General features: G+C 68.1%; 89 protein-coding genes, 1 tRNA gene and 3 pseudogenes (2 of these 93 cut by a window edge). 54 read left to right on the plus strand and 39 right to left on the minus strand.

The annotated features are described in order from the left end of the window. Positions 1 to 182, minus strand: the 5' portion of a protein-coding gene (locus ACYR7D_RS17760) for a hypothetical protein (protein ID WP_459545694.1). It extends 142 nt beyond the left edge of the window; the window shows 182 of its 324 coding nt (coding positions 1–182); it begins with the start codon at positions 180 to 182; its stop codon lies off the left edge, out of view. Positions 183 to 686: 504 nt separating this feature from the next. On the opposite strand from ACYR7D_RS17760, the gene ACYR7D_RS17765 reads away from it, so the two are divergent. Then, a complete protein-coding gene (locus ACYR7D_RS17765) occupies positions 687 to 887 on the plus strand; it encodes a hypothetical protein (RefSeq protein WP_459545695.1) in 201 nt (66 codons plus the stop codon). A 121-nt stretch (positions 888 to 1,008) separates the two neighbouring features. Continuing rightward, positions 1,009 to 1,476 (plus strand): PPOX class F420-dependent oxidoreductase, encoded by a 468-nt coding sequence (locus ACYR7D_RS17770; protein WP_459545696.1) that lies wholly within the window; start codon positions 1,009 to 1,011, stop codon positions 1,474 to 1,476. A gap of 12 nt (positions 1,477 to 1,488) precedes the next feature. On the opposite strand, the gene ACYR7D_RS17775 is transcribed toward ACYR7D_RS17770, so the two are convergent. The 3 genes from ACYR7D_RS17775 to ACYR7D_RS17785 form a co-directional block, all read right to left on the minus strand. Next, on the minus strand, positions 1,489 to 2,454 hold the full coding sequence (locus tag ACYR7D_RS17775) for a glycerate kinase (protein WP_459545697.1): 966 nt from the start codon (positions 2,452 to 2,454) through the stop codon (positions 1,489 to 1,491). 223 nt (positions 2,455 to 2,677) lie between these two features. Then, positions 2,678 to 3,739, minus strand: coding sequence for a tartrate dehydrogenase (locus tag ACYR7D_RS17780; protein ID WP_459545698.1), 1,062 nt, complete (start codon positions 3,737 to 3,739; stop codon positions 2,678 to 2,680). Then, positions 3,736 to 5,208, minus strand: coding sequence for an NAD-dependent succinate-semialdehyde dehydrogenase (locus ACYR7D_RS17785; RefSeq protein ID WP_459545699.1), 1,473 nt, complete (start codon positions 5,206 to 5,208; stop codon positions 3,736 to 3,738). Before ACYR7D_RS17785 ends, ACYR7D_RS17780 begins: the two co-directional genes overlap by 4 nt. A 263-nt stretch (positions 5,209 to 5,471) precedes the next feature. Here ACYR7D_RS17785 and trpB point away from each other — a divergent pair, with 263 nt between their 5' ends. Beyond that, positions 5,472 to 6,713: a tryptophan synthase subunit beta gene (gene trpB, locus ACYR7D_RS17790; RefSeq protein ID WP_459545700.1), complete on the plus strand. Its 1,242-nt coding sequence runs from the start codon at positions 5,472 to 5,474 to the stop codon at positions 6,711 to 6,713. Positions 6,714 to 6,942: 229 nt separating this feature from the next. Next, positions 6,943 to 8,406 carry an MDR family MFS transporter gene (locus tag ACYR7D_RS17795; RefSeq protein ID WP_459545701.1) on the plus strand — a complete coding sequence of 488 codons (1,464 nt, stop codon included), beginning with the start codon at positions 6,943 to 6,945 and terminating at the stop codon, positions 8,404 to 8,406. 92 nt (positions 8,407 to 8,498) lie between these two features. Here the strand turns inward: ACYR7D_RS17795 and ACYR7D_RS17800 are convergent, their stop codons facing one another. Further along, complete coding sequence (locus ACYR7D_RS17800) at positions 8,499 to 9,512, minus strand: 2-hydroxyacid dehydrogenase (RefSeq protein WP_459545702.1); 1,014 nt, start codon at positions 9,510 to 9,512, stop codon at positions 8,499 to 8,501. Further along, a complete protein-coding gene (locus ACYR7D_RS17805) occupies positions 9,509 to 10,447 on the minus strand; it encodes a hydroxymethylglutaryl-CoA lyase (protein ID WP_459545703.1) in 939 nt (312 codons plus the stop codon). The genes ACYR7D_RS17800 and ACYR7D_RS17805 overlap by 4 nt, the downstream gene beginning before the upstream one ends. 479 nt (positions 10,448 to 10,926) lie before the next feature. On the opposite strand from ACYR7D_RS17805, the gene ACYR7D_RS17810 reads away from it, so the two are divergent. Further along, positions 10,927 to 11,724, plus strand: a complete 798-nt coding sequence (locus tag ACYR7D_RS17810; RefSeq protein WP_459545704.1) for a VOC family protein — start codon at positions 10,927 to 10,929, stop codon at positions 11,722 to 11,724. A gap of 124 nt (positions 11,725 to 11,848) precedes the next feature. On the opposite strand, the gene ACYR7D_RS17815 is transcribed toward ACYR7D_RS17810, so the two are convergent. The 5 genes from ACYR7D_RS17815 to ACYR7D_RS17835 all read right to left on the minus strand — a co-directional run bounded on the left by ACYR7D_RS17815 (position 11,849) and on the right by ACYR7D_RS17835 (position 16,097). After that, positions 11,849 to 12,034: a hypothetical protein gene (locus ACYR7D_RS17815; RefSeq protein WP_459545705.1), complete on the minus strand. Its 186-nt coding sequence runs from the start codon at positions 12,032 to 12,034 to the stop codon at positions 11,849 to 11,851. A gap of 287 nt (positions 12,035 to 12,321) precedes the next feature. After that, complete coding sequence (locus tag ACYR7D_RS17820; RefSeq protein ID WP_459545706.1) at positions 12,322 to 13,296, minus strand: TIGR03557 family F420-dependent LLM class oxidoreductase; 975 nt, start codon at positions 13,294 to 13,296, stop codon at positions 12,322 to 12,324. Between the two features lie 132 nt (positions 13,297 to 13,428). Beyond that, positions 13,429 to 14,214: a DUF72 domain-containing protein gene (locus ACYR7D_RS17825; protein WP_459545707.1), complete on the minus strand. Its 786-nt coding sequence runs from the start codon at positions 14,212 to 14,214 to the stop codon at positions 13,429 to 13,431. Between the two features lie 189 nt (positions 14,215 to 14,403). Continuing rightward, the gene (locus tag ACYR7D_RS17830; protein WP_459545708.1) at positions 14,404 to 15,621 is read right to left on the minus strand and encodes a flavin-dependent oxidoreductase; all 1,218 of its coding nucleotides are present in this window, start codon (positions 15,619 to 15,621) and stop codon (positions 14,404 to 14,406) included. After that, positions 15,618 to 16,097, minus strand: coding sequence for a hypothetical protein (locus ACYR7D_RS17835; protein WP_459545709.1), 480 nt, complete (start codon positions 16,095 to 16,097; stop codon positions 15,618 to 15,620). The genes ACYR7D_RS17830 and ACYR7D_RS17835 overlap by 4 nt, the downstream gene beginning before the upstream one ends. A 184-nt stretch (positions 16,098 to 16,281) precedes the next feature. On the opposite strand from ACYR7D_RS17835, the gene ACYR7D_RS17840 reads away from it, so the two are divergent. The 6 genes from ACYR7D_RS17840 (at position 16,282) to ACYR7D_RS17865 (ending at position 21,060) form a co-directional block, all read left to right on the plus strand. Beyond that, on the plus strand, positions 16,282 to 17,367 hold the full coding sequence (locus ACYR7D_RS17840; RefSeq protein ID WP_459545710.1) for an NAD(P)H-dependent amine dehydrogenase family protein: 1,086 nt from the start codon (positions 16,282 to 16,284) through the stop codon (positions 17,365 to 17,367). Beyond that, entirely contained in the window at positions 17,357 to 17,872 is a 516-nt protein-coding gene (locus ACYR7D_RS17845) for a carboxymuconolactone decarboxylase family protein (protein ID WP_459545711.1), read from the plus strand. Before ACYR7D_RS17840 ends, ACYR7D_RS17845 begins: the two co-directional genes overlap by 11 nt. 166 nt (positions 17,873 to 18,038) lie before the next feature. After that, a complete protein-coding gene (locus tag ACYR7D_RS17850) occupies positions 18,039 to 19,100 on the plus strand; it encodes an NAD-dependent epimerase/dehydratase family protein (RefSeq protein WP_459545712.1) in 1,062 nt (353 codons plus the stop codon). A 52-nt stretch (positions 19,101 to 19,152) separates the two neighbouring features. After that, positions 19,153 to 19,992, plus strand: a complete 840-nt coding sequence (locus ACYR7D_RS17855) for an SDR family oxidoreductase (protein ID WP_459545713.1) — start codon at positions 19,153 to 19,155, stop codon at positions 19,990 to 19,992. A gap of 2 nt (positions 19,993 to 19,994) precedes the next feature. Further along, positions 19,995 to 20,702: a phosphodiesterase gene (locus ACYR7D_RS17860; RefSeq protein ID WP_459545714.1), complete on the plus strand. Its 708-nt coding sequence runs from the start codon at positions 19,995 to 19,997 to the stop codon at positions 20,700 to 20,702. 61 nt (positions 20,703 to 20,763) lie between these two features. Beyond that, positions 20,764 to 21,060: a hypothetical protein gene (locus ACYR7D_RS17865; protein WP_459545715.1), complete on the plus strand. Its 297-nt coding sequence runs from the start codon at positions 20,764 to 20,766 to the stop codon at positions 21,058 to 21,060. A 43-nt stretch (positions 21,061 to 21,103) separates the two neighbouring features. On the opposite strand, the gene ACYR7D_RS17870 is transcribed toward ACYR7D_RS17865, so the two are convergent. The 3 genes from ACYR7D_RS17870 to ACYR7D_RS17880 form a co-directional block, all read right to left on the minus strand. Beyond that, positions 21,104 to 21,769, minus strand: a complete 666-nt coding sequence (locus tag ACYR7D_RS17870; protein ID WP_459545716.1) for an NUDIX hydrolase — start codon at positions 21,767 to 21,769, stop codon at positions 21,104 to 21,106. Between the two features lie 74 nt (positions 21,770 to 21,843). Continuing rightward, positions 21,844 to 22,488, minus strand: coding sequence for a transcriptional repressor LexA (gene lexA / locus ACYR7D_RS17875; protein ID WP_459545717.1), 645 nt, complete (start codon positions 22,486 to 22,488; stop codon positions 21,844 to 21,846). Positions 22,489 to 22,555: 67 nt separating this feature from the next. Beyond that, positions 22,556 to 23,143, minus strand: coding sequence for an NADPH-dependent FMN reductase (locus tag ACYR7D_RS17880; protein ID WP_459545718.1), 588 nt, complete (start codon positions 23,141 to 23,143; stop codon positions 22,556 to 22,558). A 263-nt stretch (positions 23,144 to 23,406) separates the two neighbouring features. Here ACYR7D_RS17880 and ACYR7D_RS17885 point away from each other — a divergent pair, with 263 nt between their 5' ends. Together ACYR7D_RS17885 and ACYR7D_RS17890 are read left to right on the plus strand one after the other, a co-directional pair. Further along, positions 23,407 to 23,868, plus strand: coding sequence for an N-acetyltransferase family protein (locus ACYR7D_RS17885; RefSeq protein WP_459545719.1), 462 nt, complete (start codon positions 23,407 to 23,409; stop codon positions 23,866 to 23,868). A gap of 15 nt (positions 23,869 to 23,883) precedes the next feature. Next, a complete protein-coding gene (locus tag ACYR7D_RS17890) occupies positions 23,884 to 24,708 on the plus strand; it encodes a hypothetical protein (protein WP_459545720.1) in 825 nt (274 codons plus the stop codon). A 7-nt stretch (positions 24,709 to 24,715) separates the two neighbouring features. Here ACYR7D_RS17890 and ACYR7D_RS17895 read toward each other — a convergent pair whose 3' ends face one another. From ACYR7D_RS17895 to ACYR7D_RS17925, 7 genes are all read right to left on the minus strand, one after another. Beyond that, positions 24,716 to 25,687, minus strand: coding sequence for an SCO2521 family protein (locus tag ACYR7D_RS17895; protein WP_459545721.1), 972 nt, complete (start codon positions 25,685 to 25,687; stop codon positions 24,716 to 24,718). A gap of 1 nt (position 25,688) precedes the next feature. Further along, the gene (locus tag ACYR7D_RS17900) at positions 25,689 to 26,696 is read right to left on the minus strand and encodes an SCO2522 family protein (protein WP_459545722.1); all 1,008 of its coding nucleotides are present in this window, start codon (positions 26,694 to 26,696) and stop codon (positions 25,689 to 25,691) included. After that, a complete protein-coding gene (locus ACYR7D_RS17905; protein ID WP_459545723.1) occupies positions 26,696 to 27,610 on the minus strand; it encodes an SCO2523 family variant P-loop protein in 915 nt (304 codons plus the stop codon). The genes ACYR7D_RS17900 and ACYR7D_RS17905 overlap by 1 nt, the downstream gene beginning before the upstream one ends. A 10-nt stretch (positions 27,611 to 27,620) precedes the next feature. After that, entirely contained in the window at positions 27,621 to 29,471 is a 1,851-nt protein-coding gene (locus ACYR7D_RS17910; RefSeq protein ID WP_459545724.1) for an SCO2524 family protein, read from the minus strand. Positions 29,472 to 29,841: 370 nt separating this feature from the next. Then, positions 29,842 to 30,507, minus strand: a complete 666-nt coding sequence (locus tag ACYR7D_RS17915) for a UdgX family uracil-DNA binding protein (RefSeq protein ID WP_459545725.1) — start codon at positions 30,505 to 30,507, stop codon at positions 29,842 to 29,844. Positions 30,508 to 30,515: 8 nt separating this feature from the next. Further along, the gene (locus ACYR7D_RS17920; RefSeq protein WP_459545726.1) at positions 30,516 to 30,845 is read right to left on the minus strand and encodes a plasmid stabilization protein; all 330 of its coding nucleotides are present in this window, start codon (positions 30,843 to 30,845) and stop codon (positions 30,516 to 30,518) included. Between the two features lie 132 nt (positions 30,846 to 30,977). Next, positions 30,978 to 31,490: a MarR family winged helix-turn-helix transcriptional regulator gene (locus ACYR7D_RS17925; protein WP_459545727.1), complete on the minus strand. Its 513-nt coding sequence runs from the start codon at positions 31,488 to 31,490 to the stop codon at positions 30,978 to 30,980. Between the two features lie 176 nt (positions 31,491 to 31,666). Between ACYR7D_RS17925 and ACYR7D_RS17930 the strand changes: the two genes are divergently transcribed. The 10 genes from ACYR7D_RS17930 to ACYR7D_RS17975 all read left to right on the plus strand — a co-directional run bounded on the left by ACYR7D_RS17930 (position 31,667) and on the right by ACYR7D_RS17975 (position 40,223). Beyond that, positions 31,667 to 33,658, plus strand: a complete 1,992-nt coding sequence (locus ACYR7D_RS17930; RefSeq protein WP_459550205.1) for an MMPL family transporter — start codon at positions 31,667 to 31,669, stop codon at positions 33,656 to 33,658. A gap of 314 nt (positions 33,659 to 33,972) precedes the next feature. Continuing rightward, positions 33,973 to 35,046: an ABC transporter substrate-binding protein gene (locus ACYR7D_RS17935; RefSeq protein ID WP_459545728.1), complete on the plus strand. Its 1,074-nt coding sequence runs from the start codon at positions 33,973 to 33,975 to the stop codon at positions 35,044 to 35,046. Positions 35,047 to 35,095: 49 nt separating this feature from the next. Further along, entirely contained in the window at positions 35,096 to 36,109 is a 1,014-nt protein-coding gene (locus ACYR7D_RS17940; protein ID WP_459545729.1) for a FecCD family ABC transporter permease, read from the plus strand. Then, complete coding sequence (locus tag ACYR7D_RS17945) at positions 36,096 to 36,431, plus strand: ATP-binding cassette domain-containing protein (RefSeq protein ID WP_459545730.1); 336 nt, start codon at positions 36,096 to 36,098, stop codon at positions 36,429 to 36,431. Before ACYR7D_RS17940 ends, ACYR7D_RS17945 begins: the two co-directional genes overlap by 14 nt. Then, positions 36,314 to 36,649, plus strand: coding sequence for a hypothetical protein (locus tag ACYR7D_RS17950; protein ID WP_459550329.1), 336 nt, complete (start codon positions 36,314 to 36,316; stop codon positions 36,647 to 36,649). The genes ACYR7D_RS17945 and ACYR7D_RS17950 overlap by 118 nt, the downstream gene beginning before the upstream one ends. Further along, complete coding sequence (locus ACYR7D_RS17955) at positions 36,646 to 37,263, plus strand: hypothetical protein (protein ID WP_459545731.1); 618 nt, start codon at positions 36,646 to 36,648, stop codon at positions 37,261 to 37,263. Before ACYR7D_RS17950 ends, ACYR7D_RS17955 begins: the two co-directional genes overlap by 4 nt. After that, positions 37,260 to 37,910, plus strand: coding sequence for a hypothetical protein (locus ACYR7D_RS17960; RefSeq protein WP_459545732.1), 651 nt, complete (start codon positions 37,260 to 37,262; stop codon positions 37,908 to 37,910). The genes ACYR7D_RS17955 and ACYR7D_RS17960 overlap by 4 nt, the downstream gene beginning before the upstream one ends. After that, entirely contained in the window at positions 37,904 to 38,410 is a 507-nt protein-coding gene (locus tag ACYR7D_RS17965) for a hypothetical protein (protein ID WP_459545733.1), read from the plus strand. The genes ACYR7D_RS17960 and ACYR7D_RS17965 overlap by 7 nt, the downstream gene beginning before the upstream one ends. A 128-nt stretch (positions 38,411 to 38,538) precedes the next feature. After that, the gene (locus tag ACYR7D_RS17970) at positions 38,539 to 38,910 is read left to right on the plus strand and encodes a VOC family protein (protein WP_459545734.1); all 372 of its coding nucleotides are present in this window, start codon (positions 38,539 to 38,541) and stop codon (positions 38,908 to 38,910) included. Further along, entirely contained in the window at positions 38,907 to 40,223 is a 1,317-nt protein-coding gene (locus tag ACYR7D_RS17975) for a cryptochrome/photolyase family protein (protein WP_459545735.1), read from the plus strand. The genes ACYR7D_RS17970 and ACYR7D_RS17975 overlap by 4 nt, the downstream gene beginning before the upstream one ends. Before the next feature lie 30 nt (positions 40,224 to 40,253). Here the strand turns inward: ACYR7D_RS17975 and ACYR7D_RS17980 are convergent, their stop codons facing one another. Further along, positions 40,254 to 41,456 carry a DoxX family protein gene (locus ACYR7D_RS17980; protein ID WP_459545736.1) on the minus strand — a complete coding sequence of 401 codons (1,203 nt, stop codon included), beginning with the start codon at positions 41,454 to 41,456 and terminating at the stop codon, positions 40,254 to 40,256. A 330-nt stretch (positions 41,457 to 41,786) separates the two neighbouring features. On the opposite strand from ACYR7D_RS17980, the gene ACYR7D_RS17985 reads away from it, so the two are divergent. Next, positions 41,787 to 42,629 (plus strand): Acg family FMN-binding oxidoreductase, encoded by an 843-nt coding sequence (locus tag ACYR7D_RS17985; RefSeq protein WP_459545737.1) that lies wholly within the window; start codon positions 41,787 to 41,789, stop codon positions 42,627 to 42,629. 60 nt (positions 42,630 to 42,689) lie between these two features. Here the strand turns inward: ACYR7D_RS17985 and ACYR7D_RS17990 are convergent, their stop codons facing one another. Both ACYR7D_RS17990 and ACYR7D_RS17995 read right to left on the minus strand, forming a co-directional pair. Continuing rightward, complete coding sequence (locus tag ACYR7D_RS17990; protein ID WP_459545738.1) at positions 42,690 to 43,616, minus strand: D-isomer specific 2-hydroxyacid dehydrogenase family protein; 927 nt, start codon at positions 43,614 to 43,616, stop codon at positions 42,690 to 42,692. A 140-nt stretch (positions 43,617 to 43,756) separates the two neighbouring features. After that, on the minus strand, positions 43,757 to 44,572 hold the full coding sequence (locus tag ACYR7D_RS17995; protein WP_459545739.1) for an SDR family oxidoreductase: 816 nt from the start codon (positions 44,570 to 44,572) through the stop codon (positions 43,757 to 43,759). A gap of 165 nt (positions 44,573 to 44,737) precedes the next feature. Here ACYR7D_RS17995 and ACYR7D_RS18000 point away from each other — a divergent pair. Next, positions 44,738 to 44,822, plus strand: a tRNA-Leu gene (locus tag ACYR7D_RS18000). Between the two features lie 502 nt (positions 44,823 to 45,324). Here ACYR7D_RS18000 and ACYR7D_RS18005 read toward each other — a convergent pair. Next, complete coding sequence (locus ACYR7D_RS18005; protein ID WP_459545740.1) at positions 45,325 to 45,876, minus strand: AAA family ATPase; 552 nt, start codon at positions 45,874 to 45,876, stop codon at positions 45,325 to 45,327. 1,176 nt (positions 45,877 to 47,052) lie between these two features. Between ACYR7D_RS18005 and ACYR7D_RS18010 the strand changes: the two genes are divergently transcribed. Beyond that, complete coding sequence (locus ACYR7D_RS18010; RefSeq protein ID WP_357418850.1) at positions 47,053 to 47,349, plus strand: hypothetical protein; 297 nt, start codon at positions 47,053 to 47,055, stop codon at positions 47,347 to 47,349. Further along, the gene (locus tag ACYR7D_RS18015; RefSeq protein ID WP_459545741.1) at positions 47,346 to 48,203 is read left to right on the plus strand and encodes a helix-turn-helix domain-containing protein; all 858 of its coding nucleotides are present in this window, start codon (positions 47,346 to 47,348) and stop codon (positions 48,201 to 48,203) included. Before ACYR7D_RS18010 ends, ACYR7D_RS18015 begins: the two co-directional genes overlap by 4 nt. A gap of 27 nt (positions 48,204 to 48,230) precedes the next feature. Here the strand turns inward: ACYR7D_RS18015 and ACYR7D_RS18020 are convergent. The 3 genes from ACYR7D_RS18020 to ACYR7D_RS18030 form a co-directional block, all read right to left on the minus strand. Next, a protein-coding gene (locus ACYR7D_RS18020) for an IS3 family transposase (protein WP_459545742.1) occupies positions 48,231 to 49,375 on the minus strand; the annotation gives its coding sequence in 2 pieces (ribosomal slippage) (positions 48,231 to 49,096 and positions 49,096 to 49,375; 1,146 coding nt in all). Positions 49,376 to 50,413: 1,038 nt separating this feature from the next. Continuing rightward, complete coding sequence (locus ACYR7D_RS18025; protein ID WP_459545743.1) at positions 50,414 to 51,340, minus strand: effector-associated constant component EACC1; 927 nt, start codon at positions 51,338 to 51,340, stop codon at positions 50,414 to 50,416. A 379-nt stretch (positions 51,341 to 51,719) separates the two neighbouring features. Further along, the gene (locus ACYR7D_RS18030) at positions 51,720 to 52,052 is read right to left on the minus strand and encodes a hypothetical protein (RefSeq protein WP_357418848.1); all 333 of its coding nucleotides are present in this window, start codon (positions 52,050 to 52,052) and stop codon (positions 51,720 to 51,722) included. Positions 52,053 to 52,238: 186 nt separating this feature from the next. On the opposite strand from ACYR7D_RS18030, the pseudogene ACYR7D_RS18035 reads away from it, so the two are divergent. Then, positions 52,239 to 53,623: pseudogene (locus ACYR7D_RS18035) on the plus strand (IS1380 family transposase). A gap of 165 nt (positions 53,624 to 53,788) precedes the next feature. Next, positions 53,789 to 54,408: pseudogene (locus ACYR7D_RS18040) on the plus strand (IS3 family transposase); the annotation flags it as partial. A 135-nt stretch (positions 54,409 to 54,543) separates the two neighbouring features. On the opposite strand, the gene ACYR7D_RS18045 reads toward ACYR7D_RS18040, so the two are convergent. The 3 genes from ACYR7D_RS18045 to ACYR7D_RS18055 all read right to left on the minus strand — a co-directional run bounded on the left by ACYR7D_RS18045 (position 54,544) and on the right by ACYR7D_RS18055 (position 55,998). Next, positions 54,544 to 55,176 carry a nucleotidyl transferase AbiEii/AbiGii toxin family protein gene (locus tag ACYR7D_RS18045; RefSeq protein WP_459545744.1) on the minus strand — a complete coding sequence of 211 codons (633 nt, stop codon included), beginning with the start codon at positions 55,174 to 55,176 and terminating at the stop codon, positions 54,544 to 54,546. Further along, complete coding sequence (locus ACYR7D_RS18050) at positions 55,176 to 55,505, minus strand: hypothetical protein (protein ID WP_459545745.1); 330 nt, start codon at positions 55,503 to 55,505, stop codon at positions 55,176 to 55,178. Before ACYR7D_RS18050 ends, ACYR7D_RS18045 begins: the two co-directional genes overlap by 1 nt. A 157-nt stretch (positions 55,506 to 55,662) precedes the next feature. Next, positions 55,663 to 55,998 carry a DEAD/DEAH box helicase gene (locus ACYR7D_RS18055; protein ID WP_459550330.1) on the minus strand — a complete coding sequence of 112 codons (336 nt, stop codon included), beginning with the start codon at positions 55,996 to 55,998 and terminating at the stop codon, positions 55,663 to 55,665. A 104-nt stretch (positions 55,999 to 56,102) separates the two neighbouring features. Between ACYR7D_RS18055 and ACYR7D_RS18060 the strand changes: the two are divergent. Continuing rightward, positions 56,103 to 56,634, plus strand: a pseudogene (locus tag ACYR7D_RS18060) (IS5 family transposase); the annotation flags it as partial. Positions 56,635 to 56,643: 9 nt separating this feature from the next. Here ACYR7D_RS18060 and ACYR7D_RS18065 read toward each other — a convergent pair. The 4 genes from ACYR7D_RS18065 to ACYR7D_RS18080 are packed head-to-tail and all read right to left on the minus strand — an operon-like array spanning position 56,644 to position 60,568. Continuing rightward, positions 56,644 to 57,948, minus strand: coding sequence for an FAD-dependent monooxygenase (locus tag ACYR7D_RS18065; protein WP_459545746.1), 1,305 nt, complete (start codon positions 57,946 to 57,948; stop codon positions 56,644 to 56,646). 12 nt (positions 57,949 to 57,960) lie between these two features. Continuing rightward, on the minus strand, positions 57,961 to 58,590 hold the full coding sequence (locus ACYR7D_RS18070) for a maleylpyruvate isomerase N-terminal domain-containing protein (RefSeq protein ID WP_459550206.1): 630 nt from the start codon (positions 58,588 to 58,590) through the stop codon (positions 57,961 to 57,963). Then, complete coding sequence (locus ACYR7D_RS18075; RefSeq protein ID WP_459545747.1) at positions 58,590 to 59,414, minus strand: fumarylacetoacetate hydrolase family protein; 825 nt, start codon at positions 59,412 to 59,414, stop codon at positions 58,590 to 58,592. Before ACYR7D_RS18075 ends, ACYR7D_RS18070 begins: the two co-directional genes overlap by 1 nt. Continuing rightward, a complete protein-coding gene (locus ACYR7D_RS18080) occupies positions 59,411 to 60,568 on the minus strand; it encodes a cupin domain-containing protein (protein ID WP_459545748.1) in 1,158 nt (385 codons plus the stop codon). Before ACYR7D_RS18080 ends, ACYR7D_RS18075 begins: the two co-directional genes overlap by 4 nt. 70 nt (positions 60,569 to 60,638) lie before the next feature. Between ACYR7D_RS18080 and ACYR7D_RS18085 the strand changes: the two genes are divergently transcribed. The 5 genes from ACYR7D_RS18085 to ACYR7D_RS18105 all read left to right on the plus strand — a co-directional run bounded on the left by ACYR7D_RS18085 (position 60,639) and on the right by ACYR7D_RS18105 (position 65,333). Then, complete coding sequence (locus tag ACYR7D_RS18085) at positions 60,639 to 61,403, plus strand: IclR family transcriptional regulator (protein ID WP_459545749.1); 765 nt, start codon at positions 60,639 to 60,641, stop codon at positions 61,401 to 61,403. Positions 61,404 to 61,877: 474 nt separating this feature from the next. Then, on the plus strand, positions 61,878 to 63,059 hold the full coding sequence (locus ACYR7D_RS18090) for a cytochrome P450 (RefSeq protein WP_459550207.1): 1,182 nt from the start codon (positions 61,878 to 61,880) through the stop codon (positions 63,057 to 63,059). Continuing rightward, complete coding sequence (locus ACYR7D_RS18095; protein WP_459545750.1) at positions 63,056 to 63,244, plus strand: ferredoxin; 189 nt, start codon at positions 63,056 to 63,058, stop codon at positions 63,242 to 63,244. The genes ACYR7D_RS18090 and ACYR7D_RS18095 overlap by 4 nt, the downstream gene beginning before the upstream one ends. Next, positions 63,241 to 64,395, plus strand: coding sequence for an NAD(P)/FAD-dependent oxidoreductase (locus ACYR7D_RS18100; RefSeq protein ID WP_459545751.1), 1,155 nt, complete (start codon positions 63,241 to 63,243; stop codon positions 64,393 to 64,395). The genes ACYR7D_RS18095 and ACYR7D_RS18100 overlap by 4 nt, the downstream gene beginning before the upstream one ends. A gap of 11 nt (positions 64,396 to 64,406) precedes the next feature. Continuing rightward, entirely contained in the window at positions 64,407 to 65,333 is a 927-nt protein-coding gene (locus tag ACYR7D_RS18105; RefSeq protein ID WP_459545752.1) for a LysR family transcriptional regulator, read from the plus strand. A gap of 9 nt (positions 65,334 to 65,342) precedes the next feature. Here the strand turns inward: ACYR7D_RS18105 and ACYR7D_RS18110 are convergent, their stop codons facing one another. Next, positions 65,343 to 65,957, minus strand: a complete 615-nt coding sequence (locus ACYR7D_RS18110; RefSeq protein ID WP_459545753.1) for a TetR/AcrR family transcriptional regulator — start codon at positions 65,955 to 65,957, stop codon at positions 65,343 to 65,345. A 322-nt stretch (positions 65,958 to 66,279) separates the two neighbouring features. Between ACYR7D_RS18110 and ACYR7D_RS18115 the strand changes: the two genes are divergently transcribed. The 9 genes from ACYR7D_RS18115 (at position 66,280) to ACYR7D_RS18155 (ending at position 75,709) form a co-directional block, all read left to right on the plus strand. After that, a complete protein-coding gene (locus ACYR7D_RS18115) occupies positions 66,280 to 67,272 on the plus strand; it encodes a phosphotriesterase family protein (RefSeq protein ID WP_459545754.1) in 993 nt (330 codons plus the stop codon). Positions 67,273 to 67,351: 79 nt separating this feature from the next. Then, positions 67,352 to 68,305, plus strand: a complete 954-nt coding sequence (locus tag ACYR7D_RS18120) for a phosphotriesterase family protein (RefSeq protein WP_459545755.1) — start codon at positions 67,352 to 67,354, stop codon at positions 68,303 to 68,305. Positions 68,306 to 68,389: 84 nt separating this feature from the next. Continuing rightward, entirely contained in the window at positions 68,390 to 69,508 is a 1,119-nt protein-coding gene (locus tag ACYR7D_RS18125; protein ID WP_459545756.1) for an FAD-dependent oxidoreductase, read from the plus strand. Between the two features lie 16 nt (positions 69,509 to 69,524). Then, a complete protein-coding gene (locus tag ACYR7D_RS18130) occupies positions 69,525 to 70,451 on the plus strand; it encodes an alpha/beta hydrolase (RefSeq protein ID WP_459545757.1) in 927 nt (308 codons plus the stop codon). A 5-nt stretch (positions 70,452 to 70,456) separates the two neighbouring features. Next, positions 70,457 to 71,398: an MBL fold metallo-hydrolase gene (locus ACYR7D_RS18135; RefSeq protein WP_459545758.1), complete on the plus strand. Its 942-nt coding sequence runs from the start codon at positions 70,457 to 70,459 to the stop codon at positions 71,396 to 71,398. A gap of 48 nt (positions 71,399 to 71,446) precedes the next feature. Beyond that, positions 71,447 to 73,183, plus strand: a complete 1,737-nt coding sequence (locus tag ACYR7D_RS18140; RefSeq protein WP_459545759.1) for a CocE/NonD family hydrolase — start codon at positions 71,447 to 71,449, stop codon at positions 73,181 to 73,183. After that, positions 73,183 to 74,367, plus strand: coding sequence for a thiolase family protein (locus ACYR7D_RS18145; RefSeq protein WP_459545760.1), 1,185 nt, complete (start codon positions 73,183 to 73,185; stop codon positions 74,365 to 74,367). The genes ACYR7D_RS18140 and ACYR7D_RS18145 overlap by 1 nt, the downstream gene beginning before the upstream one ends. Beyond that, positions 74,364 to 75,059: a 3-oxoacid CoA-transferase subunit A gene (locus tag ACYR7D_RS18150; protein ID WP_459545761.1), complete on the plus strand. Its 696-nt coding sequence runs from the start codon at positions 74,364 to 74,366 to the stop codon at positions 75,057 to 75,059. The genes ACYR7D_RS18145 and ACYR7D_RS18150 overlap by 4 nt, the downstream gene beginning before the upstream one ends. Next, a complete protein-coding gene (locus tag ACYR7D_RS18155; RefSeq protein ID WP_459545762.1) occupies positions 75,059 to 75,709 on the plus strand; it encodes a 3-oxoacid CoA-transferase subunit B in 651 nt (216 codons plus the stop codon). Before ACYR7D_RS18150 ends, ACYR7D_RS18155 begins: the two co-directional genes overlap by 1 nt. Here ACYR7D_RS18155 and ACYR7D_RS18160 read toward each other — a convergent pair. After that, a complete protein-coding gene (locus tag ACYR7D_RS18160) occupies positions 75,653 to 76,081 on the minus strand; it encodes a Ca2+-dependent phosphoinositide-specific phospholipase C (protein WP_459545763.1) in 429 nt (142 codons plus the stop codon). The two genes, ACYR7D_RS18155 and ACYR7D_RS18160, sit on opposite strands and share 57 nt — an antisense overlap. Before the next feature lie 160 nt (positions 76,082 to 76,241). Beyond that, positions 76,242 to 77,085, minus strand: a protein-coding gene (locus ACYR7D_RS18165; RefSeq protein WP_459545764.1) for an IS5 family transposase whose coding sequence is annotated in 2 segments (ribosomal slippage) — positions 76,242 to 76,743 and positions 76,742 to 77,085 — 846 coding nt in all. Because the reading frame shifts where the segments join, the coding sequence is not laid out codon by codon here. Between the two features lie 193 nt (positions 77,086 to 77,278). On the opposite strand from ACYR7D_RS18165, the gene ACYR7D_RS18170 reads away from it, so the two are divergent. The 4 genes from ACYR7D_RS18170 (at position 77,279) to ACYR7D_RS18185 (ending at position 100,136) form a co-directional block, all read left to right on the plus strand. Beyond that, positions 77,279 to 77,800 carry a cytochrome P450 gene (locus ACYR7D_RS18170; protein ID WP_459550208.1) on the plus strand — a complete coding sequence of 174 codons (522 nt, stop codon included), beginning with the start codon at positions 77,279 to 77,281 and terminating at the stop codon, positions 77,798 to 77,800. A 400-nt stretch (positions 77,801 to 78,200) separates the two neighbouring features. Beyond that, the gene (locus ACYR7D_RS18175) at positions 78,201 to 79,679 is read left to right on the plus strand and encodes an antitoxin YezG family protein (protein WP_459545765.1); all 1,479 of its coding nucleotides are present in this window, start codon (positions 78,201 to 78,203) and stop codon (positions 79,677 to 79,679) included. Positions 79,680 to 79,700: 21 nt separating this feature from the next. Beyond that, positions 79,701 to 80,177, plus strand: coding sequence for a YbaB/EbfC family nucleoid-associated protein (locus ACYR7D_RS18180; RefSeq protein ID WP_459545766.1), 477 nt, complete (start codon positions 79,701 to 79,703; stop codon positions 80,175 to 80,177). A gap of 15 nt (positions 80,178 to 80,192) precedes the next feature. Then, positions 80,193 to 100,136, plus strand: a complete 19,944-nt coding sequence (locus ACYR7D_RS18185; RefSeq protein WP_459545767.1) for a WXG100-like domain-containing protein — start codon at positions 80,193 to 80,195, stop codon at positions 100,134 to 100,136. 333 nt (positions 100,137 to 100,469) lie between these two features. On the opposite strand, the gene ACYR7D_RS18190 is transcribed toward ACYR7D_RS18185, so the two are convergent. Next, the gene (locus tag ACYR7D_RS18190) at positions 100,470 to 101,561 is read right to left on the minus strand and encodes an aldo/keto reductase (RefSeq protein ID WP_459545768.1); all 1,092 of its coding nucleotides are present in this window, start codon (positions 101,559 to 101,561) and stop codon (positions 100,470 to 100,472) included. 46 nt (positions 101,562 to 101,607) lie between these two features. Here ACYR7D_RS18190 and ACYR7D_RS18195 point away from each other — a divergent pair, with 46 nt between their 5' ends. The 6 genes from ACYR7D_RS18195 to ACYR7D_RS18220 all read left to right on the plus strand — a co-directional run. Further along, positions 101,608 to 105,534 carry an amino acid adenylation domain-containing protein gene (locus ACYR7D_RS18195; RefSeq protein WP_459545769.1) on the plus strand — a complete coding sequence of 1,309 codons (3,927 nt, stop codon included), beginning with the start codon at positions 101,608 to 101,610 and terminating at the stop codon, positions 105,532 to 105,534. Further along, positions 105,521 to 106,015 (plus strand): OsmC family protein, encoded by a 495-nt coding sequence (locus ACYR7D_RS18200; RefSeq protein WP_459545770.1) that lies wholly within the window; start codon positions 105,521 to 105,523, stop codon positions 106,013 to 106,015. Before ACYR7D_RS18195 ends, ACYR7D_RS18200 begins: the two co-directional genes overlap by 14 nt. Next, positions 106,012 to 113,262, plus strand: coding sequence for a condensation domain-containing protein (locus ACYR7D_RS18205; RefSeq protein WP_459545771.1), 7,251 nt, complete (start codon positions 106,012 to 106,014; stop codon positions 113,260 to 113,262). The genes ACYR7D_RS18200 and ACYR7D_RS18205 overlap by 4 nt, the downstream gene beginning before the upstream one ends. Continuing rightward, a complete protein-coding gene (locus ACYR7D_RS18210) occupies positions 113,259 to 113,981 on the plus strand; it encodes a class I SAM-dependent methyltransferase (protein ID WP_459545772.1) in 723 nt (240 codons plus the stop codon). Before ACYR7D_RS18205 ends, ACYR7D_RS18210 begins: the two co-directional genes overlap by 4 nt. A 77-nt stretch (positions 113,982 to 114,058) precedes the next feature. Continuing rightward, a complete protein-coding gene (hsaA, locus tag ACYR7D_RS18215; protein ID WP_459545773.1) occupies positions 114,059 to 115,264 on the plus strand; it encodes a 3-hydroxy-9,10-secoandrosta-1,3,5(10)-triene-9,17-dione monooxygenase oxygenase subunit in 1,206 nt (401 codons plus the stop codon). Further along, positions 115,261 to 115,343: the beginning of a class I SAM-dependent methyltransferase gene (locus ACYR7D_RS18220; protein ID WP_459545774.1), read on the plus strand. The gene runs 1,264 nt beyond the window's last position; the window shows 83 of its 1,347 coding nt (coding positions 1–83); it begins with the start codon at positions 115,261 to 115,263; its stop codon lies off the right edge, out of view. Before hsaA ends, ACYR7D_RS18220 begins: the two co-directional genes overlap by 4 nt.

Here is a 115,343-nt window from a genome sequence, read left to right on the forward strand (position 1 = left end):
CCCGCCGCGGTCAGCGTGAGCCCCACCAGGACGATGCCGAGAGCGGCCAGCAGGATGCCCGGCCAATTGCGAGTGTCCTCGATGGACTCACCGGCATGCGACCGGGTCGTCCGTGAATCGTCGGGGAAGCTGTGGTCACTCGTGGTGCCACTGTGGTTCGGATCGTTATGTCCGGCGACCATGGTCCTGTCCTTCCTGTCGAACTTGCGACCAGGGATTTCGGCCCGATTACCCGCTCGGCGGCGGTTGAATCACCCCGGGCGCCTCCGGCGGCTCCGCCCGGCCCGGGCCGGGCGAGGGCGGAACGGGTCGTCCCGGATCGGGGATCGGGGGTGGCCGGTCCGGATCGGGAATCGGGGGTGGATGGCCCGGGTCCGGGCGGTCCGGGGCGGGGCCCGGGAACGGGGGTGGTGGTGGCTCGGGCTCGGGGAAGGGTGGTACCGGCTCCGTTTCGTATGCGGTTTCGCGCTCCTCCATAGAGATTCCTTTCGGCGGCTCCACTGGCGCGCATGCGCGACACGGCGCTTCCGGCCTGCGGTTACCCGGAGAAAACGGGGCGAATCATGACAACGATCACCGTGCCCGGCAGCCGAAAACCATGTTTATGCCGTGGATCTCGGGTAGCCGACGATCGAGGCCGCAACGGTCTCGTCCCGAAAGAGCACGACGTGGAAAGGATGACGAGAATGCCGAACAGCGAAAATCCCGGACAGTTCGGAAATCGCCAGGACACGACGGAGCAGGCGCGCCGAGGTGGGCAGGCGAGCCCGGGAAGCTTCGGTAGCGCGAATTCCGCCGACCCGCGCGAGGCAGGTCGTCAGGGCGCCGAGGCCCAGCCCCGCGAGGCCAAGGCCCGGGGTGGGGAACACAGCGGCGCCGATCGCTGACTTCTACGGAACGGGCGGCCCCGGCGGGGCCGCCCGTTCCGCTGTGTGGGGCTCGGTACCGTAGACCGTCCTCGCCCCGTCCGGTCGTGCCGCGGGCGTCCACACCCTCCGGGAGGTCTTCATGCCACGAATCGCCAGTGCCACCACCGTCGACCGTGCCGCCCTGCTGGAATTCCTGGAGTCACGCCACCGGGCCGTGCTCGTCACCACCCGGACCGACGGGAGTCCGCAGATGTCGCCGGTGACCTGTGGGCTGGATCCGCAGGGGCGGATCGTCGTCTCCACTTACCCCGGTCGCGCCAAAACGCGCAATGCCCGTCGCGACCCGCGGGTCTCGATCTGTGTGCTGTCCCCGGATTTCGACGACGCCTATGTACAGGTCGACGGTCGTGCCGAGGTACTCGACATGCCCGAGGCGATGGAGGCGCTCGTCGACTACTACCGCGGTATCGCCGGGGAACATCCCGACTGGGACGAATACCGCACCGCGATGGCGCGGCAGAACAAATCACTGATCCGCATCACGATCGAGCGGTGGGGTCCGGTCGCGACGGGTGGGTTCCCGCCCGGCCACGAGCCGGCGAACTGAGGGTTGCGCCGCTCAGGACAGCGCGGCGCCGATCCGCCGGCCCGCGGCACGCAGGGCGGCGGTATCGGAGGCGATGATCACCTCGGCGAACCGGTTCCGATAGTCCCCGAGATCCGGACCCACCGACCCCACCACGGCGTAGACCGGGGTATCGCCCGCACGGGCGAGAATCGCCGAGATGATCTTGCCGGCCCGGGTCTGTCCGTCCAGGCGGCCTTCTCCCACGACGATCGCGGCCGATTCCCCGGCGAGAGCGTCGAATCCGGTGGCGTCGAGCACATAGTCGGCCCCCGGTCGCAACTCGGCGCCGTACTGTGCCCACATACCGCCCGAGAATCCACCCGCCGCTCCGGTCGCGTCCACCTCCGCGGGGTTCCGCGGCAGCCGCCGCGCGGTTTCGGCGAGCCGCCGGGTGAGCAGTTCGACGGTGGCCGGATCCGCGCCCTTCTGCGGTCCGAAGACGCGGGCGGCATCGATATAGCGGGTGGTGACATCGGTGAGTACGGTGATCGACGCCTCGCCGATACCGCCGCCGTCCGCGATGGCGGCGATCGCTCCCGTACCGCCGTCGGTGGTGGCCGAACCGCCTGCCGCCACCACGATCCGCCGGGCGCCGCGCCGCGCCGCCGCGGCGATGAGCATGCCGGTGCCGTAGGTGTCGGCGGTGACGGGGTCACGCGGACCGTCGTGCGCGGTGGTGATACCGCTGGCGGCCGCGAGTTCGATCACGGCGGTACCGTCCTCGGCGAGCCCGAAGGTGGCCCGGCACGGTAGCCCCCACGGGTTGCGGGCCGCGACGGTCACCGGGCGCAACCGCAGCGGCCGGGTGAGTACGGCGAGCGTGCCCTCCCCACCGTCGGCCACCGGCAGCCGGACGGCGCGCGCCCCGGCTTCTTCCGCACCTCCACCCACGGCGTCGGCGACCTCGGCGGCCGAGTAGGTGCCTTTGAAACTGTCGGGGGCGACGAGCACGGTCACGGGCGCCTCCCGGCCGGCGCGGCGGTACGGGTCGCGGACACCCGGCGCGGGGAGCCGGGGCCTGTTCCCGGAGCGGCCGTGACGATTCCCCGCCCCGGTAGTCGTGCGTGACTCCCGATATGGGCTCCCGGTGCCTGCGAGATGCTCATGCTCGCCGACTCTAGCGGGGCGGTGACCGGCCGCTCGTCCTGCGGCGGGCAGGTGTTGCGCGGGCACCGGTCCGTCAGGTGGGCAGGAGGGCCGACGCGCGGTCGGCGACGGCGGTGCCCACTTCGGTGGTGGTGGCGGTCCCGCCGAGATCGGGCGTGCGCGGACCACCGGAGCCGAGCACCTCGGTGACAGCACGGTCGACGGCGGCGGCCGCGTCGTGCTCCCCGAGATGCTCGAGCAGCATGGCCCCGGCGAGTATCTGGGCCACCGGGTTCGCGATCCCTCGGCCGGCGATATCGGGCGCACTGCCGTGTACCGCCTCGAACATGGAGGGGGCGACTCGTTCGGGGTCGATATTGCCGGAGGGCGCCAGACCCAGACCTCCGGTCACCGCGGCCGCGAGATCGGAGAGGATATCGCCGAACAGATTCGATCCGACGATCACGTCGAGGCGATCGGGATGGAGCACGATCTCGGCCGCCAGCGCGTCGACGTGCATCTGCCGGGTCTCGACCGCCGGGTATTCGGTGGCGACGGCCGCGAAGATCTCGTCCCAATACGGCATGGAATGGATGAGGCCGTTCGATTTCGTCGCCGAGCAGAGGCGGCCGCTGCGTTGGGCCGCCCGTTCGAAGGCGTAGCGGATGATCCGTTCACAACCGACACGAGTGAACACCGATTCCTGGACGACGAACTCGTCGGGCCGGCCGGGATTGTGCCTGCCACCGATCTCGGAGTACTCGCCTTCGGAGTTCTCCCGCACGATGAGCAGATCCAGATCCGCGGCCGAGCGGTCGCGCAGCGCGGAGGTGGTGCCGGGGAGCAGGCGCACCGGGCGCAGATTGACGTATTGGCCGAAGGCGCGCCGGAGCGGGATCAGCAGTCCCCACAGCGAGATGTGGTCGGGTACGCCCGGGAAACCCACGGCACCCAGCAGGATCGCGTCGAAGCCGGAGAGTAGTTCCGGGCCGTCGGCCGGCATCATGGCACCGGTACGGAGATAGTTTTCGCAGGACCAGTCGAATTCGGTCCATTCGATACCGGGCAGGACCCGGTCGAGTACTTTCACCGCCTCGGCTGTCACGTCGACGCCGATTCCGTCGCCGGGGATGGTCGCGATCCGATATGAGCTCACAGTGGCACTCCGATGTACTTGATCTCGAGGAATTCGTCGATACCGGTGGGGCCGCCCTCGCGTCCGAGTCCCGATTCTTTCACCCCGCCGAACGGTGCGGCCGGATTGGAGACCACCCCCTGGTTCAACCCGACCATGCCCGTCTCCAGTGCCTCGCAGACGCGCAGTCCGCGCCGCAGGCTCTCGGTGTAGACATAACCCACCAGACCGTAGAGGGTGTCGTTCGCCCGGGCGAGGGCCTCGGCTTCGGTATCGAAGGCGGTGATGCTCGCGACGGGACCGAAAACCTCCGTATGGCAGATCCGGGCCTCGTCGGGGACATCGATCAGGACCGTGGCCGGGTAGAAGTTCCCGGGTCCCACCACCGGCTCGCCGCCGGTGAGGATCCGGGCGCCGCGAGCCCGGGCGTCGGCGACCAGATCGGTCACTTTCGCCACGGCGGCGTCGTCGATCAGCGGGCCCACGACCACCCCGGGTTCTGTTCCGCGCCCCATCGGCAGGGCCGCCATCCGCTCGGCGAGCCGCTCGGCGAATTCGGCGAGCACGCCCCGCTGGACGAAGAACCTGTTCGCCGCCGTGCACGCCTGACCGATATTGCGCATCTTCGCGGCCAGCGCCCCTTCGACCGCCTCGTCCAGGTCGGCGTCTTCGAATACCAGAAAGGGCGCGTTACCACCCAGTTCCATGGAGGTCCGCATCACGGTGCGGGCGCACTGCTCGAGCAGATGCTTGCCCACGGCGGTGGATCCGGTGAAGGAGAGTTTGCGGGATCGTGGATCGTGGATCAGCGGTGTCGTCAACCGCCCCGGATCCGCGGTCGTGACCACGTTCACCACCCCCTCCGGGACCCCGGCGGTGCGCAGGATCTCGGCCAGCGCCAGGGTGCACAGGGGCGTCTGCTCGGCGGGTTTGACCACGCTGGTGCAACCGGCGGCCAGTGCGGGACCGATTTTGCGCGCACCCATGGCCATCGGGAAATTCCAGGGGGTGATGAGCAGGCTCGGCCCCACCGGCTGCCGGGTGACCAGGAAGCGGGCACCGCCGCCCGGAGCGGGCATGTATCCGCCGTCGAGCCGGACGGCCTCCTCGGCGAACCAGCGGAAGAATTCCGCCGCGTAAGCGATTTCCCCGCGTGCTTCGGCCAGCGGTTTGCCCATTTCGAGGGTAGCGATCAGGGCGAGCCGCTCGGTGTCGTCGAGCAGCAGCCGGTGGGCGCGCATGAGGATTTCGCTGCGTTCGCGCGGGGAGGTGCGGGACCAGGAAGCCTGCGCGGACGCGGCGGCGTCGAGCGCGGCGAGGCCGTCGTCGGGTGTGGCATCGGCCACCGAGCACAAACGCTGTCCTGTGGCGGGATCGACCACGGGCATGGTGGTCGCGGCCGGTTGCCACCGGCCACCGATGAAGAGGCCGGTCGGTACCGTATCGACGGCAGCGCGTTCGGCGGTGGTGAGTGCGGCTTCCGTGAGCATGGTGAGTGCTCCTCCCTGTAGACGGCCGAGCCTACCGTGCCAGATTGTCGACAATCCTACAATAGGGCCCGTGGAGGCGGGGAAGGCGGAACAGGTACGTAACCACGCTTTCCTGCACCGATGAACCGCTCGCCGCGACAAATGCCCGAAAAAGCGATACCACTTGTACTGTTAACCACCTCGTTGCCGTGAGGTGACTCGGCGCTTGCGCCGACGGCACACCCTTTCGGCAGCGGAATCGGGAACAGAGAGTTCGGTGCTGGATGGTCGTCGGTCACGGGGTAGAGCAAGGGTCCTATCGATACGGGAATTTCCCGGATGAAAACGGCCGATTCGGTAAATACGGTGGCAGATATGTTCCCGAAGGTCTCATGGCCTCGCTGCTCGAGCTGGAGAACGCCTACGACCACGCTCACGCGGACGCCGGTTTCGCCGCCGAGCTGGCCGAACTGCTGCGCACGCGGGTCGGGCGCCCGACGCTGCTCCACCAGGTGCCCCGGTTCGCGGCCCGGCTCGGCGTGCCGGGGGTGAAGGTTTTCCTCAAACGGGAGGACACCGCGCACACCGGCTCACACAAGATCAACAATGCGCTCGGGCAGGGGTTGCTCGCCCAGCGCATGGGCAAACGCCGGGTGATTGCCGAGACCGGTGCCGGTCAGCACGGAGTCGCGGTGGCGACCGTATGCGCCATGCTCGATATGAGTTGCACGATCTATATGGGCGCCGCGGATATGGAACGCCAGCCGGCCAATGTAGTACGTATGCGATTGCTGGGCGCCGAAATCCGAGCGGTGACTTCGGGTCACGGCAAGATCAAAGAGGCGATCAGCGAATGCGTGCGCGATTGGGTTGCCCATGTGGACAGCACGCACTACCTCTTCGGGACCGTCGGCGGGCCCGCACCCTATCCGCGGATCGTACGGGATTTCCAGGCCACGATCGGCGCGGAAGCCAGAGAGCAGATCCTGGCGGCCGAGGGCCGCTTGCCCGATTACGTCCTCGCCTGCGTCGGCGGCGGAAGCAACGCCATCGGTACGTTCCACTCCTTCGTGGACGACCCCCGGGTCCGGCTGATCGGAGTGGAGGCCGCGGGTCGTGGTCTCGAATCCGGCGCGCACGCGGCCACCTTGAGCGCGGGCAGCCCGGGCGAGATGGACGGCAGCTTCAGCCGCCTGCTGCAGGACGAGGAGGGGCAGATCGCCGGAACCCACAGCGTCGCGGCCGGTCTGGACTACCCGGGGGTCGGACCGGAACTCGGCCATCTCGAGGATATCGGCCGAGTACGCTACGCCGCCGCCACCGATGCGCTCGCCCTGCGCGGACTCCAGGTTCTCGGGCATACCGAGGGGATCATCACCGCGCTCGAATCCGCCCATGCCGTGGGACACCTCCTGCGCATGGCGGAGGAGGGGGAGCTCGCTCCGGACTCGGTGATCCTGCTGTGCCTGTCCGGGCGCGGAGACAAAGACCTGGACCTCGCCGCCCGGCATCTGGGACTCGGCTGAAGCCGGTATCCACCGCCGCTACCGAGCGGCCGGAGCGGATCGCGTACCGGCCGGGAACAGCGGCGCCGTAAAACCGGTTGATCTCCGGGACAGCGATGAGAAACACTGGCGCGTCACCGATGAGTGCAGCGCCGCGGCCTCGTCTCTGTTCATATGTGGCGCCGGAGCACGGTCACCGTGGATCGTCCGCGGGCGCACGACCGCTCGTTCTCGATCCCGGAGGTTGCCGATGCCCGTACTACCAACCGCTCGCCGGACCGCCGGGGGCACCCCGACGGTGGTCCGCCTGCTGGTGATCGCGACCTTCGTGGTGATCTTGAACGAGACCATCATGATCAACGCCATACCGCGTCTGATGCAGGATCTCGAGGTCACCGAACGGGCCGCCCAATGGGTGTCGACGGCCTTCATGCTCACCATGGCCGCCGTCATCCCCGTCACCGGCTGGTTCCTGCAGCGGGTCACCACCCGCCGGGCCTACGCGGTCGCGATGGGCGTTTTCCTCGCGGGTACGGCGCTGTCCGCCGTAGCGCCCGGCTTCGCCGTACTGCTGGCCGGCCGGATCATCCAGGCCGGTGGCACCGCGGTGATGATGCCGCTGCTCATGACCACACTGATGACAGTGGTACCCGAGAAGGACCGCGGGCGGGTCATGGGGAATGTCACCCTGGCCATCTCGGTGGCGCCGGCCATGGGCCCGGTCATCTCCGGGCTGGTACTGCAGATCGCGTCGTGGCGGTGGCTGTTCGCGCTGGTGCTTCCCATCGCGGGTGCTGTCACCTGGCTCGGCCTGCGCCGGCTGGAGAACGTCGGCACACCGCAGTCCGGCGCGATCGACTGGTTCAGCGTGGTCTTCGCGGCACTCGGCTTCGGTAGCCTCGTCTACGGCCTGAGCCGTTTCGAAGCGGGCAGTGTGGCCACCCCGGCGCTGATCACGGCCATCGGCCTCGCCCTGATCGCCGGTTTCGTGGCGCGGCAGCTGTGGTTGCAGCGCACCGGTACGCCGCTGCTGGATCTGCGTATCCTCCGCTCGGGCACCTACGCCAAGGGTCTGGTCCTGATGGCGATCGCTTTCCTGGCGATGCTCGGTTCGATGATGTTGCTGCCGCTGTACCTACAGAATCTGCGCGGGCTGTCCCCACTGGAAACCGGGCTGCTGGTGATGCCCGGTGGTCTGGCCATGGGGCTGCTGGGGCCGGCGATCGGCCGCCTGTTCGACCGCTTCGGCGGCCGTGTGCTGGTGATACCGGGCGCGATCGGCATCACGGCGGCCCTCGCGGGATTCACCCGGATCTCCATCAGCATGCCGTACTGGCAGCTACTGGCCCTGCACATCATGCTCATGGTGTCGCTGGCCGCCGCGTTCACCCCGGTTTTCACCCTGGCGCTGGGTGCGCTGCCGGAAGATCTCTACTCGCACGGCAGCTCCATGCTGGGCACCCTGCAGCAGGTGGCGGCGGCGCTCGGTACCGCGCTGGTGGTCACCGTGATGGCGAGCCGCAGCAGTGCGCTGGTGGCCGCCGGCACCGATGCGGTGGCCGCGCAACTCGACGGGATGCAGCTGGCCTTCGTGGTTTCGGCCGGATTGTCGCTGATCGTGATCGTCACGGCGGTGCTGCTGCCGAATCGGTCCGGTGCCCCCGGCGAAACGGAAAAGGCCGGGCGGTCCGATCCCGCACTGGCCGAGGTCTGACCGGAGAACAGGCCGCCTCGGAGGTACCACGGAGCACGAACGGTTCCGCGTGGGCGAACCGGGCGCCGACGGTGTGACACCGGCGGCTCGACCTACCGGCTCTCCTCCACCGTCCGCGCCGCCGCCTCCGGATTGACCGGATAGGGCGGGAGCTCCCCGCGCGCCAGGGCGATCGCGTTCTCCGCGCACCGGCGCGCCATTTCGGCGCGCACCGGAACCGTGGCGCTGCCGACGTGCGGCAGCAGAACCGTATTCGGCAGTTCGGTGAGGCCGGGCGCCAGCCGCGGCTCGTCCTCGTAGACATCGAGTCCGGCGCCCGCGATCGTCCCGTCGCGCAACGCCGCCACCAGTGCGCGCTCGTCGACGATCGGCCCGCGGGCGGTATTGATCAGAATCGCCGACGGTTTCATCGCCCGGAGTATGGAGGCATCCACCAGGTGCCGGGTTTCGGCGGTCAGCGGTACGTGTATCGACAGATAGTCGCTGGTCGCCACCAGTTCCGGCCACGGCAGATGCCGTACTCTTCCGGCGAATTCGCCCAGTTCGGCATCGTCCACGACGCGGTCACCGGGCGGGCGCGGGCAGAAGGCGACCGTCATCCCGAAGGCCAGGGCCCGCCGGGCGGTGGCGCGGGCGATCCGGCCGAATCCGGCCAGGCCCAGGGTGGCGCCGCTGACGTCGTGGCCGAGCAGCAACTCCGGTTCCCAGCCGCGGAACCGCCCGGCGCGTACGAAGGTGTCGGCTTCGACGCAGCGCCGGGCGACCGCGAGCACGAGCAGCATCGCGAGATCGGCGGTGGCGTCGGTGAGGACACCGGGGGTATTGCCCACCACGATGGAATTCGCGGTGGCCGCCGCGATATCGATATTGTTGTAACCCACCGCGAAATTGCTTATTCCGCTGATCCGGGCCCGTCCCAGCAGGTCCGCGTCGAATTCGTCCCGTAATTGCGACACCACGACGCGGTACGCACCGGACGCGCAGGCCTGTGCCAGTTCGTCCCGGCGCATCCGGCCCGCCGCGACCGTCACCGTGCCGGCGGCTTCGAGCAAGCGCATACCGGGATCGGGCAGCGGGGTGGTCACCAGGAAATCGCTGCTACTCACTCGGGCCCGCCGATCACCCAGTCGAACGCCCGGGCCTTCGACCGCGCCCCCTGCGCTGTTCGGGACCGGTTGGGTTCACCGAGTTCGGCGAGCACCTCCTCGCCGAGGCCGACCAGCGCCGCCAGCGCGGCGGGGGTGAGCCAGTCGGGCCGAGTGGCGAACACCAGATCCTCGGTGGCGGTGTTACCGCTCGCACCGGGGGCGAAGGGGCAGCCACCGAGCCCGCCCAGGGAACCGTCCACCAGGGTCGCGCCCGCATCGATCGCCGCCAGCGTATTGGCCACCCCCAGCCCCCAGGTGTCGTGACCGTGGTAGACGATGCGCCGTACCGGGGTTCGTGTGCGGACCGCGCCGACCAGTTGCCGTACCTGCTCGGGCACGGCTTGACCGAGGGTATCGGCGAGGACGATATCGCCGGCGCCGTCGGTGCGCGGGTCCGCGGCGATGCCCAGGACCCGGCCGGGATCGATGACACCCTCGAACGGGCAGGTGAACGCGGTCGCGATACACAGCTGGACGGCACCCTCGCATTCTCTGGTCAGCTGTATCGCCGCGGGCATGGCGGCCACACTGTCCTCGGTGGTGCGTCCGATATTGGCTTTGTTGTGCGAGTCCGACGCGGACAGGCAGTACTGGAAATTACGGGCGCCCGCGGCGGCCGCCTTCTCGATATGCCGTGGCGTGGCCACCCACACCCAGCATCTGGCGAGTTCCTCCGGGGTGAGTGCGGCGATCACCTCGAGGGTGTCCGCCAGCGGGGGCACCAGGTCGGGGCGCGCCATGGAACCGATTTCCAGTTCGGGTACGCCCAGGGCGAGCAGGGTGCGGGCGATCTCCACCTTCCGCTCGGTGGACAGCGGCTTCCCGGTGAGCTGCAAACCGTCGCGGAGAGTGACGTCGCGTAGCCGGGCTTCCGGTGTGTAGGTGAAGGTCATGCCGTAACCCCTGTATCGGAAGTTCCTGTGGTGGAACCGATTTCATCGGCGCGGCGCAGTATCGAGGCGGGGCCCTCGTATATGTGTCCGCCCAGGTCGGGTCCGATTGTACGGATCGGCAACGAGGTCCCTCCATCACCGGCACGATGCCCGGCAAGCGTCCTCGCGGATCGGTCCGCGCCGGTGCCCACCGCCGGCACGGTGCCGGATACCGCGGAGACGGCGGTGAGGGCTACCGGCCCGGGCCGCCGGCGAGGTCGCGGAACCTTTCGGTCGCCGCACGGTACGGACGCGGTCGCCCGATACGGGCAAGCGGGGACAATCGGATTGCCGGGTGGTTGCTCACGTGCGATGCGGTGGATACCGTTACCTGGCCACGGGTCACGGATACCCTCGTCCATCCTGTGCCGCGGCTGTCCGTTCGGCCTTTCGGGGCCCGTCATCGCTCGACTCGTGCGAACCGAGAACGGAGACACGCTATGCCGATACGTGAAACCCCTTGGCCGGCCGGTACACCCTGCTGGGTCGACTGTCAGGTCGACGAGCCCGCCCGAGCCGCCGACTTCTACAGCACCCTGTTCGGATGGGAGATCACCGACAGCGGACCGGACGGCGGCGGATACCTGATGGCGTTCCGCGACGGCCGGCCGGCCGCGGGTATCGGTCCGAAACCACCGGGGCAGGCCGTGCCCTCGGTATGGACCACCTATATCGCCTCCGATGATGCCGACAGTACCGCCGAAGCCGTGGCGGCGACGGGCGGTACGGTGCTCGCCGCGCCCTTCGACGTCATGGACGCGGGACGGATGCTGGTCGCCACCGATCCCACCGGCGCGGCTTTCGGCGTATGGGAATCCCGGCGGCACCACGGCGCCGGGATCTACAACGAGCACGGCGCGTACTGCTGGAACGAACTGCACACCGCCGGGTACCAGCAGGCGCAGGATTTCTACTCGAAAGTTTTCGGCTGGTCCTTCGCCGAGATCGGCGACGCCGACGAGATCGTCTACGCGACCTTCGCCTCCGCTCCCGGTGGCGAACCCCTGGGCGGCCTGAGCGATACCACCAAAACGCCCGGCTCCGGCCCGCCGTACTGGCTGAGCTGGTTCCAGGTCGCCGATACCGAGGCCGCGCTGAGCACGGCCACCGCTCGGGGCGCGGCGGTGGTGATGGGGCCCGATGAGAGCCCGGTGGGACGGATGTGTGTGCTCACGGGCCCGCAGGGGGAGATCTTCGGTGTCATCGATGTCTCGAAGGCGGCCGGATCGCCGTCCTGAACCCGACGGCGAGCGGTATCCGGCCGGCCGCGGCCCGTCCCATCGACCCGGACGGCGACCGACCGGCGACCCTCCGGCCGCCGGTCGGTCGTGAGCTCGTATACGGAAGGAACCCCGCTACGGGTTACCCCCGCCTCGGGCGCTCGGTCCGGTCCACCCGTTCGTTGATCAGTATGTCGTCGTCGGCGGGTGGCTCCGGATCGTGCCATTCCTCGGCGCGACTGGAGCGATTACCGCGCAGCGTGCCCTGTAGTTCATGGGCCAGCTCATCGTCCCGGGCCGGGCCGTGCTTGCTGTTTCCGCGTTCCATATCGGTCCTCCTGCCTCGAGGGGTTGCGAGGTGGCGCGGTGAGCGATCACCTCGTCCTGCGGCGCGGCGCTCTCGTCGACGGGGGCGATCGTCCCGCCGCGTACGGGGCGATCACCGGTGGGGATCCCGGCGGCGTGATACATCCCTCGGCTCTCACCGGGCCCGCCGAGGGCCCGTATCGTCCACGGCGCGCGGATACCCGGCGGCCGCGGTTCGAATCCGGCGATCGGGATCTGTTCGAGGCCGCCCGGCGTGGCCGCTGGTGCCTCGGCCCGGTCGCCGTGCGCTCATCCCGCCCGGGGCGTCAGCTTCCGCAGTGGTTCGTCGAGCTCGCTGCGATAGAAATCCAGGAAACCGTCCGGGTCCGGGCCGGCATTCTGCATCACCAAGTGGTCGAACCCGGCATCGACGAAGGGCTGCGCGACCTCGAGACAGCGCTGTGGGTCGGGCCCGCAGGCGAATTTCTCCAGGATGTCGTCCTCGCGTACCGTGGCCGAGGCCGCCGCGAAATTCACCGGATTCGGCAGTTCACTCATGACCTTCCACCCGGTCAGCGCCCACCGTGAGGTATCCAGGGCCGCGCGCGCGGCGGTGCGTTCGTCGGGTGCCCACGCCACGGGAACCTCCGCGTAACAGGGGCCGTCACCACCGGCCTTCCGGTATTCCCCGACCAGCGCGGGCTTCGCCTCCGTGGCGAAGAGACCGTCGCCCAGTTCGCCGGCCAACCGGGCCGCCTCCGTACCTCCGGCGGCCACCGCGATCGGCGGCGGTTCATCCGGGAGATCGAAAATCCGGGCGTCCGACAGCCGCAGGTAGCGGCCGTCGTAGGACTGGTATCCGCCGCGCCACAGTAGCCGGATGATCTCCAGCGCCTCTCGGAGCAACCGGTGCCGACCGGCCACATCGACCGGAAATCCCTCGCCGACCACATGCTCGTTGAGACGCTCACCCGCGCCTACTCCGAGAGTGAAGCGGCCCTCGGCGAGGAGCGCCACGGTGGCGGCCGCCTGGGCCACGATGGCGGGGTGATAACGCACCGTGGGGCAGGTGACACCGGTGGCGAGCCGGATCCGCTCGGTTTTCTCCGCGATGGCCCCCAGCACGCTCCACGCGAACGGGGAATGGCCCTGGTTGTCCAGCCACGGATGATAGTGGTCGCTGATCTCGACGAAGTCGAACCCGGCCGTTTCGGCCCGGACGGCTTGCCGGACCAGTTCGGCGGGGCCGAAGGCTTCGGCGGCCAATTTGTAGCCGATCTGCATGGTTCCTCCGAACGCGGTAGTAATCGCTGCCTTTCCGTGATGGTGGCCTGCCGTGTGCGGTGATACCGCGGTGGCGACCCACCGGACCCGGCCGCGATACCCGGGAGGCGGACGGTGAAACCGCGGACCGGTTCAGGTACCCGCGGCGGTACCGGACAGCGGGCGGCCGGGCGTGCGGGTGACCGTCGCCCCCGAATCCGTGGCCAGACGGGCGAATTCGATGGCATCGCGCACGGCGGCGCCGCCGGGATCGTTGTTGAAGTAGACGTAGGCGTCCTCGGTGCCGGACCATGTGGCGGTGAGCCGGTGTACCCAGCCGGCCAGCGCCCGCCGCCCGTAGCGCGGCGGCGGGGTGGCGCGGCCCCGGTGCAGCCGGAGGTAGCCCCAGTCCGTGGTGCGCCAGCGCGGTGTCACCGGCCGGGACCCGGAATCGGCCCAGCACAGCGCGGCGCCGTGGTCTTCCAGGACGGCGCGGATCTCCTCGGTCCACCACGACTCGTGCCGGGGTTCGACCGCCACCCGCGTCCCCGGCGGGAAACAGCGCAGGCACGTATCGAGCAGCGCGGGATCGGCGCGCAGGGTTGCCGGGAGTTGTACGAGGATCGGCCCGAGCCGGTCGCCGAGCCCGGCCGCGTGGCACATGAGCCGCGCCACGGGTTCTTCCGGGTCACGGAGCCGTTTCATATGGGTCAGATAGCGGCTGGCCTTGACCGCGTATACGAAATCGCCGGGTGTGCGCTCGCGCCAGGCCGTGAACGTCTCGCGGCTGGGCAGCCGGTAGAAGGCGTTGTTGTTCTCCACGGTCGCGAAGGCGGCGGCGTAGTGCTCGAGCCATAGTCGTTGCGGGCAGCTGTCCGGGTAGAGAACCCCGCGCCAGTCGCGGTACTGCCATCCGGAAGTGCCCACATACAACGGCATCGCGACCTCCGTCCGCCTCGGATGCCCGGCCCCACCCGGCGCCGGGGACGGGTTCGTATCCGACGACTACCCCGGTGGCCCCCGCTCATACCGGATCCCGCGCCGCGGTCTCGGAACCCCGACACGAGCCGACGCGGCCACGCCGGGGCCTGCTGTCGCCGCTCGCCGTTTCCTGACGCGGCCGAGGGGTTACCGGCCCACGCTGGTGCGCCGGTAACTCTCGGTGAGTGCCTGCAGTTCCGCCGCGCTCAGCACATCTTGGATGCGGTCGAAACCGGTGGGCGCGCGTTCCGCGACCAACCGCAGCGTACGGTCCATGGGTATGTCCCGGTTGGCCAGCACCACCGCATTCGCCGATTCGCGGCGGGCATGGTCATAGGCCGCCAGACCGGCGGCCGGTTCACCGGTCCGGATGAGTGCCTCCGCCAGTGCCCCGGCGTCGAGGATCGCCTGTGATCCGCCGTTGGAACCGACGGGATACATCGGATGAGCGGCGTCGCCCAGCAGGGTGATCCGGCCGAAACTCCACCGCGGCAGCGGGTCCCGGTCGACCATCGGGTACTCGAGTATGGTGTCGCCGGCCGACAGCAGGGCCTCGATATCCAGCCCGCCGATCCGCCAATCCCGGTAGTAGGGCAGGACGTCGTCGAGCCGCCCGGTGCGCGTCCAATCGGCCGTACCCTGATCGCATTCGCTCATCCGGACCTCGGCCACCCAGTTGGTCGGGACGCCGCGCGCACCGGGTGCGGCCGGAGACAGCGGATAGGCCACCAGTTTCGCGGCATGGTTGCTTCCGGCCATCAGCATCGACGCCCCGGTACGGAACGGCGGCGCTTCGGACACCCCGCGCCACATACGGATACCGTTCCACCGGGGCGGGCCTTCATCCGGGTAGAGGTGGGCGCGGACCGCGGAGTGCAGGCCGTCCGCTCCGATCAGTACATCGGCGACGAGTTCGGTCGCGGTGTCGCGGCGCCGGTCGTGCACCACGGCGCGCACCCGGCCGGCTTCCTGGATCGCGGTGGTGAATCGCAACCCGGTACGGACCGCATCGTCCCCGAGGCGGTCTCGTACCGCGTCCAGCAGCAGGGTCTGCAGACGACCGCGATGCACCGAATACTGGGGCCAGGGATGTCCTGCGGCCACTCCGCGCGGTTCGCACCAGATCTCGTTGCCGAACCGATCGAAATGGATCAGTTCGGCGGTGGCCACCGCCTGTGCCGCCAGCGTCTCGTGCAGCCCGAGCCGGGCCAGAGCCGCGGTCGCGTGCGGTAGGAGGTTGATACCCACCCCGAGTGGACGCAATTCGTCGACCCGGTCGATCACTTCCACTTCGATACCGGCCGCGTGCAGGGACAACGCCGCGGTGAGCCCGCCGATGCCGGCGCCGATGATCAGGGCCTTCACCGTGGTGCCTCCAGCGGGACGTAGGCGGGGTTGAAACATTCGTGCAGATGCGCCACCGCGTTCGACAGGTGGTCGCTGAGCACGCTCTCCTTGTAGACGCAGGGCAGGCCTTCCTGCTCGCCCGGGGCGGGCCAGTGCTCGACCCCGGCGCCCAGGACTGTACGGGCGAGATACCGGTTGCCCGTCGCCAGACTGTGCCCGATGGGCAGGCGCTCGTCGGTGAGCAGCGCGGTGAGTTCGGGGTCACCGGTCAGGATGGCGACGTCGTTCACCGAGATCGCGGCTCCTTCGGCGGTGGTCAGCGTGGAGCGGCGGACGATCACCTGATCGCCCTCGGCGCAGCCGAGGGCGGTGCGGACCGTGCGCGATAGTGTTGCGCCGGTGGTGACGTGCTGATCGGTGAGGTCGAGCGCGAGGGGCAGGCCGACCAGCGCCTCCAGCAGCCGCGTCATGGAACCGTCGGCGCGTAGTAACATACGGGTAACCGACGGAAGATCCGATTCCGTTGTGCCCGTGAGGAATTCCGTCACCCGTCTCACGATACGACCGAGCCGGCGGCCCGGCATTCCCGGCGGCGGAAAGCTCGGACACGTCGGCGGGTATTACCGCGGAAGCCGCGATTCACCCCCTTCGCAACCAAGCGCTTGCTAGAATTCCCCGATGATCGCCACGGTCGTCTGGGGGACCGGTAATGTGGGCCGCGCCGCGATTCGCGCGGTCGATGCCCATCCCGACCTGACGCTGACGGCCGTACTCGTGCACGACCCGGCCAAAGCGGGCCGCGATGCGGGCGCACTGGCCGGACTGGACCGCACGCTGGGAGTGGCGGCCACCACCGATATCGACGCGGTGCTGGCGAGCGCACCCGCCGCGGTGGTCTACGCCGCCTCCGGGGACACCCGGCCCGACGACGCGCTCGCCGATATCGTCCGGGCCCTGGGCCGCGGTGCCGTGGTGGTGACGCCCGCTCTGTATGCGTTCTACGACCAGCGCACCGCACCACCGCAGCTGCGCGAACCCGTGCTGGCCGCCATAGAATCCGGCGGGGGTTCGCTCTTCGTCTCCGGTATCGATCCCGGTTGGGGCAACGATGTGCTGCCCCTGCTCGTCAGTGGCCTCGGCAGTGTGGTGGACGTCGTCCGCTGCCAGGAGATCTTCGATTACTCGAGCTACGACCAGCCGGATTCCGTCCGCTACCTGGTGGGTATGGGCCTGCCGATGGACCAGGTGCCACCCATGGTGGCACCCACGGTGCCGACCATGGTCTGGGGCGGGCAGGTCCGGCTCATGGCCCGGGCGCTCGGTGTCGAACCGGAGGAGATCCGGGAGACGGTGCAGCGGCTGCCGCTGGAGCATACGGTCGAGACCGCGACGATGGGCAGGTTCGACGCCGGTACCCAGGGAGCGATGCGGTTCGAGGTGCAGGGCATCGTGGCCGGTGTACCGCGTATCGTCGTCGAGCACATCACCCGGATCCATCCCTCGTGCGCCCCGGACTGGCCGGCCCCGCCCAACGGCGCCGGCGCCCACCGGGTGATCATCGAAGGCCGCCCGCGTATCGAGGTCACCGTCGAAGCGACCGACGAGGGCGGCAACTACGCGGCCGGTGGGAACGCCACCGCCGTCGGACGGCTCGTCGGCGCCATCGGCTGGCTCGTCGACAATCCCCCCGGGCTCTACGATGCTCTCGATGTGCCGTTGCGTCCGGCCGCCGGGAAACTGGGAAGGAACGGCCATGAGAGTTGACATCCCCGCCGGTAAGGACCCCATCGGTTACGTATGGGGTGAAATGGTGCCCGGAATCGGTGCCGCCGCCGCGAACTTCTCGATGGCGGTCTACGCGCACACCACGCTGGGACTGCGCGAATTCGAGGCGGCGCGGCTGCGTATCGCCCAGCTCAACGGTTGCCTCTTCTGCCTGGACTGGCGCACCGAACGCGACGGACAGAAGGTGGAGGAGGGTTTCGCCGCCGCGGTGAGCGACTGGCGCGATACCGATGCGCTCGACGACCGCGCCCGGCTGGCCGCCGAATACGCCGAACGCTACGTCCTCGATCACCACAACCTCGACGAGGATTTCTGGACCCGGATGACGGCCCACTACAGCCAGGGCGAAATCGTGGAACTCGGTATGTGCCTGGGGTCCTGGCTGGCCTTCGGCCGGCTCAACCGTGTGCTCGGCCTCGACACCGCCTGTGTGCTGCCGGGGCATACGGCCGCGCCGGAACCCGGCGCGCGTCCCGGCGCCTGAGCGAGCCGGCCCGGTACGGGTTCGGTGGGGGTGATGAAGGAGCCGAGCGATCGTCTTGCCGCGTCCCGGCGTGCCCGCATGCGGCACAGGAGGCGTTATCCGTCCGGCTGTGTCACGGCGCCGGACGGGGGTATGCCGCAGGTCCGCTACTCGATGAGGAGGGGCAATGCGAGTGATCGTCACCGGGGCGACCGGCAATGTGGGAACCGCCGTGCTCCAGGCTCTGAAAGAGATGCCCGAGGTGGACTCGATCGTGGGAGTCGCGCGCCGGAAACCGCGCCAGGGAATCCCCGGCGTGGAGTGGACCACCGCGGACGTACGTTCCGCCGATCTGACGGCGCTGTTCCGCGGCGCCCAGGCGGTGGTCCATCTGGCCTGGGCGTTCCAGCCGACCCACCGGCCGGTGGACACCTGGCGCACCAATGTCGGCGGCACCCGGCGGGTGCTCGACGCCGTGGCCGCGGCCGAGGTGCCGGCGCTCGTGTACGCCTCTTCGGTCGGCGCCTATTCACCGCGTACCGACGACCGCCCGGTCGACGAGAGCTGGCCCACCGAGGGCTGGCCGGAGGCCTCCTACACGGTCGAGAAATCCTATATCGAACGGTTGCTGGACCTCTTCGAACGGACTCGACCCGAATGCAGGCTGGTGCGGATGCGACCCGCGTTCATCTTCCAGTGGGCAGCGGCCGAAGAGCAGCGCAGGCTCTTCGCCGGGCCGCTGCTGCCGAACCCGCTGATCCGTCCCGGATTGCTCCCGGTACTGCCCTATCCCCGCGGTCTGCGCTTCCAGACGCTGCACAGCGCCGATACGGGCCGCGCCTTCGCCGCCGCGGTGACCTCGGGGGCGCGCGGGGCCTTCAATCTGGCCGCCGAACCGGTACTGGACCGCGCCGAGTTCGGGCGGGTGCTGGGAGTGCGTACCGTAGCGGTGCCCCCGGCAGCCGTGCGCACCGCGCTCGCGGGTGCCTGGCATCTGCGGCTGGTGCCCGCCACTCCCGGTCTCTTCGAAGCAGTGATGCATCTACCGTTCCTGGACACCACCCGCGCCCGGCGGGAACTCGGGTGGGAGCCGCGGATCACCGCACCGGACGCCCTGAAGGAGTTCCTGGAGGCCCTGCGTGCCGGGGCGGGCGGGCGGACACCGCCGCTGGCGGCGGACGCCGGGGGAGCGGGGCGCCACCGCGAATTCGGTTCCGGGGTCGGCGGTCGTGATCCGGTCGATCGGTGAACCGGTCGGCGATGGATTGTGTCAGGGCCGTTCTCCCGGGTAGCCGCCCGGTATGGCAACTATCGCTCCCTTACCGAAAGAACGTATCGGCGCGCCCCTGCGGGCTGTGGTGACCGGCTCCGATTCCGGTATCGGCAGGGCGATCGCGGTAGCCCTGGCCGGTGGTGGAGTGGACGTGGGTATCACCTACCACTCCGACGAAGCCGGGGCAGCGCACACCGCCGAGCTCGCGCGCGACCGCGGCGCACGTGCCGCGGTCCGCCGGCTCGACCTCGACGATCTGCCCACCAGTACCGCCGCGGTGGACGAACTCGCCGAGGAATTGGGCGGGGTGGACGTCCTGGTGAACTGCGCCGGTACCGGGTCGGCGCAGAAGGCGATGGAGATGGATTTCGATACCTGGCGCCATGTGCTCTCGGTCGATCTGGACGGCGCGTTCCTCTGCACGCAGCGCGCGGTGCGGCATATGATCGAGGCCGGTCGCGGCGGGCGGATCATCAACATCACGAGTGTGCACGAGCACGCGCCCAAGGTCGGCGCGGCGCCGTACTGCGCGGCCAAAGCGGGTCTCGGCGCCCTGACCAAGGTCCTGGCGCTGGAATTGGCCGAACACGACATCACCGTCAATTCCGTGGCGCCGGGCGAGATCGCCACGCCGATGACCGGCCAGGCGGACGCCGACCCGCGCGAGCAGCCGCGCCCGGGGCTGCCGCTGGGCCGTCCCGGCCACGCCGAGGAAGTCGCCTCGGTGGTGGCTTTTCTCGCTACCCCGGCGGCGGGCTATGTCACCGGCGCGTCGTACGTGGTGGACGGCGGCATGCTGCTGATGGGGCCGCAGTCCAGTCAACTGGTCGGTGACGAGAGCTGGCGTGATCCGGCGGCGAAGGAGTAACGATGAACAATCCTGTTTCCGCGCTCGTACGCACGGTATTCGATACCGGAGCCCGCTTCCGGCACGCGCGGGTCTTCCATCCGCGGGGTGTGCGCCTCACCGGCCGCTTCCATGCCGAACCCGAATTCGAACCGCTTTTCGGCACGGGGGAGCGTGCGGTCATCGCGCGCCTGTCGAAGGGCACCGGTATTCCGGGCGCCGGGCCGGATATTCTCGGGCTCGCGTTCCGGGTACTCGCTCAGGGGGACAAGCCCTGGGACTTCACGCTGGCGACCAGCGGCCAGGGCATGGTCGGCCGGTTCGTCCTGACGGTTGCGCGGGGGTGGGCCAGCGCCCGGTTCGGCACTCTGCTGCCGTACTCGCTGCCGGACTCCGGTCCGGTCTGGTTCTTCGCCGATCCCGACCCCGGGCAACCCGAAGACGCCTCCCTGGTATCGATGGCCCGGCACGTGCAGGAGCACCAGATCGGGTACACCCTCACCGCCGCCGGCTTCGGGGGCGAACCGCGCCGGGTCGGTCACCTGACCCTCCGGGCGGCGAACCCGGAGGAGCATCGCACCGATTTCTTCGATCCCATGCTCAACCATCCCGGCGATGTCGCGTTGCTGCCGCGTCAGGTGCAGTGGTTGCGGGAGCTGGCCTACACCGGCAGCCGCCGGGGCCGGGGTGCCGAGGACGGTTCCGGGCACGCCGTCGGCACCGCCCCCTGACCTCGGCTGCCGGTTTCGGCACCAGGTGTTTCACCGGCGCGGTCCTGGAAAACCGCCCACCATGAACGGAACCGAGGACATAGGACAGGAATCGCCCGAGACGGCCGAATGGACCACCGCCGAGATCCCGGCGACGCACGAGCAACTGGACGAGGACGAATTGGCCGCCGATCCGCTGGAGGAGGGTATGGATCCGGCGGACGACTGGACGGCGGCCGACCGCTACGCGACCACACCGCGTGAGCAGCGCTCAGGTGAGTCGATGGAAGAGCGCCTCGCCGAGGAGGAGCCCGATATCGTGCCGGAGGGACAGCGTTCGGCCACCGCGCCGGATACGCGGCGCGGTACCGGGGACTGATCCCGCGGGGCGGGGTTGCGCGCAGCGGGTGCGCGTAACCCCGTCAATGGTGTGTCCAGTCCGGCTGAGCGAAATGAGCGACCCGCGACGCGCCCGGCGCCCGCCCCAGGAGCACGACTTCCCGGAACTGCCAGAGCATCGCGCCGGTCGGAGCGTGGATGGTCATCGCCGGGGCCAGCCGCATCTGCAGCAGATCGGGTGCGCCGGTCGCGGCCCCCGGGTCGCGGTGGACCCAGTGCGGGGTGCTGTCGGCGGCCAGCCGGCTCAGCTCCACGAAATGGACCGAGTGGACCTCGTCCGGGTTCGGCCGCAGCCGCGCCGTATCGGCGAGGGTGGTCACCACCGGCGTGATGGCGAAACCGGACGCCGCGGGGAAATCGTCGAGCCCGCCGAGGATCTCCTCGGGGACGGTCCGCAGGCCCAGTTCCTCGTGCAGTTCCCGGGCCGCGGCCTCGCCCGCGGTTTCGCCCGGTTCCACACGCCCGCCCGGTAGTGCCCATTGCCCGGCATTGCGCCCCCGATACGCCCGTTTCATGATGATCACCGACAGTGCCGCGCCGGTATCGACCACACACAGGACCACGGCGGCGCGGCGGACTCCGGGTGTGTCGGGCACCGCGATACGCGGGAATTCCGTCAGCCGTGCCTGCGCGAGCGCGCGGAAATCATCGATACTGTGGGGGACCCGTGGTCCCGGGTGGTCGCCCATACGGTCGATCATGCCCGACGCCGAACCGGTGCCGGGCGCCGTTCGGCGCCGGGAAAAACACTGTGGAGCGTCGCTCACACCCGCCGCATGACCGAGACGACCTTGCCCAGCACCACCGCGTGATCGCCGTCGAGTACCCGATAGGCGGGATTGCGGGGTTCCAGGTATACGTGCCCGCCGCGGCGGCGATAGACCTTCACCGTCGCTTCCCCGTCCAGCATGGCGGCGACGATCTCGCCCGACTGCGCGTCGGGCTGCCGGCGCACGACGACGATATCGCCGTCGCAGATGGCGGCGTCCACCATCGAGTCACCGCGCACCCGGAGCCCGAAAACGGTGCCCCGCCCCACGAGTTCCCGGGGAAGGGTGAGCACATCATCGGTGTGCTCTTCGGCGAGAATCGGTGCGCCCGCGGCGATATCGCCCACCACGGGTACCGCGACGGCGTCGTGGTCCGTTCGCCGTTCGGTGGTGTCGTTCAGGAACAGCCGCACGTCCACCGGCCGGGAAACCCCGGTGCCGCGCCGCAGAAAGCCCTTCTCCTCCAGACTCTTCAGATGCCTCGACACCGACGATGCCGAACGCAGGCCGACGGCGTCACCGAGCTGGCGGGTGGTGGGGGCATAACCGTGGCGCCGCACCCATTCCCGGATCGTGATGAGGATCCGGTACTGACGTTCCGGCAGCGTCGAGGTGTCGAGGTGGTCGTATGCGGTCACCGGTGCATCGTATGACCGGGGACCGACACCTCCGCGACGGTCTCGTCACAGAGGCGCGGGGCCGGATTCAGCTGCCGTCGTAGGGGCGGGCCGCCCGAGCGGTGCGTAGCGCTTCGGCCCACCAGCGCAGCCGGTTCAGCAGGGTCGTCGCCGCGGTGTCGGCGTCCGCCCCGGCGGTGAGTGCGCCCGTTTCGTCACGCCGTTGCCAGGGGTTGTGGAAACTGACGGTATCGCGCACCGTCACGGCGTGCAGTTCGGCGAAGACAGTGCGTAGATGCTCGATCGCGCGCAGGCCACCGGATATGCCACCGTAGCTGACGAAACCCACCGGCTTGGCCTGCCATTCGGCGGAGTTCAGGTCGATGAAATTCTTCAGCGTCCCCGGGTAACTGTGGTTGTACTCGGGGGTGATGACGACGAACCCGTCCGCCTCGGCGAGGACCGCCCGGCTCGCCGCGAGCGCGGGCGCGGGCGCACCGAACGTATGCGGCAGCTCGGCGGTGCCGATATCGACGGCGGTAACCGTCAGGCCGGGGTGTTCGCCGGCGCGCGCCAGGAACCAGTCACCGACCACCGGTGCGAAGCGGCCGTCCCGGCTGCTGCCGATGACGACGGCGATACGCAGCGGTGCGGGGGTGTCGATTGTCGTGCTCACGGGGTCCTCCAGATCGTGTCCGCGGCGGCGGTTGCGGCCGCTCCGGTCCCACTCTTGTTCCTCGAGTAACGTTGAGGTCAAGTCGACGGTGGCGCCGGAGTCGTGTGGGTGGCGGCCCACCGGGTATGCCCGACGATGAAAACCCCGGCACGGCACCGCCTGCCGCATCACAGAACGGTTGCGTGACCTCTACACTGACGCGGTTGGCGAGTTGACGTTCTAGGCTGGAACCGGACGGCTTATGCCCTGGCACTAGGGAGCACATGGATATCGCGGAGGCGTCGCAGCCGAAGTACCGGCGGGCCCGCTTTGCCGACCTCGAGGACATCGCGGCCGTCGAGGCCGAGGTCTTCGCCGAGCCGTACCTGTATCTGATGTTGCGCCAGCTGTTCGACCTGCACGGCGCCGAATGGCTGGTCGCCGAAGTCGGCGGCTCGGTGATCGGATACGCGCTCACCCTGGAGAAATCCGGACGGGCACTGCTGTTCACCTTCGCGGTGGCCAGGAAGTACCAGGGCGCCGGATACGGCCGGGCACTGCTCGAGCACACGTTGCACCTGTGCCGGGAACTGGGCACCGAAACCGTGTATCTCACCGTCCGGCCCGATAATCACCCGGCGAGCAACCTGTTCAAACAGGCCGGATTCGCCTTCGTCGAACACGATGAACGCTACTTCGGGCCGGGCGAGCCGCGCGATGTCTACGAGTTCCGGCTGCGTCCCTGACGCTAAACTGTTTCCATGGGCGAGATTTCGCCGTTCGTGGCGTCGGTCTCCACCCGGATCGCCAGGCACGCGGCCGCGTACACCGCCGAACTCGACACGGACCCGCATCCCGAGCGGATGGCACTGGACACCTTCATCACACATGTCGAGGCGATCCTGGACGATTACGATCCGCCCAGTGCCCGCCGGCGTCACTCCGGCTCCCTGGTCTTCCCGCACCTCTATGCGGCCGCCCGGCAGCCCCGCGCCGACGAGGAGGGCTGGCGCGTGCCGAGCGCCGTCCTCGCCGCGCTGCTGGCCGCCGAGGTGGAATTCCGCGGTCCCCTGCGGTTGAGCGCCCGCCAGAACACCCTGCTGGCCGAGGAATACGAGCTGATCGGCGCGCAGCTGTCGATCGTGCGGCTGCACACCCACGCCGCCCTGGCCTTCCGGCGCGCGATGGCGCTGTACCGGGTGAACGAGGACGACGCGGCCGAGGACCGCTGTGGACTGGAACTCGCGCGCGCCGGCACCCGGGCCCTACCGGCCGGTCCGCGCCGGTGGGCGGGGCAGGGCTCGTATGTGCTGTGCGGTCACGGCTACCGGCCGTCGTGGCTGCTCGGCTGGGTCGTCCTCCAAATGCTGGTGTTCACCGGCACCGCCCTGCTTCTCGGCGGTGGTGAGTGGGCCCCCTCGACGGTCTATATGGGGGTGACGAGTTTCCTGAACCCGCCGGGGCAGGGCGATACCGCAGGCCTGGGGGTCGCGGTACCCGTCCTTTTCGTGATCGAGGCCTGGACCGGTGCGGTCTCGATGTCGGTGTTCTTCGCTCTGCTGGTGCGCAAATGGTTCCGGATGTGAAGCGGCCTCACCATTCCTCGTCGAAGACCTTGTGCCGCAGCGCGTGCAGGGTCGCGACGGCGATGGTGTCGCGTAACCGGCCCACCAGCGTATTCCACTGACGGGAGAAACCGGGATCGTTCTGCAGATCCTTCCACAGCGCGCGCAAGGGCGGCGGAGTATGCGCGCCGGGCATCCACAGCCCGGTGAGGTGTTCGAGCACCGGGGCGAGGATATCCATCCGCTCCCGGCTGTGCGGGGCGAAACGGTCGGCCTCGTCGAGAGCGGCGGCCAGGACGGTGAGCAGCCAGTCGTGCGCGGCCAGATCCTCGCAGAACCGCTCGGCGGCCGCGAGATCGGCCTCCTCGCGCACGATCAGGCGCACCGAGCGGACCGTATCGTCGTCCAGATAGAGTCCGGCCGCGGGACCCGTGCTGCCGCCGATACGCGCGGTCCACCGCAACCGGGTGGTGCCCGCCTGGACCGGGGGATTCTGATCCAGGCGTGGATCGGCCCGTACCCGGGCCAGCAGCCGTTCGCTGATGGACGCCAGATCGAGCAGGTCACCGCTGGGCGGGCGGACGAGATACCCGTCGGCCAGCGCGATACCGGCCGCCATCCGCTCGGGGATCCGGGTGATGACCTCGGTGACGCCCTTCTGGCTGATGTAATGGGACCACGTCCGGCGGCGGCGGTCGGCGGCCCGCACGATCCGGGTTCGCGCCGAGGACTGCAGGATCCGGCCGCCGGCCAGGGTGATACTGGTGGCGACGGTGCCCACGATGCGCGCGCTCTGTTCGCCCAGGGGCACAGCACAGTCGACCCCCACCGCGGTGGTCGGGGAGATACCGAGTGTTCCGGGGCGTTCGCGCCAGCGGACGGCGCGGCCGGGCATCAGCGCCAGCAGTTCACCCGCCTCGGCGCGGGCCAGCGCCGAGGCCGAGGGCAGCAGACAGGTGCGGACCTCGCCGAGAACGGCCAAGGGCGTGGTCGAGACCATCTCAGGACCCGTCGAGCAGCAGATGGGACAGTCGTTCGCTGATCTTGCGGGGCACCGTCACCGGTACCGGGTCGACAGCGCCGCAGGTGATGGTCTGCGCGACGATGTCCTCGTCGAGATCCAGATGGTCCAGGACCAGCCGGACCGCGTGCTCGATACCGATGTAGTTCTTGGGGAGCATGGACAGGGTCTGGTAGGCCGCGAACGGCGCGGCGCCGGGTTCGAGCTGCACCACCGGCGGCACCTCGTGCCAGCGTCGCGGCCACGGTTCCCCACGCCACAGCTGTGGCTCCACCACCGGCGCCCCGTGATACCGCAGCATACCCAGCCGCAGCAGATGCCAGACCGCGGCCAGGAAGGGACACGACCAGCGGGTCACCGTGACGCCGTCCACGACCTGCGTGCTCCACAACTGCACATCGAGGAAGATGGAATGTTCCCGCCGGCCGAACTCCTCCGGCGGCTCGTACCGCCGGCCGCGCATGGCCTGGGCCGGTTCGTACTCGGAGGACCGGCGGCCGTTGCACAACCACCCCGACTGCGCGGTGGGCGGTCGGCGGCCGGTATCCGGTGGCGCGGGTTCGGCCACGATTCGCGCGGCCACCATTTCCGCCACCGGGATCGGCTCGCCCAGGGGAACCCCGTCGACGAACTGCGAAGCCTGCCAGCAACCGGACTCGCGAGCGAGATAGTCGATCCGCAAACCGGATTCGGCGGCCGCGCCGAGCAGTTTCCCCAATACTTCGGCGGGATCGGTATCGGGCTGGAAATAGTCGTCGATCAGATAGCAGGTACTGACCCGCACGTCGAGACCGAACCGCACCCGCGCCGATTCGACGAAGGCCGCCACCAGCGGAACGATACGACGGAACTCGGCTTTCACCCGTTCGATATCGCCGGTGATGTCGTTGAGGTAGAAATGCCCCACCTCGATCGACAGATGCGACAGCGGAACCGGCGCGATCCACGGCTGTTCGGTGGCCTCACTGTATATCTGCCTGTCCCGCACTAGAGCCTCTCCCAGGTGGCGACGTCGACGAGACGGCGGGCCAGTTCGGTATAGGCCCGCGCGGTCTCGTGATTGGCGATATGAGCATTGACATCACTGTCGAGGATCAGCTGTTCGCGCCATTGCAGGACGGGTTCCATCGGGGTGGCCCCGAGTACCGCGGTCGTGCCGAGCCGGTTGGCGGTGGCCAGCCGGCGCAGCGCGACGTCCTGTTCTTGCAACCACGCCGCCTGCGCTGCCCGTTGCGCGTTCGGATGCGAATCGGCGGCGGGTACGGCGGTGCGTACATAACGGGTGGAACCGAGCAGTTCGTCCGGGTCGTGACCGCACGCGGCCCCGGTCTGCAGCAGTCCGTGCGGACCGTGCACCAGACCGGCGGCGGCCAGGATGTGCTGACGGGTCCAGCGGTGGAAGATCAGCCAGCGCGCGGTTCGCCGCCGCAGTTGCGGAAGCGCGGTGGCCGCGAGCGCGAGCTCGAGCGCGACCGACCGGCCCGCGCTGAGATCGACGACCACCACCCGGAACTCCTGCTCCAGTGCCACCAGCAGTTCCGCGCAGCGGCCCACCACTTCGTCGTTCGCGGTGAGGAATTCGGCCCCGCCCTCGTCGCCGGGCAGCAGTACCAGCCGGCCGGAGCGCGGGCCCAGGCGTTTGAGTTCGGCCCGGTCGGTGGCGACGCCCACGTCGACGCGCGCCGCGGTGCCGCTCTGCCCGAGCAGATAGGAGTGCACCCCGCCGTCGGCGATACCGCGTTCCACCGAACTGATCTCGAACAGCGCACCGGCGGTGGGGGAGCCGAAGTCGAAGTCGACATAGGCCACATTGCGGCCGGACATGCACAGCCGGTGGGCGATATTGCAGCTCGTCACCGACCGGCCGGTACCGCCCTTGTCGGACGTGGAGAAAACCAGCACCTCGGCCTCCTCACCGTATCGCGTCCTGGCGCGCGTACGCCAGTTCGTCGAGCTGGATCAATGCCTGGGTGGCGAGGCTGTAGGCGGTGCCGGGACGCTCGTGCAGTACCCCGCGGGCCCGGTCCAGCGATTGCCGGATGCGGTTGACCGCAGCCTGTTTCGGCGTCAGAGCATCGCCCTCGACTTCGAGCTCCTCCTGGTTGAGCAGATGTTCGGCCTCGCTGAGCAGGTCCACGGCGCGGGCGACCATGCTGGCAGGTGCCAGCGGCGGTTCGCGGAAGGTGCCATAGGCGATGACCAGGCATTCCATCACACGTTCGGTGACGAACCAGGACGGGCCCCGGGGTACGGCCGCCGTGGGCCCCAGCAGGGCGGTCGGTTCGTCCCAGAGCCCCGCGGCGGCGCCGTCGCGCTGGATCCGCTGCTCGAGGTGGTCCATGGCCGCTTCGGCCAGCGCCATCAGCCGGTCGCGGGTATCGACATCGGTACGCAATCGCGCGGCCTGCAGACAGCGTTTGAGCATCATGGTCACGAAATCCGGCACGTACCAGAACAGTTGGTCGCCGCCGCCGATATCCTCGCTACCGGCCAGACCCAATCGGACACCCGGGTAGTGCAGATCGGCCGCCGGGTCGCCGGTGGTGAGCCGGCTGGTGATCCGCCCGCGCCGGGCGAGCTGATCGAAAACGGCGACGGTACGGGCCAGATCCTCGGTGCTGTCCCGGTAGACGAGGTCCTGGATGAGGATCGCGGTGACGGTCAGACTGAAGTAATCCGATTCCTCCCCGTCGGAGGTGCGCCACGGGACGTCCTCCAGCGGCCAGCGGCCCCCGCCGAAGCGGGCGACGGTCGACCAGTAGTTGCGGGCCAGTTCGAATCGCAGCTGCAGCGCGTCGGCGAGTTTGCGCTGTTCGTCGGTGAGCAGGTCCAGCTCCCGGATACGCTGCGAGGACAGATCGGAGATACCGTCGAGGGCCACGGCGGTGAAGTACAGGTAGGGCCGGGGCTCGGCGTGGCCGGGCGCGCTGCCGACCGGGGCGGCTACGAAGTCGATGGGTTCGGCGGTGCGGACGATGCCCCAGCCCCATCCGCATTCGAAGAGCCGCTCGTCGTCGGCGACGTCCACCTCGCTGGCCTGACTGAGCCGGACCTCGTTCGCCGCCTGGACCCGTAACCGTTCCAGCCGGGCCGACAACCGGCGGATCACGTCGTCGGCGGGAGCGCGCTCCTGGTTGATCGTATGCAGGATGGCCCGGCCCGCCGCGGAGCCGGGCTCCGGGGTGTGGATGACGAAACTGCGCACCAGACCCGCCATGGCCGCGGTCAGCCGGATTCCGACGGCGTCGACGAGCGCGGGGATACGCTCGCTCAACTGCCGGGCCTCCCGCCGCACCTCCCCGCTGACGAAGCGCTGGAATCCGCGCAGGAATCGCAGCGCCGCGATACACAGACTCAGCGACATCGAATAGGAATCGACGATTTCCAGGGCGAGCTGCTCCTCGGTGAGCGGCTGGTCCCCGGCGGTGCGCAGGTAGCTGCCTGCCTGGAAGACCGGTTTGCCCTCGGCGTCGGTATAGCGCCGCAGATAGTCCTCGAGCAGGCGGACCAGAACCCCGCCGATCCGCGTCTCTTCGCCGAAGGGAGCCAGTGCGCTCTTGGCGTCGGGAGCCATATCGTTGGGCTGATCCAGGGCGAAGGCCTCGAGTTCGGTGGCCGGATACAGCAGGCACAGCAACTGCTCGGCGTCGCTGATCGAATTGGTGCCGTCGCGACCGCCCCAGTGCCAGGTCTCGTTCCGGTAGGAGCAGGCCAGGACGGCCCGCCACAGGTCCAGCAGCTGTTGCCGCGGCCGAATTCGCATAGTCGTGTCCTCGCCCCCGCGCCCGGCCGGTGGCACCGGGCGTCGTTCCCTAAAGTGTGCCCCCAACTTGTTCGCTAGGCCAAGCAAACGCCGAGACTCGTGATTGCGATGGAATTGCCTGCGGCCCAGATTTTTTGGGAGCGAAGGCGCAGAGCCCCACCCTGTCGGCTCGCCCGGGCGGGGCTCTGCGCCACGATGCCCCGATCGCCGGCCTTCCGATCGCGCGTCGTCACGTCGTGGTCGGTCATATCGCGCCGCCCTGCCACCCCGCGGTCTCGAATAGCCGATACGTCGCTCCGTGCCCGTACGGTGCGGCGCACAGAGGGACCGGCCGGGGATCATGCGATCCCCGGCCGGTCCCTCTCGGGATTCAGAGCCGCGCGACCCCTCGGATGTAATCGAGGTCGTCGAGGAACGCGGCGTAGGCGCTGTCGCGGTCGGGCGCCCGCAATATCGAAGACGGGTGGACGGTCGCGGTGACGCGGTAGCCGGGCCTCTCGACGACCTGCCCGCGAAACGCGCCCACGGTGGCCGAAGGGCCCAGCACCGCCTTGGCCGCCACCGCGCCCAGACAGACCACCAGCTCGGGCGCCACCAATTCCAATTCGGCCTCCAGCCATGCCGAGCAGGCCACGACCTCGGCTCGGCTCGGCTGCTTGTGGATACGACGCTTCCCGCGTTCGACGAATTTGAAATGCTTCACCGCGTTGGTGAGGTAGAGACCGCTGCGCTCGAAACCGGCCTCCGCCAGGGCACGATCCAGTAATCGCCCGGCGGGGCCGACGAACGGTTGCCCGCGAATGTCCTCCTGGTCGCCCGGCTGCTCGCCGACCATGACCACCCGGGCGTGTTCCGGTCCCGCGCCGAATACGGTCTGGGTCGCATCGCGGTAGAGATCGCACCCGCGGCAGCCCTCCGCCGCGGCGCGCACCTGCGCGAGACCGGCGTTCTCGGGAACGAATCGGGCGGCCCCGGCCGGTGCGGGTGGGCGGCGCCGCGTGGCCGCCGCGGGGCCGTCGCGAGCGGGGGTGGGCATCGGGCGGCCTAGGAGCGGCCCAGTGCTTCGGAGAGCTGTTTCTTGGTCATCTTCGAGCGGCCCTTGATATTGCGGCGGCGCGCCTCGTTGTAGAGCTGGTCGCGCGTCTGGCCTTTGGGTCCGCTGCTGTGCGATCGTTGACCGCCCCGCCGCTGGGGTGAGATGTCCCGGGTGGAGGAGCGGCTCGCTGTTCTGGTCTGGCCGGCCTGCGCGCGGTTCTTGTTCACGGTCCGGGCGGCGATCTCCTTCGCCCGTTTCGTACCCGCGCCGCGGTCCTGTGCCGAATCCTTGATGTGCTCGTATTGCCGTTCCTGTTTGTCGGTCCATTCCTTCGGCATCACACACCTCCTGTCTGCGGGCCGGGTACCCGCCTCGGGTGCTCGCAATCAGCGCCCCTGTCGAAAAGGGGCACAGCGGCGCCATACCCCGGTCGCCGCGTGGTATGCGGCCGCGGCCGGCGGCCCGCCCGGTCACCGAGCCCGCGTCTGCTGCCCGGTCAGTGCGGCGTGGTGTTCGCGTAGCGCGGTGATCACGGCGGTCAGAACCCGGTGGGCCGCGTCCAGGTCGCCGGTCGGCAGGGCGGCCAGGGCATCGCGGGTCCGTTGCCCGAGCGGGCGGAAGAATTCCCCGGCCACCGCCATACCGTGCTCGGAATAGTGCAACAGCACCCGGCGCCGGTCCGCGGTGTCGGTTTCCCGGTGGATATGCCCCGAGGCGATCATGCGCTCGATCAGGTACGTGATCGCCGCGGGGGAGAGACCCAGTAGTTCGCGCAGCTGCCCCGCGGTGAGCGGACGGCCCTCGGCGTCGGCGGTCGCGATGTGCATGAGCGCGCGGAAATCGTTACTGCGTACCGAGTTCGCGTGGGCGAACAGATGGCCGATCTGTTCGGACACAGCGGTGAGCGCGCGGATATCGGTAGCGATCGCGTTTTCGGCGTGCTCGCGGGCTCCGCTATCGGCCGCTCCGCCCTCGTATGTCACCTTCGCTGTCCTTTCCGTGACCCGGCTGCCCGGAAAGTGTAGGCCCGGCGTTGCCTACTATTTCAGTTTCTGAAATAGTAGGCCGCGTGAATGCCTGGGAGCGCTATGCCGCCGTGGTCACCGGCCGCCGATCGTGGTTGCTGCTCGTCGCCGTCATCGTCGCGGCCGGTGCCGCGATGATGGGCGCCGGGCAGAACGCCGATGCCGGCCGGGCGCCCACCTCGCTACCGGAAGCCGCGGAATCCGCGCGGGTCCGCGCGGCGGTCGCCGAATTCCCCGGCGGTGCGGACGCGCCGGTGATCGTGGTGATCAGCAGGACCGACGGCGCCGGACTGACCGAACAGGATCGCGCCGCCGCCGATGCGGCCGTCCGGCGCGTCGTGGGCACGGACGCGGGCGGTCCCGGAATCGTCGTCGCACCGGACGGCAGAGCCGCGCTGGGGCGCGGTACCGTCTCGGCGGAACTGAGCGGAGAGACTCTCACCGAGGAGATCGACCGGATCCGCGAGGCGGCGGACCGGCAGGCGCCGCCGGGACTGGAGCTGCAGATCACCGGCGGTCCCGCCTTCGGTGCCGATATCGCCGACTCGTTCGCCGGTGCCGATGTGGCACTGCTGGCGGTGACGGCGCTGGTTGTCGCCCTCCTGCTGATCGTCACCTACCGTTCTCCGGTGCTGTGGCTGGTACCACTGCTGGTGATCGGCCTCGCCGACCGCACCGCCATCAGTGTGGGAACCATGCTCGCCCGAGTGACCGGCCTGACATTCGACGGTTCCACCTCGGGGATCACCAGTGTCCTGGTCTTCGGTGCGGGCACCAATTACGCGCTGCTGCTCGTCTCCCGGTATCGCGACGAACTACACCGGCACAGCGAGCATCGGCACGCCCTGCGGGAGGCGGTCCGGCGTGCCGGACCGGCGGTGCTCGCCAGTAATGTGACCGTGGTCCTCGCACTGTGCACCCTGCTGCTGGCGACCCTGCCGAACACCCGGTCGCTCGGTCTCATGGCGGCCGCCGGACTCCTGGTCGCCGTGGTGTTCGTACTCGTGGCGCTTCCTCCCGCGCTCGCCCTGTGCGGCCGGAAGGTTTTCTGGCCGTTCGTTCCGCATATGCGCGACGACGATATGACCGGCCGCGGTATCTGGCACCGCATCGCGGCCGGGGTGGTGAACCGCCCGGCGGTGGTCTCGGCTGGTGCGATCGCGTTCCTGCTCGTGTGTGCGGCCGGACTCTCCGGGGTGACCGTCGGTCTGTCGCAGACCGAACAGTTCCGGGTCCGGGCGGAATCGGTCGACGGATTCGAGACATTGGCCGCGCATTTCCCTTCGGGCGCCTCCGATCCGACCATCGTCCTCACCCGGCAGGGCAGCGGCGCGGAGGTGCGCCGGGCGCTGGAGACGATCCCCGGTATCTCCGAATCGGTGCCGGCGGGTAGTCATGCCGGAACGGACCGGTGGATGGTCACCCTCGAGGCCGCACCGGAATCCGAGCAGGCCTATGCGACGATCGAGCAGTTGCGTAGCACCCTGGCCGATATCGCCGGAGCGGATGCCATGGTCGGCGGCAGCGATGCGCAGGCCCTCGACACCCGTGACGCCGCCCGCCGGGACCAACTGCTGGTGATTCCGCTCATCCTGGTGGTGGTGTTCGTGGTGCTGCTGATCCTGCTGCGGGCGCTGCCCGCCGCGGTGCTGTTGATCGGGGTCACCGTACTGAGCGCGCTGGCGGCCCTCGGGCTCGGCAGCTGGGTCGGTACCCACCTCTTCGGTTTTCCGGCGCTCGATACGACCGTCCCGCTGTTCGCCTTCCTGTTCCTGGTGGCGCTGGGTATCGACTACACCATCTTCCTGGTGACCCGGGCGCGCGAGGAAACTCCCGAGCACGGCACCGTCACCGGTATGGTGCGCGCGGTCTCGGCCACCGGTGCGGTGATCACCAGTGCGGGTATCGTGCTCGCCGCGGTGTTCTGTGTGCTGGGCATCCTGCCGCTGATCACCCTCACCCAGCTCGGCATCATCGTCGGCATCGGTATCGTCCTGGACACCTTCCTGGTCCGTACCGTCGTCATCCCGGCGTTGTTCACCCTGGTGGGCCCGAAGATCTGGTGGCCGAGCGCCTTGGCCGCCGAGCCGGTGGAGGAGCCGGGGACCGAACGAAGCACGGTCTGAACGGGACCCGGAGTCCTCACGCGGCGACAGCCGGCTTCGAACCGGCCGGTATGCGGTACGGCGGGTCCGGGGCTTCCGTCTTCCGGTGGGCGTGGGCCGGAAGGCGCGATTCCGGCGATCCGGCCGACCTCGGAACCGTGAGAACATATGCCGTTTCCGTGATGTGAAGTACCCCCTGTCAACACTATTGATAGGCAAGGCTAACCTGATCTTGTTTGTTACGTTTCACAGGCAGGACGGTAAGGCGCATGGCATCGATGACGCAGGACGCACGGCGGAGGAGGCGGGGCGCACGGCGCGCGATGATCGCCGGCGTGACCGCGGCCCTCACGCTGACCGCCGGATGCTCGACCCGGGAGGCGCAGACCGGCGAGGCCGCGATGGGCGCAGGAGCGCTCTCGATCGTCGACCAGCGGGGCGAAACGGTGACTCTGGCCGGGCCGGCCGAGAAGGTCGCGTTCACCGTGATGCCGGCGCCGTCGATCTTCGCGGCGGTGGACCGCAGCTACGATCGGATCGTGGGCATCAACCAGTCGACGCTGGTGGCCAACCGCGGCGGCATGTTCGCGACCATGTTTCCCGCCTCCGCCGAATCCGCTGTGGTGGCGGGCAGCGATTTCGTGCCCAATGTCGAGACGCTGCTACAACTCGACCCCGATGTCGTGATCCAGTGGGGCGACCGGGGGACAGGTGTCACCGCGCCGATCGAGGCCGCGGGCTTCCCCGTGGTGGGTCTCGAATACGGCACCCAGGAGGATCTGGAGAGCTGGATCACGCTGTTCGCGCAGATCGCCGGCAAACCCGAACGAGGCCGGGAACTCGTCGACTGGCAGCGCGCCGAGCAGGCCGAGATGCGCGCGGACGTGGCCGCCCAAGCCGGCCCTCGGCCCCGGGCCATGATCCTGTCGCGCACCGGTGACACCTACAGCACCACCAGCGCCCAGGGCTACGACGGTTTCCAGTTCGATCTGGTGGGTGCCGACCTGGTGACCGAAGGATTCACCTCCGATTCCGGCCAGGTGAGCCCGGAGCAGATCCTGGCCTGGAATCCGGAAGTCATCATGCTCAGCGGATTCGACGAGAGCACCCCCGCCGATATCTATGCCGATCCCCGGCTGGCGAGTGTCAGCGCCGTGGAGAACAAGCGCGTGTACAAGACACCCCTGGGCGGCTACCGCTGGCAGGTGCCCAGCGCCGAATCACCGCTGATGTGGGAGTGGATGCACCGGATCCTCTACCCCGGCGCCCGCGACGGCGAACTGCGCGCCGATATCCGGGCCGCGTTCGACGATCTGTTCGCCTACGAGATCTCCGACGACGAGATCGACCAGGTGCTGCGTTTCGATATGAACCGGGGTGCCGCGGGTTATGACCAGTTCCTCCGTTGACCGTTCCCCGGCCCCCGTAAAACGGTCGTGGCCGGTACTCGAACGAAATATGCTGGTGATCACGGGTTTCGGGGTGCTGCTGGCCGCCGTTGCCCTCGGCGCGCTCGCCATCGGGCGCTATACGGTCCCGCCGAACGAGATCGTGCGCATCCTGCTCGGGCAGGTCTTCCCGCTGGAGCAGACCTGGTACGCCCGGGAGAGCACCGTCGTGCTGGATGTGCGGATGCCCCGGGTGCTGCTGTCGCTGCTGCTCGGGGCGGGGCTGGCCCTCACCGGTGCCGTGATGCAGGCGGTTTTCCGCAATCCACTGGCCAGTGCGCAAGTGCTGGGGGTGTCCTCCGGTGCCTCCTTCGGCGGCGTGCTGGTCCTGCTCACCGGGCTGGGTGGGGTCGCGTTGGTGGGCGGGGCGTTCGCCGGTGGGGTGCTCGCGCTGGCTCTGGTGGTGACCATCGCCCGGGCGGTACCCGGCGCGCCACTGCTGATGATCATCCTCGGCGGCACGGTCGTGGGCGCGATGTTCCAGGCGATGGTCTCCTTCATCACCTATATCGCCGACCCCTACACCGAACTCCCGTCGATCGTCTTCTGGCTCATGGGGTCACTGGCGACCGCGAGCTACGGCAAAGTCCTGACCGCGGCCGTCCCGATCGTCGTCGCGGGCCTGGTGATGCTGGCCCTGCGCTGGCGGCTCAACATTCTCGCCATGGGTGATGAGGACGCCACCGCGCTGGGCCTGGACCCGCGACGGCTACGCACCCTGCTCCTGCTGTGTGTCGCCCTGGTCACCGCGGGCTCCGTCTCGGTCGCCGGGGTGATCGGCTGGGTCGGCTTGGTGGTACCGCATCTGGTGCGCATGATGGTCGGTACCGACAACCGGATCGTGCTCCCGGTCAGCGCGCTGCTCGGTGCCGGGTATCTCACCGTGATCGATACGCTGTCCCGCACAGTGAGCCCCGCCGAGATCCCCATCGGGATCCTCACCGCCATCATCGGCGCCCCGTTCTTCGTGGTTCTGCTGATCCGCAACCGGACCCGCCTGTGGGGTAGTGATGCTCGAAGCTAGATCGATCTCGTTCCGGTATTCGGCCCGAGGGCCGTGGATCTTCCGTGATGTCTCGGTGCGCGCCGGGGCGGGGGAGGTTCTCGCGGTGCTCGGCCCCAACGCGCGCGGCAAGACGACACTACTGAAATGCCTGGCGGGGATCACCCGGCCGGTATCGGGCACCGTCGAGGCGACCGGCCGGGTCGGCTATGTACCGCAGAGTCATTGGTCTCCGACTGCGACACCATCGTCCTCGACGAGCCGGCAGCCGCCCTGGACCTCCGTAACCAGGCTCGAGTCCTCACCGTGCTACGGGCGCTGGCGGACGAGGGGATGGCGGTGATCATGACGACCCATCACCCCGATCACGCCCTGCACGCGGCCGAGCGGTCGATGCTGATGGTGTCGCCGGAGGAACAGCGGCTCGGCCCCACCCGGGAACTGCTCACCGGCACCCTCCTTTCGGAGATGTACGGCGTGCCGATAGTCACGGCCGATATCGCGACACCCAGCGCCGTACGGCGCTTGACGGTTCCCGACTTCGGACGGGGGATCGCATGAGCGTCCTGAAAGCCGTGATGGCTCCCCGTGCCGGTGGTCCGGTCGACGGTTTCCACGAGATCGATGTCTACGACCTGCCACATGTGTGCGCCGCGGAGGTCACCGGGATCTACCTCTCCGGCGACGTCGATCAGGAGTTCCTGCTGGAACAGCGCCCACTGCTCGACTCGTTCGTCCTTCGCGGTGGACGGATCCTGATCAACGGGCATGTGCAGCGGGTGTTCCTCGACGGGCTCACCCGCTGGCGGGCACTCGAGTTCCGCACTCCCGCGGACCTGGCGTTGACCCGGGTCACGGAGCATCCGGTCTGGGCGGGTACCGATCCGAAGGCGTTCCTGTACAACACCGGGACACGTGGGCCGGTGCCGTTCGCGGAACTGGAACGTATCGGTGTCGCGGGATTCTACGGACGCGGCTGCTATCCGGATCTTCCGGAGGGCGCCCGGATCGTCCATACGATCGGCCGCACCCGTGCCCCGATCGACTACGAGTACCCGCTGGGTGCCGGCCGTGTGCTCGTACACGGCGGTAACGATCTGCTGCAATTCGCCCACCCCGACCGGGGCACGGGGGAACTGCGCGCACGGATTCTGCGATGGCTGGAGGCACGATGACCGGACCCGCCACCGCCGCCACGCGGATCGTCTTCCTGCACGGGGGCGCCCACGCGCAATTGGCGACCCTGGCCGATCCCGCACTGGCCCCCTATCGGATACGCCCGGTCCATATACGGACCGCGGCCCTCGAAGAACTCGCCGATGCCGAAGTGGTGGTGGTCGCGGACCGGTTACGGCCGGACCTCCTGGCCCGGTGGACGGAGACGATACTGGACTGCTTTGCCCGCGGCGCGACGGTCGTCGTCTTCGGCGAGAACGCGGTGGGGCAGTGGCTACCCGGCGTGCGGGAACAGCGGCGCCCGACCGTGTTCTGGTGGTGGCGCACCGGTGAAGACCACCGGCTGCGGCTCCGCGCACCCGCTCATCCGGCGTGGGCGTTCTTCGCCGAACGCGCCGTGATCTGGCACTACCACGGGGTACTGGAACCACCCGACGGCGCGGTGAGCCTGGTGGACCTGCACACCGAGGACGGTGACCGCGACGGCTCCATCCTCTACATCGACGAAACATCCACTCCCGGAAGGCTGCTCGTCACCACCATGGACCCCGTCTACCATCACGGCTCCGGATTCATGCCCGGGGCCACGCAACTGCTCTATTCGGCGCTCTACTGGGCCACCGGAAAGGCGGACAGAACATGCTGACCGTATTCGAATCGGGGGTACGGATCGATTTCTCCTTCGACGATCTGATGAAATACCACGGTCCGCAGTTCCCCGGCGGTGTGGCGCACGCCTACTGCGCCATGCGGCACGCCGTGGGAATCCTCGGTGCCGTGGAACGTCGCGAGATCACCGTGCGGACCGCATTTCCCGGCCCCGGCGGCCGGGACGCGGTGGAGGGGGCGTTACGCGCGGTCACCGATGGTCGTTTCACCGTCGACACCGGACTGGCGACCCCCGCGCGCGGCGCCACCCTGGCCCGCTATGTCTGGGAATTCGGCTACCGCGGCCGGACCGTCCTCCTGCGCCTACGGGACGCGGGGTTCGTCACCGCCGAATTCATCGCCCTCGGCGCCCGGCGCGATCGGGACAGCGCCGAGGACGAGCGGCTGACCGTGCTGAAACAGGAAATGACCGAGCGACTGCTGGCCGCCGCGCCGGGACAGGTCTACGAAGAGGTCCCGGCACCGCCGGCCCACTGAGCGAACACCCACGCCACCGGCCTGCGCCCGCCGCCGCCCAGCGCTCCCCCCGGAGGGCGTACAGGTTTTCCCTGTTCCCACCCCGGGTACGTCGGCAGCATTGCCCGGATTCGGAAGGAGGAGAACCCATGGTGGCCGACGGGGTCGAGGGATTGCGTACGGTGGTGCTGGATTGCCCGCATCCGTGGAAGCTGGCCGAGTTCTATCTCGGTCTGCTCGGTGGGGAAGTGGTGCGCGAGGAAAGCGACGACACCTGGGTGGCGATGGTGGATCCCCAGGGCCGGCGCCTGGCGTTCCAGCATTCGCCCGAGTACCGCCCGCCGGAGTTCCCGGATCCCGCGGGCTCACAGCAGCTCCACCTCGATGTGCTCGTCAGCGATGTGGCGGTGGCCGAACCCGCGGTGCTGGCTCTGGGCGCGACCTTCGTACAGGCCGGCGAGAACTTCCGGGTGTACCGGGACCCGGTGGGGCACACCTTCTGCCTGGTCTGGTCACAGTGACCGGTGCCTCGGTCGCCCTCTTCACCCGCGACCTGCGCGTACGGGACAACCCCGTCCTCACCGCCGCGCACCGGGACGGTGGAGCGGTGGCGCCGTTGTTCGTCCTCGACGACGCCATCCTGGCCGGGGACTCCTGTTCCCCCAATCGTGCGTATTTCCTGGCGGCCGCGCTGCGCGAGCTCGACGCCGAACTCCGTGCGCTCGGTGCCCGGCTGATCGTCCGCGCCGGGGAAGTCGCCGAACAGGTCGCGCGGGTGGCGGCCGAGGCACAGGCCTCCACGGTGCACATCGCCACGGACGTCAGCGGCTACAGCCGCGCCCGGGAGCGGCGGCTGCGGGACCGCCTGGCGCGGGACCAGCGGGAGCTGCGAGTGCACCCCGCCTCGATCACTGTGGTCCCGCCCGGCGAGCTCCGGCCCTCGGGAAGGGATCATTTCGCCGTGTTCACGCCCTACTGGCGCCGCTGGATCGACGCCCCGCGGAGGGCCCGGCTCGGCGCCCCGGCTCGGCTCGACCTGCCGGATGTACCGCCCGGCGCGCTCCCCGAACCGGGCCCGGCCGCCGGGGAACCGTCCCCGGAGTTGGCCGTGGGTGGCGAGAGCACCGGACGGAAGTTGCTGCACCACTGGCTTTCCAGCGGTATCACGGGGTACGCCCGGTACGGAGACGATCTGGCGGCGGACGCCACCTCACATCTGTCGCCCTACCTGCACTTCGGCTGCCTGTCACCGGCGGAGGTGGTGGACCGCGCCGACGGGTCCACGGCGGACGGCTCCGCGTTCATCCGCCAGCTGGCCTGGCGAGATTTCCACCATCAGGTGCTGGCCGCCCGGCCCCGCGCGGCGTGGGGCGATTACCGCGAGCGCGCGATCCGGTGGCGGAACGATCCCCAGGCGGTGACGGCGTGGACCGAGGGACGCACCGGGTTCCCGATCGTCGACGCCGGTATGCGCCAGCTGCGTCGGCAGGGTTGGATGCCGAACCGGGCCCGGCTGATCACCGCGAGTTTCCTCACGAAATCCCTGCGGGTCGATTGGCGGATCGGTGCGCGGCATTTCCGCTACTGGCTGGTCGACGCCGACCTGGCCGATAATCAACTCAACTGGCAGTGGGTTGCGGGCACCGGCAACGACACCCGGCCGAACCGAGTACTGAACCCGCTGCGTCAAGCCGACCGCTATGACCCGGACGGTGACTATGTGCGCCGCTGGGTGCCCGAACTCGCCGGAATCAGCGGGCGCGCGGTGCACCGGCCGTGGCGGTCGGGAGCTCAGGATTATCCCCCTCCCATCATCGAATGCCCGGGCATGTAGCGGCACGCCCGGGCATTCGGTCGCACTGTCTCAGCGGCTCTTCGCCGCGAACCGGCCGTCGGGGTAGATCTTGGCCAGGTACACCCGCTGTTCCTTGGCCTGCTTCCTGGCTTGTTTCCTGGTCTGCTTCTTCGCCGCCGTGCCGAGTTCACTACCCCGGTGCTTGGCGCGGTCGGCGAGTTCGGCGGTGCGGTGTTTGGCTACCTCCACCCATTCGGGCCCGCGAGCCTGGGCCGTGTCGGCGAGTTCGCTGCTCCGGCTGCGCGTGCGGTCGGCGAGCTCGGCCGCCCGGTGTTTGGCCGCCTCCGCCCATTCGGGCCCGCGGGCCTGAGCGGTGCCGGCGAGTTCGCTGCTCCGGCTGCGCGTGCGATCGGCGAGCTCGGCCGCCCGGTGTTTGGCCGCCTCCGCCCACTCCGGTCCCCGGGTCTGCGCGGTATCGGCCAGTACGGCCCCGCGCAGGCGGGTGTAGTCGGCGAGTTCGGCGCCCCGGTGCTTGGCGGTATCGGCGAGTTCGGCACCTCGGTGCTTGGCGGTGTCGGCGAGTTCGGCGCCCCGGTGCTTGGCGGTGTCGGCGAGTCCGGCCCCGCGCTGCTTGGCGGCCTCGGCCCAGCCGGGGCCGCGCTGTTGGACGGTCCCCGCCAGTTCCGCGCCTTTACCAGCCGCGGAGCCGGCCAGGTCGCGTCCGAGTTCGGTGGCGTGCTGCAACTGGTGGCGCAGCGCCTCCCCGGTTCCGTTACGACCGGAGGAAGCGATCGGAAGAGCCCCGCCGACCGTCCCGGCGGCGCGCCGGGCGGCCCGGCGCCCCCGCCAGCCCAGAGACGGTTTGCCCGCGGTATCGGCGGCCGCGATCATCAGGCCGCCGAGCAGGCCCATATCCTTGAGGAAGGCCGTTCGTTTCGCCGCTTTGCGTTCCGGGTCGGTTTCCGCCCAGAAATTCTGCTCGGTGATCGTGGCCGGAACCACCGTCGCGGCCAGTGCCAATGCCGCCGGACGTGGCGCTTTACCGAGGGCCAGCAGGGCGCCACCCGCGATCTGCACCGCGGCGGTGATCCGGACCAGCGTATCGGGGTCCGTTGGCAGTGAACTCGCGATATTCGGCGGTAGCGACTCCTGGCCCTTCTCCACCAGTGTCGACGCTTCCCGGACCCGTGACTGCGGATGCATCAGGGTTTCGACTCCGTTCACGACGAACGTACTCGCCAGCAGCGGGCGGGCAAGCCGACGTATCAGCATGTGTGCATCCCTTTCCTCGGTGTATCGCATACGTTCCAGCAGGTCACAGGGGCGGTAGCCCAGACTACTGGCGATCTACCCCGCAACCGGCGTGGGAAACAGTGGGCGCCGCCGCGTGTCGTACCGCCCTATGGCCGGAGGGGTGAAGTGCGAGGTGGGGCAGCGGCCGAGCCCGGCCTGCCTATGGCGGACATCACATCGGTCCTCCTCATCCGGGCCCGGGGCGGCCGCAGGATCCCCGGTCCCGCTGCGTAATTCGGGGCGGCGCGTCCGCGTGCCCGCGGGGTCCGGACATCGGTGCGGGCCGGCTCGCTGCCGGGCGGCGCCACAGTGTCTGTCCTCGACAGCGGGAAATCGCATATCGCTCGGCCGGAGTTCGCGACTCGCCGTGATGCACCCGATCCGCACCACCTGCGGGTGGCGCTGGCCGCGCTCGGCTGGGCCACCACCGTCGCCTACTGCCCCGATCCCGCCGGCCCCGAGCACCTCGCCACTGTCCGCACCGCGCCGCACCGGCCGACCGACGCCGAAATCGAACTGGCCGCCGCCATCCTGCTGAGCCGCACCGACCGGCGCCGGTACCTGCCGCGTCCGGTCCCCGCCCGGCATATCCGGGCACTCGCCACGCGAGTCGCCGGTTTCGGGGCCGCCGTCCGGCAGGTACCGGACCGGATGCTGCCGCGACTGGAGACACCTATGCGGCACGTGGTCGCACTACACGCCACCGACCGCGCCTACCAGGAGGAACTCGCCGCATGGAGTGGCCCGCACCGCCGTACCGACGGCGTTCCCTCACGTAACGCCCCGGCTCCCCGAGCAGCCGGAGAGATACCCCTGCGGGTGTTCGCCGAGCCGGCGCTGCCCGATCCGGCGGCCCATCCCGACGCCGCCCAGTGGCTCGTGATCGGCACCCCGCACGACGACCGGCGGGCGCAGTTGCGTGCCGGCGAGGCGACCAGTGCCCTGCTGCTGACGGCCACCGAGCTGGGCCTGGCGACCAGTCTGCAGACCGAGCCGCTCGGCCTGCTCGAAACCCGTCAGGAGATCCGCACCGGCCTGCTCCACGACTGCGCGTATCCGCAGACCATGGTGCGCGTCGGCTGGAGCCCGCGGGCCGCGGGCCCGCTCGCGGATACGCCACGGCGCCCGGTCGAGGAGGTGCTGGAAGTCTGACCGGCGTGTCACGCCCCTATCGGCGTGCTCCGCGTCTCCGCTCGATCGGAGACCGCCGCGTCAGTAGCCGCGCGCGAGTTCGATAACGGCCAGTAGCGGCCGCCCGGCCGCGAAACGCTCGACATTCGCGCGCACATGCTGGGCGAGCAATCCGGGGAGCCCGTTCCCCGGATTCGCCAGATGCGGGGTGACGATGGCATTCGGGAGCGTCCACAGCGGATGCCCCTCCGGCAGCGGTTCCGGATCGGTGACGTCCAGGGCCGCCCCGCCGATCGTCGCCGCGCTCAACGCCTGCACCAGCGCATCGGTGTCGATCAACGACCCACGCGCGATGTTCACGATCCAGGACGTCGGTTTCAACGTCGCCAGAACCGCCGCGTCGATCAGCCGCGCCGTATCCTCCGTCGCCGGTGCCGCGATGACGAAATGATCGGCGCGCGACCAGAGCTCGGCCGTCCGGCTCGCATCCACCGTCTCCACCGCTCCCGGCACCGGCCTACCCGACCTGGTCACCGCCAGTACCTCGGCGCCGAACGCGGTGAGCAGCGGAATCATCGCCCGCCCGATACCACCGCAACCGATGATCGCCACGGTCGTGCCGCGCAACGTCCCGACCCGCGGATCGAACTCCGTCTTCCGCCACGACGTGGCCCGCACCTGCTCCCCGAGCCCCCGCACCCCGGCGAGCAACAGCATCACCGCGTGCTCGGCGACGCTGGGGGCGTAGGCGCCGGCTGCCGAGGTCCAGACCCGTTTCCCGTCGAGTAGTCCGGCGTCGAGCCAGCGCTCGATACCGGCGCTGGGCAGCTGCACCCAGCGGACCGACTCCGGCAACTCCGTGGGAAATTCGCGCGGACCGCCCGCCCACACCACGGCGTCCGCTTCGTCGAGCGGAACGAGGCGGCCACCGCCGTCCCGGATTCCCCGGGCGAGGGCGGTATCTTTTTCGGGGCCGAGATGGATCCCGGGAACTCTGGTGTTCGGCACGGCACACTTTCGGGTCGCTCGGCCGCCGGTTCGGTGGGGCCAGCGGCCTCGTAAGTCGGTCATCCGGCCGCCCACGCCCGAGGCCGAGGCAACCGGTATTCCGATCATGCAACAGGCGCCCCGCCCGGTTTCATCCGCGGTTACGCCGCCGCACCCGCCCGCACACCGGCCACCACACCGCCGTCGACCAGCAGATCGGTCCCCGTAACGAAACTCGCCGCCGGATCGAGCAGGAAAGCCGCGGCGTTGGCGATATCGTCCGGCGTCCCCAACCGTCCCGTCGCCGAGGCCTCCACCATGGCCCGCATCCCCGCCCCCGACTCACCCTCCAGCTCCTGCCGGCCCATCGGCGTCGAGATCACCCCCGGACTGATCGAATTGAGCCGTGCTCCGCGCCGGCCCCACGCCACGGCCGCGGTCTGCACCCGCGCCACATTCCCCCGCTTCGCCATCACATAGGCGATCCCCGGGTGGAGGTCCCGGTCTATGAAGGGAAGATCCAGCAATTCCGCGGAAGGGGTCGTCGCCAGCGCGGCCACCTGATCGTCCGGCAACGGCGCCAGATGGGCCGCCATGCTCGCGATCACCACCCCGGCCCCACCGTCGGCGACGATCTCCCCGAACGCGTCCAGCACGAGCGCCGTTCCCAGCAGATCCACCTCGAACACCGCCTCGGTGTCCGCCTGGGTCGGTGATACCCCCGCGGTATGGGCGATGCGGGTCACCCGGCCGAGGTCTGCCGCGACCCCGGCCAATGTCGCCACCGACTCCGCGTCGGAGACATCGACCTGCCGTCCGGTCACATCGTGCCCCTCCCCGGCCAGCATCTCGACCACCGAGGCCAGATTGCCCCTGTCGGAGTCGGCGATCAGCAGTCTGCGCCCACCCCCGATCCGGCGGGCGATGGCCCGCCCCATCCCACCGACCCCGACAACAACCGCGACATCGTGTCCCACCCGAGGCTCCTCACCACTATGGTCTTGTTGCGCAACACAATGTACCCATCGGCAGCGCCCTCCGGTCCGGAATCTCCGGCACACCGCGTGGCTACTGAATATCCCCAGGTAGGGCCCGCGATTTTGTCTGGGTGGCGGGATCCGATACTCTTGCTTGGCACACCGGTCCGGGTGGCGGAATGGCAGACGCGCTAGCTTGAGGTGCTAGTGCCCGTTATAGGGCGTGGGGGTTCAAGTCCCCCTCCGGACACTTCTTCAACCTTCTGACCTGCGATTATACGCAGATTCTATGAATCGGTTTCGACATATCCGCAGGTCAAGACAGCGTGTAGGTGTTAGCGCTCAACCCGGACACCATTTCTGTGGCATTTCTGCGCCAGCAACCGTGTCTTGGCACCGGCACCTACACCGCCGCGACCATCGCCGGAGTCGGCGCCGCCCGGCGCGAGTGGGGGACCGCGCTTCGGCGTCGGGGGCGAAGCTGTGTCGCCAGGCATGGGGCCGGAAACCCATTGAAGATACTGCTCGGAGGAAGCGGGTTCGATGTAGGCCTTCGGCCAATCGATCAGTTCAGAATGAGAGCTGAGAACGCCTTGCACCGGCGCCGCCGGGACGCCCTGGGATGGTCACGCTGACCGGGCCCGGCGCAATGGCTCCGATGTCTTTGAGCGCGGACGCATTCTCGCCAAGACACCTGGCTTTCTGTACTGCGAGCTGGCGTTGGCATCGGCCTCCTTATGGCCCGGTGCCTGCTACGCCCAGCATGTTCTCACCGCCACCCCGTAGGCCCGCTGAGGAGAGGGCGCATCGACGAGCGGACCTGGATGGGCTGTCAAGTCGCCGAGGATGCGGTTGATGGTGGTGTCGAGGTCCCAGGTGGCATCGATACGTGTTTCGGTGCTGAAGTGGAGTGGCTGCCAGCCGTGGTACCGGGACCGCATTTCTTCGATGCCGAATTCGGCGGCCTGTGGTCGCTGGGCGTGTCGGTGCACGGTTTCGGAGAATGTCAGGTCCCAGGCGTAGAACAGCGCTCGCCGCGCGTGGCCGGCGATCCGCTGCAACGCCGCGCCGTAGCGGTCGGCGTCGAGGATTCCTTCCGCGATGACCAGCCGTCCGGCGGTCAAACATGTGGTGGCCATGAGCTCGAGCAGGTCGATGTTGAACGCGTGGGCTGTATCGGGTTCGCGGAGGATGGTGCGGCGGATGTTGTCTTGGGCGATGAGTGCGGTCTGGGCGTGGTCGTAGTGGAGTTGCAGGGCTCGGGCGACGGTTGATTTGCCGGATCCGGAATTGCCACGCAGCACGGATGAGCGCGCCGACCCGCGGAGACGGGGGAGTGGGAGCTCTCGTGTCCTGGCAAGCGGCCGCAATATTGGTGGTTCCGGTCGCAGGCGGATGGTCTGAACCTGGGGATGGATCGGTCGGATCCCGCATCATGCGGTCGACCATAGCTCCGCGCGGGTGCGGTCGCTGTGGGCCTGCTACCGCTATGTACTAGATTGCACCTATTTCGATATGCGCATCTATTCCAGGGCCTGGCCGCCAACCCCATGAGCAGTCAATAGAGGGACGGGTACCCGAATCCGCCAATGGTGCCCACAGCGCTCCGGTTGACGGGAAGTGAGGCCGCGCGCTGACCACTACCTGGTCGTGGTCTACTGGCGCGCGGCGAGGTCAAGCTCAAGGTCGAGAGCACTATGTGCGGCAACGCAGCCTCCGAGCTGGCGCAACCGCCCCAGTGCCGCGTCGACCCACGAAACTATGCGCCGTAGTGCCCCGGGTTCGACGCTGGTTCTGACCTCTCGGAAGGCCGATCGGGTGCTACCGGAACATTTCGCACCGAGGTTCCCCGACCCCCAGGCTGCAGTGATCGACCCTCAGTGATGACCAAACCGCTGGTTCCAGAGTGCTCTGGGAGGGCATCGATTACGTCCTTCATATCGAGCACGTGATCGGGAGCGAGCCCGTCGATTGGGAACGCCGGCCTTCCCGTTGCCGCGGGAAGACCGGCCGAGATCGAGATCGCCCGGACATGTGGACGGTTCCCGGCCGCACGAACTCGTGCGGGAGCGCCATTCGGCGACACTTCAACTATCTCTGTCCGGACTCGGGCTCGTCGAGGAAGACCGGACAATCCCGGACAAGAATGGCCTTGAGGATCTTGTACACCCAGGGGTGACCGACGCCCGTGCGACAGTGAAACTACTGGTAAAGGCCGAGACAGCGGGCCTGCAACGTATCGGACGCGGAGACGCTGATGGCAACACCGACACACCGTGTTGCCACCATCGACGGAGTCCAAAGCGAGTTTTTAAGGAACTCAAGATTTGCCGCTGACCTGTACCACTCAGCCGCGAATTCGGGTTGTGTAGTAGGCGACGAAAGCCAAGTGATCTGTCGGAACTCGCGGATTGCCGTCTGCGAGAGTGGATTCGGCAGATCACTACCCCTGCCCGGACGTGTCGCCCCGAAAGGTTCCTGTGCACATCTCTCTGCGTATTCCCGAGATATTCCGTACCGATCCCGGCCCTTCAGACACAGCCAGCCGCTTCTACCACCGGGGCGGTGGCACTGAGACGGCCGCGCGTGTGTGGTCGTTCGCGGCGATGGCCGGTGTTGCCATCACCCTGCACGCTCAAGGCGCGGACCTGGTTACATCATCCGGCGTCGTCGTCGCCCTCGGCGCGGCGGCCGCGCAGCTGACCGCCACACCGGCGAAGGCGGCCACCTCAACGCCGCCGGTCTCCTACGACGCAGGAGACCGGCCCGCCAGATGACTGACACAACAGCTATCCCCTCGACCACCGACCCCGGCGTCTCGGCGGTCGACCCACTACAAACCCTCGCCACCAGAGTCCGCACGCTGCGTGAGATACGGGGCATCAGCCAACGACGCTTGGCCCGGCAAATCATGTACAGCCACACAATCGTCCACCGGGTCGAAAGCTCGATCTGGCCGGTGTCGCGGAACTCGGTACAGAAGATCGGGGAAGGACTCGATGCAACCGCAGCCGAGATGGACGAGTGGTCGGCCTTGTGGGAAGCCGCCTTCGTTTTCCACAGCATCCTGCTGCCAGTCACCGAGACTAACCGCGATCCCCGCGAGAGCCTGCGCCCCGAACAGCTCCAGTTTCTCGAAACTCTCAAGAAGGGGCATCCACACTCTGTAGTAACGTTGGGTTCTGCACTGAGCCCGCAGAGGCCTCGCGGATACCGCCAGCAGCTGTACCTGCCCGTCGCCGACAATATCCAAACAGTGGGTCGCTACGTTGACGCGCTGCGGCAACTGCGTGCCTCGGTTGATAATCCGTCCTACCGCGATATCGCCGCCCGCGCAGCGGCCGTCTCGATCGCTGCGGACGGCTACTCCGTCGGCAAGCTACCCGCCCACACGACATTGCACGATCTGTTCAAGCCCGGCCGCGTCGAACTGCGCTGGGAAGTGGTGCTGATTTTCCTTGCCGGCTGCGGCCTGTCAGCGGATGAGGTCCACCACTGGCACAAAATTTTTCAGCGCCTGCACCATCGACCGAGAGCCAAGTTCATCCGGCAGATCGACGAGTACAGCCCGCCGCCGGCAATCGATCTCAACGGTGTCACCGCAGCATTCGAGTTCGTGGGACTGCTGTGAGTTTGGTTGACTCGCGGGTTTGGTCTTTCAGGCCGCGAGTGCGGGCCGGTTTATTGTCTCAAACTCGATCGGGGTGAGGCGGCCGAGTCGGCGTTGCCGACGGGTGCGGTGGTAGGTCTTCTCGATCCAGACCACGATCGCCATCCGGAGCTCGTCGCGGGTCGCCCACCGCTCCCGGTCGAGAACATTCTTCTGCAGCAACGCGAAGAACGACTCCATAGCAGCGTTGTCACCACACGCCCCGACTCTGCCCATCGAACCTCGTAATCCATTGCTCGACAATGCGTTCACGAACTTCCGAGAGCGAAATTGACTGCCCCTGTCGGAGTGGACGATCGTCGCGGTAGGCGCTCGGAGAGTGACGGCATGGTTCAGTGCCGACACCGCCAACGACGCCTTCATCCGCGAATCGATCGAATACCCGACGATCCGGTTGGAGAACACGTCCTTGACAGCGCATAAATACAGTTTTCCTTCACCGGTGCAGTGCTCGGTGATGTCTGTCAACCACACCGCGTCCGGAACGGCGGCAGTGAAGTGGCGTCCGACGAGGTCGTCGTGGACCGGCGGGCCGGCCTTGCGGTTCAGGCCGCGTTTCTTGGCGAACACACTCCAGATCCGCTGGGCTGAACACAACCGGTGGACCCTGTTCTCGCCCGCACGGATACCGCGGGCAGGCAGCTCGTCGGCGATGAATCGGTAGCCGAAAGCCGGGTCGTCGGCATGGATGTCGAGAGCGGCGTTGATCAGATGGGCGTCGTCCCAATCGCGTTGCGAGACAGGGCATCGTTTCCATTTATAGAACGCTTGGGTGGAGAAGCCGAGTACCCGGCAGGTCACCGCGACGGGGATACCGTCAGCGGCCAGGTCGAGGACCAGCGGGTAACTCATTTTGGGTTGACGTCACGCGAGAAATAGGCGACCGCGCGGCGCATGACCTCGGCTTCTTGTTCCAACTGACGGATCCGTTTACGCGCTTCGCGCAGCTCGGCCGACTCGTCACGGGTGGCGCCGGGCCGGTGGCCGTCGTCGATATCGGCTTGCTTGAGCCAGTTCTTCACACAGCTCTGCGATATTCCGAAGTCCTTCGCGATCTGGGTCAACGAGATCTCGCCCTTACGGGCGACCGCGACGATGTCACGGCGGAACTCTTCGGGATATGGCTTCGGCATGAGGGACATCCTTCCAGCGAGGAGCGATCCTCACAGGTCAGGAGTCAACCAAACCGGGGGCAGTCCCCGTCGACAAGATGCGCGAGCTAGCTAGAGCGTCCGGACGCAGCATGGAAAAAGTCCTGGCCACGGCAAAGCAGCACCCGGGCACCTACCTGCCTTGTCGCTCTGCCGTCTTTGCTCGCTTCCGTGACGCTGAGCAGTCCAACATATTGGTGGAACGTAACGTCGTGGTCGGCTTCCTACGCGGCTGCTACTGCCGCACCCAGCAGGGATACCGCTGCGTACCCGACTGCAAGGCCGACCTGATCGAGCCTTGGATGCGGGTCTACGACAGCCTGCACGGACGAAAGCGGGATCTATACGACCCTCCCGGGCTTCCACGCATTAGCCGCACTATAGAGAATCTGAACGCTCGCCTACACGAAAACCGGCTAGCCACGCCCATGGCCTACAGAAGGCCGTAGGCTAACAATTGCCACCGGGATAGACGGTAAACCGCCCATAAGCTGGGTGAATGGAGTCATCAGCCGGCACCTCATATTGCTTGGCTCCGTCTTTCGGGTAGGGCTGGCCGGGGTGAGGCCGCGCTCCGCCAGCCTGGACGCGCCTCGGCCGACGGGGTCGAAGGGAGCTTCCTACTGTCGGTCACGGCGAGAGGTGCGAGTGCGGGTGGCCTTCCAGATCGCGTGATCGATTTTCCCAGGCAGTCATCCGACGTGCCCGGCAAACCTCTGGCGAAGGACACCGACCCGGTGCTGGCGCGGGAGCGGGCGCCGGCACCTTCGGCTCGTCGAGCCATAGTGCCCATAGCGGCTCTACAGCCGATACCGTCCCGGTGATGCTGGAGGACAGGGGTCCTCGGTGACGCCCGGTCCAGCCCGCTCGGTTGCGGGCCGGACCGGTGGGGTGCTCGGCGCGTGCGTTGTTCGGCGATTCCATGGTTGTGTTCAGGTGGTTAGGTCGATGAGCTGGTAGTTGTAGGCGCCGGAGTGTCCGCGCGGGCCTATCTCGTCCGAGTCGGTACGGTCCCCGTCACTATGGTGCGTCGATCTGATCCGCCAGTTTCTGGATGTGACGGCGCACGTCGGCGGCGTTCACGCGCCCACTGGTGAGAGTGAACGAGTTTCCTCCGAGGATGAGAGTGATGGCGACGGTAGGGCGCTGATGGGTCAGCCAGGTCGTGAGCGATTGCGCCAGCTCTGGAATAACTCGCCCAGCGGCGCCAGCGCCGAACGTAAGAGCGACCCACTCGGATACCGCGTGCGTTTCGCCCTCACGCGCCGGATTGTCCTGGAGGTATGCTCGACCTCGTAAAACCTGGTCACGACGCAGCCAGGCCAACAGTTGCGTCGCGGTGTCAGGCCCGCCTTCGGTTCGGATCAGCAGTTGTCGGTCGAGATCCCGCTTGAGATCCCAGTGTCGTTGCGCGTTGCGTGCCGCGGCCAGAACCTTCAGTGCGGCTTCTGTCAGTTCATGGTCCTCGGCGGCACCAGCGTCCGTCAGTTGCGCTACGAGCTTCTGCCCATACGAACCGGGAGACAAGCTGGCGACCTTGAGGTCCACCCCAGGATATCTGTGAGTCAGGATCCGGAACAACGGCAGAGAGGCGACCTTCATCTCAGGTGTCCACGGCCGCCGTGGGTCATCGCCTACGACGATGCCGGCGGCCAGCACGACCAAATCGACCCGTCGATCTCTGGGCATCCACCCTGGGGTCCACCACTCGGCCACCAAGTTCAAGAGTCTTCCCACCTCGATGGTGGCGAGCCGCAGAGGCTGAGGCATGTTCTGCCAGGCCCAGTCCCAGTGGACAGCTGCGGCCCTGAAGTCAGGTTCGGGACCGCTCAAGGTGTCGATCACATAGCTGACCCCAGCGAGGTCGACATCTTGTTCCTGGCCAGCATGATCGGCGAGAACGTCACGCACTACTACGAGCGTCTTCAGCATGGCGTCGATGTCCACTCCCTCCGGGGAGGGCATGTCACCGTGGAGGTGCCCGGAGCCGAGGGTGTGCGGAGCGACGACCGAGGAACCGAGGGTATGCCCGCGGACTGCCTCGGTTTCGGACTGATTCGAGGGTCCTTCGCCACGCACAGAATCCAGCGACGAGCTGAGGCTGCGCGCTCGGGCTTTGGCCGTGTTCAGGCGGAGATGCGCGGATACATAACCGGCCCGCCGGCTGCGGTACTCGTCCGGTGCCGCCGCAGTGAATGCCGGGGAGGAGCCAGCCAGCGCGGAAAGCAGCCGCCGACCATAACCGGGGCGGGTCACAGCAAGGGTTGGGCCGGGCGTGAATGCCGGGGAGGAGCCGGCCAGTGCAGAGAGCAGTCGACGGCCGCGGTTACGGTGCATCAATCTCACCAACCTGTGTGTCGCTCTCGCCAGGTATCAACGACTCTACGTACTTGCTGACTTTCTTCACCACCACAGGCGTGGCCGTGCCGATCCCGAACGCGACCAGAATGTTCGGAGCGATCAGTCCGCTGCCGAGGACCGCGGTAGCGGTAGCAGCGCCGATACCGAGATGGATGAGGACCGATACCGCGTACACGCCGCCCCCGGGACCTTGAGGCTCAGGCCAGGGCCACCCCTTCGCTCTCCTGCTCGCTTCCAGGAACACCAGCCCACAGTTGACTGCCGCCCCGACACAGCCCCACAGGGCGTCCAGCCACATAGGGGAACGATAGGCCGAATCAACGAAAAGAAGTATAGATTGGCTATAGGTCGTGGCTCACTCCGCTAACCTCCCCTGTTCACGCCAATTCCGGCACGAAGTGCCGGAATTGGCGAAAGGGTGCTCTGACCTGCGATAGTTCGATTTGTTGAGGATCGAAGATCGAGGTTGTGGAGCACCCTTTCGGTGAGTGAGTCTATGTCGTGGTATCCGTCGCTGAAAATCGAGGACGGTGGACCGAGTGTCGTGTCGCAGGCCGGGGCAGGTGTGCTGCTGCGGACTGCGGAGAAGACCGGCCTGACCGGGGAGTTATCGGATGCCTTCGCGTCGTGGCGTAGACCCGGCGCTGTGCACGATCCCGGTAAGATCGTGCTCGATCTGGCGGTGATGCTCGCGGTCGGTGGTGATTGTGTCTCGGACCTGGCGGTGCTGCGGGGCGAGCCCGGTGTATTCGGTGCGGTGGCCTCGGATCCGACGGTGTCACGACTGATCGCGACCTTGACCGAGGACACTCCGAAAGTGCTGGCGGCCATAGCGTCTGCTCGCGCGCAAGCGCGAGCGCGAGCGTGGGAATCTGCGGGAGCCGCCGCCCCCGATCACGGGATCGATGCCTACGCGCCATTGACGATCGATCTCGATGCCACCTTGACCGAGGCGTACTCGGAGAAAGAACACGCGGCGCCGACATTCAAGCGAGGCTATGGTTTCCACCCGCTCTGGGCGTTCATCGACCACGGCCGCAGCGGCACCGGGGAACCGGCGGCGGTGATGCTGCGCCCAGGCAACGCCGGTTCCAACACCGCCCACGACCACAAACAAGTCCTCGCCGATGCGCTGGCGCAGCTGCCGCAGGTCACCGAGTGGCGAGCGGGGCACAAAGTGCTGGTCCGCGCCGATTCCGGAGGCGGCACCCACGATTTCCTCGACTACTGCCACCGCCGCCGAGTCCAATACTCGATCGGATTCACCCTCACCGACGATATCGTCGCGGCCATGCAGGCCGGCCTCACCGCCGCCGAGTGGATCCCGGCCTGCGAGCCGATGGTGTGCTGCGGCTCGGTGCCTGGGTAGCCGAAGTCACCGGGATCGTCGGTCTGGCGGGCTGGCCACCGGGCATGCGGTTGATCGTCCGGAAAGAACGCCCGCACCCTGGTGCGCAACTGCGGTTCACCGACCACGACGGGCACCGGCTCACAGCGTTCGTCACCAATACCCGAGGCGGGCACCTGCCGGACCTGGAACTACGACACCGGCGCCGAGCACGCTGCGAAGACCGTATCCGCGCGGCGAAGGACACCGGCGGACGCAACCTCCCGTTCCGCGGGTTCGCCGCCAACCGTATTTGGCTGGCCGTGGTCACCCTCGCTATGGACCTGATCGCCTGGACACAAATCCTGGCCCTCGCTGACCACCCCGCTCGCCGATGGGAACCCAAAACACTGCGGCTGCGGCTGTTCTCGATCCCCGCTCGCCTCGTCCGCCACGCCCGCCGCGTCCACCTGCGACTGTCGGCCCACCACCCGTGGGCCGGTCTCGCCTTCACCACCTTCGGACGCCTGTCAGCCCCCTGACCAGCATCAACTTCCCCTGCAACCAGGAAAGGCGAATCACTCCGGGCCCGTGGAACCCGGCAGTCAACCCGCTGTTCGGGGCAGCTGACGCTGCCCCGAACAGCGAAAACAACCACCCGAACCCGATCAGACCACCTGACACCCCTCACGAAAAATCGAGGCTAACACGAGGCCCGCGCCGAAGGATGGGCGGTGAACCACAAGAAGATTCAGCGCCTGTGGCGGGCCGAGGGGCTGCGGGTGCCGGTGCGGCGGCGCCGCAAACGCCTCGGCGCCTCCACTGTCACCGAAGTGACCGCGGACGCGCCGAATCGAGTGTGGGCGATCGATTTCCAGTTCGACGCCACCGACGACGGCCGACCGGTGAAGATCGTGTCCATCGTCGACGAGCACACCCGTGAATGCCTGGGTGGGTTGGTGGAGCGCTCGATCACCGCCGACAGGTTGATCGACGAGCTCGACCGCATCGCGGCCGGCCGGGGCTATCCCGCGGTGCTGCGTTGTGACAACGGACCGGAGCTGGCGTACTCGGTGATGGCCGATTGGGCTGGTGAACGTGTCGGGTTGGCGTTCATTCCGCCTGGTCAGCCCTGGCGCAACGGCTACATCGAGTCGTTCAACGGACGTCTTCGCGACGAATGCCTCAACATCAACAGCTTCTGGTCACTGACCCAGGCCCGGGTCGTGATCACCGATTGGAAACCGACTACAACCAGCGGCGGCGGCATTCGGCCCTGGGATATCGCACCCCGGCCGGATACGCTGCCATCTGCACGCATCAATGACCGGCTCTCACAGCCCGTGGACCGATCACGGGGTCCTGTCAGTCACCCTGGACCGTCGGTCCGACGTTGTCTCACGGCTGGTGTACGGAGTGACTGCTGGTGACGGTCCGGTGTACACCGCGACTTCGACATCGGTCAGCTGGTCAGTTCGTCTTCCCATCCGGCGAAGCGTGCACGCATCGTGGCGAGCTTGTTCGCGTCGATTCCGTAGGCGGTGAAGTCGCGGTCGGAAATCCTGCGCAGGAACGACAGGGACTCGGCGAACATCGACGAATCGAAGCCGGGGTTGTGTTCGGTGGCGATCGCGATCAACTGCTGCTGTGAATAGCGCCCGCTGCCGAGTATCGCGTCGATGTCGAGGTAGTCGCGTGGTGCCCATCGGTTGAACAGGGCATCCATCTTGCCGGCTACCGCGTCGTCGGGGTGCAGGACGGGCCCGACCTCGAGCAGCACCGGCGACTGCGAGCGCCAGAACACACCGAGGTCGACTTTGGAGGCGTAGCCGTCCGGGTAGGTGACCGTGAGCTGCACCAGATCCGGGGTCCGACGAACAACCGTGACCGAGTGCCCGGCGGCCTCGAACGCAGCGATCACGTCATCGGCCACCTCGCCGGGAGTTCCACGAACATCGGAGAACAGGTCGACATCCTCCGACGGTCGTGTGCCCATCCCATGGAGCACTACTGCGTGTCCGCCACCGAGGACGAAGCCTCGGCGGCCGACGGTTTGCAGTGCGATCCGAGCCAGTTCGTGCTGCCGCGGGTCCATCAGGCAGTAGCTCGGAGCTGCGGAAATGCCCTCTCCCACAGTGCGCGCACCGGCCGTGCCGGGCGCATCTGCGGCCAGGTCATCGCCAGCAGGCGGCCGTTGACCAGTTCCCGCAGATTCTGCGTCGTGCCCTCGTCCAGCACGATTTTGTAGACGGCTGCACGGTCGTAGTCGTCGTCCAGGTCGAATTCCCGTCGGCCGCTCCAGGCCAGTTCGATCGGCAGCCGGAGTACCCCGTGTTCGGGGCCACGCAGTTCACTCAGCGAGTCGACGACCTCATATGGTCTGACCTCGCTGAAGCTGAACGGGGCATCGCTGGGACTGGACATGTACATAGTGTGCCGTAGCCCTTCGCTGCGTGTAAACCTGCCACCGGCGAGGTCCGAACTGTTCCGCAGGTTCCCCCGCGGTTGGTGACGGGGATCAGCTGACCGTTGTGTTGTCCGCGCATGCGGAACTCGTTCAGCTCGCGCCGGGGATGGTGGCTCAATGCGTGGTCTGCCGGCGTGGGTCGGGGAATCCGAGTTCGGTGTAGCCGGGGGCGCGTTGTTGGAGGGTTCTGGCGAGGACGGGTGTGTGGGTGTCGTGGTAGTCGTGGACGGTGGCGGTGGTTTTGCCGGGGTGGGCGCGGGTGATGCGGCCGACGTATTGGATGAGGCGACCTTTGAATTTCACGGGTGCGGCCAGGAACAGGGTCTCCAGGGCGGGGCAGTCGAATCCCTCGCCGATATAGGAGCCGGTGCCCACGATCAGTAGCGGTTCTCTCTTGTTGAGGCGGGTGGTGATGGTGTCGTGCGCGGTGCGGCGTTGGCCGACGTTCATGCCGCCGCGCAGGGTGATGATGCCGGTGATGCCCTCGCTGGCCAGTCGGTCGGTGAGGGTGTTGAGGTGGTTGATCCAGGTGGTGAGGACGAGGATGTTCGCGCCGGCTCGGAGCCGCCGGTGACCTCGACTGGAGCGCGGCGATCCTGGACGCGGCGAGCGTACGAGCGAAAAGGGGGATCATCGACCGGCCGCAGCCCGGTCGACCGCGGCAAGAAAGGCTCCAAGATCCACATCATCTCGGACGCGAACGGGATACCGCCGGTCACCGGCGTTTCCGCCGCGAACACCCACGATTCGGTGATGCTGCAACCGATGGTCGAACTGATCTCGAGGGTGCGCTCGCGGCGCGGACCGCGCCGCGGGAAACCTGCCGAACTACGCGCCGACAAGGGATATGACTTCGACGTTCACCGCCGCTGGCTCCGTGCTCGCGGGATCGTGCCCCGGATCGCTCGTCGTGGGATCGAGGATCCCACGAGGCTGGGCCGGCATGGATGGAAGATCGAGCGCACGATCGCCTGGCTGACCGGATACCGGCGATTGACAATCCGCTACGAACGCCACGGCCATCTCTTCGCAGCATTTCTACAACTCGCCTCAGCTCTCACCTGCTACGAGAAACTCTCCACGTAAGACATCCTCTTAGGTTCGGCGAGCATTCGAGTCGCTATGCGATCTGCGGCGGGGTAGATCGCCGGTGAGGCGGTCTGCCGACGCGAGCGGGATCGGCTCGAACATCGAGGGCTCCTGGGCGGGGAACAGCGCGGTCGGACCGTAGATCCAGTCGGTGAACGAGTAGTCGTCGATGGCGCGGGCCCGCAGCAGCGCATTGCGCTGCTCGCGCTCGCGGCCGTCCAGATGCCACAGTTCGCCCCAGGCGCGGGCGGTGGTGAGAACCCGGCGGCAGTGCTCGGGGCGCACCGCCTCGTAGGCCGACAGCGCCGCGGCCCAGTCGATCACGCCGTTCGTGTCGCGCCGCCGTTTCGCGTGCTCGGCCAGCACCCAGCCGTCCTCGATGGCCATGATCGCGCCCTGGGCCATGTACTGCAGCGGCGGGTGGGCGGCGTCGCCGAGCAAGGCGATGCGGCCGTCGACCCAGGTGTCGATGGGGTCGCGGTCGAACATGCGCCACCACTTGTCGCGCCACATGTGCGGCAAGCCCTGCTGCACGAATTCGCAGGTTCCGGCGAAGGCGGTGTCGAGTTCGTCGGGCGTGCCCCAATCGTCCTGTCCGGCCAGCGCTTTGGGGGATTGGAAGACGGCGACCTGATTGAGCAGGGCGCCGCCGCGCAGGCCGTAGTGCACGAAATGGCAGCGGGGGCCGACGTAGACGGCCACCTCGGACAGGTCCATCGGGCGGTCGACCTCGGTGATCGGCACGGTGCCGCGGTAGGCGACATAGGCCGAGGAGACGGGCTGGTCGTCGACGAGGAGCTTGCGGGCCACCGAGTGCAGGCCGTCGGCGGCGATCACCAGTTCGGCCTCGTGGACCTCGCCGGACTCGGTGGTGGCGCGGGCCGTGTCAGCGTCCTGGGTGTAGGCGACGACGCGCTGCTCGGTGCGCAGTTCGACGCCCGCCTTCCGGCACGCCTCGAGGAAGAGAGCGTGCAGGTCGCTGCGGTGGATGACCAGGTACGGGAAGCCGTACTCGCGTTCCAGGTCGCGCAGGTCGAGGGCGGTCAGTTCGTCGCCGTCGACGGCATCGCGCATGACCATGCGGTCGGGCACGACGCCGCGTGCCTTCACCTCGTCCAGCAGACCGTAGTCGTCGAGGATGCGGGTGCAGTTCGGCGCCAGCTGCAAACCCGCCCCGACCTCGCCGAACTCTTTGGCGCGCTCGAGCACCCGGATCTTCAGTCCGAGCCGCGAGAGAGCGAAAGCGGCGCTGAGACCGCCGATTCCGCCACCGACGACGAGCACGTCGATCGAGTTGTCAGGGGTGCGCACGGCACCCTCCTCTCAGAGCCAAGGGCCGAGGTCGGTGACGTCGGCGAGGGAGTGCGGGCGGCCGGCGAGGTAGGCGGCGATCTCGGGCAGCGGCCCGTCCGGGATATCGGCGAGCTCCTGTCCGCGCTTGCCCCGGATGTCGATGATCAGCGCGGACAGGAACTCGTCGGGCAGGTCGGCGAAGGTTACGCCCGTGCCGAGATCGACGGCATGGACGCAGACCTCACGTGCCCGCAGCCACGGGATCTCCGTGGCTGGCACGGTCCGGCCCTGCGCGGTGACGACCTCGGCCTGCCACTGGCCGGTGGTCAGCTCGTCCATCGCGGCGGCGAGGGTGGCCGCGGCGGTGTTCAGCCAGGTCGTCAGGTCGGTGGCCGGGCGCAATGCGCCCGCCTCGATGTCGGCGGCACGCTGATCCATCGAGGAATACATGGGGGTGGGCTCGCCGGTTCGCGCCCAGTGCACCAGATTGCCGAGCGCGTCGGCATTGGCGGCCACGTGCGCGACGAGGTGCTTGCGGGTCCAGCCGGGCAGGATGCTCGGCGCGGACATCGACTGCTCGTCGAGGGCGGCGGCCTGTTCGGTGAGCAGGTGGGTGCCGTGCTCGGCCCACCTCAGGGCATCGGCATGGGTGCGGGCCATCACGCGACAACCCGACTCGTGCAGGCGCCGAGGCCGGAGATCCGGGTCACCACGGTCTCGCCGCCGGTCAGGTAGACCTTCGGGTCGCGGGCGTGGCCGACGCCGGCCGGGGTGCCGGTGGCGATCAGATCGCCCGGGTTCAGGCGGATGACGGTGGAGATGTACTGCACCAGGTGCACCGGGTCGAACAGCAGGGTGCCGGTGTCGTCGGATTGCATGACCTGGTCGTTCACCAGGGTCTCGACCTGCAGGGCCGGGCGGACGCCGCCGACCTCGTCGGGGGTCACCAGGTAGGGGCCGACCGGGGTGGAGGAGTCCCAGATCTTGCCCTGGGTCCACTCGATGGTGCGGAACTGCCAGTCGCGCACCGACACGTCGTTCATGACGGTGAAGCCGGCGATGGCGGCGGCCGCCTCCTCTTCGCTCGCGCGGCGGACCGGCTTGCCGACGACCACCACCAGCTCGACCTCCCAGTCCAGGGCCTCGGTCTCGGTGGGCTTGACGATCGGGTCGTTCGGGCCGATCAGCGAGTCGGCGAACTTCGGGAACAGGGTCGGGTAGGCGGGCAGCTCGCGGCCCATCTCCTTGATGTGATTGGTGTAGTTGTGCCCGACGCAGATCACCTTGGACGGGGCGGGCACCACCGGCGCGAGATCGGCGTCATCGGCCGGGTAGGTCCTTGCCGTGGCCTCGGCGGCGATGGTGGCCCAATCGTCCTGGGCGAGCAGGGCGCCCAGATCGTCGTAGCCGAGGTCGACCAGCACGTCGCCGTCGAGGCGGACGGCGCGGGTGCCGCCGTCGACGCGGAGGGTGGCGAGCTTCATCGGATGGTCTCCTGACGGTCGAGCCGGAGCGCCTCGAAGACGGGCGCGTCCGAGAAACGGAAGAGGTCGAGTGAGCCGGAGCCGGAGTCGGTGCTGCCTGCCTCGGACTTGGCGGAGAAGGGTTCCCACGAGGGCACGACGAACAGGTCGCCGCGGGTGACCGACCAGGTCTTGTCGCCGACGGTGACCGTGCCGGAGCCGTCGAACACCTGGTAGACCGACGAACCGGTCTCGCGGATCGGGGTGGTCTCCGCGCCGCGGGCGACCCGATGGAACTCGGCGCGGATGGTCGGCAGCACATCGCTGCCGTCGTGCGGATTGGAGAAACGGACGGCGGCGTGGCCGGGCTCGACGGTGCCGCCGTAGCCCTCCTTCTCCATCTGGAGCTGATCGGTCAGCGCGGCGTCGGTGTGCTCCCACTTGTAGGCCAGCAGCGGCGAGCCGGGCGCGACCTCGCCGACCGACAGCGGGCGCAGGCCCGGATGACCCCAGAGTCGTTCCGAGCGTGAGCGTTCCGGCGTGATCCGCTCCGCGTCGCTGAGCACTTCCCGGCCGAACTGGAAGAACTGCGACTCCACCACGTACTGGAACGGGATGTCGAGCCCGTCGATCCAGGCCATCGGTTCGGAGGTCGCGTTGTGGTGGGCGTGCCAGTTCCAGCCCGCCTGCGGCAGGAAGTCGCCGCGGCGCATCGGCACGGCGTCGCCGACCGCCGTGTCGCCGGTGCCGCCGACCACGGTCCACACGCCGGAGCCTTCGACCACGAAGCGGAAGGCGTGCTGGGTGTGGCGGTGCTCGGGGGCGTCCTCGCCGGGCATCAGGTATTGGATCGCCGCCCACAGCGTCGGGCTCGCGAACGGCCTGCCGCCCAGCGCGGGGTTGGCGAGCGCGATCGCCCGGCGCTCGCCGCCGCGGCCGACAGGCACGAGGTCGCCCGCCTGCTCGGCCAGGCGCAGCAGATTCTCCCAGCGCCACAGGTGCGGCACCGCGCGCGACCGAGGATGCGCGGGCATCAAGTCGCCGATCTCGGTCCACAGCGGGACCAGCAGCTCCCGCTCGAAGCCGCGGTAGAGCTCCTTCAGCGCGGGAGTCACGTCCGGCTGTCCGGGCGCGTCGATCGCCCGCAGACGGACAGGGGTGTCACTCGTGGTCATATCACCTACAGTGGCGCGTGACCGTTGATCAGAACATGAAATTCTGGAGAGCAGAACGAGGGGAGTGCGCGTGGAACCGAAGAATCCGCCCGCCTACGTCGTGACCAGCGTCGACCACGCGCTGCGCGCCGCAGCCATGCTGCAACTGGAGGGCGGGCTGACGGTCAGTCAGGTCGCCGATCGGCTCGGCGTGGCCCGTTCGACCGCGCACCGCCTGCTCCAGACGCTGGTCTACCGCGATTTCGCCGTCCAGGACGACCAGCGCGTCTACCACCCCGGCCCGATCCTCGAACTCGCCACGCACTCGCAGTCCCGCGCGTCTCGCCTGCGCGCGATCGCCCTGCCACACCTGCAACGGCTGGTCGACCTGGTGGGGGAGTCGGCGAACCTGACGATCCGCACCGGCGACACCGCCCGCTTCATCGCCAGCGTCGAATGCGGGCAGGCGCTGCGGGTCGGTTCCCGCGAGGGCATGGTCTTCCCCGCCCACCGCGTCACCGCGGGCCTCATCCTGCTCGCCGACCTCGATCCCGCCGAGGTCGACGCGCTGTACTCCGAGCAGCGCTACGCCGAACGTCCCGGTGAGCGTCCCGACATGCAGGCCCTGCGCGCCCAGCTGACCCGGGTCCGCAAAGTCGGCTTCGCCCTCAACAACGGGCTCTCCGAACGCGGCGTGGTCGCCGTCGGGGTGCCGGTGCGCGACGCCGACGGTAAGGCCGTCGCCGGTCTGTCGATTTCCCTGCCGAGCGTCCGCTACGACCGCAGGCAGCTACCCGCCCTGGTCGCTACCCTGCACCGCTCGGCAGGGGCCATCGAAGCCGACCGCGGGAACTGAACCGCCCGATCGACGCATCGCAGCAGGTCTCCGAGCACATCGCCGAGATCGACGGCAGCGCCGCGGGCCGGTCGGGCTGCCGGTGGGCTCGGCAGGTCCAGCAATTCGGGGCGGGCAGCCAAACGCCGCCACTGCCGAGCGGGCTCGGGCGTGAGTCACCGCGAACGCAGATCGAGCAGCCCGCACGCAGGCGAATCGCGAGTGGTCGGCGTACTGGTGACAGGCCGCCCACGGGACGTGTCCCTGTATGTCCGGATCGGAGACCCTGACCTCGATCCGTGTGGTGAAACACCATGGCCGGAGCATCCTCTGCCCCGACAAAGAGTCAGGACTGTACTTCTAAGGACTGCACTCCTGACTTCCCTAGCGGTATGCATGCATCATGTGAATGGACCGCATGCAGAACATTTGTTTGATTTATGTGAGTGCAGTCACTTGAATGGGCCGCACCGACATAGCCACAACGAGGTGACCATGACCCATTCAGCCCCGCCGGTTTCCGATGTCGATCTGTTCGACGACGCGATTCTGGTCGATCCGTATCCGACCTATGCCGAGTTGCGCGAGCTCGGCAGCGTTGTTCATCTGCCGAAGAACGAGGTGTATGCGCTCACCCGCTACGACGCCATCCGGTCGGCGCTGGGGGACTGGGAGCGTTTCTCCTCGGCCGGCGCCATCGGGTTCAATCCGGCGGTCAACGAGGCGTTGACCGGGACCTCGCTGTCCTCCGATCCGCCCGTGCACACGCAGTTGCGCGCCGCGCTGACGGCGAATCTGTCGCCGCGGGCGCTGCGCGGGCTGAAGGACGGCATCGACACCAAGGCCGACGTGCTCGTCGGGCAGCTGGTGGAGCAGGGGTCGTTCGAGGCGATCGACGCGCTGGCCAGGGCCTTCCCGCTGGCGGTTGTGGCCGATCTGATCGGCTTCACCGGGCGCGCCAGGGAGAACATGCTGCGCTGGGGGCAGGCGGCGATGCAGGTCATCGGGCCGATGAACCAGCGGACCGCCGAGAACTTCCCGATCGCGGGCGAACTGTACGAGTGGTGCTCGACGGTCACCGCCGAGGATCTGACACCGGGGTCGGTCGGGCGCGGCATCTTCGAGGCCGAGGCGCGCGGCGCCGTCCCGGAGGGCTCGGCCGGGCACATCATCCACCAGTACCTCGGTGCGGGCGTGGATACGACGATGGCCTCCATCGGCAACATCATCGCGCTGTTCGCGGCGCACCCTGACCAGCTCGCGCTGGTGAGGGCGAATCCGGCGCTGGTGCCCGCCGCGTTCAACGAGGTGCTGCGGTACTGGCCGCCGGTCAACGCCTGGGGGCGGCGCGCCACCGAGGACGTGGTGGTCGACGGTGTGCTGATCCCGGCGGGCGCCAAGGTGGCGGTCTTGTTCGGGGCGGGCAACCGCGACCCGCGCCACTACGAGAACCCCGACGAGTTCCTGGTCGAGCGCAATCCGATCGACCACCTCGCCTTCGGTTACGGCCCGCACGGCTGCGCCGGCCAGGGCCTGGCCCGGCTCGAGGCGCACGCCATCATCGGCGCGCTCGCCCGCCGCGTCGAGCGCCTGGTCGCCGGCCCCGAAGTCCGCATTCCGAGCAACATCACCCGCAGCATCGAGGAGCTGCCCGTTCTGGAGGTTGTGCCCGCATGAGAATCGTCCTGGATCGACCGCGCTGCGAAGGCCACGGTCTGTGCGAGGAGGCCGCACCCGACCTCATGCACCTCGACGACGCCGGCGAACTGATCATCGACCGCGAGGAGATCGGCGACGCCGACACCGCGTCGGCCGATGCCGCGGTCCGGATGTGCCCGGTCGCGGCACTGCGGCTGGCATGAGCGGTCAGGTGCCGGAGGGGGCAGCTGTGCGGCGGATTGTGGTGGTGGGCAATGGGATCGCCGGATCGACCGCCGCCGCCGCCCTCCGCGAGGCCGGTTTCGCCGGCGAACTGACCATCGTCGGCGACGAACCGCACGCCCCTTACAGCCGCCCCGCGCTGTCGAAGGCCCTGCTGCTCGCGGGCGAGGGCCTGGCGGCGCACGAGCTGCCGCCCACCACGCACGGCGCGCGGGAACTGCTGGGCGTGCGGGCGAGCGGGCTCGACCCGGACAGGCGGCTGGTCACCCTCGCCGACGGCGCCACGCTGGCCTATGACCGGCTGGTGATCGCCACCGGTTCCCGGGCCCGGCGATTGTCGGATCTGCCCGGCGAATTCACCCTGCGTGGTCTGGACGACGCGCTGGCGTTGCGTGAGCGGCTGGTGGACCGGCCCTCGGTGGTCGTGGTCGGCGGCGGTCCGCTGGGTATGGAGATCGCCTCGGGCTGCCTGGCGGCGGGCTGCCGGGTGACTCTGGTCTCGCAGGGCGTGCCGTTGGTGTCGCAGCTGGGCGACTACCTGGCCGGCGTGTTCGTCCAGGCCGCGTTGGAGCGCGGACTCACCCTGGTGGAGACCGGTTCGGCACGTATCGAGGAGCGGGCGGGCAAGGCGCGCGTGGTCCTCGACCACGGCGCCGTGCTCGCGGGCGAGCTGGTGGTCAGTGCGGTCGGCGACGTCCCCAACATCGAGTGGCTGGCGGGGTCCGGTCTGACGACCGGCGGTGTCGTGCGCGTCGATTCCCGCGGCCTGGCACGCCCGGACATCGCGGCCGTCGGCGACCTCGCGGCCTTCCCCACACCCTACGGCCTACGCCGGATTCCGTTGTGGAGCAGCGCGATCGAGCAGGCCAAGGTGGCGGCCGCGGCGCTGATCCGAGGCGAGTCGGCGCCCTCGCTCGACTTCCAGCCGTACTTCTGGACCGAGCAGTTCGGGTTCGGGCTCAAGGCGGTGGGCCACCTGCCGGTCGAGGGCCTGCCCGACTTCGTGGAGGGCGAGCCGGGCGGTCCCGCGCTGATGCGCTGGTCGCACGGGGACGACACCGGCGTGGCGGCCGCGCTGAACTACCGCATCCCGATTCCCCGGCTGCGCAGGCTGAGCAAGGCGGCCGCGTAAGGTTCCCCGGCATGAGCGAGGAGGACACGGGCACCGCGAGTACGGGCTTGGATCGGCTGGCGTCGGTCAACCTGAATCTGCTGGTGCCCCTTCTCGCGCTGCTCGAGGAACGCTCGGTGACCAGGGCCGCCGAGCGCGTCGGGCTGTCGCAGCCCGCGATGAGCCACGCGCTCGGGCGGATGCGGCGGCTGTTCGGCGACGACCTGCTGGTCCGGCAGGGCAGCACCGTGGTCCTGACTCCGCGGGCGGTGCAGTTGATCGCCCCGTTGCGGGCGGTGCTGCGCCAGACCGCGGACGTGGTGAACTTCCCCGGCTTCGATCCGGCGAGCGATCGCCGGGTGATCACCGTCGCCATGACCACCAGCACGGCCTTCGTGCTCGGCCCGCGCCTGGCGCGCCTGATCGGCGAGCGCGCCCCGCACGCCACTCTGCGGGTGCGCGCCATCACCGTGCCGACCGAGTCTACCTTCACCGAGAGCGGCGTCGACGTGGTGCTCGTGTCCGAGGCATTCGACTCCCCGTACCCGAGGGAGCGGCTGTACGACGACCGCTGCGTGGTGGTGGTGGGCCCGGACAGCCCGCCGCAGGCGGACGCGCTCGAGTTGATCACCACGCTGCCGCACGTGGTGGTCGACAGCGATCGCCGGGTGTTCCCGTATCCCGTGCTCGACGAGTACGGAACCACCTACCGGGTGGGTATCCGGATCTCCGATTTCGTGCTCGTCCCGTATCTGGTCGCCCAGGCGGGTGGCGTCGCGCTGCTGCGCCATCGGGTCGCGGCGGCCATGCGCGCGCTGGTCGATCTGCGGATCGAGGAGTTCCCGTTCCCGATCCCCGGACTCGGTATCGACATGGTGTGGAATCCGCATCTGGGCGACGAGCACTTCATCGCCTGGCTGCGCCAGATCCTGTTCGACGCCGCCAGACCCGCGCCGTGAGTGGCCTGCTCAGTGCCTGCCGATGGCGCCGAACCAGCTCTCGGTGAGCACGTCGAGCATCTGCTCGCGGTCGACGCCCCAGCGGCCGGGCGTCCAGTTCCTGGCCACGTGATCCAGCTCGGTGATGGCCAGCACGCTGCGGAAATGTCGTGTAGCGGCAGGGAACCGGTCGGCGCGGTCGAGGCCGTCGACGATATCGCTGGTGCTCTCGTTCAACCACTCGTCCATCAGTGCGCGGATGTCCGGGTCGACGGCGGCGGCTTCGAAGGCCGTTGTGGTGTAGGGCCGTATCGCATCCCAGCGTTGCGAGGTGGCGTCGAGCCAGGCGCGGATGCGTCCGCGTGAGCCGTCCTCGACCACCGAGACCAGTTCGCGTGCGGTGGAACCGTGTTCGGCGGAGGGTACCCGGTCCAGCGCGGCGTTGAGCCGTTCGGTGATCAAGGCCTTCATCAAGTCGACCTTGGAGGGGAAGTAGGCGTAGAAGGTCACGCGTGTCGTGCCCGCCGCCGAGGCGATGTCCTCGACCTTGGTCGCGCCGTAGCCCTTCCTGACGAACAGGTCCAGACCGGCGTCGAGCAGTAGGTTCCTGGTCATCTCCCTCTGGGCCTCGCGCAGTGTCGCCATGGATGCCAAGGGTAGAGCACGGCGTTCGTCGTGCGATCCGGGCGATCGCGACGTGTACGCGCCGATCGCTTCGCTGACAGTGCGTCGAGCCGCCTCCGACCTGTGGATATGCCCGCCTCATCGGCATGGCGACGCGCGGCGAACTTTCCTTTACGAATAAGATGCTTGCTTGACATGATGTAAGCCGATGTGGCACCGTGCATGGTATCGGCGTGATCGCAGTCACGTGCTCGGCCCGGTTGTATGGCCGGGTGGGTTGTTCAGGGCGCCAGGCGGCCCGACGAGGAATACATCGACGCGAGGGCGTCGGCATCGAAAGGAAATGCCAGTGAACGGCGACCGGACCGCTGTGAGCAAAACCGTGCACACCGTGCTCGGCCCTGTCCCCGCCGGCGAACTGGGCGTCGTCGCCGTGCACGAGGCGCTGCTGTCGGTGGTGCCCGGCGCGGAGTACGCCTTCGACATCACCATCGACCGCGCCGAGATCTTCGAGATCCTCGCCGGCAAGCTCCGGGAATTCCGCGCCGCGGGCGGCGGGACCATCGTCGATGGCACCGGCATGTTCCACGGCCGCGACGTGCGGCTGTACGAGACCCTCTCCCGCGCGACCGGCGTGCACATAGTCGCCTCGACCGGCATGGGTCCCGAAGCGCTGCTCGGCGGCTACTTCCTGACCCCGCAGACCAACCCGCCCACCCCGTGGCCCGCGGAGAAGTTCGCCGACCTGTTCACCAAGGAGATCACCGAGGGCATGGTGGTGCCCCGCGTCGAGCGCCGCGGCGCCGCCGGTCTGGTGACCACCACCGCCACCCGTGAGGGCATGACCGCCACCGATGAGAGCCTGTTCCGCGGCGCGGCGCGGGCGGCGCTGGCCACCGGTGTCGCGCTGTCCATCCGCTACGGCGCCGACGCCGTGCACGACCTGGACGTTGTGCTCGACGAACAGCTGCCCGCCGACCGCGTGCTCGTCGGCGGCCTGGATCGCAAGGACGCCGTCGCCGAGGGCGTCGCCCTCGCGATCGCCCGCCGCGGCGCCTACGTCGCGCTGGACAACATCGGCACCGAAGGCGACGAGCACGTCACCGACGCCGAGCGCGCCGCGCTGGTGCGGGAGCTGATCGAGGCCGGGCACGTCGATCGAATCCTGCTGTCGGCCGATGCCATCGGCGTCGCCAAGGGCGGCCCCGGCCGCGACCTGCCCTACAGCCACGTCCTGACCGCGTTCGTTCCCCAGCTCACCGCGCAAGGGCTCGCCGAGGCCGACGTCCGGCGCATCCTCGCGGACAACCCGCGCGAGCTGCTGTCGGTGCGCTGACCGCGCGATCCCCACGACCCGCGAGTCCCGCGGGTCCCGCCGAGCAAAGAACCCCGAACTTTCGGAGAAGGTGAATGTTGTGTCGAGAGTGAACACGGTCCTGGGGCCGGTCCCGACCGAAGAGCTGGGCATCGTGGCGGTCCACGAGCACATCGGATACGGCATGCCGGGCTCCGAGCTGGACACCCGGTGGTGGAAGACCCCCGAGCAGCGCTACGAGGAGACCGTCCCCAAGCTGCGCAAGTTCCACGAATACGGCGGTGGCACCTTCGTCGACGTGACCGGCATCTGCAACGGCCGCGACGTCGACTACTACAAGTCGCTGTCGGCCAAGACCGGCGTGCACATCGTGGCCTGCACCGGCTTCGTCGGCGGCGACACCGCGCTGCCGTTCTTCGAGCGAGCGAGCGTGGAGTACCTGACCGGCCACTTCGTGCACGAGATCACCGCCGGCATCGGCGACACCGGCAGCCGCGCAGGCGTCATCAAGGTCGGTGTGAGCCGCGGCGGCCGGATGACCGAGCTGGACAAGCGCATCTACCGTGCCGCCGCCCGCGCCGCCCGTGACACCGGCGTCCCGATCCTGACCCACCTGGCCATCGACGCCGAGAACGCCATCGCCATCTTCCGCGAGGAAGGGCTGGCGCTGGACCGCGTGCTGTTCGGTCACGTCGACGACGGCGTGAACGCCGAGAAGACCCGCGACACCTGGATCGCCGAGCAGGGCGGCCGCGTCGGCTTCGACACCTTCGGCTACGAGACCGAACTCGAGGACCCGCCGTTCTGGGCGCGCCCCCGCAAGGAGCGCCTCGACCACTTCCTGCGCTTCCTCGCGGCAGGTCACCTGGACAAGGCGCTGGCCTCGGCCGACGCCAATTGCAGCCCGCTGGGCTGGCCCGGCGTGAAGGGCCACACCGTGAACTACATCTTCGAAGACCTGATCCCCGACCTGCGCGCGGCCGGTCTCGACCAGGCCACCATCGACACCGTCTTCGTCGACAACCCGGCCGCCTTCCTGTCCATCCAGAACTGAGCTCCACCCGGCCGATCCCCCGGCCACCCACTTCGGCGCAAATCCGTTACGGCGCAATGTCGCGCCCGCCCAGAGAGAAGAACCATGCACCCGTCGGATCTGAAGAACCTGAAGATCGCCATCGCAGGCGCGGGCTACGCCGGTGCGGCGGCAGCCAAGGCGCTGAGCCTGCTCGGCGCCGACGTCACCGTCTACGAGCAGGCCACCGAGATCCGCGAGGTCGGCGCGGGCATCGGCCTGCGGCCGTCCACCATGGACCGTTTCCGGCAGTGGGGGATCTTCGACGCCATCGCGAAGGTCAGCTCGCCCAGCGACTACTTCGAGATCCTCACCGCCACCGGTGAGCAGATCATGCGCGACACCTGGCCGGGCATCGAGGACTACGCCGAGCCCACCACGACCCACCTCGTGCATCGCGGTGACTTCATCGACGCGCTGCTGGGCGTGCTGCCCGAAGGCATGGTGCGCCTGGGCCACAAGCTCGAGCGCATCGAGGACCGCGGTGACCGCTGCGTGCTGAGCTTCGCCAACGGGGAGACCGTCGAGGCCGATCTGGTCGTCGGCGCGGACGGCATCAAGTCGGTGGTGCGTCAGCAGGTGTTCAGCGACAAGCCCCCGGTGTTCTCCGGCGAGCACGCCTACCGCGCGGTCCTGTCCGCCGACGACGCCTACGGTATGGTCGTCGACGACAACCTGCGCATGTACATCGGCCGCGGCACCAAGGTGTACCTGCTGCCACTGCGCCATCGCGGCCAGGTGTCCTTCGACATCACCGCGCTGTGCCCGGACAGCACCTGGGCGCCGAAGATCACCAAGGACGACATCCTGGCCACCGTGGCCGGTTTCGACGAGCGCATCGTCAACATCGCCCGTGATCTGGACATGGACACCGTCAATGTGCGCGCCGTCTACGACATCGACCCGGTCGACACCTGGCACTCGGACTCGGTCGTGCTGGTCGGCGACGCCGCCCACTCGATGCTGCACCATCAGGGCCAGGGCGCGAACTCGGCCATCATGGACGCCGGCGCGCTCGCCGACGCGCTGCGCGACGCCGACTCGGTGCCCGAGGCCCTGGCCGCCTACCAGGCGAACCGCAAGCCGGTGACCGACGAACTGCAGCGCATCTCCCGCCAGGGCTGGACCGAGGAAGAGGTCGAAGAGGTCTTCCCCGGTCAGAAGACCCCCGCCACCGCGAAGTAAGGACCAGGTCAGCCGCATGCCTCTGCATCCGAAGATCGCCGAGATCCTCGCCACCCTGCCCGTCCCGCCGCCGGGACCGCTGGACCCGGTCGCCCTGCGCGCGGGCGAGGAGTCCGAGGTGCCGCCGCTCGACCAGCGCCTGCCGCTGCACGCCGTCGAGGACACCGTCGTGCCCACCGAGGCGGGCGAGGTGCCGGTGCGCGTCTACACCCCCGCCGAAGCCGACACCTACGGGCTGCTCGTGTACTTCCACGGCGGCGCGTTCTTCCTCGGCAGCCTGGAGACCCACGACCACATCGCGCGAAACCTGGCGAAGGAGACCGGCTTCCGCGTGCTCTCCGTCGGCTACCGCCGCGCACCGGAGGCGGCCTTCCCCGCCGGGCTCGAGGACTGCTACGCGGTGGTGCGCTGGGCGGCCGACAACGGCGAGCGGCTGGCCTGGAACGGCGAAACCCTCGCCCTCGCCGGTGACAGCTCCGGCGGCACCTTCGTCGCCGCGGTCACCGCCATGGCCCACGACGCGGGCTTCGACCGCATCACCCACCAGGTGCTCTACTACCCGTCCCTGGACCTGGACTTCGACGTCGACCGGTACGCCTCGCTGCGCGAGAACGCGAAGGGCTACGGGCTCGAGACCGAAGGGCTGAAGCCGTTCAACACCTTCTACCTCGACAGTGGCGCCGACCCGGCCGACCCGCTGGTCTCGCCGATCAAGCGGGCCGACCTGAGCGGCCTGCCGTCCGCGCTGATCGTCACCGCCGAGTTCGACCCGATGCGCGACGAGGGCGAGCTGTACGGCGAGCGGCTGGCGCAGGCGGGCGTCGACGTGACGGTCAGCCGGTACGAAGGCGCGGGTCACGGCTTCGTCCAGCACTTCTCATGGCTGCCGGAGTACCAGCGGGTGTACGCGGAGACCGCGGCCTTCCTGAACCGGGGGAAGTGAGCGCCGTGACATCCGAGGTCGCGATCCACCCGCTGGTCTCCCCCTGGGGCCGGTTCGGGCTGTACAGCTTCTTCATCGACGCGCCGGAACCCGCCATCGTCGACACCGGCATCGCCTCCTCGCCCGCCGAGGGCATGGCTCCGGCGCTGGAGCGGCTCGGCCGCCGGATCGAGGACGTGCGCTGGATCCTGTTGACGCACGGGCACATCGACCACGTCGGTGGCGCGCACGCGCTGTGGGAGCTCACCGGCCGGCGCGCGCAGGTGGTGATCCACGAGGCCGACGCGCCCATGTTGCGGTCGCGGCAGGCGCACGTCGAGGAGTACGTGGCCGGGCGCGGGCAGTACCTGAACGACCCCGAGGGCGTCGCCGGGCAGGTCGCGGTGGTCAAGGCGGTGATCTCCGGCGAGATGGAGCCGACCGTGCTGGTGCGCGGCGGCGAAACCCTGTCGCTGGGCGGGGGAGCGACGGTGTCGGTGCACTCGATCCCCGGCCACACGCCGGGCTCGGTCGCCTATGTCGTCGAGGGGCAGAACGACGCTTTCGTCGGCGACGCGGTGCAGGTGCACGGCGCCGCCAACGGCTTCCCCGGTTTCGTCGATCCCGACGCCTACCGGGAAAGCATCCGGTACCTGCGCGACGAGATCGACCCGCGCCGTTTGTATCTCGGGCATCCCTACCGTCGCATCGACGGGCGGCCCTACGGCGTGGAACTGGACGCCGAGCAGGCGCGTGAGGCGCTCGACCAGAGCCTCGAGGTCGAGGGCCGGGTCGGCGAGTCCGCCCACCGGTGCCTGTGCGCGGGCCTGCCCGCCACCGACTCGGTGTACTCGCCGTTCGCGAGCGTGGCCGAGGACCTCGGCTACGACGGCGATCCGACCCTCGAACCATCGCCGTTCTTCACCTCCCTGCACGGCTACCGCACGCGCTTCGCCCGGCAGTCCTGAAACACCTACCGAACAACCCTTATCCCACGGAAAGGCAGTCGCAGGCTCATGGCCGACCTGGAAACGTTCGACGCCGGCGGGCAGATCATCCATATCCGCAAGAATCTGCGCGTTCCGATGCGCGACGGCATCGAACTGGCGGCCGACGCCTACCACGGCGTCGCGGACACACCGCGCCCGGCGCTGGTCGCGCTGAGCCCCTACGGCAAGGAACTGCAGGCGCTTGCGCTGACCATGCCGCCGCAGCGGCGCCCCAGCCCCATGTGGGACGGCTGCATCGAGGCCGGTGACATCGCCCGCGTGGTGGCCGAGGACTACGTGCACGTCATCGGCGACCTGCGCGGCTCGGGCCACTCCGGCGGCGAGCACATCGGCAACTACAACGCCGGTGGCGTGTCGCTGGGTCAGGACGCCTACGACTTCATCGAGTGGGTCGCCGCCCAGCCCTGGTGCGACGGCAATGTCGGCATGATCGGCATCTCCTACTTCGGCTCCATGCAGGTGCTGGCCGCGGCCGAGCGCCCGCCGCACCTGAAGGCGATCTTCGTCTCCGGCGGCCACTACGACTTCTACGAGACCACCTACCACGGTGGCGTCATGTGGTTCATGCCGCGCGCCGCGCGTGAGGGCCGCGGCGGCGACTCGGGCTGGGCGTTCACCGACCGCGTGAAATCGCGCATGCTCGAGACCTATTCGCCCGAGCAGATCCAGAAGCTGGTCGCCGAGCGCCTGCAGGACCCCGACGTCGCGGCCTGGCCGAACCTGGTGCACGTGCTCAACTACCCCAAGCACCACGAGGCCTGGTTCGACATCGTCATGAACCACCTCGACGGCGAGTGGTACGAGGAGCGCAACCCGGTCACCCTCGCCCCGGACATCGACATCCCGGTCTACCTGCAGATCGACCAGGGTCGCGGCTGGACCGTGGACGGCACCATCGAGCTGTACAACCGGCTGAAGGGGCCGAAGAAGCTCGACATCGGCCCTTACCCGCCGATGCAGTCACGGCCCTTCATCGAAGAGCACGACAAGATGTTCCGCTGGTACGAGTACTGGATCAAGGGCATCGACAACGGAATAATGGACGAGCCCGCGGTGAACGTCTTCGTCGAGGGCACCCGCGAGCACGTCACCGGCGACCAGTGGCCGCCCAAGCAGGTCGAGTACCGCTCGCTGTACCTGCGCACCCGCCGCAAGCTGGCCTTCGAGTACGAGCCGCTCGGCGTGGAGTACGCCGCGCCGGACGGGTTCTACCAAGCGCCGCTCACGGTTACCGACAAGGTGGAGATCCTGAGCTGGAGCACCGCGCCGTTCGACGAGCCCACCGAGATGATCGGCCAGGGCGCGGCGCGCATCTTCGCCGAGGTCGACCAGCCCGACACCAATTTCATCCTGCGCATGTGGGACGTCGCCCCGAACGGCAAGCGTCAGCTGATCACCACCGGCTACCTCAAGGCCTCGCATCGCGAGCTGGACGAGCGCAGCACCGAGGGCAACCCGTACCACCCGCACACCCGCGCGGTGCCCGTCGAGCCGGGCACGATCGAGGAGTACGTGCTGCGGCTGTACCCCTTCGCCGCGACCTTCCTGCCCGGACACCGGCTGGTGGCGGAGCTGTCCAACAACGAGCCGCTGGCCGACGACCACAACGCGCTGCTGCCGCCGGACGCCTTCCACCTGCCGGTGGGCCGCCCGGTCACGCACAAGATCTACCGCGACGCCACGCACCGGTCCCGGCTGGTGCTGCCGTTCACCACCCGCGCCGCGAACCAGGAGCTGCACTGATGGCCTTTCTCTACGCCGCCGCGCGCACCCCGTTCGGCCGGTTCAACGGCGCGCTGGCCGAGGTGCGCCCCGACGATCTCGCCGCCACCGCCATCCGGGGCGTGCTCGGCAAGGCGCCCACGCTCGACCCCGCCGCCATCGGTGATGTGGTGTGGGGTAACGCCAACGGCGCGGGCGAGGACAACCGCAATGTCGGCCGGATGGCCGCGCTGCTGGCCGGGCTGCCCGTCTCGGTGCCGGCCACCACCGTCAACCGGCTGTGCGGTTCCTCCCTCGACGCGGCGATCATGGGCTCGCGCACCATCGACACCGGTGACGCCGACATCGTGCTCGTCGGCGGCGTGGAGTCGATGACCCGCGCGCCGTGGGTGCTGCCCAAGCCGGATCGCGCGTTCCCGGCGGGCAATGTCACCGCGGTGTCCACCACCCTCGGGTGGCGGCTGGTGAACCCGCGCATGCCCGCGGAGTGGACCGTCTCGCTGGGGGAGTGCAACGAGCAACTGCGCGAACGGTTCTCGATCTCCCGGGCCCGTCAGGACGAGTTCGCCGCCCGCTCGCACCGGCTCGCGGCCGCCGCCTGGGACGAAGGCTTCTACGACGACCTGGTCGTTCCCGTCGAGGGCGTGGAACTGACCCGCGACGAGAGCCTCCGCGCCGATTCCACGGTGGAGAAGCTGGCCGGGCTGAAGCCCAGTTTCCGCCGCGACGGCTCGATCACCGCGGGCAATGCCTCCCCGCTCAACGACGGCGCCTCCGCCCTGCTGATCGGTTCCGAGGCCGCCGATTCGCGGATCGGCCCCGACCCGATCGCCCGGATCGCCGGGCGTGGGGTGTTCGCGCTCGAGCCGCGGGACTTCGGTTACGCCCCGGTCGAGGCCGCGAACATGGCGCTCGAGCGGGCCGGTATCGGCTGGGAGCAGATCGGCGCGGTCGAACTCAACGAGGCCTTCGCGGTGCAGTCGCTGGCCTGCGTGGACGCCTGGAAGATCGATCCGGAGATCGTGAACGTCAAGGGCGGCGCCATCGCCATCGGCCACCCGCTCGGCGCCTCGGGCGCGCGCATCCTCGGCACACTCGCCAAGGTGCTCGTCGAGAAGCGTGAACGTTACGGCCTGGCCGCCATCTGCATCGGCGTCGGCCAGGCGCTGGCCGTCGTCCTGGAGAATACGGGGGCGACGGTATGACCAGGGCACAGATCCTCGACAGCGCCGACGAGGCCGTCAGCGTGGTGCGTGACGGCGACACCGTGCTCGTCGGCGGCTTCGGCTTCGCGGGCATGCCGTTCGACTTGATCGACGCCCTCATCCGGCACGGCGCAGACGACCTCACCATCGTGTCCAACAACGCGGGAAACGGCGAGGTCGGCCTGGCGGCGCTGTTGAAGACAGGGCGGGTGCGCAAAGTGGTGTGTTCGTTCCCCCGGCAGGTCGACTCCTATATCTTCGACGACCTCTACCGGCGCGGGGCGATCGAGCTCGAGGTGGTGCCACAGGGCAATCTCGCCGAGCGGATGCGCGCCGCGGGCGCGGGCATCGGGGCGTTCTACTGTCCGACCGCGGTCGGCACGCCGCTGGCCGAAGACAAGGAGACCCGCACCATCGACGGCCGCGACTACGTGCTCGAGTACCCCATCAAGGGTGACGTGGCCCTGATCGCCGCCCACACCGCCGACACCATGGGCAACCTCGTCTACCGCAAGACCGCCCGCAACTTCGGACCCGTCATGGCCACCGCCGCCACCACCACCGTCGTGCAGGTGTCCTCGATCGTGGACGCCGGACAGCTCGACCCGGAGACCGTGGTCACGCCGAGCATCTACGTCGACCGGGTGGTCCGGGTCGAGGCCCGCCACTACACCGTGGAAGGAGCGCGCTGATGCCGCTGGAGCCCGACAGCCTCGCCGCGCGGCTGGCTCGCGACATCGAGCCGGGCAGCTACGTGAACCTCGGCATCGGCCAGCCCACCAAGGTGGCCGACCATCTGCCCGCCGAACTGGGGGTCGTGCTGCATACCGAGAACGGCATGCTCGGTATGGGCCCGGCCGCCGTGGGCGACGAGATCGACCCCGACCTGACCAATGCCGGGAAGGTTCCGGTCACCGAACTGCCGGGCGCGGCCTACTTCCACCACGCGGACTCCTTCGCCATGATGCGCGGCGGCCACCTCGACGTCTGCGTACTCGGCGCCTTCCAAGTCTCGGCGAACGGCGACCTGGCCAACTGGGACACCGGCACACCCGGCTCCATTCCGGCAGTCGGCGGCGCGATGGATCTGGCCATCGGCGCCAAACGCGTCTACGTGATGATGACGCTGTTCGCCAAGGACGGCAGCCCGAAGATCGTGCCCCGCTGCACGTATCCGCTCACAGGTCTCGCCTGCGTCGTCCGGGTGTACACCGACCACGCGCTGTTCGAGATCACCCCGGACGGCGTCGCGGTGCTGGAAACCTTCGGTACATCGATCGACGAGCTACGCGAGCGGCTGGAGGTTCCGCTGCTCGACGCCCGGCCCGGCAGTTGCAGTTGACGAACACGAACTTGCCACGAGGGTCGGCCAGGCGTTGTCTTCGACGGCAGATTCCAGTGTCGGACAGGCGCCCTGGAGGTCGTCGGGGGTGGCGAGCTTGTTGCCCATGACGGACCGGATCTCGGCATCCAGCCGGTTGTAGTCGGCGGGGCCCCATGGTTCCAGGGGCGGGTGGGGGTCGGTCGTGATCTCGTCGGTGTCTTTGATCTCGATCACCACCATGATCGGCATGTGGCCAGGATTCTGGTCCGACCAGGCCTCGAGATCGGCGAGGGCGAGCGAGTAGCAGTGGTGGAGATGTGCCCATGTACGGCTGAGTCCCCTACCTCCGATGCTCACAGAACTACTTCGCTCCCATGGAAGCTGTGCCACTCAGCGAAACATGGCCCGGAGGTAGTCGGGCTACTCGGTACTCGTGCCGGCTGCCCGATCTCGGTGCCGTTCGCGCTGGAAACCGATCTCCCTGCAGCGCAACGCACCTGTGCGCCGCACGTGATGCCGCTGAATGAGATCGGGCCGGGACGGCAGTGCATTAACAGTGTGTCTTACATGGGTGTAAGAGGATGTCTTGCGTGGAGAGTTTCTCGTAGCAGGTGAGAGCTGAGGCGAGTTGTAGAAATGCTGCGAAGAGATGGCCGTGGCGTTCGTAGCGGATTGTCAATCGCCGGTATCCGGTCAGCCAGGCGATCGTGCGCTCGATCTTCCATCCATGCCGGCCCAGCCTCGTGGGATCCTCGATCCCACGACGAGCGATCCGGGGCACGATCCCGCGAGCACGGAGCCAGCGGCGGTGAACGTCGAAGTCATATCCCTTGTCGGCGCGTAGTTCGGCAAGTTTCCCGCGGCGCGGTCCGCGCCGCGAGCGCACCCTCGAGATCAGTTCGACCATCGGTTGCAGCATCACCGAATCGTGGGTGTTCGCGGCGGAAACGCCGGTGACCGGCGGTATCCTGTTCGCGTCCGAGATGATGTGGATCTTGGAGCCTTTCTTGCCGCGGTCGACCGGGCTGCGGCCGGTCGATGATCCCCCTTTGCGCTCGTACGCTCGCCGCGTCCAGGATCGCCGCGCTCCAGTCGAGGTCACCGGCGGCTCCGAGCCGGTCGAGGATCTTTCGGTGAAGCGCGTCGAAGACCCCGGCATCGGCCCACACCATGAACCGGCGATGCGCGGTCGGGACGCTCACCCCGAACGACGGCGGCAAATGCCGCCACGCGCATCCACTGGTCAGCACGAACACAACCGCGGTGAACACCGCCCGCTCGTCCACCGGAGCGGTCCCTCCGCCCTGCGGTCTGGGCGTGAACTCGGGCAGCAGGGATTTCACGATGTTCCACAACGCATCCGGGACCAGTCTCTGAGCAAGCCTGTCGACCACGGGTCACGTCATGCCGGACAACGAATTACACCTACGTAAGACACACTGTTAGTACTGCAACGACATCCACAACCACGCAGGCACGTTACCCGAACCGAGTGTCGTTGCAGTACTTGGTCGTCTCGACCGAGCAAAAGCATATGCGGCATCGCAGGTTGATGGCATCGGGATTCCATCGCGAGCGTGTCGCGGGATATGTCGGCATCGTGGCGGACAGCAACACGCCGAATACGGGGCGAAAGGGGAAGAGCACCAGGATATCGTCTCGATGCTCATCGCGGTCCGATTCGACGACGGCAGCGGACTCAGCGACCGCGATATCCGGGACGAAGTCATGACGATCTATGCGGCGGGCTGCGAGACGGTCTCCAATACATTGGCCCTCGCCTTCTACGAGCTCGGACAGCGACCGGATCTGCGCGAACGGCTGGAACGCGAAGTGACCGACGTCCTCGGCGGCCGTCCGGTGTCCGCGGAGAACATCCGTGATCTCGTTTTCACGGAGAAGTTCGTCACCGAAGCATTGCGCCGCTATTGCCCGCCCTGGCTCGGGATGCGCGAGACAACCGCGGATATCGAACTCGGTGGGGTGGCTATCCCTTCGGAGGCGACGCTCATCTACTCGACATACGCACTACACAACGATCCGAAATTTATGCCTACCCCGCGGTGTTCGACCCGGACCGCTGGACACCGGAGTACCGCAAGGAGCTGACCGCAGCGGTGCGTTCCAGCCTTTCGGAATCGGCAACCGCAATTGCAGCGGGGAACCTTTCGCGTGAATGGAGGCGACGGCGGTCCTGGCGACGGTTGCCGAGCGGGTTCGCCTGGAGCCGGTGCCCGGCGTGCCCGTGCGTGAGATCGCTGCGGCCACTGTGCGACTCGACCGGCTACCGATGCTCGTGCACCCGCACACGGCATAGCCGGTCTCCCGATCGGGTGAGCCAGGGTGCCGCGGCGGGAACGAGCGAACTCGGCCGGGGCACTCCCAGGAATGGGGGGTGTCATGGACCACGGTGCCACCATGAACCCAACTGTCCACCACAAAGAGAAAGGCCGGCGATGAGCGGCGTTCCGGGTTTCTCTATCGATATTCCGGTGAGCCGGACGAGTCGATGAACCTGCCCAACAGTGACCGCGCCCCGTCCAGTACAGAGCCGGACGACCCGCCCGATGTGAGTTTCAGCCTGGGCGGCGAACAGGTGCGCAAGGACTCGGCCGAGCAGGCCGAGGAGCTGACCCCCCGGATCGCGCGCGAGCTGGCGGCGATGGCACCGCAGGGGTGGACCCGCGCGGACGCGATCTTCGCGCTGACCGTCGCCGAGGAGGCGGCCGAAGTGGTTTACACCGACGGGGAACGGGCCGTCCGGGCATTGCCGGCTGATTCGACCGTGCGTCTCATGCGCGAATTACGCCGGGTGACAGCACAGTCGGATCGCGGCCCGTGGTTGCGCTCGGTGCTCGAATTGACCAGCGCGGGTGACCTGACCATCACGTACGACTATGGCGACCGGCCGTTCCCGCCGGGGCAGATCTTCCCCGTCGAAGCGTACCTGGCCGACCTGGAGGCGTTTCCGCGTTCGAGTCTGCCGATCTGGCTGGCCGCGTACATGCGGCACGACCAACGGCAGGTGCGCACGCCGAAACAGGCCGCCACCGCCCCGGCCACCGGGGCGACAACCACCGATCTACTCCCGCCGCTGCCGGTGTTGTGGGCTCGGTGGGCGATGCTGGCCGCCGCCGCGGCGGCGACCGGGGCCGAGCACGGGCCGCGGATCGCGCCCTCGGTGGGAATCTACGAAGACGGCGACCACAGTGGTGCCACGCTGTGCCTGCTGTCGGGAGGCCGGGCCGTACTTTCGGGTGGCCGGGCGGACGATTCCCGATTGTCCGCGGCGTACAACGATCTCGCCGATCTGCCCGATCTGTACCGGGGCGCACCGAGTTGGGTTACCGCTGAGGTGGTGAACTCGCGGGCGGCCACGGGCCTGCTCTCCTTCTGCTATTGGTGGCAGGCCGGACGCTGGTGGCTCGGCGAATCGCCGGAACCCGGCCCCGACGCTATCGCTGTACCCGATATCTGGCTCGAGGACGTGGTGGTCGACCGGGTGATCGAAATGACCGGCGTGCGCGGGTCCGCGGCGGCCGCCCGAGAACTACGGGTAGCAGCCGAGACCGTGATCGGGGCGGCGGAATCCGGTCTCGTCACACGCGAGGCTTTGGCGGCACTGTTCTGGGAGCCGGAGCGTTTCGACGTGGATTCGGCGTTCGCGCATTTCGATACCGCGGGCCTGGCAGCTGTGCTATTGACGCCGCTGCCCGCAGCGGAAGCCGTGGCCCTGGTTCGACATCACATTCTGGAACGCGGTCTGGAAACGCCCGGCTATCAGGTTTCCGCGTTGGTGGCCGAGCGGGTCAGTGTCGGATGGATCGTGCACGCGCCTCCGCCCGAAGGACAGGTCATGCTCGGGCGGGCGGTCTTCTACGTCGCCGACGACGCGGTGCTGGAACGCTCGTCGTCGTCCGTATCACCGTCGGCTTACCTCCCGGGGTTCGAAAGCCGCTTCCAGCAGCGGCTCGGCGCGGTGGGATGAGCGAGTACCGAAGGAGTAGTCGTGCCGAATGAACATGTGAAGGCGCGGTTCGACGATATTCTCGATGGCTTCCGTCGCTCGATGGACGAGCTCTCGGTGATCAGACGGAAACAGGCGGAGCTGACCGCGTCCGGGCACGCCGCGGATAAACGGGTGACGATCAGTGCCGACACCCAGGGTCGGATCGTCTCGACTCGGTTCAGCGAAGACATCGCCGATCTCGACTACGACGAAATCGCCGAGGCCGTCACCACCGCGGGTCGGGCGGCTCAGGACGCGCTGGCCGTGCAAACAGAGGAGATCGTGCGGCCACTGCGCGAGCAGCAGGGACGACTGCCCGAGATCACGGACCTGGTGGCCGGGTTGGCGGAAGCCGAATCGTATGCGTCGGCGCCGCTGCCGGGGGCGGAGTCGCCGAGGGATGGCTCCGAACCCGGCGCTGTGCCCGGCAGCGCGACCTCCGGCCCGGAAACCGGGGTCCGCGAATCGCTGTGGTGAACTAGGCCGCACGGCATGGGCATGACGCTGACCGAGGCGCTGCACGGGCTCCTCGGCATGGTAGGTGGCGCCGAGTGGCCGGAGGGCGACGAAGACCTCATGTGGGAGCTGGCCCGCGCCCTCCGGGCGGAGGCGGATGCGCTGGAAGCCACCATGCCCGATATCCGGCGCGTTCACGCGGAGGCACTCGAGGCCTATCCGGCCGGTGAAGCGCACCAGGCCATGGACGACATCTTCGACAAGGTCGAGAGCTACCTTCCAGAGGCCGTCGAAACATTGCGCGGGCTGGCGCAGAGCGCGCGGGATACCGGTGGCGCGATCGAATCGGCCAAACTCCAGATCTACAGTGCGCTGGTTCTTCTCGCGCTGGAATTGATCCTCTCGAAGCTGTTTCCGCCGACCTCGGCAGTCCAGGACGCGGCGGCCATCGCGGCCACCCGGTTGACACTGCAGGCGATCGCACGGTGGTTGCTCGCCGGAATCGCGAACGCGGGATGGCGCAAGATGCTGCCGCAACTGGCGGTGCGGCTGGCAGGCCACGGCCTCCTCGGTGGTGGCATCGCCGGGCTACAGGACATCGCGATCCAGAAGTGGGAGATCGAGCACGGTAATCAGAGCACCGGATTCAGATCGGAACAAACGCTGGCCGCGATAGGCAGCGGGGTCGGCGGTGGCATCCTCGGCGCAGGCGCCGCCCTCGGCGTGCAGCGACTGCGGTTCACCGATTGGGGTCTCGACCATCTGACGACGCCACGGACACTGGGGTTGCAGCTGGTCGGTGGTGGAATCCTGGGCGGCGTGGGCGGTTGGCTGGGCGGCGGCCTGGTCACGGGTGATTTCACGTTCGACTACCGCATGATCAGCGCCGGCATCATCGGTGCGGGAACATCCATCGGCGGCCACCAGGGCATCCATGTTCTGGGGGCGCGTAATCCCGGCGGCCCGATCGAGAACCTCAGTCGCCGGGTCGGCCCGATCATCAAGCTCGGCCAGATGCTCGGGGCCGACCCGGGCGACTTTCCGGTGCGGCCGAGGATGTCGACGACTGTCGGCCGGGACCCGCAGGCACAGAGCAGTCCCGCAGCGCCCGGGGGCGGAACGATCAGGGTCGACCTCACACCGGCTCCCGCCCCCCGATCCGAGTCGCCGGCGGGTCCGCCGGTCCCGTGGAGCCGACCGCCGGAGCCGGGGGCACCACCGCCGCCATCACCCATGGCGGCAGCGGAAGCACGGGCCCCCGGGATCCGACCGCAGTCGCCGGTGGACAGTGTCCGGCCTCAGCCCCCCATACATGATGACACTCGCGGATCCAGCCGGGCGCGGGCCGCGGAATCCGCTGTGGGCGACACTGTGCCGGGGCCGCGTAGCGGGAGCGACGCGCCGCCCCCGGCCGGGAACACTGCGCCGCCGTCCAGGGATGGGAACGACGCGCCCGCGGCCGGCGCGGTAAATAGTTCGTCCGGATCCCGTTCGGCCATTTCCGAACCCGGAATCAGCGATGCCGCTCCCACCGCCGCTCGGGCGGTGGGACACGCCGGTGCCACCTGGCATTCGACGACCCCACCGGGTCCATTGGAGCCCTCCGCCGCCGCGGCCCGTGCCGAAGCGCCGAACAGGGCGGGTGAATCACCATCCGACCACAGAGCAGCGGGCGCTTCCGGGGCGCGACCCGATCCGCTCACGGCACGTCCGGGGGAGCCTGTCGTGCGCGCCGGGCCTGCGGATTCCGCTACACAGGCCCGGCAATTGCCGCCGGACGGGACCCGGGGGGCAGTACCGGACGGTCTCCGACGCCCGGATACCACCGCGACCCCAGCGCCCCGAACTTCCGTGGCTCGGGTGATTCCGGCCGCACCGGGCGAGCCGATCGCCGGCCGCGTGCACGATCCCCGGGCTGCCGGACAGGCGCAGCGCGCTGCGAGCGGGAGCGCGTACCGACCACCTACTGCGGACCCGCAGGCCCGGATCGTCCGGGCGTCGCCGTCGCACGACCAGCGCGGCACTCCGGGATCCGACGAGCCGCCGATGGACGGGGTGCAAGAGGCCGAGAGCGGGATGGCGCTGGTCGACGGCGTGCGCGCACTCGGTATCGATCCGGTCGCGACAGAGCGGGTGTTGCGCGAGGCCTTCCGTACGCTGAAATCCGAGGGGCATATCGACCTGACATATCGCAAATGGCGTGCGTTGCTGCCGGAGGAGAGTCTGGCACGCGAGGGGTTGTTCGGGCATCGCGCCTTGCGCACACCGGAGGCGTTCGTGGCGGCCCTGGAGCGCATCCTGCAGCAGCGGGCGCTGGACGTGCGGCAACCGGAGTATGCCCTACTGCGGGCGTTCCACAGCGCGGTTTCGGCGAGGCCGATCGATATCACGGCCGAAATCCGGCGGTTGCGTGTAGCTCAGCGGTTGGGCATCGAGAACCCTTACACGTTCTATCACGCTCACCATTGGGAACTTGCCGTGGGGCATCTCGAATCCCAGCTGGCCCAAGAACGTGCCCAACTGTCGTCACTGGACAGCGACACACTGCCTGCCGCGCGCCGCCGGCTCGAGGCCCGCGAGCGGCTTCTCGCGGAACTGGTCGAGCTGCTCGAGGTGATGCCTTCCGGCCCGATCGAAGGCCGACCGGCTCATCCGGCGGACGCGCAATCGCCCGGCCCGCTCGCGGGACACCCGGTTCCGCAATCAGCTCCTTCCCATCCTTCCCGCGCCGGCACGGAGTCCCCAGAGCCCGGGGCGGCCGATACGGGTCAACCGCGGCCCGATACCGATTCGGCGGTGCCGCCGGCCGATCCCGGCGAGATTCGGGCCTCGGTCCGGCCCGAGCAGATCCTGACCGAGGCACAAGAGCGGGCTCTCAAAGACGAGTTGGTGCGCGACAGCGGTATCCCGATCACCGGGTACCGGGACCGAGCGGTGCCGGTCGAGACATTGCACGAACTGACACCGTTGCTGCGGACATTGACCGAGCGTTATCCAGGTGCCCTGGACGGGGTCGACTTCGCGGAGCTGTCGGAACACGGCGACGGTGCCGCCGCGGTCGTCCGGGACGGACGGCTGGTGCTGGACCCGCGAGTCGTCGGCCTACCCGTGTCACGGTCGGCGGCGGACCTTCCACTGCGCGAGCTCGTCATCCGCCGGTTCGCCGAAGCCCTCCTCGCCCGCGACGACACAGCGGTGCGCCGGGCGGGCGAATCCGCCGACCTCCTGCGCAGTCAGCTGAGGGAAAACGGCGAGACCCCGGCCGCCCGCCGGGAATGGATGAGGTTCCGCCGAATGTCTCCGGAGCAGGCCATGATCGAGGCCTTCTCACTCGTCGAACGCGAGGGCCCGGATCCGACACATCCCTCCTACGCCTACTACCACGCATTGGTGAGCGGCCCGGAGACACCGTTGGATCTCACCGAGGTGCGGCGCGTGTGGCGAACGGCCGCAGAGGCCGGCATTCCCGACCCGCACCGACTCGGACCGGGTGAGTGGCCGACGGCGCTGAGCGCGCTGCGCGACCGGATCGACGCCGAGGCAGCCGATCTCATGCCGCACCTGCGTGGGATCAGCGCCCGCGCCGCCGCGGCCGCACTCGAATTGCACCGTGATCGCATTGCGCAACACGCTGCTCTGTTCGAGTTGGTCCATGATCGGCCACCGGAGCCACTCGAGAGACCACGTGCGATAGAGCTGATTGCGGCGAACCAGGGAGCGGATTCGATGCCCCTTCTGCTGCGCACCGAAGGAGCGGATCCGGCATCCCGCAGGGCGACGGACGAGGTTACGCCGCAGGAGGTTACGCGACCCATCCGTCTCGACCCCGCAGCGCCGATTCCGGTTGCTCACCATTCGCATCCGCCGCCGCCGATCAGTCCGCCGCAATCGGAGGAAGCAGCACAGGAGTCGGAGGAAATCAGGCAGGCCGCGGCGGATCTGGTGCGCGAAACGCAATCGGTGCCTGTTGTCGAGACGGCCGGACCAGCGGATCCGCACATCGGCTCGGCGCAGGCTACCGAACGGTCGACGAGCAGTTCGTCACGGCAGCGGACCGGTGATGGGCGTTCGATCGAAGAAATGTACTCCCGCTCGGTACAAGACCGCGCGGACGCGTACCGGCGCGAGCTCGAGCAGGATCGCGAGGCGCATACTTCCAAAAGTGTGCCTGAGCAGGCCGACGGACAGAATGTACCGGATGGTGTCGGCGAATTGCCGCAGTGGCAACGAGAAGCGACCACTCTGATCGAGGACCGGTTGGCGGTCCTGCAGGTGAATACCGACGTCGAACGCCTGGTGCTGGCCGCCTTGTTCATCGACAAGTCATATCTCGATGTTGCTATCGTCGCCGGCCAGCCGCGGCCGGAGCTCCTCTTCGGAATGCGCGAGTGGGCGGGATTTCTGGACGCCATGGCATTCGCGCGCGACTACGGAGATCGGGAGTTGACTGTGCCCTTCGTGCGCGAGTTGCACCGTCGACTGATGGTGCTGAGTATCCCTGAGCTTGCCGGTGTGCTCGTTTCCAGTAGTCCGATGGGCGTGCAGCAGAACTCGCCGACCGACGAACAACTCGCGGCCCTGGACGCGAATCCTTATATCAGATACCTCGATACTCGTAGAGAAACCGATCATGCGGACGGCACTGATCGCGCCCTGTGGATCTTTTATCCCGAGTTCCCGCTCGAACATCCGGATATGCCGGGAAGGGAAAACCTCGAGTCATTTCTGGAAGCTCTGTGCGATTGGTACAACGGAGTGCGCGGCAGATCAGGAGCCGACCCCTATGCTGTTGCGGCCGCGTTGCAAAGGATTCTCATATCTGTACACCCGTTCAACGATTACAACGGTCGGCTGTCGCGGCTGTTGATGAATTGGGCATTGGAGAATGCCGGGCTGCCGCCGAGCGCCGTCCACGATGTGAACCTCGATCTGTTCGGTTCACCGCAGGAGTGGGCTGCGGCGGTCCGAGCCGGAAGCGAGCGGTTCGGCGAAATATGGTCCAGAGCCCGGCATCTAGGTCCGGAGGCGGACCCGGTCGAGTTGTTCGGCCTCGATGAGCTACGACGGCGCTATGTGGAGATAGATGGCCGCCCGGCTCCATTCGAGCCCGAGGCGAATCACAACACACCGGAATTCGCTCGATTGCTGCGCGATCTGAATCAGGCACCCCGGCATGACATACCGAGTGACCGGACAGACGGCGAAAGGGTGGGTGGTCCGGATCCATCGGATCCGGCGGTCGTGCCCGGTCCGGGGCATCTGAGTTCGGAGCGTTTCGAAGGGGCGGGGCCTCGGCACGCCCGCGGGCAACCGTCGGCAACGGAGGAATCCACGATCGGATTGGAAGGACATCCGGCGAACCTGCCCGAGTCCCACGAACCGGTATCCCGGAACGAGTCACCGCCGGACTCGCATGCCGACAGGCAGTTACGGAACCAAGCGCTGGATCGAGCGCTCGCAGCCGCGGATCGGGAACGCGGAAGACTCGAACTCCTCCGGGACGGGGCTCTCGTCGAACGCTCCGCAATCCTCGAGGCGGTGGCCGAGGGACAGCCGGTCCCCGAAGCGCGGATGGCTGTCGTAGACGCCCATATAGCGAACTACGACTACGCGCACGCGGCGCACACCTGGCTGAGCGCGCTCTCTCGGGCGCGCACGACAGCCGAGATGTACGAGGTGTACTACGCACATCTGGCGCAACGCGAAGCCGCGCGTCTGGCGTTGTCATCGGACCTCGACCGCCTGGCCGCCGGCGACGAGTACCGACACGCCTCCGACCAGCTCGCCACTTTCCTGGACCTGTACAACCGTGCGCGCGCCGAAGTGCAGCGGCTCGACACGGTTCTCGACCAGGGGCTGGCGGATCCGCGTGTCATTCCCCGATATGTCGACGTAGCGTCGCTGCCGCACGATGACGGCGGCGCCGCATGGCGGGCCGCCGCCGACGTGACAGCCGTCGGTGCCGTGGACCGGTCTCCGTTCCCCGAGTCGGTGGTCGCCCTGACCGACTCCCAGCTGCAAGCGCGGGCTCGCGGCCGAATCCTCGGCATAGGGGACCATGCCGCGTTGACGGCGCGACTACGCGAGATGGGGCCGGGGGCCTCGGCTCTGGTCGTCGACACGCACCGGTACACCGGTGCGCGCCGCCGGTACCAGCTGGTCAACTTTCAGAACGTGATCATCAGCATCGACCGGACTTTCGGATTAGTACATGCCTTCACTCCGGTGGTGCGGCCGGGACTGGAAAGTCATGCCGCGCTGTTCGATCGAAACGGTCGGCATGTCGATCCGATCGGCCCGGCCGAATGGCATATGCTGCCGCACTCGGAGCGGCGTAGTTTCCCGGAGCGCGTGGCCCTCCTGAAGCGGATCAGCGCGGTCTACTTCGAGAGTGGGCAGATCCTGGCGGCGGCCCGGCGGCTGGCCGGCGAACTCGGGCTGAAACGGGTGGGCGATCTGAGTGATCCATCGGCCCGCCAGCGGCTGCTCGACCGACTGGACAGGCTTGCGGGCAAGCGGAACAATCCACGCCGGGGGCGTGGAATCGACGCACTGATCGAAATGTTGAGCCAACATCGGAAAATCGTCGACGACCTTACTTCGCTGAGCGCCATCGGCCGCGATCTCGCGCATGCCGAACTCGCGTACGAACACCACAGCGCCGAATACCGGGACGCGGCAGCGCGACTCGGATTGGACCGGGACGACCTGCCGAGCCGGAGAATGCTCGAGGAAATTCGTGACACCGCTCCGGAAGGGAAATTCAAACGCGATATCGGCACCCTGCTGGAGATCGAAGGGCGTATCCGGGCGGCCGATGAGATCGCCCGGGAAAGCAACAGCAGACTGATCGCCGCGCTGGACGCCAGAACGCCCATCCACCAGATCGACTGGGCGGCCATCGACAACTACTGTCTGCAGTCGACCCTTATCGACGCGATGTGGTACGCCCCCCGCGGCGCTCGTATCGAGCCGCTCGACTGGGATTTCAGCACGGAAGGGACACCGGACTTCGCGGCGGCCGCTGCGTTGGGCGCCGAGCCCGAATATTTCCGTAGCCGTAGCGAGATGGAGTCCTACCTCACGTCGCTTCCGCACGGGGCCTGGATCGCGGTGCTGGACAGTGGGGCCGGATTCGGGCACAGCTACCGGGTCATCAACAACCACGGTCGGATCCTGGTAAGAGAATGGGCCGGTCTGGAGACATATTCCTACCCGCCCAAGGTCCGTGGTGAGGTTGCCCAGATCCGCGGAATCGTCTATCTCGCCCGGGATACGCCGAAGCTGCCGCTTTCCGAGCGAACACGAGCGTCACTGCGGGATTTGAGCCGGCAATACAGCGAAGCAGCTGCTGAGCGGCATCGGCTGACGGTGAGGTTCGGCGAACTGTCCGGTCCATTTCCGCGCGATCTGATCGGAACTCCCTCCGAGGAATGGGCTTCACCGGAATGCATCGAAGAACGCGCTGACCGGTTGCGCCGGTGGTCGTCGGATCGGGCCGACATATCCGAACAACACCAAATCCTCGCTCGGATCGACCGACTGATCGAAACGGCCTATCGCCTCGCCGCGGTGACGGCCGATGCGGCGTCGATCAACTCCGAGGCCAGAAGGGTCCTGGGATCTGGAGGTGAGCGCGGCAGGGACACCACTCCCCTCGCGTACCGGGACCCGGTGCCGCCCCATTCGGGCGACGACGCGGCGGATACTTCTGTGCCTCCTTCGTCCGAGAACGGGGAAGCACCTGACCGACATATCGAATCCACCAGCACGGACCGATCGCAGTTCGAGGTCGATCCGGCGGAGGAGGCCACCCGCGGCGAGGTGGTCGACACCGTTGAACTCGACGAGTTCGGCGAACTTGTGCGGGTGGAGTTCGCGGACGGATCTCTGAATGTCTACCGGGTGAATCCGGACGACGAGGAGATGCAATTCTCGGGCATTCCCCGATCTGGGCTTATCGTGCGTGAGGTCGCTGTGTCGGTGCTGGACCGACTCCTCGGTGCCGGTCTCGTGCCTGCGGCCCGATTGTGGTCGGGCCCGGAGGGACCAGGCTCGCTGACGGACTTCGTTCCGCATCGGCCGCCACGGCCGGTCCGGCAGTATTCGGTTGTGCAGCGGCACTGGGCGGCGGTGATCGACTACATCGCCGGGCACGTGGATCGTAACGGGCAGAACTGGGCGACACGAGAGGCCGGTACAGAACGAACCGACTCGCCCGAAGGGGCCCCCGAACTAGTGTTGTTGGACAACACCGACACCTGGCCGGAGAACGCGGACTCATTCACCTTCGACGATGATCTGGATCTCGGACGGATCCGTTCGCCGTTCGTCCTGGATGCTGTCGGGCAGGATCTGCATCCTGTGGTGATTGCGGGCGCCCGCGGCCTGGAGGTCGGAGTGCTCCGTTCTGCTCTGGAGCTGCTCGGTCTCGAGCCCGGCGCCGTAGCGGATGGAGTGTCCAGACTGACGGAGATCCAGGAGAATGGCAGGATCACCGGTGCCGCCTGGCCAGGACTCGGGGTAGTCGGGTACGTGCCTCCTGCCGAGGCCACCATTCCCGTCGGCGAGACGCTCGCCGGTGAGGAGCGCGCCGTTCACGACAGAGAATTTGTTGCTGAGGAGGAGGCGAATGGGGAGGCGGGCCGGCACGACGTAGCGGTCCGTGTGAGGTTCGAGGACGACACCCTATGGGAATACAGGCCGGAGTCCGCTCGGTTGGCCGACGGGACGCGGATTCCGCCATCAGGTATGTCAGTGCGCGATACGGCATTCGCGCGCTTGGACCGTCTGCTCGGTTTCGGAGTGGTTCCGGTGACGACTCTTTGGAAGGGGCCGCAGGGACCGGGATCTCTCATGGAGTATGTCGGCGACGTCTCGCCCGCCCGAGCCGTCGGGGAGTACTCGCCGCGAGAGCGCAGCATGATGGCGGTGCTCGACTATATCGCCGGAACGCGGCACCGGACCGAACAGTCTTGGCGTACCGTCCTGGACACTGCGGGCACGCCCCATATCGTGCCGATCGAGCAGGGCCGCACCTTTCCGCTCGATTACGCGTCCTTCGCTCCGGAGCCCGGACAGGACTCCGGCGCTCCGGAGCACGCCTCGCTGTTCGAGAGCCCTTTCGTCGCCCGTGCACTCGGTGAAGGACTCGACATCTCGGTGGTCGAGATGGTCCGGGCATTGGCTCCCGCGCGACTCGAAGCGATGCTCGTCGCGCTCGGTCTCGAGGGTGCGGCGATCGACGGCGCGCTGGTGCGACTGGCGGAGATCCAGGTCAACGGAACGATCACCGGCGCCGCCTTCATCGATCCGCACCGATCCCAGTTGTCCGACGGGATGCTCGCGCCGGTGGAGACACCGCTTGTCGGCGGGCCGGAGGTGGGCGCCTACCTGGTGCCGGTCACCGAGGGACCGCACGTCGCGCAGACCCGGCGGCTGGTGCGCGAGGTGATGGGGGACTGGCCGGACTCCGACCAGGTGGATTCGGCGGAGTTGCTCGTGTCCGAGCTGGCCGGGAATATTCTGCGCTACGCCGATTCGCGCGGCTTCGTGATCGCGACCGTAGCCGACAGCCCGGCAGGACGGGTCGTGCGAGTGGGTGCCCGGGACTACAGTCCGGAGCTGCCGGTGCGACGGGACGCCGACGAGGATGCCGAATCCGGCCGGGGCATGGCGCTACTGGAATTGGTGGCCACCGATTCCGGCATCGTCGAGCACGGAGACGGCAAGACGATCTGGTTCGAGTTCCGTGCCGACCCGCCGGACACACAGCCCGGCAATAGGCGGCAGCCGATCAGCGCGGAAAGGTTGTCGGCAGTTCGTGAGGGTATCCGCTCGCTCGGTGAACAGCCGGCCGAGGGAGCGAACCAGCAGCAGCTACGCGAAATGCTTTCGGCACTACTCGCCGAGCAGCAAGCGCTCGCGCTGCGGGAGCGGGAAACCTTCGATCAGCGGCTCTATTCGGCTTCGGGGTATCGCGAATTCCGGGCGACGCTGAAAGCTCTGGACGACCGCGTCGTCGCGATCCGTAGACTGCTGCGGCAGCTGGATGGACCATCAGCGGAGCTGCTGCATCAGGGGGCGATTCCGCAGGCCGGCCACCGAACGAGCGATACGCCGTTCGCTGATCGTCTTCTGGAGGCGATCGCGCGGTTCGAGCCGGCGGTGACAGTGCTCAAGATGCCGGAAACCGACGAGTCCGCGCGGGTGGAATTACTCACCTTCGACGACGGGTGGATGGTGATCCGGAAGTTCGTGGACGGCCGGACCGAATCGATGTCGGCCTACCAACGGATGTGGCTCGACGCCGAAGAGCTCGGCGCATTGGTCGGACAAGCTGTCGGAGCCCGCGTTCCAGCGGTTCATATCGTGGACGGTGTCGTGTACATGGAGTTCATCGAAGGCCCGTCCGCCGCTGCCGCATGGCAGGAGGCGGCCGGCCCGACTCGCTTGTACGCAGCCGACAATCGGCAGATCGCGTGGCCTTATGTCAACCTGCCCGACGGTCGGCTGATGGGCCTCATGGACGGGTTGATCGCCAATGACGACCGGCACGCCGGCAATTGGATCATCAACGGGCCGAACCGACTGTTCGGCATCGACCATGAATTGTCCTTCGTCCACCAGCGGGGGAACAGTCTCTTCGCCGATCGAATGCGGATGTTCGTCTCCCTTTTCGGTCCCGAGTGGATAGACCCGGTGGCCCCCATGCGGGATTTCGCCGAGATCCGTGACCGGCTCGACCGATTGCAACCGGAATTCGAGATTCGTGGCCGTGCGAGTTGGCACGACCAGATGATGCGGCTGCTCGACGATATCGAGGTACATGCGGTCGACCGCGGTCGCCAAAGGCTGGATTGGGAAGTCGACCGTGGGCGGGCGCGCGAAGCGGTCGAGGCAGCCCTGTACCGCGTATTGGAAGATGTGCCCGGGGATCCGATAGGGACGCCGGAGATACTGGCACGCCCGGAGGAAACCGTCGAGCGGCTGTCGGCGCGGGGGGCCGAGCCGGATCTGATACGCGAGCTGTCGGCAGCTGTCGAGGCGTATGACGAGATCACCCGCCGCATCGCGAGGGCTGATCGACAGGCCGCCGAGGTACTCGCCTCGATTCAGGAGGCCGATGCGCCGCTGCTCGACGGCGTCTCGGCAGAGCGTGACAACGGTATCGAGCTCGGGCCTGCGTACATACTCGGGAACCCGCTGGACGGAAGACACCCGCCCGACGATGCCAACTGTGCTCCGCTGGCGGGGATCGCCGCGAACGACTTCTATTACTTCGAGCGTGGGGGCAGGCGCGTGGTCGACCTCCCGGAGGCGGTTCTCGGCCTCGATGGACTGCCCCACGAACTCCTGGAATGGTATGCGGGGGGCCGCTACGAGTATTTCGGCGATGTATACGAGGGGCGGGCGCGGATTGCCCGGCGCCTGTGGGGCGGCCCGGATGAGCTGCCGGCTGATCGGTCGCCTGCCCAGGTGGACGACGGCATCGATAGGGCAACCAAACAGGAGAACTCCCTGCGCGGCATGGTCGTGGTCGAGACGCGACGGCTCGAAGGATCGGTTGCGCCGGCGCACGCGTACTTCGTCGGAAACTACGGCGGTCGCCTGCTGACATACGATTTCGGTGGTCGATATATCGGTGAGTTCGATCCCAGGAGGATCGACCCGACCGTCGTATCGGTCCACGGCGTCGAGTACACGCCGAGCGGCGACCCGGTACACCCCCTGTTCGTGGATGCCGACGGTAAATCGGTTCGTCCGCTGGATATCGACCTGGAAGTTGCGATACCCCCCGCACCGCCCATGCGCGGTCCGGCGCCGGGAGATATCGGCAGTCTGCCGCCTGAGCCGCGGGGCGCGGCGTCCGGCCACCACGACGACGCTGGTGCGGACTCGCCGGAACAGCTGATCGAGCAGGCTCGTCCGGCGGTCGAGGAGTTGCTGCGGCAGGACGGGGCCGTGAGCAGGTTCGCATGGCTGGGGCCCGGGGTGGTGCGGGTCGATCCGCACGAAGAGGGCCCCTATATCGCTGTTTCGGCCGTGGGTGGCGACCACGTCGGCGCGTTGCGCGTGGCGGTCACGAAATTTCCGCACGCTTTCGAGCAGCTGTCGAACGACCGCGCCATGTTCGGGCACCTGGGTGAGGACCGGGACGGGGTGCGGCATATCCGCGTGGAGACCGACGGCACAGTCGGCTTCGCGGACCCGTTCGATATCGACACCTTGTTCCGGCTGCCGTCGCCGATGGACGTCACCGCGGCGTTGGTGGCGGAGTTCGTCGCGCTGCGCGAGACCGGAGCGGCCCGGGGCGGGATAGATCAGTGGATCGGGTTGCTCCGTGACCGGGCGACGATGGGCACTCTCGCGGAGCAGGTACTGATCTCCGGATGGGGCGGATTCACCTGGTCTTTCAACGGCCTCTGGCGGACCCTGGAGTACACGAACGAGCATCCGATTCCGGCGCATCATCCGGCCGATGTGCTGCGCCGTCTCGCTCTATTGGAGTATCCGCTGCCCGGCTCTCCGCCCGAGGACGGCATCGAACGGCTGCATCGGTTCACGAGCAAGAACATCACCACCGAGACGGTGTCGGTGAAGACACTGGTCTTCACGATCGTGGTCGAACAGGACCTGAGTACCCGGCGCTGGTCGCTGAACGACGGCCCCGGCGGCCCCGCCCAGCATGCCTTGGTACGCCGATTCGGTGAGTTGACGGCCGACAGCCCGCAGCATCTGGCCCGGCTCATCGCCTCGGATCTTCAAGGTGGCCGGCTCAGGAATATCGCCGCGCGTCTGCTCGGCCCGTTGCGATCCGCCGCCGACCCTGTGTCGGAGGTCGACAGAACCGTCCCGTTGCGGGACGGTATCGGCGGCTCGCCCGACGATCCTTCCCGGCCGGAGTTCGCCGAACCGGGCCGGCCGCCGGAATCCGGAGGTGATGCGGACGCGGCAGGGCGCGATTCGGAATCGGGCACCGGTGATCGGCGGTGGAAGCGGACGTGGCAGGTCGGTTCGGCGCATGGTGAGTCGATCGACCTCCGGACCGTCGGGGCCGCGGTGTCGGAGATGCTGCGAGACTGGCCGCGGGATCGAGTCGATATGACGTCGCTGGCGGTGCACGATCTGGTGCGGCGGGCGTTCGAGCATCCCGGGTCCCCGGAATATCGGGATACGAAGGTGACCGTGGCGGTAGACGGCGACGAAGTATCGGTGCACGTTGCGAGAGAAGACATCGACCCGCTGGTGTTTCGGCTGAGTCGGGGCGACGGACCGCGCGCGGTAGCGGCCGAGTTGGTGGTGCCGTTGGTGAGCCGTCTGGAAAGGAGCGGTTTACCGCACGCAGAGGTACCCGTCTCGCTCGGCGGTATGACGAGTCTTGTGTTCGAGTCGAGGCGGGAGATGATCCAGCGTGCGGTCGCGTACTTCGGTGAACGCAGCTTGGACAACGGCTATGATCTGGACCCCTCCCGCCTGCCGTGGGTGAGGTTGACCGTCGAGGCCGGTGGATCCGGTACGCCGTCGGTGCGACTGGTGGTGGCCAACCGGACTCGGCAGGACTCGGTCACGATCACCGGGACTCCGGCCGGCACCGGCATCGTGATCTGGCGCTACCTCGACGAGACCACCGAATCGCATCACCTCGATGATGCGGTGCGGGTGCTGGTGACCGAGTTGATTGCCGAACAGTCCGACGGCGCCGAGCAGGTGGCGGCCGCGGCCGGTGATATCGCCGTGGGGGTATTCGGTGACCGCGCCGTGCGGCAGGAGCACAGCAGTGGTGAGTCGGGTCTGGAAATCCGGACCGAGCCGGAGGGGCAGCGTCTCGGCATCTCGGTGTGGCACCAGGGCAGATTTGCCGGAGGAGAGGTCCCGCTTCGTCTGGACCGGCCGTATGACGCCGTGAACGATCTGGCCGGACTGGGCCGCCGGGTCACGGCGTTGGCGACCAGCTTGGGGCAGCCGGTCGGCTTGCGGGATCCGGATTCGGTCCGGGCGGCATTGGAGGGCGTGCGTGCAGACCGGTCGTGGCGTGCCGACCGTTTCCGGGCTGCGGCGCAGCAGTATCTCGACGCTCTCGCCGACCCGGCGCGTTGGGCGGCGTTGCGTGCCCTGGCCACTGCCTACGGTGGGGTGGAAACGCCTGGTGAATTGAGCGGTCTGGTGTACTGGCTCAACGACGAGTACAAGGATCCGGCATCGTTCGTGCCCGATGCCGAGGAGTTCGGTAAGCGGCTTCGGGTGGTGGTGGACTGGCCTGCGGAACTGCCGGCCACGGACATCGACGTGCGGGCGGTGCTGTCGGCGATCGCGCGTTATCAGGCCGGAGACGACTACAGCCGGTTTCCGCCGGGCATCGAGCAGTTGCGTGAGTTCGCCGGTTGGAGTGCGGAACTGCACCGAGTCGTGAATCTCACCGGTTTGCCGGTGGACACTGCCCGGATGTTCATCCCGGCATTGGACGACGTGGAGCGTTTGGTGCGCGCACGCTACGATCTGGACGCCTCCACTCGGGTCGGTTCGGGCCTGATCCAAGAATTCGCGCATGTGACCGTCGCTGCCCATCGTGGCGAATCCGTTGCCGACAGCCCGCAGACCGAGGTCCGGAAGCTGCTGGACGCGGCGCACGTTTTCCGTTTCTACCGGTTCGGCGAACGCCTGGAGGCGCTGGATTCGGCAAGCCGAGGGTATCTCGAACACTCGGTGATGCTCGGCGAGGTCGCGCGCCTGCAGGAGCTGATCGTCCAGCAGTGGCCGCAGGCGGAGGGACGGTCTTTCCGGTTCCTCGAATTCGTCACGCAGCAGTACGCGCAGTCGTGGGATCCCTATCACATGGTGATGCGCTACCGAAAGGTCCGCGACGAGGCGGCGGACTATCGCGTCGGCTCTCTCGACGAGTTGGCCGAAGGACGTGCCGGAGGGATGGATCGGCAAGACGGCTTCGAAGCCGACAAAGAATGGGGAGCTGTCGAATACGTTCTGCGCAACTATATCGGGGAGTGGAGTGACGGCGTCTTCGAACCCGCGAATCATCATCGGCCGGGCCTGCTCGAGCCGGCTCGGTTCCGGTACCGGATCTTCGGTCACGACCTCGCGCTGATCGATGCCATCGTCCGGTTCCTCAGAGCTGAGGGATTCGCTCCGGGACATTTCGAGACAAAGGGGAATATAGGCGGCGGCAACGCAGTCGGCTATACGCTGGCTCTGGCACCTTTCGTTCGCGACGGTATCGAGCAGCTGATCTACGAGGGAAACGCCGACGAATGGCAGTATGCCGAAGCGATGTACGGTCCCGGCCCGGGAATGCACAAATATGTCGACCAGGGCATCCCTCGAATGCTCAATACCCGTGGGATCTGGCGGCACTGGGTACCCGCGGGCGCCGAAATCTTATCCCGCTACTACCCGGATCATGACTTCGCGGCGCTGAACGCCGCCTCGGACGAGCAATCGGATGCCGTCATTTCCCAGGTATTGAGCGAATCCATCCCCACCAAGGGAAATGTCTTCACCTTGGAGGACGGGCGCTGGCCGGCGACCGTGATGACCTTCGTTCACGATTCGCTCAGCTGGGAACTCGATGTCGCGCTGGGAGCATTCGAACGCGCTCTGGCGGCGGCGACCGAATGCTCGATCGTGGCTTTCGTGATGAACGACCAGGACGAGAACGGCCCGGAAGGCAGAGGCAAAGGCTACTATGCCGGCGAAGAACTGTTCCCGAATACGACCTACCTGCGGCAGCCATATCTGGCGATTATCCGCGGCGACCCGCGCGTGAAATCGATCCGAGTACTCGAATCCCACGATTTCCCCGGCGGGGAGGAACAGTTCTCCCCGAACGAACACGGTCTCGCGGCATGGGTGACCACCTTCTACTCACCGCAGGAGATGGCGAGCCGACCGTCCCTGCCCACCCGCCCGGCCGAGGCATGGCATATACCGATCTCCCCCGAAGTCGCCCCGGACGCGGCGGTCACCGTGATCAAAGATCTGATACGCGACGTCATGATGGGCAGCTCTCCCGCCGAACTGCGCGCCGCCCACACCGCGGCCGAGGAACTGATCTCCGATGTATTACCACGGTTGAACGAGCCCTCGGAATTCGCGATCCTCCTCGACGGCGACAGCATCCGGTTCGAGATCGCGCACACCGAGAACACCGACATCGCCGGGCCACGGCGCGCCGAGCCGCTCGGCGACACCAGCACCTACCGACCAGCGATGCGCGGCGTCTTCCGGACCGAAGCCGTCCTCGTCCACACCGGCGACCCCGATACCCGTCACACCGACGAGTACACCGATAACGCGGAAGCGACGCCGTCGCCCGGGTCGGTTCCGTCGAGGACCGGGAGCCCCGCGGACCCCTCCGACGATGTAGCGGACGCCGCGGCCCGGGTCCGTACAGCCGACGACAATCCCACGCCGGCATCCCCGGTGGTCGAGCGAGGGGCGGGCGGAGACGGCCGGGCCCGTCGCGGTGCCGCCGAGAGTGCAGTTGCTCGGCGCAGGGATGACTGCATCACTCGGGTGGCCCAGGTGCTTTCCGCGCTGGGAAGCGACGAAGCGCGCGTGGTCGAGAACGGTAGGAAAGACTGGCGTGCTCTGGAAACCGCCATTGCCGCACAGCTCACCGAGGTCGACCCGGCACCGCACAGCGACGATCCCCTGGCCTCGGTTGTCGACGCTGTCCGACACGGACACAACGGTGCCGACACCGCGGTCGTCGTCGTCGACGACGGCGCCAAGGCCCACAGCTACGTCCTCACCGATATCGACGGCACCGTCGTCGTCTTCGACACCAATATCGAGGGCGCGGCACCCCGGGTGCGGACGCTCGAGTCGTGGACACAGTCCTACCCGCATATCGAAGAAGCCTTCGTCGCGTTCTTCGGAAACGACAACGGCACGCTGTCGGCCCTCGATGCGCCGCTCCCCGACCGTACCGGCCGAGCACACCCACGACACGATATCGAAGGCCCGCCCGGCCCCTCGGCGGATCGGGACGGCGCCGGGCAGGACCGCGGCATCCCGCCGGAACCGGCGCCCGAGGATCAGCACACCGCCGCCACCACGAGTCGGTACACCGTCACCGAGTACCCGGCGCAGGACGCACTCCGGAATCTGCCCGGTACAGATGGTGACCCTTCCGGAACAACGACCTCGGCGTGGTCACCCGATACCGGTGAGCTGATCGCGGAGCACGTCGGATCCATCCCGCCCTCCTACGCGGAGCTGCGGAGGTCGCTCCGGAATCTGCACGAGTTGCACCCGGATACAACCGGCTGGGAGACCATCGGTTCCTCCGAGGGCGGTCTCCCGGTCGATGTGTTCTCTCTCCACGGCAGCGCACAAGACGCGAAACCCGTTGTCATCGTGGTGGATCCGCATCCTATGGAACAGATCGGCCGCGCCACGGCCCTCGCCTTGGCCGAGTATGTCCTTGCCCACCCCGTGTTGCGGGCGGACGCGTCCTATCACTTCGTCGTCAGTTTCGATCCGGACAGCGCGGTTCTGAACATGCGCTGGCCGACGGGTGAGGGGCCGGTCGATCTGAAGAAGTATCATATGAGTTTTCACCGTGATCTCGGCATCAAGCAACCGGAGTGGGGTTTCTCCAAGGTTGGATCCGCGGAAGAGTTGCCCGAGACCAGGGCGGTCAAGGTGTTCATCGATGGCCTCGGACAGAGACCATTGGTGCTCTTCTCCTTGCACAATGCGCATGGAGGTGGTGCGTATTCGTTGGTGGCCGCGACCGGAGATCGGCACCGACCCATCGAGAACATGCTCGGCGATCTGATGGATGAGCTCAGCCGCAGACATTCCGTACCGGTCGAAGAGTTTCCTGCGGATGCCGAGGAAATGACGCTGCTCGGTTCCGGAGCCTTCCGTTATCCGCCCGTCGATGATATGTCGGATCCGGATAGTTGGATCGCGAGTGTCCACTACGCGGCCGACCGCGGCGGACTCGGTGTGATCATCGAACTCCCCGAGTGGCACACCGAACCTTCGCGGCTGACCAGGGAAGGGGCGATAGAGCTCCTGCACGAACAAATCTCGGTATTCGACGAAACCTACCGCAATCTACTGGAATCCGTAGGCGAGGGCTTGTTCGGGCGAGGTGCGAAATTCATGGCGGAAACGCTCCCGGAAAGGATCGAGAAGCTCGCCGAACCGAATACTCCCATCTTCGGCAAGGAGAATATACATCTCTTCTCGTTACGTGCGGGCGGTATGTTGCTCCGGCGGATGGATCAGTTGCTGACTTCCGAATATCGCGATGATCCGGCGCTGCGTGCCGCGTACGCCACTCTCCTCCGGGCCTATGACCGCTGGTGCGACGAAGCCGAGCGTGATTTGAAACCGATGTGGCGGCCGTTGAAATCCACGGCGGGTTTTCAGCTGGACCTCGTCTTGCAGGTCGTGCGGAATTCGCTGTACCCTCCGGAGTCGCCCGCCGGGCGGGTGCCGGGCGCGGGCGATGACACTCCCCGGCCACCAACCGACAAAGCTCCCGACCCCAGCGAAGGTTCGTGGGGAAACGAATCACGGAGCGGCTCGTACCCTTCCTGGGTCGGACGGGTTGTGGAATTGGACAGTCCGCCGGAGTTGTGGACGGGTGGCGCGGCGGGGCCGGGCGATCGGCTCGAGCGGAACTTGCGGCGACAGCGGGAAGTCACCGAGCACCCGCATCTGGAAAAGAGCCCACCGGATGCCCCCATACCCGACTACGACGAGAACGACCCGTACGTACTGCCGGAGGGATACCAGTATGTCGAGGTGAGCGATTCGCAGCTCGGGCGCGGCATTATGCCGGTGATGGCCAATCATCGGCTGGACGAACTGCCCGACACCATCGAGGAGGTCGTTATCGTCGTCCATGGCTGTCTTCGCAACGCCGACACGTACCTCGATGCGTATATCGAGTCCCAGGGGAGATACGACCCGGCGAGAATTCTGGTCATCGCACCGCAGTTTCCGGCACCGAACGATCTCGCGGCCCTCGAGAGTGCCTCGAGCGACCCGCGCTTCCTGCGATGGGGTATGCACGATTGGCGGCACGGTGAGCCCGCGCAGTACCCGTCGGCGCCCTTGAGCTCGTTCCAGCCGGTCTTCTCCCTGGCCTACCATTGCTGGAACCGCTGCCCCGATATCAGGCAATTGACCGTGATCGGAAATTCCGAAGGGGGACAGTACACACATCGTCTGGGTTACCTCGCCGGCGTGTTCCAGCCGCTCGTGGACCGAGGCATCACGGTCCCCCTCATCGCATCGAACCCGGGAACAGTGCAATCCCTGTATCGATCCGTACCGGATACCTCGACGTATCCGAACTATGCCAACCGCGACTACGGCCTGGACCAGCTGCATCGGTTCCGTTCGATCGGACCGGAGCATCCCGCGGCCCGGTCACCGTTCGGGCCGGAGAATCTGCCACCGATATGGCTGGAGGTCCTCGCGGGGCTGGCGCCGGACTGGAACGGGCAGGTCCGGAAGGCGTGCGAGTACATGATCCGGCATGTCGTGTTCTGTGTGGGTGCGGAGGAGATTCTTGCCGAAGACGCTACCGATGAGGAGAAACTGAATGCCGCGAACGCGAGCCTGCCCTGGGAGGAGGGGGCACTGGCGCAGGGCGTGCACCGCCCTGCGCGGGTGCGGGGATTGCTGGACCAGTTGACGTGGAAGATTCTTGCGGGCGAGCTCGATCCCGGCGCGGCCCTGAAGCTCGTAATCCCGCCGACCGGCCACAGCGGTGCCGCGGTGACGGAATTACTGATGGACCCGGTGCCGATGGACCCGGTCGCTTGGCCGGCTGTGATCGAGTTCTCGCTGATCAAAGAGTTGTTCACTCGTGACGAAGCACGACACGACTCCGATGCCGACCCGGTGAGAATCGCCGGGCTCCCGGCGCCGAACTCCGAGTTCATCTCTCCCTGGAGGCTCGTGATACACCGCAGGAGGGATTTCGATGATCTCTGACAACAGGGTGTCCGGGCAGGTCGGGACGCCGGCGTCGGCACGGCTTGTTGTTGGGGGACCGGCGCCATCGGCGCTGTGGTTCACCGCAGTGATCCGGCAGCCGCTTTCGAGTGCGCGCACGGCGAAGGTGCCACCGCCACAGCCCACCTCGAGGAGGTGGTCATCGGCGGAGAGGTGCAACTCCGTGAGCGTGTCGCGGAAGATCTCGTGATGGGACTTCATATCGCGCCACATCAGCCGGGCCAGCGGGCCCCGAGGTCTGCGCAGTAGGCGGTCGGTGAACAGATCGAACAATGACAACGTGGTTTCCTGTGGTGATCGGGGTGGGACGGTTCAGCCGAGGGATCCTGGTCGAACCGGCATATCGCCGAAGATGCTCCGGCGTGCCATCGGGCGGGCGAGTACGTTGTGCGGATAGCCCGGCGCGACGACGGACACACCGTCGAGGCGGGCGAGATGGTGGTCTTCGAAGGTCAGGTTCAATGCGCCGAGGCTGTCGTCGAACTGCGCGCGTGTCCGTACGCCGAGGGCAGGCGCGGTGACCCCGGGCCGATGCAACAGCCAGGCGAGGGCCACCTGCGCCGGTGACCGGCCGAGTTGCCGGGCGATCTGGACTACGGTCGCCGCGATGGACAGTGTCCGCGCGGTGAGACCGCCGTTGGCGTCGATCAGATCTCGGCGGGTATGTCCCAGCGCCGGTCGACGGGAATCAGCGGAGAGATCGGCCTCGGTGTACTTACCAGTGAGCACGCCTCCGGCCAGTGGCGACCAGGCGACCACGCCGAGACCCAGCTCGCGCGCCATCGGGAGCATGTCGTGTTCGGTGGTGCGTTCGGTCAGGTTGTATTCCAGTTGTACCGCGATGAGCGGTGTCCACCCGCGCAGATCGGCGATCGTCTGCATCCGTGCGATCTGCCAGGCCGGCGTGTTCGAGATGCCCACGTACAGCACCTTGCCCGCGCGCACCAGATCGTCCATGGCCCGCATGATCTCCTCCGGTGGGGTGAGGTCGTCCCACATGTGCAGGTAGAGCAGGTCGAGGTAATCGGTGCGGAGCCGGCGCAGCGCGGCTTCGACGGAGGCGATCATGTTCTTGCGATGGTTGCCACCGGAGTTCGGGTCGGCCGGGCGCCGCAGGAGGGTGTACTTGGTGGCCAGGACGAGCGCCTCGCGATCGGCGGCGGCGAATTCGCCCAGCCATTCCTCGGCGGTGCCGTTGGTGTAGTTGCCTGCCGTGTCCAGGAAATTGCCGCCCTGGGTGAGGTAGGCGTCGAAAATGCGCCGCGCCTCGAGCTTGTCGGCTCCCCACCCCCAGTCGGTGCCGAAGGCCATCGTGCCCAGTGCCAGCGGCGAGACCCGCAACCCCGACCTGCCCAAAGTCCGGTAGCAGTCGAGCGCATTCCCATTGTTGAAAATCGTTGTCATTGTCGTTTAGCGTAAGCGCGTTGAGTTCGCCGAGCAAGGGCTGGAGATGCCGACAACAGAAGATGAAGTGCGGCGGTGCGCCGCAACAGTTCTGGGGATAGATGCGAACGGCATCACAGGCCATATTCCGTTGCAGGAATACGGGTTGGACTCTTTCCTCGCGGCGCGTCTGCACTTGCGTCTGGCCGAGCGGACGGGAATCCGGGTACCGCTGGAGTCGTTCGTGGGAGCCACCGTCGGGTCGCTGGCCGCGGAGGTCGACAAGCGCCGCGACGGCGCGGGGACCGTGCAGCCCGAGATCGGCCTCGCGGTGCCGGCTCCGGCAACCGAGTCGGTGACGGAGGGGGAGTTGACCGCCATCCAGGCCTCGTACTGGGTGGGCCGGGAAGCGGGTATGCCGCTCGGCGGGGTGGCCACCTTCTATTACTTCGAATTCGACCGTGACCCCGCCCGTTTCGTCACCTCGGATCCGCACGCCGAGATCGCCGCGCTGGAAGCGGCATGGAACCACGTGGTGGCCCGACACGATATGTTGCGCGCTGTCGTCACCGACGACGGTCGTCAGCGGGTACTGCCACCGGGACAGCGTTACCGGATCGGGGTCGGCGATCTGCGCGGCTCCGCCGCCGACGCCGCCGCGGCGCTGGCCCGGTTACGGGATGAGAAGTCCCATCAGGTCCGCGATTGCGCGACATGGCCCCTCTACGACATCCACGCGACGATCCTGCCGTCCGGTGCGCTGCGGCTGTTCATCGGCTTCGACATCATCGTGCTCGATATGGCGAGCTGGAACCAGCTCATGTGGGAGTGGGGTGAGCTGGTGGCCGACCCCGATATCGTCCTCCCACGCCCTTCGACGTCGTTCCTGCGAATTCTGCGTGATCGTCGTACCATCGACGAATCGCGTCGCCGCCGTGATCGCCTGTACTGGCAGGAACGTGTGACGGCGCTGCCGCCGGGACCACGACTGCCCTATGCCGTGGCCCCGGAGACCATCCACCGTCCTCGCTTCCGCCGGCACGAGGCGCGATTGGCGCCGGAGCACTGGTCAGCCCTCGGCGCGGCCGCGAAGAAGCGCGGTCTCAGTCCCACGGCGGTGCTGCTCGCGGCCTTCGGCGTCACGTTGGCGCGGTGGGGAGCAGGCGAGGCATTCTGCCTGAACACCACGCTCTTCGATCGCCCCGACAGTGTGGAGGCCGAGGGAGTCGTCGGAGATTTCAGCACCACCGCGCTGGTCGAGATCCCCGAGGTGAACCCCGGAGAGTGGCAGGGCTTCGCCGAGTTCGCCCGGCGGGTCAATACGCGCTTCTGGGCCGACCTGGAGCATCGCTCGTACAGCGGCGTCGAGGTGCAGCGCGAGCAGGCCGCCGATCTCACCCCGCGCTACCCTGTCGTGTTCACCAGCGGTGTCGGGCTCGGTAGACCCGACAGCCCGGCCGCGGGCTGGTTGGGTGACGAGACGTTCGGAGTATCGCAGACACCGCAGGTCACCCTCGATCACATCGTCTGGGACGAGGCGGGCGGGCTGCGACTGGCCTGGGATGCCGTCACAGAGGCATTCGCACCGGATTTCGTCACGCGGATGCTCTCCGCCCACGAACGCCTGCTGCGGCGACTGGCCGAGGACGAGGACACTTGGGACGCGGTCGACCTTGGCTGGAACCCCCATTTCGAAGGGGTGCGACCACTGCCGGACGGTCTCGGGACAGGGCTGCTCGCACAACCGCAGCACCACCGGACCGCAATGCGGCCGGATGCCACCGCGGTGGTGACCACCACGGGATCGCTCACCCATGGTGAGCTGGCTGCCCGGGCGCGTGCGGTAGCGGGCAGGCTCCTCGCCGCCGGCATACGTCCGCACGATCGAGTGGCCGTCGTCGCGGCGAAGTCCGCGGAACAGATCGCTGCTGTGTACGGGATACTCTGGGCGGGAGCAGTATTCGTGCCGGTCGAACCGGACTGGCCCGCCACGCGGATCGCCTCGGTCTGTGGCCGGGCCGGAATCGCGCACGCCCTGGTCTCCGGCGTCGTGGAGCTTCCCGAAGGCATCAGAGTCCATCCGATCGACGACCTGCCCGCGGCGGTCACCGTCGCCGAACCGATAGCCGTCGCGGACAGTGATCTGGCCTATGTCATCTTCACCTCCGGATCCACGGGGGAGCCGAAGGGTGTCGCGATCGAGCATCGTGCGGCACGGACCACGATCGACGATATCAACGACCGCTTCGGTATCGGCCCGGACGACCGGGTCCTGGCACTGTCGGCGCTCAGCTTCGATCTATCGGTGTACGACCTGTTCGGTGTGCTCGGGGCCGGGGGAGCGCTGGTGCTTCCGGACGCCGACCGGCTGCGCGACCCCGGCCACTGGTGCGAGCTGGTGGGCGCCCATCGCGTGACGGTGTGGAATACCGCACCAGCGCTCGCCGAGATGCTCGTCGAGTACGCCGAGGCCGATCCCGCGGCGGCGGCGCGGCTGAGCTCGCTGCGGGTTCTCCTGCTGTCCGGTGACTGGATACCGCTGTCGTTGCCCGAGCGGCTCCGTGCGGTGATCGGCGATCACGTGCGAGTGATCAGCCTCGGCGGTGCGACCGAGGCCGCCATCTGGTCCATCTGTTACCCGGTGCAGGAGGTGCGGTCCGAATGGACGAGTGTGCCGTACGGCAGGGCGTTGCGTGAGCAGTTCTTCCTGGTCCTTGACGAAGAAGGGCACCCCTGCCCGGTAGGTGTCCCCGGCGAATTGCACATCGGCGGTGCGGGGCTGGCCCGCGGGTACGTCGGTGACGACGAGCAGACCGCCCAGCGGTTCATTCACCACCCGCGGCTGGGCCGGCGGCTGTATCGCACCGGTGACCTCGGCAAGTGGCGCCCGGACGGAACCATCGAGTTCCTCGGCCGCGTCGACCGGCAGGTGAAAGTGCGCGGCCATCGCATCGAGCTCGGCGAAATCGAGGCCGCGCTCGCCCGGCATCCGGCAGTGCGCCGATCGGTGGCCGCCGCGGTACCGGGGGCGGACGACCGGCCGCGATTGGTCGCCTACCTGGTCGCCGGTGAAACGCCTTTCGATACCACGGAACTCGCCGAGCACGCCGCACGGCTGCTACCGCGTTATATGGTGCCGTCCCGCTGGGTGACGGTCGAGGCACTGCCATTGACCTCGAACGGAAAAGTCGACCACTCCCGGCTACCGAATCCCTTCCGGCGGTCCGGCGTAGAACAAGAGCCCGAATCATCGGACCGGTCCCGTCCGGATACCCGGGAGACGACCCTCGGCGATCGGCCGATGCCTCCGCGCATCGCACCGGAGGTGCAGGGGCCGGTGCCCTCGAGAGTTCCCGGCGACACCGCGGTCACCCGGAACGCCGGCTCCAGAGGTTTCGCGGACACTCCCGGCAACGCTGCCGACTCGACGAGCCGAACCGGCGACCACTGGCTGTTGTATGTGGCGCGCGAAGCGGAAGCACTGGGGCTGTCTGTCACATTGCGTCCGGAAGCGGTCGACGGGGCTACCGCCACTGACGCCGGCGACTGGGTACGCCGGCTGCACACGGCAGCCACGGCGCACGGGGTGATCGCCGAGGTGCGGGTGGGGGTCACCGCCGAGCTCGTTCTGCGCCCTCCGACGACTCCGGTTTCGGCCGACCGTGTCCGGATCGAATCGATGGTCACCCAGGTTTTCACCGAGCTGCTCGGTCCCGAGCCGGCGACGACCACGCCGTTCCACGATCTGGGCGCCACCTCTCTCACGCTGGTCCGTGCTCACCGCAAGCTGCGGACACTCACCCCGCTGCTGACGGTGCCGGACATCTTCCGGCTCGGCACGATCCGGCGATTGGTGGACTGGATCGTCGAACACACCGCGCCGGATCTTCCAGCGCGCGAGACCGTGACCATCGATCTCACCGGCGCTGCGGCCCGCGGTCGCCGCCGGCGCGCCCACCGATCGAATGCGAGGCTCGCCGATGTCGTTCACTGACACCGTGCACCGGTTGCGCGCCGCCACAGCACGCGCGGCCGACCGCAGACAACGGTTCCGCGCCCGGACCGAACACCGGCCGGGCACCCCTACCGAAATGCAGGTATGCGTCGGCCGGCACACGTTCGTGGTCGACGAACCCGTCCCGGCCGGAGGCACCGACGCCGGACCCGACCCGATCGGGTTGGCGTTGGCCGCGCTCGGCGCCTGCCAGGCCGTGACCTATCGGTTCCACGCGGCGCGTCTGGGCATCGAGATCACCGCGCTCGCGGTGGATGTCGACGCCGATGTGGACCTCGGTGGCGTGTTCGGGCTCACCGACCCGGCACAGCCCGAACGTATCCGGGTCCGCGCCAGGCTGGCCGGGCCCGACCCTACCCGTTATCGCGAGCTGCATCGGCTCGTCGAAGCGTCCTGCCCGGTACTGGCCATGACACGGGGCCGGTTGATCGTGGACTCGGAACTGGAGATCGAATCGTGAACGACGACAATGCCATCGCCGTGGTCGGGATGGCCTGCCGATTCCCGGGTGCACCGGACATCGCCGCCTATTGGGACCTGATCGCTTCGGGACGGGAGGGTTTGACCAGGTTCGACGATGCCGAGCTCGTGGCTCGGGGAGTGCCCGACGACCTGCGCGAGCACCGTAACTATGTCCCGGTCGGGGCGGTCATCGACGGCCAGGACCACTTCGACCCGGAGCATTTCGGCGTCGTCGGCCACGATGCCGCGCTGATGGATCCGCAATTGCGTCTACTTCTGGAATGCGCGTGGGACGCACTGGGCGACGCCGGTCACCGCGGTGGCGCGGGACCGGGCGCGGTCGGTGTCTTCACCGGGGCCTCCCGCAGCGACTACCTCGAACACAACCTCGTCGCGTATCGGACCGGCGCCGAGCGGGACCCGCTGGGCCGCCTCCAGGCGGAGACGGGCACCCTCACCGACTACTTTCCGCAGCAGATCGCCTACCGTCTCGGGCTGACCGGCCCGGCAGTAGCCGTGCAGGCCACCTGCGCGACCTCGTTGGTGGCAGTGCACGTGGCCGCGCAGGCGCTGCTGGGGGAAGAGTGCGATACCGCGCTGGCCGGGGGCGCCTCGCTGATCGTTCCGCAGGGACGTGGCTATCTGCACGTGCCCGACGCGATCTTCTCCGCGGATGGGCACACCCGGGCGTTCGGGGCGGATAGCACCGGGACGGTGCACAGCCAGGGCGTCGGCATGGTGGTGCTACGACGCCTCGCGGATGCCCTCGCCGACGGCGACCCCATCTATGCGGTGATCCGAGGCAGCGCGGTGAACCACGACGGCGGCGGTAAGGCGGGTTTCACCGCACCCTCCGCCGCGGGTCAGGCGCGAGCTGTCGCCGAGGCGCTGGCGGTCGCCGATATCGGAATCGATGCCGTCGATCTCATCGAGGCGCACGGTACGGCGACCGCGCTCGGCGATCAGATCGAATTGTCCGCGCTGGCCGCGGTGTTCGGTGAGCGGACAGCGGCGGAGCCGATCGCTTTGGGGTCGGTGAAAAGCAATATCGGCCACACCAACAGCGCGGCCGGTATCGCGTCCCTGATCAAAACGGTGCTGGCGCTGTGGCACCGACGACTCCCGGCGACATTGCACGCTCGTCCGGCTCATCCGGAGCTGGAACGCCTGCGCGGGCTTCTCGAACCTGTGGAGCAGACCCGGGACTGGCCGGAACGCGACGGCACCCGGATCGCCGGAGTCAGTTCGTTCGGCATCGGTGGCGTCAACTGCCATATCGTCCTCGAACACGGTCCCGGCCAGGACGGACAAGGCCAGGACGACTCGCGCGCCCAGTTGCTGCTCGTCTCGGCCGCCGGGGAAGACGCCTGTCGCGCCCAGCTCGACCACGCTGTCACCATCGCGGCGGCGGAGCGAGCCGATTACGCCTACACGGCCTCGAGCGGCCGACATCCGGATTCCGGTTGGCGGGGAGCCGCCCTACTGACGGACACATCTGCCGGCCCCCACCCGGCTGCCATCGGCCAGGTACCGAACGGCCGGCCCGATATCGTCTTCGCTTTCCCCGGCGCGGGCGCCCAGTACTCGGGAATGGGCGCCGGTCTCTACCGCGACGAGCCGGTCTTCGCCGAGTGGATCGATCGATGCGCCGAAGCCGTGCGGCCGGTGCTGGACTACGACATCCGCGAGATCGTCACCGGCCGTGCCGACCGCCGCGATGTCGACAATATCCGCTACGGTCAGCCCGCCTTGTTCGCCGTATCTCTGGCGACCGCGGCGACCTTGCGCGGCCACGGGATCGAACCGGACGGTGTGGTCGGCCACAGCCTGGGCGAATACGCGGCCGCAGTAGTCGCGGGTGTCCTCGATCCGGCCGACGCCGCTCATCTGGTGGCGGTGCGGTCACTGGCGTTGGCCGCGGCAGCACCCGGTGCGATGCTGGCTGTCGCGCTCGCCGAGGAGGATCTGCGTACCGCGCTGACCCGCTATCCGGAACTCGCGCTGGCCGCGGTGAACGGGCCGACCGCGTGTGTGGTCTCCGGTCCCGTCGCGATGATCGACGCGTTCGCCACGGCGCTGGGACGCGCCGCGATCCAATGCAGCAGGTTGCGCGTCGACTCGGCGCTGCACTCACCGGCGGTGGCCGCCGCGGTCGAACCGCTGCGAGCGGCAGCCGCATCCGTCGCGTTCGCACCGGCCACGCTGCCGCTCTACAGCACGGTGACCGGTCAGCGGGCCCATACGCTCGACAGCGAACACTTCACCCGGCACCTGCGGGAGCCGGTCCTGTTCGCCTCCGCCCTGCGGGCCGCCACGACCGCGGCCTCTACCAGCGTCGTCCAGGTAGGACCCGGCAGCGCACTCGCCGCGCTCACGCGGCGCAACGAACTTCCCCGGCTGGCCAGGACGCTGACCACGCTGCCGGATGCCGCGGAGGCAACCGGATCGGACCGCGCGGTCATGCTCTCGGCGATCGGACAGCTGTGGTGCGACGGTGCGGATGTCGATGTGGTGGCGCTACACCGCCGGCGACGGCGCGTTCGCCTGCCGGCCTATCCGTTCCAGCGGCGCCGTATCTGGATCGACCCGCCCACTGCCACCGAGGTGGCACCTGCCGGACGTGGCGACCTCGCCGACACCACTGCCGCGCCGCCGACAGAGAGCGTGACCGCTTCCGCACCGGAGATCCGGCCCGACCTCGCGACGGTGGGCGCCCGAGCTTCGGACACCGCCGGGCACGAGCAGACCCCACGGCCGACCATCCCCGCGCTGCCGGTAACGAACGGCGCCACGGCGGCCGCGGATCACCGCGATGGGAAAGAGCTTGTCGCCCGCGCGGATTTCGCGATACCGGAGGAGGATGCCGTCGCTGCGCTGTGGGCGGAGACGCTCGGTGAGACGGTGGCTACCCCCGAGGCCGATTTCTTCGCGCTCGGCGGCACCTCGATGCTCGCCACCCGCATGCTGGACATTCTCAACGAGCGCGAACACACCGATATCCGGATGCGTGAATTGCTCTCCCACTCGACCGTGGCGGACTTCGCCACGTTGTTACGGGACCGTCGACCCGCTACGGCAGCCGGAACCGGATCACCGGCGCCCGCGGCGACAAGCGTCGATATTCCGGTGCCCGCGGCCCCCGCTATCTCGGTTGCCGAGGACCCGACGTTCCCGCTCACCCGGGTACAGCACGCGTACTGGGTGGGGCGGTCGGGCGCGTTCGGCCTGAGCGACGTGTCATGCCATATCTATCTCGAATACGACTGCGCGGATCTCGACCTGAGCCGCTACGAGCAGGCCTGGAACCGTGTGATCCAGCGGCACGAGATGTTGCGCGCCGTGGTCACCGAGGACGGCAGGAATCGGATTCTGCCCGAAGTCCCCGATTTCCGGATCCGCCGTCACGACCTCACTACCTCGGCTCAGGAAGCACGGGAAGACACGCTCGCCGAGTTGCGGCGCCGGCTGTCGCACCGGGTGCACCGGCCCGACCGCTGGCCTCTGTTCGATGTGCGGGCCGCGGTCTTGGACTCCACCACCACCCGGTTGTTCATCGGCATCGACGCGCTGATCTGCGATGCGGGTAGCTTCCTCGTTCTCGATCGCGACCTGCGGACGTACTACACCGACCCGGCCCCGGTTCTGCCTCCGCTGCCGACCCGGTTCTCCGACTACGTGGCACATACCGAGGCCCGTGCCGATTCGGCCGACCGCCACCGGGCGGCCGCGTACTGGCAGGAACGGATGGCCGAGTTGCCCGGCCCGCCGAACCTGCCGACGCATACGCGCACCCAGACCCAGCCCTGGTTCGGGCGGCGGGAGGCCCGGCTCGATCCCACGGAATGGCAGCGGCTGCGCAGCCTGGCCGCCGAACACGGTGTGACCCCATCCGCTGTGCTGCTCACCGCTTACGCGGATGTGCTCGCCGCCTGGGCCGGGGACGACCGGTTCACCCTGGCGCTGACACTGATAGACCGGCCGGTGGCCCTGCCCGGGATCGACTCCGCGATCGGTGACTTCACCACGCTGCTGGCCCACGAGGTGGACCGCGCCGGTGCGGGGTCGTTCACCGAACGCGCTGCGCGCACCCAGCGGCAGCTGTTCGACGATATCGATCACCGCGAATACTCGGCCTTGGATGTGCTGGCCGAACTGTCCACCCGCACCGGGCAGCGACGGCTGCTGCCAGTCGTGTTCACCAGCGCCCTCGACGTGGTCGACCTGGTCGGTGGTGCCCCCGATCTGGAGTGGGCCGGCCGGATCGTGCACGGAGTGAGTCAAACTCCACAGGTGTGGCTCGACCACCAGGCGTTCGTGCACGCCGACGGCCTGCAATTGCAGTGGGATGTGCTCGAAACCGCGCTCGATCCCGTGGCGGCCGATACCGCGTTCGCCTCCTACGTGGAGTGGTTGCGCCGACTCGTCGCGGATCCGCAGGCGTGGACCGCCGCCGATGCCGGCGCTGCTCGAACGGGCCAGGACGAAGAGGTCACCGAGGTCGTCGGTGACATCTGGAATCAGGTGCTCGGGCTGGAACCCGGATCGGTGCGCCCCGACTCCACTTTCGTGAGCCTGGGCGGCGACTCGGTGCTCGCGGTCCGCATGGCCACCATGGTCCGCACCAGGCTCGGTGTCGCGGTCCCTGTGGCGGATCTCGTGGGCGATCTGTCCTTCGCCGAACTCGCGGTACTGATCGATGAACGCCGCGCCGGTATCTCGGCCGCCGCCGTCGAACTGGCCCGTCGAGAAGATCCGACCGCGCCGTTCCCGCTGACACCCCTGCAGCAGGCGTATTGGGTGGGCCAGCAGCACGGGTACGCCCTCAGCTACGACTCGGCTCACAACTATGTCGACTTCCGGCTTTCGGGTATCGATCCAACCCTGCTGGATACGGCGGTGCACCGGCAGGTGGAGCGCCAGCCCATGCTGCGGGCGGTTCTGCTGCCCGACGGCACCCAGCAGGTACTGCCGGAGGATGATCCGCGACTGTCCACGCTGCCCATCACCCATCTCGACCTACGGGGGGCGAGCACCGGCGAGATCGATCGGCAACTCGGCGAGGTCCGGTCCGCCCTGCAGCGCAGTGGTCCCCGGATGGACCCCTGGCCGTTCGCCGTGACCGCCGTCCGGCTACCCGGTGACGAGCTGAGCCTGCACATCGTATGCAGCCTGCTCGTCGCCGACGGATGGTCGGTGCAGTTGATGTTCACCGAACTGTTCACCTATCTCGACGATCCGAACACGGTACTGCCGCCACTGACCGCCCACTTCGGCGACTATGTCGCGACCATCGCTCGCCAACGCGACGAACCCGAGTGGCAGGCGCAGCGCGAGTGGTGGTGGGAGCGGATCGACGATCTGCCCCCGGCTCCCGCCCTGCCCTTCGCGGTGTCGTTCGATCAGGTGAGTCCGGAGGTACTGGAACGCCGGGAATTCCGGGTGACCGGTGAGCAGATGGCGATCCTGCGCAAACACTGCGCCGAATACAACATCACCCCGACAGCCGCCTTCGCCACCTGCTGGGCCCTGGCCCTGGCCCGGCTCGCCGGGCACCGCCGGTTCCTGCTGAATGTGCTGTACCTCAACCGGCTGCACCTGCCCCGAGATCTCGATCACGCCATCGGTCCCTACGCGGGTACGGTACTGCTCGATATCGCCCTGCCCGAGCAGCCGACGTTCCTCGACGCTGCCCGGCATGTGCAGGAAGCCACCGCCACGATGCTCGACCACGGGCAAGTCGCCGGTGTCGAGGTACTGCGGGAACTCGCCCGGCGCCGACGCGACACCGCCCCGCAGGCGCCGGTCGTCTTCCACAGCACCCTCGGGCTGCACCCACCGGGTGGCACCCCGGACACGGTGGAGGTCCGCCAGTTCTACCAGCGCGTGCGCACACCGCAGGTAGCCCTGGATATGCAGGTCTTCCAATGGGATTGGGACGATTCGGTGGCAGTGAATCTCGACGCCGTCGCGGAACTGTTCCCACCGGGCGTGCTCGACACACTGTTCGCGGACGTGTGCGACAACGTGACCGCGCTCGTCGAACGGCCGGACACCTGGATGACACCAGTAGACGTGCCCCAGCTGGAACAACCGGCTCGGCGCAGCGACGTCCCTGCTGCGGCGCCGGTCGGTGGTGCGCCCGCGACCGGCACCGAACGGGCCATCGCCGAACTCTGGCAGCGGATTGTCGATGTCCCCGGCGAAATCGACCGCGACACCGACTTCTTCACCGCCGGAGGAGACTCCGTAAACGCCATCCGCATGCTCAACCGGTTGCGTGACGAACTGGGCCTGGTGGTGACGCCGCGCGAGTTCCTCGCCGATCCGACCTTGGCCGCCGTAGCTTCGGTGGCCCGCCACGAGGCACCGCAACCGCCGGTTCCGCGTGACTGTCTGGTGCCGCTGCGCGACGGTACCGGCCGGCCGTTGTTCCTGATCCACCCCACCGGCGGCGATGTCCTGTGCTATCTCGACCTGGTGCGGATGCTCGATACCCGCGGACCGGTGATAGGAGTCCAGGATCCGGAGCTCGCCGGAGCGCCGGCGCCGGAAACTATCGCTGAAATGGCGCAGGTGTACGAAGCGGTGATACGTGCCGAGCAGCCGGTCGGCCCCTACCGCATAGGCGGCTGGTCGATGGGCGGAATCCTCGCCCACGAGGTGGCTCGGCGCTTGCGGGCCGCGGGCGCGACGGTCGAGGCGCTCGTCCTGATCGACTCGAACATCGCCGACCGGATCCACCACGTCGACGGCGCCCGGTTCTGGATGCGTTACCTCGGATCGCTTGCCGCGTTCCTCGATCTGGAGATCGGCATGGATATCGTCGATTCCGAGTTCGATCGAAGCCCCGACGCACAGCAACGCGCCGAAATCCGGAGAAGACTCGCGGCCGCCGGGCTCGTCGATCGCGCGAATCCGGCCGACCAGCGGCTCAAGGAAGACATCTTCCGCCGGCATCTGCGGGCACTCGGCAGTCATCACACCGGGGACCTGGACGGTGACGGACTCGAACTGTTGCTCGTGCGGGCCGATGTTCCGGCACCGCACAACTCCGGCGTCGGGATGGGCGTCGACGACTGCGGTGACCTGTCGGACCTCGGGTGGGCCGCATACACCCGCGTCACCATCGACAACCGGCCGGTCGCGGCGCACCACTACGCGCTGCTGCGGCCACCGGCCGTCACCACGGTCGCCCACTTGATCTCGGAAATGCTGGCCGGCCTCGACGATTCGGAGACACCGTGACCGACGACTATGCCGCCGCCGCGGAGTTCTACGACCTCATGGCCACCCCTTATGTGGCCGCGGTGGAACCGGTGCTGACTCGACTGCTGTCCGAGGTGGACACGATCGCAGGCCCCGTGATCGATATCGGAGCGGGCACCGGACTGTCCACCGTGCTCGTCGCCGAGGCCCTGCCCGACGCCCGGATCGTGGCGGTCGAACCGGCGGCCGCGATGCGGGCCGTGCTGCTGTCGCGATTGGCTGCCCGCAGAGACCTGCGCGAACGGATCACAGTGCTACCGAGCGGATTCCTTCGAACCCCCCTGCCACAGCAGTGTGCGGCGGTGGTGGCACTCGGAGTGATCGGGCATTTCGATACCGCCACCCGTCCGCGGGTATGGGCCACGATCGCCGCTGCGCTCGCCGCCGGCGGTGACGCGGTGGTCGAGGTGCAGCGCCCCGGCAGGGTCGACGCCTCACCGGAACGGCGCTACACCACCGCCCGGGCCGGTGACCTGCGTTACGAAGGCTGGAGCCGAGCCGATCCAGTGGACGCGGAGTCACTGATCTGGCGGATGACCTACCGCGCCTACCGAGGTGAAGACCTGGTGCAGGAGGTCCACACCGAACACCACGTCTGGCCGGCGGACGCCGATCGGCTGACCGCCGAGGCGCGCACAGCCGGACTTCGTCGGGTCGACCTCGATGAGGCGACCGGTCTGCTGCGGTTCACCCGCTGATACCTACCCCGTATCCCGTATCCCGTATCCCGGAGCCGCAGCCGCTCCGGACCACTCGAGCCACAGAGGACAACGCAATGACCGATGACGCCACCACAGTGGTACTCGCCGCGGTCGGTGACCTGCTGCCGACCTTGAGCAAACGCGCACGCGACACCGAAGAGGCCCGGCGGATCCCGGCCGAATCCCTCACCGAGCTGACCGCCACCGGGTTCTTCGGCCTGCTCCGGCCCGAACGGCAAGGCGGGTACCAAGCGCACCCGGCCCACTTCTACACCGCGGTCACCGATCTGGCCTCGGCCTGCGGGTCCACCGGATGGGTGGCCGCGGTTCTCGGTGTCTCCCAGTGGAATCTGGCGCTGTTCGACATCCGTGCCCAGGACGACGTCTGGAGCGCCGGCCCCGACACACCGATCTGCTCCTCGTACGCCATGACCGGCACAGCCGTCCCCGTCGAGGGCGGCTACCGGCTCCGCGGCAGCTGGGGGTTCGCCTCCGGGTGCGACCACGCCCGATGGGCACTGCTGGGCGCGCGGGTGATCGTCGACGGGGAACCGGTGGATTCGGGCACCTTCCTCGTGCCCGCCGACGACTACACCATCACCGATGTGTGGCAGGCCATCGGACTGCGAGGCACCGGAAGCAACGATATCCTCGTCGAGGATATCTTCGTGCCCACCCATCGGATGCTCGGCTCCGACGCAGTCACCGCGTGCCGCACACCCGGACAGCAGTTCAACGGCGGCCCGCTGTACCGGATCCCGTTCGGCTGCCTGCACACCAGCGCTATCACCGCAGCCGTCGTGGGCATGGCTCGCGGCGGTTACCGTGCCCATCTCGAACAGCAACACGACCGCGTCCGCGCGGCCCTGCCCGGTGATGCGCGCAAGGACACCGGCTACACCGGTGACGCCTTCCGGGACGACCCCGCCACCTTGGAACGGATCGCTTTCGCCGCCACCGAGATCGACGCGGCCTGGCGGCAACTGGCACACAATATCGACGACCTGCACCGCCTGGCCTCGGCGGAGCGACCGATCGGACCACGTGAGCGGCTACGGCTACGCCGCGATCAGGTTCGCGGCACCGAACGTGCCGTAGCCGCGATCGACCGGTTGTTCGAGAACTCCGGTGGCCGCGCGTTGCGACCCGACAGCACAGTCCAGCGTTTCTGGCGTGATGTGCACGCCGGACGCGCGCACGCGGCCAACGACCCCGAACGCGTCTACCGGATGTTCGCCGCGTCCGAGCTGGCAGCAGTGTCCGAGGCGCGGACCTCGTGACCGAACAGCTGATCTCCGTACTCACTCGACACCCCTGGGTGGGTTCGGCGCAATGGGACCGGAAGCACGGCGCTCTGAT

Source organism: Nocardia sp. X0981 (assembly GCF_977089955.1).

What these genes read in the sequence shown, in the direction of transcription:
- ACYR7D_RS18070 (WP_459550206.1), bottom strand. Translation starts at nt 58,590, where the DNA reads ATGGCCCGCACCCATGCCGATGCCCTGAGGTGGGCCGAGCACGGCACC.
- ACYR7D_RS17785 (WP_459545699.1), bottom strand. Translation starts at nt 5,208, where the DNA reads ATGCTCACGGAAGCCGCACTCACCACCGCCGAACGCGCTGCCGTCGAT.
- ACYR7D_RS17810 (WP_459545704.1), top strand. Translation starts at nt 10,927, where the DNA reads ATGCCGATACGTGAAACCCCTTGGCCGGCCGGTACACCCTGCTGGGTC.
- ACYR7D_RS17865 (WP_459545715.1), top strand. Translation starts at nt 20,764, where the DNA reads ATGAACGGAACCGAGGACATAGGACAGGAATCGCCCGAGACGGCCGAA.
- ACYR7D_RS17815 (WP_459545705.1), bottom strand. Translation starts at nt 12,034, where the DNA reads ATGGAACGCGGAAACAGCAAGCACGGCCCGGCCCGGGACGATGAGCTG.
- ACYR7D_RS17895 (WP_459545721.1), bottom strand. Translation starts at nt 25,687, where the DNA reads ATGGTCTCGACCACGCCCTTGGCCGTTCTCGGCGAGGTCCGCACCTGT.
- ACYR7D_RS17795 (WP_459545701.1), top strand. Translation starts at nt 6,943, where the DNA reads ATGCCCGTACTACCAACCGCTCGCCGGACCGCCGGGGGCACCCCGACG.
- ACYR7D_RS17955 (WP_459545731.1), top strand. Translation starts at nt 36,646, where the DNA reads ATGAGCGTCCTGAAAGCCGTGATGGCTCCCCGTGCCGGTGGTCCGGTC.
- ACYR7D_RS17910 (WP_459545724.1), bottom strand. Translation starts at nt 29,471, where the DNA reads ATGCGAATTCGGCCGCGGCAACAGCTGCTGGACCTGTGGCGGGCCGTC.
- ACYR7D_RS18140 (WP_459545759.1), top strand. Translation starts at nt 71,447, where the DNA reads ATGGCCGACCTGGAAACGTTCGACGCCGGCGGGCAGATCATCCATATC.
- ACYR7D_RS18055 (WP_459550330.1), bottom strand. Translation starts at nt 55,998, where the DNA reads ATGAACGTCGGCCAACGCCGCACCGCGCACGACACCATCACCACCCGC.
- ACYR7D_RS17965 (WP_459545733.1), top strand. Translation starts at nt 37,904, where the DNA reads ATGCTGACCGTATTCGAATCGGGGGTACGGATCGATTTCTCCTTCGAC.
- ACYR7D_RS17835 (WP_459545709.1), bottom strand. Translation starts at nt 16,097, where the DNA reads ATGTTACTACGCGCCGACGGTTCCATGACGCGGCTGCTGGAGGCGCTG.
- ACYR7D_RS18125 (WP_459545756.1), top strand. Translation starts at nt 68,390, where the DNA reads ATGCACCCGTCGGATCTGAAGAACCTGAAGATCGCCATCGCAGGCGCG.
- ACYR7D_RS18150 (WP_459545761.1), top strand. Translation starts at nt 74,364, where the DNA reads ATGACCAGGGCACAGATCCTCGACAGCGCCGACGAGGCCGTCAGCGTG.
- ACYR7D_RS18110 (WP_459545753.1), bottom strand. Translation starts at nt 65,957, where the DNA reads ATGGCGACACTGCGCGAGGCCCAGAGGGAGATGACCAGGAACCTACTG.
- ACYR7D_RS17870 (WP_459545716.1), bottom strand. Translation starts at nt 21,769, where the DNA reads ATGGGCGACCACCCGGGACCACGGGTCCCCCACAGTATCGATGATTTC.
- ACYR7D_RS17970 (WP_459545734.1), top strand. Translation starts at nt 38,539, where the DNA reads ATGGTGGCCGACGGGGTCGAGGGATTGCGTACGGTGGTGCTGGATTGC.
- ACYR7D_RS17930 (WP_459550205.1), top strand. Translation starts at nt 31,667, where the DNA reads ATGATGGGCGCCGGGCAGAACGCCGATGCCGGCCGGGCGCCCACCTCG.
- ACYR7D_RS17805 (WP_459545703.1), bottom strand. Translation starts at nt 10,447, where the DNA reads ATGACCTTCACCTACACACCGGAAGCCCGGCTACGCGACGTCACTCTC.
- ACYR7D_RS18095 (WP_459545750.1), top strand. Translation starts at nt 63,056, where the DNA reads ATGAGAATCGTCCTGGATCGACCGCGCTGCGAAGGCCACGGTCTGTGC.
- ACYR7D_RS17860 (WP_459545714.1), top strand. Translation starts at nt 19,995, where the DNA reads ATGAACAATCCTGTTTCCGCGCTCGTACGCACGGTATTCGATACCGGA.
- ACYR7D_RS17765 (WP_459545695.1), top strand. Translation starts at nt 687, where the DNA reads ATGCCGAACAGCGAAAATCCCGGACAGTTCGGAAATCGCCAGGACACG.
- ACYR7D_RS17770 (WP_459545696.1), top strand. Translation starts at nt 1,009, where the DNA reads ATGCCACGAATCGCCAGTGCCACCACCGTCGACCGTGCCGCCCTGCTG.
- ACYR7D_RS18175 (WP_459545765.1), top strand. Translation starts at nt 78,201, where the DNA reads ATGAACCTGCCCAACAGTGACCGCGCCCCGTCCAGTACAGAGCCGGAC.
- ACYR7D_RS17845 (WP_459545711.1), top strand. Translation starts at nt 17,357, where the DNA reads ATGAGAGTTGACATCCCCGCCGGTAAGGACCCCATCGGTTACGTATGG.
- ACYR7D_RS18075 (WP_459545747.1), bottom strand. Translation starts at nt 59,414, where the DNA reads ATGAAGCTCGCCACCCTCCGCGTCGACGGCGGCACCCGCGCCGTCCGC.
- ACYR7D_RS18200 (WP_459545770.1), top strand. Translation starts at nt 105,521, where the DNA reads ATGTCGTTCACTGACACCGTGCACCGGTTGCGCGCCGCCACAGCACGC.
- ACYR7D_RS17825 (WP_459545707.1), bottom strand. Translation starts at nt 14,214, where the DNA reads ATGCCGTTGTATGTGGGCACTTCCGGATGGCAGTACCGCGACTGGCGC.
- ACYR7D_RS18100 (WP_459545751.1), top strand. Translation starts at nt 63,241, where the DNA reads ATGAGCGGTCAGGTGCCGGAGGGGGCAGCTGTGCGGCGGATTGTGGTG.
- ACYR7D_RS18050 (WP_459545745.1), bottom strand. Translation starts at nt 55,505, where the DNA reads ATGTCCAGTCCCAGCGATGCCCCGTTCAGCTTCAGCGAGGTCAGACCA.
- ACYR7D_RS17890 (WP_459545720.1), top strand. Translation starts at nt 23,884, where the DNA reads ATGGGCGAGATTTCGCCGTTCGTGGCGTCGGTCTCCACCCGGATCGCC.
- hsaA (WP_459545773.1), top strand. Translation starts at nt 114,059, where the DNA reads ATGACCGATGACGCCACCACAGTGGTACTCGCCGCGGTCGGTGACCTG.
- ACYR7D_RS18115 (WP_459545754.1), top strand. Translation starts at nt 66,280, where the DNA reads ATGCCAGTGAACGGCGACCGGACCGCTGTGAGCAAAACCGTGCACACC.
- ACYR7D_RS17885 (WP_459545719.1), top strand. Translation starts at nt 23,407, where the DNA reads ATGGATATCGCGGAGGCGTCGCAGCCGAAGTACCGGCGGGCCCGCTTT.
- ACYR7D_RS17920 (WP_459545726.1), bottom strand. Translation starts at nt 30,845, where the DNA reads ATGCCGAAGGAATGGACCGACAAACAGGAACGGCAATACGAGCACATC.
- ACYR7D_RS18015 (WP_459545741.1), top strand. Translation starts at nt 47,346, where the DNA reads ATGACTGACACAACAGCTATCCCCTCGACCACCGACCCCGGCGTCTCG.
- ACYR7D_RS17840 (WP_459545710.1), top strand. Translation starts at nt 16,282, where the DNA reads ATGATCGCCACGGTCGTCTGGGGGACCGGTAATGTGGGCCGCGCCGCG.
- ACYR7D_RS18045 (WP_459545744.1), bottom strand. Translation starts at nt 55,176, where the DNA reads ATGGACCCGCGGCAGCACGAACTGGCTCGGATCGCACTGCAAACCGTC.
- ACYR7D_RS18195 (WP_459545769.1), top strand. Translation starts at nt 101,608, where the DNA reads ATGCCGACAACAGAAGATGAAGTGCGGCGGTGCGCCGCAACAGTTCTG.
- ACYR7D_RS17915 (WP_459545725.1), bottom strand. Translation starts at nt 30,507, where the DNA reads ATGCCCACCCCCGCTCGCGACGGCCCCGCGGCGGCCACGCGGCGCCGC.
- ACYR7D_RS17960 (WP_459545732.1), top strand. Translation starts at nt 37,260, where the DNA reads ATGACCGGACCCGCCACCGCCGCCACGCGGATCGTCTTCCTGCACGGG.
- ACYR7D_RS17945 (WP_459545730.1), top strand. Translation starts at nt 36,096, where the DNA reads ATGCTCGAAGCTAGATCGATCTCGTTCCGGTATTCGGCCCGAGGGCCG.
- ACYR7D_RS18185 (WP_459545767.1), top strand. Translation starts at nt 80,193, where the DNA reads ATGGGCATGACGCTGACCGAGGCGCTGCACGGGCTCCTCGGCATGGTA.
- ACYR7D_RS18080 (WP_459545748.1), bottom strand. Translation starts at nt 60,568, where the DNA reads ATGACCACGAGTGACACCCCTGTCCGTCTGCGGGCGATCGACGCGCCC.
- ACYR7D_RS18190 (WP_459545768.1), bottom strand. Translation starts at nt 101,561, where the DNA reads ATGACAACGATTTTCAACAATGGGAATGCGCTCGACTGCTACCGGACT.
- ACYR7D_RS18105 (WP_459545752.1), top strand. Translation starts at nt 64,407, where the DNA reads ATGAGCGAGGAGGACACGGGCACCGCGAGTACGGGCTTGGATCGGCTG.
- ACYR7D_RS18145 (WP_459545760.1), top strand. Translation starts at nt 73,183, where the DNA reads ATGGCCTTTCTCTACGCCGCCGCGCGCACCCCGTTCGGCCGGTTCAAC.
- ACYR7D_RS18030 (WP_357418848.1), bottom strand. Translation starts at nt 52,052, where the DNA reads ATGTGGCTGGACGCCCTGTGGGGCTGTGTCGGGGCGGCAGTCAACTGT.
- ACYR7D_RS18130 (WP_459545757.1), top strand. Translation starts at nt 69,525, where the DNA reads ATGCCTCTGCATCCGAAGATCGCCGAGATCCTCGCCACCCTGCCCGTC.
- ACYR7D_RS18090 (WP_459550207.1), top strand. Translation starts at nt 61,878, where the DNA reads ATGACCCATTCAGCCCCGCCGGTTTCCGATGTCGATCTGTTCGACGAC.
- ACYR7D_RS17820 (WP_459545706.1), bottom strand. Translation starts at nt 13,296, where the DNA reads ATGCAGATCGGCTACAAATTGGCCGCCGAAGCCTTCGGCCCCGCCGAA.
- ACYR7D_RS17980 (WP_459545736.1), bottom strand. Translation starts at nt 41,456, where the DNA reads ATGCTGATACGTCGGCTTGCCCGCCCGCTGCTGGCGAGTACGTTCGTC.
- ACYR7D_RS17850 (WP_459545712.1), top strand. Translation starts at nt 18,039, where the DNA reads ATGCGAGTGATCGTCACCGGGGCGACCGGCAATGTGGGAACCGCCGTG.
- ACYR7D_RS18155 (WP_459545762.1), top strand. Translation starts at nt 75,059, where the DNA reads ATGCCGCTGGAGCCCGACAGCCTCGCCGCGCGGCTGGCTCGCGACATC.
- ACYR7D_RS17940 (WP_459545729.1), top strand. Translation starts at nt 35,096, where the DNA reads ATGCTGGTGATCACGGGTTTCGGGGTGCTGCTGGCCGCCGTTGCCCTC.
- trpB (WP_459545700.1), top strand. Translation starts at nt 5,472, where the DNA reads ATGGTCGTCGGTCACGGGGTAGAGCAAGGGTCCTATCGATACGGGAAT.
- ACYR7D_RS17855 (WP_459545713.1), top strand. Translation starts at nt 19,153, where the DNA reads ATGGCAACTATCGCTCCCTTACCGAAAGAACGTATCGGCGCGCCCCTG.